Source organism: Microbispora cellulosiformans (assembly GCF_008728085.1).
GTDB lineage: Bacteria > Actinomycetota > Actinomycetes > Streptosporangiales > Streptosporangiaceae > Microbispora > Microbispora amethystogenes.
This window is the reverse complement of the sequence record NZ_VYTZ01000017.1, coordinates 56182-170707: the sequence shown is the minus strand read 5'-3', so window position 1 is coordinate 170707 and position 114526 is coordinate 56182. Positions and strand designations below refer to the sequence as shown.

Below are 114526 nucleotides of genomic sequence, written 5' to 3'. Positions count from 1 at the left end.
GGCTTGTCGTAGATGCCGCAGTTCTGCCAGTAGTAGTTGTGCTGGCCGCCGACGGGTGGGTTCTCCTTGTAGTCCACCTTCGTCCAGGCGTGGTCGGAGCCCTTGTAGTTGAAGGACTTGACCGCGCCGAGCGACTTGCCCGAACGATCCTTCACCACCCAGACGGCGACAAGAGCGACCAGGACCACGATGACGAGGCCACCTATGCCCCACATGAGAAGCGCGGCGCGCCGCTCCTTGCGCTTCTGGTCGGCGCGCATGCGGGCGAGGTGCTCACGCCTCGCCTGCGCCTTCTCCTTGGTCATCGCTCCTCCAAGCACTGATCACTGACGCCCCCGCTGGGTATGGAGAATAGTGGTTATACCTACCACTTCGGGTAGATCTTGTTTGGCGGCGGTACCCTGTGGGCGATGAGCACTGACCTCGACGCCGCGGTGGAGACCGCCTCCCCGCCCCGGCGCTCCTTCCCCCTGCTCGGGCTGATCGCCGTACTGCTCGCGGCGGCGGTGCTCGTGCTGTTCTTCACCAGGTCGGGAACGCCCTCGGACTCCTCCCCCGAGGCGGGGTTCGCGCGGGACATGGGGGTCCATCACGCCCAGGCGGTCGAGATGTCCTTCGTCCTCCGCGACAAGACCTCCGACCAGGCGCTGCGCGGCCTGGCGTACGACATCATCACGACGCAGAGCACGCAGCGTGGAATTTTCATGGGCTGGCTGCAGCAGTGGGGGCTGGACCAGAGCGCGAGCCGCCCCCCGATGGCCTGGATGTCCGGGCACGGTCACGGCGGCGGGGCCGCCACCGCGACGGCACCCGGTGGGACCATGCCCGGCATGGCCACCCCCGCCGAGATGGACAAGTTGAAGGCGGCCACCGGCAGGGACGCCGAGATCCTCTTCCTCCAGCTCATGATCCGGCATCACCAGGGCGGGGTGGAGATGGCCGAGGGCCTGCTCCGGCTGTCGTCCCGGGACGAGGTGCGGGCCTTCGCCCAGCACATCGTGGACAGCCAGAACGCCGAGATCCGTACGATGAAGGAGTTCCTGGCCGCCCGCGGCGCCCAGCCCCTGCCCGCGCCGTGATCCTCTCCAGCCGGCCCGCCGTCGGCTGCGGGTGACGGCGGGCCGGGCCGTCAGCCCCTCCCGGCGTGGATCGCGGTGAAGGCCAGCAGGGGGCCGGCGGTCCTCGCCGGGTCCTCGAGCATGGGCGAGTGGCCGAGGCCGGGCAGCAACTCGACCTTCGCGCCCGGAACCGTCCGGTAGTCGGCGGCGGACGAGGATCGCCATCTGCGGTCGTCCTCGCCGAAGATCACCAAAAGTGGCTTGCCGAGGGCCGCCAGCCGCTCCGGGAGCGCCTGTTCCTCCAGGTAGGCGCGGGTGCCCACCATCGTCGCGGTGAACGTGTGGTGGGTCATCATGCGCACCTCGTCCAGAAGCTCCTGTGGGATCTGATAGCCCGCACGGCTGAAACCGGTGCTTGCGAACCGGCGGATCCGCTCGTCGGCAGGCGGCCACTGCGACGGTGTGATCGCGGCGGACTCGGCTGCGATGAAGGCGGCCATGCCGGGTCCGGTGTTGATGAGCGCGAGCGCGATCACCAGGTCGGGTCGTTGCTCGGCGAGAGCGGTGGCGACCGCGCCGCCGCTGGAATGACCGACCACGATCGCGCGCTCGACGCCGAGCCGGTCCAGAGCCACGCCGGCCCGGCGTCCCTGGTCCGGGGTCGCGTAGCTCGGGCCGGCCGGTTTGGCCGACCGCCCGTGCCCGAGCAGGTCGATCCGGATGACGCGATGCGATTTGGTCAGCAGCGGAACCAGGGGGTCCCACGAGCGGGCCGAGGAGGCGGAGCCGTGGATCAGCAGGAGTGCCGGGGCGTCGCGGGGGCCGTCCTGGCACACGTGGATGTCGCCGTCGTCCAGGGACAGCGTCGAACTTTCGGTGGTCTCGGCCTCCGCATGCCGATCACCCTCGGAAACAGTCATGCGCCCACTGTCGCCGCCGGTGCGCGTGGGCGTCTTGGACGAATGTTCCCTCCGGTCGTCCCCTCGGTCGTTCCGCGCGGCGCTCGCATAGCCTGGCGGCCGTGTCGACTTTCGTGCACGGCGAGGCGGTGTGGGACGTCACCTCCCCGCGGGGGCCCGGCCGGGTGGCCGGTGTCACCATGGCCGGGTTCCGCGTCGGTGACCTGGACGCGCTCCGGATGGTCCCGCACCCGGCCGTGACGCTGCTGCTGGAGTTCGGCGCCGGTTCGCCCGTCGTGGACTACGCCGCCGGGCGGCGGCAGCGCGGAAGCCTCGTCGCGGGGCCCGGGCTCGGGTCCGGAGGCGCGGCCTGGGCACGGGGCGAGAACGTCGAGTGCGTGCAGGTACGCCTGTCCCCCGTCATCGCACGCGCGATTCTGGGCGTCTCCCCCGCCGACCTCGACGGCGCCGTGGTGGCCCTCGACGACCTGTGGGGCCGGGAGGCGTCGCGGATCCGTGAGCGGCTGGCCGGCGTCTCCTCCTGGGAGGATCGCTTCGCGTTGACCGGCGCGCTGCTCGCCCGCCGCCATGAGGCGGGGCCGCCGGTGGACCCGGAGGTGGCCTGGGCCTGGCGCCGGATCGCCGGAGGTCGCGGCCTGGTCCGGGTCGACCGGCTGGCCGCCGAGCTCGGATGGAGCCGCAAGCGCCTGTGGTCCCGATTCCACTCGCAGATCGGCCTGCCGCCCAAGCGCGCCGCGAAGCTGGTCCGCTTCGATCACGCCGCCCACCGCCTGGTCGCGGGCGGCAGCGCGGCCCGGGTCGCGGTGGAGGCCGGCTACGCCGACCAGTCCCATCTGCATCGAGACGTCATGGAGTTCATCGGGGTGACCCCTGCGAACGTGGCGGGCGAGCCGTTTCTGGCGGTCGACGACATCGCATGGCCCAGCCGGGAGGCTCCCGCCAGACCGGATCTCCCGTCCGCCGGCAGTGCGGGGCCCTGATCCCGGGGAGACGCACTCCCTAGGCGCGCAGTTCCTCGGCGAGCGCGGCGGCGAAGGCGTCCACGTCGGCCTCGGTGGTGTCGAAGGCGCACATCCACCGCACCTCGATCAGCCCGCCGCCGATCTGCTCGTCCCAGTTGTAGAACCGGAACCGCTTGCGCAGCCGGTCGGCCACGTCCGCGGGCAGGATCGCGAAGACCCCGTTGGCCTCGACCGGACGCGGCACGGTCACGCCGGGCAGGTCCCGCACGGCCGCGGCGAGCCGCCGGGCCATCGCGTTGGCCCGCCGCGCGTTGCGCAGCCACAGATCGCCCGCGAGCAGCGCCTCGAACTGCACCGACACGAAGCGCATCTTGGAGGCGAGCTGCATGCTCGTCTTCCGCAGGTACGGCAGGCCCCGGGCCGCCGAGGGGTTGAGCACGACGACGGCCTCGCCCAGCATCAGCCCGATCTTGGTGCCGCCGAACGACAGCACGTCGACGCCGGCGTCCGTGGTCAGGGCGCGCAGCGGCACGTCCAGGGCGGCCGCGGCGTTGGTGAGCCGTGAGCCGTCGAGGTGGACGACCAGGCCGAGCTCGTGGGCGTGGTCGCACAGCGCCCTGATCTCGGCGGGCGTGTAGACGGTGCCCACCTCGGTCGCGTTGGAGATCGTGACGGCCCGGGGCTGTGACCGGTGCACGTCGCCGAAGCCCCACGCCTGCCGGTCGAGGAGATCGGGCGTCAGCTTGCCGTCCGGGGTGGGCACGGTCAGCAGCTTGAACCCGCCGACGACCTCCGGGGCGCCGCCCTCGTCGCTGTTGACGTGGGCGGTCTCCGGGCAGATCACCGCCTCCCAGTGCGCGCACATCGACCGCAGCGACACCACGTTGGCCGCCGTGCCGTTGAAGACCGGGAACGCCTCGGCCTGCTCGCCGAAGTGGCGGCGGAAGACCCCCTGCAGCGCCTCGGTGTAGACGTCGTCGCCGTAGGAGACCTGGTGCCCCTCGTTGGCGAGGGCGATCGCCTCCAGGATCTCCGGGTGCACTCCCGCGTAGTTGTCGCTCGCGAAGGTGCGCCTCGCCGGGTCGTGCCGCCGCACGGCATCGGTTGTCACGAAATCTCTCCCCACAACAGCTCAGCGAAAGCAGAACAACGCCGACCCGGATCAGGCAGCACGGATCAGGCGGCCGGATCGGGCGTGAGGTCGACGCGCCAGCCGTTGACCTCCGCCGCGTCCTGGTCCCACAGGCCCGCGACCGCCGCCGCCAGGTCCTTCACGTCGGTGAAGGTACGGTACGGCTTCTCCGGGTTCGCCGCCCTCATCTCGTCGTGCACCAGCGCGGTGACGACGAGGATCACGGCCGCGGCGGAGGTGCCGGTGAACGCGTCGGCGAGCGACAGCGTCCACGCCTCGGCGGCGGCCTTGGCGGCGGCGTAGGCCGCGCCGCCCTTCGTGGGCTTCCCCGCGGCCCGCGCCGACACGATCACGAAGCGGCCGTCCCCGCTCGCCCGCAGCAGGGGCTCGAACTCCAGCGAGACGTTCTGCAGGGTCCTGATCAGGAGGTCGTGCAGCAGGTCCCAGTCGTCGAGCGAGGTCTCGGCGAAGGTCTTCGACCCGCGCCAGCCGCCGACCAGGTGGACGACGCCGTCCACCCGGCCGTGCTCGGCCCGCACCCGCTCGGCCAGGCCGCGTACGGCCTCCCGGTCGAGCAGGTCGACGGCCAGGGCTCCGTCGGCCCCGGTCTTGTCCACGGCGACGACGGTGTCGCCCCGGGCGGTGAGCCGCCCGACGACGGCGCGCCCGGCCGGGCCGCCCGCCCCGGTGACCACGATCACCCTGCTCATCGCGCCTGCCTCCCGATCTCGCCCACGCCGTCCCCGCTCACGCCCGGATGCCCCGGGTCGACTCCACCACGTCGGTGAGCTTACGGCGCAGCGCCTCGTAGAACATGCTCAGGGGGAACTCGTCGGGCAGCACGGCGTCGACCGCGGCCTTCTGCTCGGCGGGCAGCGCCTCGGCGCCCCGCTGCCACACCGAGGCCGGGTCGGGCTCGACGTACGCGGCGACGAGCCGGTGCGCGGCCAGCCAGTGGGCGCGCTTGGACCGGTCGATGCCGTCCCGGTAGAGCTTCTCCACCTCGGCGCGCAGGTCGGCGACGCCGTCCGCGACCCGCGACCAGTCGATCGAGAGCCGGTTGTCGGTCCACCGGACGACGCCCTGCCGGTGCAGGTAGGCGAACAGCAGCTGGCCGCCGAGCCCGTCGTAGTTGCGCACCCGCTCCCCGGTGATCGGGAACCGGAACAACCGGTCGAACAGGATGGCGTACTGCACGTACCGCGCGTGCGGCACGCCCGCGGCCTCCAGCTTCACGGCCTCGCCGTACGCCGTGAGGTCGCACCGCAGCTCCTCCAGGCTGTAGAGCCAGTACGGCATGCGCTGCTTGATCATGAACGGGTCGAACGGCAGGTCGCCGTGGCTGTGTGTGCGGTCGTGGACGAGGTCCCAGAGCACGAACGTGTCCTGGGCGAGGTCCTGGGAGGCCAGCAGCCGGGCGGCGTCCGGCGGCAGTTCCAGCTTGAGCGTGGCGGCGGCCGCCTCGCTGACCCGGCGGAACCGGGCCGCCTCGCGGTCGCAGAAGATGCCGCCCCAGGTGAAGCGCGGCGGCGTCTGCCGCACGGCGACGGTCTCGGGGAACAGCACGGCCGAGTTGGTGTCGTAGCCGGAGGTGAAGCCCTCGAACGCGATCGGCACGAACATCGGGTTGTCGTAGCCGTTCCGCTCCAGCGCGGCCAGCCACTCCGGCCAGACGACCCGGATCCAGACCGCCTCGACGTTCCGGTTGGGGTTGCCGTTCTGGGTGTACATCGGGAAGACGACCAGGTGCTCCAGGCCGTCGGTCCGCTGGGTGTCGGGGTGGAAGGCGTTCAGCGAGTCGAGGAAGTCGGGCACGCCCAGCCCCGCCGCCACCCACGCCCGGAAGTCCTTCATGACGGCGTCGAGATACTCGCCGTCGTGCGGGAAGTGCGGCGCGAGCCGCGCGACGCCGTCGACGATCTCGCTGATGCACGCCACGGCCTCGTCGTGGTCGCCGGTGACCGAGCCGTCCTTGGCCTGCAGCGGGCGCAGCCGCTCGACGGCGGCCGCGAGCTCGGCGAACCCGGCCGCGACCTCCTCGTGCCGCGCACCGCGCGCCGCCGCGCCGGACGCCTCCGGCACCCGGGCGGCCCAGGTCACGAGGTTGCCCCACAGCTTCTCGTGGTCGTAGTCGCGGATCGAGTCGTCGCCGAACAGGTCGGAGTCGGCCAGCACGACCACCCGGCCCCTGCCGTGCCGTACGGCGACGGCGAGCGGGGCTCCGGCGGGGTCGGCGGACGCGGAGGCGGCGAACAGCACGCTCCCCCCGGCGGGGACGCCGAGCGTCCCGGCGCGGTAGAAGCAGGCCCGGCGTACCTCGGCGAGCAGGTCCTGGGCGACGCCGCCGGGCTCGCTCACAGCCTGCGCGGAGGGCACGCCGAGGACCCAGGTGGCCACGGTGTTGTGGCAGTTGCCGGGGTCCTGCACGGTCGCGTGCTCGACTGTGACCCCGAAGCGGGCGAGCAGGGCGGCGAGGTTGCTGCCGTACTTGTCCTGCTCGTGCTCGGCCAGCACGATCAGCCCGCCGCCGCCCGCGACGTACGCCTCGACGGCGTCGATCTCCCCGTCGGTGAAGACCGGGCTGCCGGCGCCGGTCGTGCGCTCCCAGCGGGCGTCGGAGGGGTGCGCCAGCACGAAGACGTCGCACCCGTCCAGTACGGCCGGGGTGACGGGACCCTCGGTGTGCGCGCGGACCGTGTGGCCGAGCCGCCGCAGCGTCCCGGCGGCCTCCGCGTAGCTGTTGTCGTCGGGGTGGGCGGGATTGATGGCCTCGGCGACCTCCCGCCGGATGGTCCAGGCCTCGCTGTGCGCCTCGTCGAACAGGACCGACGGGAATGCCTTCATGTAAAATCTCCCGTTGTGTGAGCCGTCTTCCGGAAAATATACACATACCTACCCTGGTGGCGATAAGTAGCCCCAGCGGATGAGGAGGCATCATCCGGACGGCGGACGAGTCCCCCGCGTTCCGTCACCTACCGTCCCCGGCTGTAGGAAGACGGACCCGAAGGGGAATGATCGATGTTCAAACTGTCCGACTCGGTGGCCTTCCGGCGAAGCGTCACCGGAGTGCTGCTGTTCGTCGCGCCGCTGCTGCAGTTCGTCGCGCTCCTGGTCGACCCCGGCACGTGGGGCGACGACCGCGAGATGGTCAGCTACGGCGACAACCCGGCCCTGGCCCAGCTGGAGTCGGCGCTCTACCACTGGAGCTGGATGCTCGTCCCGATCGCGGCATTCGGCCTGCTGCACCTCGTGCGCAGGAAGTCCGTCGTCCTCGGGCACGTCGCGGGCGGCATGACGATCATCGGGTACATGAGCGTCTCGGCGCTGCTCCTCATGGACCCCGTGGAGTGGTGGTTCGGGCAGCACTACCCGGTCGCGCAGGGCCAGAAGATGTTCGACCAGGTGTTCGACCTTCCCGGCGTCATCTTCGGCTTCACGCTGCCGTGGATCTACTTCGGCATGGTCGGGCTGCCGCTGCTCCTGCTGGCCGTCTCGCGCACCGGGTTCGTCCACTGGTGGGTGCCGGCCGTGGTCGCCGTGGGCTACCTCGGCGCGGTGGCGGTGCCCTACGGCCCGCTGATGATCCCGTTCTGGGTCGCCCCGGTCATCGCGATGGGCTACCTCGGCCTCAAGGTGCTCAAGATGACGAACGCCCAGTGGCGGTCGTACTACCCGAGCGCCGACCCCGGCGTCACCACGCCCGACTCGTACGCGAACACGACCGCCTGAGCGCGGTCGCGCAGGTTCAGCTTCATGAGCACGCGGGCGACATGGGTCTTGACCGTGGCCTCGCCGACGAAGAGCTCCTTGGCGATCTCGGCGTTGGTGAGGCCCCGGGCGAGCATCCGCAGCACCTCCAGCTCACGCGGGGTGAGCTCGGCGAGCTGCGGGGGCCGCACCGGCTCGTGCCGGCCCGCGAACGAGGCGATCACCCGCGTCGTGACGGCGGGGTCGAGCAGGCCGTCTCCCCCTGCGACGACCCGGATCGCCTCCACGAGCTGCTCGGGCGGCGACACCTTCAGCAGGAAGCCGCTGGTGCCCGCCCGCAGCGCGGCGTACAGGTTCTCGTCGGTGTCGAAGGTGGTCAGCATGATGACCTTGGGCGGATGGGGCCCGTCGAGCACCCGCCTGGCCGCGGCGAGCCCGTCCATGCGCGGCATGGAGATGTCCATCAGCACGATGTCCGGCCGCACCCGGCTCGCCAGGGCGACGGCCTCGGCGCCGTCGGCGGCCTCGCCCACGATCTCCATGCCGGGCTCGCTCTCGACCACCATGCGCAGCCCCGCCCGGATCATGGCCTGGTCGTCCGCGAGGACGATGCGGATCGTCAACTCGCCGCCTCGCTCATCGGCGCCGCCTGCGCGATCGGCAGCGTCGCGTGGACGCGGAAGCCGCCCTCCGGCCGTGGCCCCGCCTCCAGGCGGCCGCCGAACAGCTCGGCCCGCTCCCGCATGCCGATGAGCCCGTTGCCCGTGGACAGCGCCGTCGCGGCCCGCCCGCCGTTGTCGGCGATCTCCAGGTCCAGCCGGTCGGGGCGGTAGGCGACGACGATGCGGGCGTCGGCCTCCCCGGCGTACTTGACCGCGTTGGTGAGCGCCTCCTGGACGATGCGGTACGCCGACAGGTCGAGACCGGGCGCGAGCCGTACGGGGTCGCCCTCGGTCTCCAGCGTGACGCGCAGGCCGGAGGACGCGACGGTCGCGATGAGGTTGGGCACCATGTCGAGCCCCGGCTGGGGCAGCGCCTCGTCCTGCGGCATCCGCAGCGCGCCGAGCATGATCCGCAGCTCCTCCACCGCGTCGCGGCCCGCCTGCTCGATGCCGGAGAGGATCGCCGCCTCGGGGCCGGGGCCGTCCTCCCGCGCCACGGCCATCCTGCGCCGCAGCGCCCCGGCCTGCATGACCATCATGCTCACGCTGTGGGCCACCACGTCGTGCAGCTCCCGTGCGATGCGGTTGCGTTCTGCGGCGACGGCCTCGGCGGCCCGGCGCTCCCGTTCCATCTCCAGCCGCGCCGCCCGGTCGGCCATCCGGTGCGCGCGCAGGAGATAGCCGCGCAGGGCCAGGCCCGTGGCGTACGCCGAGCCGAACATCACGGTGAGGAAGATGACCTCCTCGAACGGCAGGAACCGATGGTCGACGGCCCCCGAGTCGAAGATCAGGATGCCCGCCAGCCCCCAGGGGCCGCCGTGCCGCACCGGCAGATGCGCGCCGATCGTGTGGAAGACGATGAGCAGCGCGGCGAGCTGCCAGACGGGACACTGCTCGTAGCCCTGCCGGTGCCACATGTACTGCGCGAGGATCATCAGGATGAAGACCGTCACCGGCGACCTTCGGCGGTACCAGACCAGCACGCCGGTGACCACCGCCTGCCCCACCCACCACAGCTCGGGGGTCTCGGCCGCGCCGTAGCTCTCGGCGACCGTGAACGCCTCAAGGGTGCCCAGCGCCATGATGGCCAGGCCGATCAACAGGTCGACACGGGGGACCGAGCGGAGGGGGGAAACGCGCATGACGCGCAGCGTAACTCTTATCCGGCATAACGCGCATCAGTCGAATCTGCCCCGCAATCGCCCTGCAAGCGGTTGTCAAGTGACTGCCTGATCATTGGCCTGTATCAAGTGGATGTCGGTCACGATGCTCACCTTGTCGAGCACCGTCCGCACTGAGACGCTTTAAACCGATCCGAGAAGGCCGAGGAGACGCAGAATGCCCCGCCTGCACTCTCTTGTCGCGGGGCTGGGCGCGACCGCCGTGCTCGCGGCGCCCATGCTCCATCCACACCCGAGCGGTTCCACCGACCGCGTCACCCCGGGTGCCGTACGCGTCGAGTCGTCCTCCACCGTGTCCGTCACACTGCTGGACGACCGCGGTGTGATCAAGCAGATCGCCCGGAAGTACGACGTGGACCTCGACGGAGGCAGCGGCTTCACCGTCACCCCCGACGGGGTGATCGTGACCGCCACCCAGGTCGTGCAGTCCGCCCAGGACCCCCGGGTGTACGCCGCCAACCGGGTGTTCGCCGAATACTTCAAGGTGAAGGTGCCGGCGGACTTCAAGCGGCACACGCTCGACGACGCCGACCTCGACCGGCGGCTCCAGGGGTGCTACCCCCCGCAGAAGAGCGACTCGACCTGCATCGCGACGGTCACCACCAACGTCACCGTCTACCCCTACCTCGACCCGCCGACCGGAGGGCTGCCCGCGCAGATCCTGACGACCGGGACCTCCCCGGCGGCCCCGGCCGTGCTCAAGGTCACCAAGGGCGGCGAGAAGCAGTCTCTGCCCACGGCGCCGCTGGGCACCGCGATCGCCGGCACCATCGCGTCGCTCGACGTGATGACGCTGACCGGCAGGCCGTCGGCGAAGCTGCCGCCCAAGCTCGACACCGCGCACCTCGACCCGCCGGGCAGCCGGACCTTCAAGGACGACGAGCGCGAGAAGCTCGCCGGGCTCCTCGCCGAGGGCGCGCCCGGCGCGGCCCTCATCGACGACGGCAGGAGCGAGGTCGTGGGGCTGCTCGCCGGAGGCGGCGACGTCCCCCTGACCATCACGCCCGCCGACGAGATCCGCACCGCGCTCGTCGGCGTCGGGATCACTCCCCGCCGCGGCCCGGTCGACGTGGTCTTCGAGAACGCTCTCGCCTCCTACCACAACAAGCTCTACTCGAACGCGGCGCCGGTGCTGGAGCAGGTGCTCAAGCTCCGGCCCGACCACGCCGTCGCGGCCGACCACCTGCGGGTCGCGAAGGCCAAGGCGGGCACGGCGGAGGACTCGGGCGCCAAGCCGTCGGCCCGGCCCGTGCCGGCCGAGCAGCGCAAGTCGACGGTGTCGCCGCTGGTCTGGGCCGCGGGCGGCGTCGTGGTGCTGGTCCTGCTCGTCGCGGGCGTCGTGCTGCTGCGCCGCAGGAACGCCGCGGGCCGCGCCGTTCCCGAGGCCCAGGACCTCGCCCACGCCAACGGCGCCCACCTTGACGCCCATCACGACGCCTATCCCGTCAGCCATCCCGGCGCGCACCAGCACGGCGACAGGCCGGCGGGCGGGACCGGGGACGCCGGGCCCTCGTGGCCGCCGTACGCGGTCACCCGGGTCTTCGGAGCCGAGGCCGCCCGGTCCCCCGAGGTCATGCAGCCGCCGCCCACGAGCGGACCGGCCGCACATGCGCCGGTGGACCCGTCCCCGGCCGGCGGGCACTCCCACCCTCCGGACCCGTCGCATCCGCAGGGGCGGTCGTACCCGCCGGACCTCTCGCCGCCACGGGGGCAGGCACAGCTGAAGTTCTGCACGCAGTGCGGCATGCGACTGGGCCAGGGACACCGTTTCTGCGGCTTCTGCGGGAACCCGGTCGATCAGTGATCCGAAGAACCTTCAGGGGGGAATCCGAATGACGGAGGGGCCGGTGATGCCTCCGCTCATCGGGCGGCGACTCGGCGACTACACGATCGAGGCGATCGTCGGTCGCGGGGGGATGGCCACGGTCTACCGGGCGCGCGACCAGCGGCTCGGGCGGGCCGTGGCGCTGAAGGTGCTCGCGCCGCAGCTCGCCCAGGACGACCGCTTCCGCGACCGGTTCGTACGGGAGTCGCGGCTGGTCGCGAGCATCGACCACCCCAACATCATCCCCGTGTACGAGGCCGGCGAGCGCGACGAGTTGCTGTTCATCGCGATGCGGTACGTCGAGGGCAGCGACATGCGCAAGCTGGTGCAGTCGGAGGGGCCGCTGCCGGTCGGGCGGGCCAATCCGCTGTTCGCGCAGATCGCCTCCGCGCTGGACGCCGCGCACGCCAACGGCCTGGTGCACCGGGACGTGAAGCCGGCCAACATCCTGGTCACCCGGTCCGAACACGTCTACCTCACCGACTTCGGGCTGACCAAGAGCTCGTCGGCCGAGGCCGGGCTGACCAGCCACGGCCACTTCATGGGCACCCCGCGCTACGTCGCCCCCGAGCAGATCCGCGGCCTGCCGGTCGACGGGCGCAGCGACCTGTACGCCTTCGCCTGCGTCGTCTACGAGGCGCTCGCCGGGCAGCCGCCGTTCCAGCGGGACACCGAGCTCGCTCTGCTCTACGCCCACGTCTCGCACGACCCGCCGCCGCTCACGCCGTACCGGCCGGACCTGCCGCACGGGGTCAACGCCGTGCTGACGCGGGCGCTCGCCAAGGCGCCCGAGGACCGGTACGAGACCTGCCTGGCGTTCGTGTCCGCCCTGCGCGACGCGATCAGCGGCGGGGCGGACGGCCCGGCCGAAGCGGGCTCCTCCCACCCACCGGTCTCCTATCCCGGCGGCTCCCATCCCGCCCAGTCCTATCCGGCCCAAGCGCAATCTCATCCGGCGCAGTCCCATCAGGCGGGGTCCTATCCCCCGGCGTCGTCCTCCGTCCCGCCGTCGTCGGTGCCGCCGTCCTCGGTGCCGCCGGTCTCCCGGCCCTCGGCCGGGCAGCCGGGCTCGTATCCCGGCGCCCAGCCCGGCTCGTATCCCGGCTCGTATCCGGGCACGCACCCCGGCTCGTACTCCGGCGGCCCCGCCGGATCGCACCCCGGCTCTCACCCCGGTTCGCATCAGGGGTCGTATCCTCCGGGCTCGCACTCCGCGGGCTCTCACCCCGGTTCGCATCAGGGCTCGTATCCGCCGGGGTCGTCCCACACCCAGGCCACGGTCGCGGCGGGGGCGGCGCCGGCGGCCCGGCGCAAACTCCCGCTCGGACCATTGATCGGCGGCCTGGCGGTCCTGACGGCCATCGCCGTCGCCGCCACGCTGCTGCTCACCCGGGGCGGGGACACCGCCGCGACGTGGAACACCTATCCGGGCAGCACCGCCGCGCCGTTCACCATGGCCTACCCCTCGACCTGGGGCGAGGCCAGGACCAACGCCGACCAGTGGATGATCGCCTCCCCCGCCCGCGACGAGTTCGACGCGCTGTTCGCGGTGCCGGGCAACACCGACTGGTCGAAGGTGGACCCGATCATCAGTGGCCAGCCGGATCGCGCCAGAGGGGTGTTCGCCCAGGTCAGCAATACCCTGAGCACCTCCGACTCGCCGATGGAGCTCCAGGACAGCCTGCAGACGGCCTTCCCCGGCACGGTCGCCTACACCGGCGTCCCGTCCCCCACGACGGTGGGGGCCAAGCCGGCGTTCCTCGTCGAGGGCGTGCTGAGCGACCCTCAGCAGGGCGGCCGTCTCGACTTCTACGCCTACCTCGTGCGGCAGGGCGACACCGGCACCACGGTCCTGATCACGTTCTTCTGCCCGTCCGGGAAGTGCGACCGCGGCCTGATCGACCACATGGTGAACACCGTGACCTTCAAATGACGACGACCATCAGGTGACGGCGACCATCAGGTGACGGCGGCCTTCACGCCGTAGCGCGGTCCCCCCAGTCACGCGCGCCGTCGAGGACGGCCCGGTGGACCGCCCGGGCGATCCGCGCGCCCCAGACGGAGCGCGGCCCGCCGAACGGCTCCGCCGGGCCCTCCCGCCGTACGGCCACGCAGACGGCGTCCGACGCGGTGCCGGTGCAGGGGAAGCCCGCCTCCAGCAGCGCCTGGGTCTTGGCCTCCGTCACCGTCATGACGGCGTTGACCAGCGCCGCGTCGGAGAACGCCACGGGCACCGCCACCAGGATGTTGACCGTCCCCGGGCGCGGCGCGCACGCCCCCGCGCCGCCCGCGCCGAGGGCCTCCCGCGCGGCCTCCGGCCCGCGCTCCGGAGCATCCCGGCCTGCCGCCGCCTCCCGTGCGGGGCCCTGATCTGGCTCCGGGACCATGGGCAGGCCGGGGTCGGGCACGCCCTCGGGCGACGCCGCCCAGGTGGGCACGCCCAGGCCGACCGTGGCGACGGCCTCCGCTCCCCCGTCGGCGGCCACGCGGAACCGCTCGACCAGCGCCGCCGTCATCATGCCGACGCCGGGGCCCTCCGGGCCGAGCGAGGCCATGTGCTCCACCGGGTCCATCCGCGCGTAGCCACTCGCGACCTGCGCGTTCAGCACCCACTCCCGGGGGCCGATCCCGCCGCCCAGCATCGCTGAGGAGATCATCCGCCAGCCCGGCCCGAACCGCCACACCAGCGTGCCGAGGCGCGCGCCGTCCTCGGCCCGGTGCGTCAGCGACGGCCGCGGCAGGCCGGTCATCCCTCCTCCACCGCGGAGATCGGAGAAGGCAGCGGTGGGCGCACCAGGTGGACGAGCGGCCGCCCGTCGGCGCCGGGCTCCACCCGGACGCGGGCGCCGAAGTGCTCGGTCAGCAGCGGCTCGGCCAGCACCCGCCCGGGCGGGCCCGCCGCGACCGCGCGGCCCTCCGCGAGCAGCACCAACGCGTCGGCGTACTGCCCCGCGAGGCTGAGGTCGTGCAGAGTCGTCACAACGGTCAGGCGGTCGGCCAGGCGCAGCCGGTCGACGAGTTCCAGCACCTGCTGCTGGTGTCCCAGGTCGAGGGCGGTGGTCGGCTCGTCCAGCAGCAGCACCGGCGCCTGCTGCACCAGCGCACGGGCGAGCACCACCCGCTGCCGCTCACCGCCCGACAGGTGCCCGAGCGGCCGGGCCGCGAAGCCGTCCAGGTCGAGCCGGTCCAGCACCGACCGCGTCACCTCGCGGTCCCGGGCGCTCTCGCTGCCGAGATAGGAGATGTACGGCGTGCGGCCGAGCAACGCGTAGTCGTACACGGTCATGTCGGGCGGCAGCGCCGGGGTCTGCGGGGCGTAGGCGACCAGCCGGGCCCGCCGGCGCGGGCGCAGGCCCTCCACGGCCGCGCCGTTCACCAGCACCTCGCCCTGCCGCGGGATCAACCCGGCGACCGCCCGCAGGAGCGTCGACTTGCCCGCGCCGTTGGGGCCGATGACCGCCAGCCACTGCCCCGGCGCGGCCGACAGGGTGACGTCCGCGAGCACCTGCCGCCCGCCCAGCGTGACGCCCAGCCCGCGCGTCTCCACCGCCGGAGCGCCGGGGCGGGCGGTGTCTCCGCTCACGTCTCCACCCGCCGGGTCATCCGCAGGACGGCGACGAAGAAGGGCGCCCCGACGAACGCGGTGACCACCCCGATGGGCAGTTCGGCCGGGGCGAGCACCGTACGCGCGACGGTGTCGGCCAGCACGAGGAACGCCGCCCCGCCGAGGAACGACAGCGGCAGCACGACGCGGTAGGACCACCCGGCGAGCCGCCGTACGACATGCGGCACCACGATCCCGACGAAGGCGATCAGCCCGCTGACGGCCACCGCGGACGCGGTGGCGAGCGAGGCGGCCAGCAGCACGGCGAACCGCACGCGCGTGGCGTGCAGGCCGAGGCTGACCGCCTCCTCGTCGCCGACCGACAGCACGTCGAGCAGCCGCCCGTGCAGCAGCATGACCACCGTCGACACCACGGCGTACGGCGCGATCATGCGGAGCTGCTCCCAGCCGCCGCCGACGTCGCCGAGGATCCAGGAGTAGATGCGCTGTAGCTCGTCGACCTTGAGCTGCTGCACGAAGGTCTGGATGGCGGTGAGGAACGAGGTGACGGCGACCCCGGCGAGCACGAGCGTCGCGGTGCCCCCGGCCCGGCCCGCCGTGCGGCCCAGCGCGTACGCGAGGGCGACCCCGCCGACGGCCCCCGCGAAGGCGGCGACCGGCACGGCCGCCACCCCCGCGTCGCCGCCCAGGAACACCACGACGAGCGTCACCGTGAGACCGGCCCCGGCCGCCGCGCCGAGCAGATACGGATCGGCCAGCGGGTTGCGGAAGACACCCTGGTAGCCCGCCCCCGCCAGGGCGAGCAGGCCGCCCACGACGGCGGCCAGCAGCACCCGGGGCACCCGGAGCTGGAAGACGATCCCCTCCTCGTTCGGCTGGAGGCCGGAGTGCAGGGACACCAGCGGCAGCCGGTCGAGCAGGGCCAGCGCGATGGCGCGGGGCGAGATGACCGCCGCGCCGACCGCCAGCCCGGCGATCAGGCTCACCAGCAGCACGACGGACACGACAAGGAGCGCCCGGCGCGGACGCGTCGCCACCGGCTCAGCCCGCCGCCTTCTGGACGGCGTCACTGACGGCCTGGGCGAGGTCGGCGACGCGCGGCCCCCAGCGGGAGGCGACGTCGTCGTCGAGCTCCACCACGCGGCCCTGCTTCACGGCGGCCAGGCCGGACCAGCCCGGCCGCTTGGCCAGCGCGGCGGCGTTCTGACCACAGCACTTGGTGTCGCCGAGGAAGATCAGGTCGGGGTCGGCCTTGGCCACGAACTCCGCCGACAGCTTGGGGTAGCCGCCCGCCGCGTCCGGGGCCTCGTCGGCGATGTTCTTCAGCCCGAACAGGGCGTAGACCTGCCCGATGAACGTGCTCGACGTGGCGGCGTACGGCGTGGTGTCCAGCTCGTGGTAGTAGGTCAGGCTCTTGCCCTTGGGCGCCGCCGCGGCGAGCGCGTCGATCTTCTGCTTGACGCCGCCGGCCACCTCCTCGGCCTTGTCCACGTTGCCGGTGGCCGCGCCGAGGTCCCTGATCTGGTCGTAGGTGTCCTCCAGCTTGGTCGCGGCGGGCTCCAGCAGCACCGGCACGCCCACCTTCCCCAGGCCGGCGACCACGCCCTTCAGGTCGTTGGCGAGCACGACGAGGTCGGGCTTGGCGGCGGCGATCGCCTCGAGATTGGGCTTGAAGCCCGACAGCGACGTCTTCGGCGCCTCGGGCGGATAGGTCGACTGGTCGTCCACCGCGCTCACCTGGCCGCCCGCGCCGATCGCGAACAGGATCTCGGTCGCCGTCGGGGACAGCGACACGATGTGCTCGGGCCGCTTGTCGATGGTCACCGCGCCGTTGCCCGCCTGGATGGTGACGGGGAAGGCGGCGGTGTTCGAGCCGGCGGTGTTCGAGGGGGCGGCGTTCGAGGGGGCAGACGGTGGCGGGGACGCGGACGTGGCGGTGCCGCCGCTCTGGCCGCAGCCGGCCAGTCCGAGCACACCCAGCACCACACCCGCGACGGCCGTACGCAGGGGCCTCACGAGGGTCCTCCAAGGGGGGAAGCCGGGAAATCGAGAGACCCGCGGGATATGACGGATCACCCTTTTCCACGAGGGTTGATGGCGTCGGCGCACAACGCAGGCGACCTGGCTCGTCCCCGGGGAGGGGAACCACAGTTGCGGGACAGCGCCGGGTTCACACCGGACTTCGCTGCGCTGCGCGCGTCGGACGCAACGGTACCAACTCCCCCGCCGCGCCCTCATCCTCCCCCTGTCGCCGAGGCCCGGCCGCCGCCCGTAAGCCGGAGTGGTAGGGCAGGCCCCACCCCGGAGGCGGGGGCTCACCCAAGATCGGGAGTAGTGGCTCCGTCGCTGCGCCGGACGGCGCCCGGGCGGGAGCCTGGAGCGGCCGGGAAACCCCGGCGGAAGCTCCCGCACTGTGTCTCTCCCGGGCTCCCACCCCGAGCCCTCCAGCTCCCGCACTGTCACTCTCCCGGGCTCCCACCCCGAGCCCTCCGGCTCTCCCCCGGGCTCTCCCCGGGCTCTTCTCCCCCGGCCGGCGCCGGATCGGATGGTCGCGACCGCCCACCGCTCCGGCCGGGCCCGTGACCGACAACCGACGACCGAAGGCGGCGCCCCCGTGTCCCTGACCATGTTTCCGCCCGCCCCCGTGCGGGCCCCCGCCGCTCCCGGGCCCAGGGACCGCTTCATCGACGTCCTGCGCGTCTTCGGGATGGTCCTCGTGGTCGCCCAGCACTGGGCGATGCCGGTCCTCTCGTACGCCGGAGGACGGCTGACCACGGGAAACGCCCTGGCGGCGGCGCCGTTCATCACCTGGATCTCCCAGGTGATGCCGCTGGTCTTCTTCGCCGGGGGCGCGGCCAACGCGATCAGCTACCGGTCCGCGGCACGCCGCGCCGTACCGGCGGACGCGGGCGAGAGCGGCCGGGCCGCCCGGGGTTGGACGGCGCGGCGGTCGAGCGCGGAGAGGCGGACGGCGCGGGAGTGGACGGCGCGGCGGGTGCGCCGCCTGGCCTGGCCGGTGGCGCCGCTCGCGGCCGTCTGGCTGCCGCTCCCCCACCTCCTGACCGCGCTCGGCGTGCCCCCGCAGCCGGTCGAGGTGGCCGCGCGGACCGTCGGCCAGTTGCTGTGGTTCCTCGCCGTGTACCTGCTCGCGGTGGTGGCCACACCCCGCCTGCTGCGCGTACGGGCCGGGGTCGCGCTGCCGGTGCTGGCGGGCGGCGCGGTGCTGACCGACCTGGTCCGCTTCTCGGGGCTGGAGGCCGCCGGCTATCTCAACGTCGCGTTCGTGTGGCTGACCGTCCACCAGGTCGGGTTCCGCTACGCCGACGGCGGCCTGGAGTGGCTGCGGGGACGCCGCGCGGCGGCGCTCGCGGGCGCGGGGTTCGCGATGGTGGCGGCCCTCGTGGCGGCCGGGCCGTACCCCGCCAGCATGATCGGGATGCCCGGCGCGGTCTCGAACATGGCCCCGCCGAGCGCGTGCCTGCTCGCGCTCTTCGCCGGTCAGCTCGGCCTGGCGATGCTGCTGCGCCCCGCTTTGAACGCGATGGCCCGCCGGCCCCGCGCCGAGGCGGTGCTCACCGCGCTCGCGCCGCGCATGATGACCGTCTACCTGTGGCACATGACCGCGCTCGTCACCGTCGCCGGGGTCGCGACCATCGGGTTCGGGCTGGACACCCCGCTCCCCGGCTCGGCGGCCTGGTGGAGCGGCGTCCCGCTGTGGATGGCCGCCCTCGCTCCGGTCCTGCTCGGGCTCACCGCCCTGTTCGGCCGGTGGGAGGAGCCGGCGGGAGCCGCGGCCGGCCGGCACGTGGCGGTCGCCGTACCGCTCGTCGGCGGCGCGCTGCTCACCCTCACGGTGACCGGCTTCGCACCGGGGCCGGCGCCGGTGATCGCGTCCGTCGCACTGCTCGGGGGCCTGTTCCTGGTCAGCCGGCCCGCGGTCGCCGCTCCGCCGCGTGGATGACCTCCCGCGGACGCGGGCCGTCGCGAGGCGCGGCGCCGCCCGGGCCGGCCCCCATCAGGTGGACCGGCCCGACGCCGTCGTGGTGGTTCAGGGGGTCAGCGTGCCGACCTGGCGCGGAGCCCGAGCAGGACGTCGATCACCAGGAACGCGGCCAGGGAGATGCCCATCAGGGGCAGGTAGTAGCCGATCACGGCGGTGAGCAGGGCCAGCGGCACCAGGACTCCCCAGTGCAGGCCCCGCCAGCCGCCCCGGGGGTAGGGCCGGCCGAAGCCGCGGGTCGGGCGGCGCCGCCACCACATCCGGTAGCCCAGCACGATCAGCGTGATGACCCCGGCGGCGATCGCGGCCAGAACGATCTGGTTGGCCAGGCCGAAGAGCAGACCCATGTGGGCGTCGATGCCCCATTCGGTGAGCTTGGCGGCCAGCGGATAGTCGGCGAACCGCAGCTCGCCCACGACCCGCCCGGTCGCCGGGTCGAACGCGATCTGGTCCAGGCGTGTGGGGGCGGTCTTGTGGATCTCCTTGACCACGTACGCGTCTCCGGGCCCGGCCGGCAGGACGACCTCCAGCGGGCCGGACAGCCGCCACGCGGCCGCCGCCCGCGCGACCTGGTCGATGCCCACGTCAGGGGTGCCGCCGGCCTGACCGCCGCCCGCGGAGTGCCCGGCGTGTCCCGAGTGCCCGGCGTGCGCACCGAGGTCGGCGTTGATCGCCGGAGTCTCCCAGCCGAACGTCGTGCGCAGCGCGGCGATGTTGTCCCCGGCGTACTTCGACCAGGTCAGGCCGGTGACGGACAGGAACAGCACGCCCAGCAGCGCCCACAGGCCCACCGAGCCGTGCCAGGACAGCGTGCGCCGCGACCCGCTCGCGGCGCGGTCCGGGCTGAACAGGCCGCGCAGGCGGCGGCCGTCCCGGCGGCGCCGGGTCAGCCACAGCGTGAGCCCGCCGAGGGCGACCACCCACAGCCAGCTCGCGGCCAGCTCGCTGTAGATCCGGCCGGGCTCGCCGAGGTGCAGGCGGCGGTGCAGGTCGGAGATCCAGGCGCGCACGGGCAGCGCCCCGGAGCCGCCGTAGCTCTCCAGGGCGCCGCGCACCTGACCCGTCCCGGGATCGACGAAGACCGCCATCCGGGTGCTCTCCGGCAGGTCCGGCACGTCGAACAGCACGCGCGTGGTCAGGCCGGGCTCGGCCGCGGGCCGCACCGCGGCGACCTTCCCCTCGGGCAGCGCCCGGCCGGCCGCGGCGACCTGCTCGCTCAGGGGGACGGCGGTCCGGCTCACCGGCGCGGTCAGCTCGTGCCGGTAGACGACGTTCTCGATCTGGAAGGAGGCGGCGTACAGCAGGCCCGTGGCCGCCGCGACGAGCAGGAACGGGGCGATCAGGATTCCGGCGTAGAAGTGCAGGCGGACCACGAGGGGGCGCAGCGCCGCCCAGTTCGCGCGTCTGCGGCGGGGAGGCCGCGGGGGGTCGGCGACGGGATGGACGTCGGTGGTCGAGGTCATGGGGGGGTTTCTCCGTTCGGCCGTGAGCGCGCGCCCGCGGGCACGCCTCACCAGGGCATGGGGGGAGTGTCCGGCGGCGGCCGCCCCTCACGAAGAGGCCCAGGTGGACGCGTCGTACGGCGGCGAAGGCCGGAGCGGAGCCCCGGACGGCGGCTCCGGCCCTGCGCGCATCCCGGAAGGAATGCCGCAAGGGGGCCGGCGAGGCGAGGCGGTCACCTGGGACACGCGCGGCGGGGCGTGCGTGCCGGACACGAGCCGCGACCGCGCGGTGCGCGGTTCAGGGCGGCTGGGAACGGGCGTACGGCATGTCGGCGGCCGCCGCCCCCGGAGGGGCGAGCCCGGATCAGAGAACGGAGAGGACCGGAGGCGGACCACGCCGGGCGACCACCACGGCGAAGTCGGCTCGGCGCGGGAGCGGAAGGGAGAACCGCCCGAGGACGCCCGAGGGGAGCGGCGCGGCGCCGGTCGGCGGGCCCGCGAGGACGACGGCCAGGGTCCACAGCCGCCGCACGGGTGTGACGGCCAGGTGCACGATCAGGGCGAGCGCCGACTCGCCGCGTTCCAGGGCCCAGGCGGACAGGACCGCCGTCGCGGCGTGGATCAGCAGCATGCCCAGCCCGGTGCCGTGCTCCCCCGTCCACATGGTCGCCGGCTCGTGCGCGGCGCCGAGGGTGAACAGGTGGTGCAGGCCGTACTGCGCGGCGAAGCACGCGCCCAGCAGGACGTCAATGCCACGCCGGCGGGCCGCGAGCAGGAACGCGCCCAGCCAGGTCAGCGCCAGCGCGGCGACGAGGGCGCCCGCACGCACGGGAGCGCCTCCGGCCAGCATGTGCAGCGCGGCCGAGACCAGCACGCACGCGGCCGCGAACACCGCGGCGCGGAACGCGCGCAGGGACGGCCGGCCGGTGGACACGGCGCAATCCTGGCAGAGCCCGGGCGTCGTCACCATCCTTGACTTGTTTGGATGCGCTCGACTATGTCTGTCCGTTTTCGGCCGCGGCAGCGCGAACGGCCTTCACGCCTGTGACATCGGAGAGCGCATCCGGTGGCACTCGTGAAACGTTCACGCGTGGACCGGCACCGGCGAGAAAGTCGTATGCACGTGCATCGGCCGCCGGACGGCGGCCCCGGACCCCCGGGGCCGCGCTTTCCGGCGGGGGCGGTGCGATTGGAGCGCGCCGCGTGGGCAAAGGTGAGGTCCTATGAACGTCATCCTGCTGAGACACGGCGAGACCGAGTGGAGCAAGGCCGGGAGGCACACGGGCCGCACCGACGTCCCGCTCACGCCGCACGGCGAGGAGCAGGCGCGCGCTCTGTCCCGCCTGGTGGCGGGCCGGTCGTTCGCCCAGGTCCTCGTCAGTCCCGCCCGCCGGGCCCGGCGTACGGCCGAACTGGCCGGCGCCGGTTCGTACGAGGTCGACCCGGACCTGTGGGAGTGGGACTACGGCGGCTACGAGGGCGTGACCACCGCGGACATCCGCGGCTCCCGCCCCGGCTGGTACGTCTGGCGGGACGGCGTCGTCCCGGGCGACGAGGCCCACCCGGGCGAGACCGTCGAGCGCGTCGGGGAGCGGGCGGACAAGGTCCTGGCCCGGATCCGCTCCACGGACGGCGACGTGCTGGTCGTCGCGCACGCGCACATCCTGCGCGTGCTCGCGGCCCGCTGGCTCGGCCTGCCGCCCGCCCACGGCAGGCATCTCCGCCTCGACACCGGGACGTACTCGGTGCTGGGCCACGAGCACGGGGACGAACCCGTTTTGCTCCGCTGGAACGCCCCCGTGTGAGCCGGACGCCAAACCGAGCCCTGAGCCGAGCCCGGAGTCGGGCCTGAGTCAGCTCTGGACGACCGGCTGAGGCTGCGGCCCTCGGCCGGTCAGCCACTCCAGGACCTTGCGGTGGCCGTGGCGGGCGTCCTCGAAGTGCCCCCACCGCCAGTATCTGGGCTGTTCCCGCACCCCGGTGACCCAGGTCCGGTAGGCGACCGCCCTGGGCCGCCCGTCCTGCGGGTCGGCCGGGGAGGCGACGCCGTAGGTGCGGATAACCACGCGGCCGCCGGGTGCGAAGAGCACGTCGTCGGCCACCGGATAAAGAGTCATCTGCTCCAGCACGAGGTCCCCCCTTGCGATTCTCCTGGGGTCCAATGTGCCGGATCCTTGTTACGGCGCCCGCCTTGTGGTGTTACGCCCGCGAGAAGCGAGTGAACAGAGGGTTACACCAGGAGGCCGTCGAACTCGCCGTCCTTGACCCCGAGCACCAGGGCCCGGATCTCGTCCCGCGTGTAGATGAGGGCCGGCCCCTCGGGATACCGCGAGTTCCGCACGGCCACACTGCCGTCGGGAAGCTCGGCCAGTTCCACGCAGTTGCCGGTCGAGTTGCTGTGGGCGCTCTTCCGCCAGGTGACCCCGGAGAGGTCGGTTGCGGGCATCCCGTTATATGTCTGCATTCATGTCTCTCTGAGAAGATCGCCGAGGATCTCGGCAGTGCCGCCAGGCGTGGTGCTCTCCACGCACAGCTGCTCCATGGCCGTGAGGTAGGGATCGATGTCCTCACGTTTGTCCAGGTAGAGCGCACCCCAGAGCTGCTCGACGTAGACCACGTCCGAAAGATCGGAGTCCGGGAAGCGGAGGATGGTGAACGCGCCTCCCTCGGCCGCGTGCATCCCGTAGCGAAGGGGCATCACCTGCAGGGTGATGTTGGGCAGCGTGGACACCTCCAGCAGGTGCTGGAGCTGTTCCCGCATCGTCGCACTCCCTCCGATGGGCCGCCTGAGCGCGGCCTCGTCGATGACGGCCCACAGCCGGGGGCCGTCCTTGCGCGTGAGCCTCTCCTGCCGCTGGAGCCGCAGGTTGACGCGTTGATCGAGCGTGGTCTCCGTCGCGTCCGGATGACCGAGCTGGATCACCGAGCGGGCGTACTTCGCCGTCTGCAGCAGGCCGGGCACGAACTGCACCTCGTAGGTGCGGATCACGCTGGAGGCCTCCTCCAGGCCGACGTAGGTGACGAACCAGTTCGGCAGCACCTCGCCGTACTTGTGCCACCACCCAGGTGTGTTCGCCTCGCGGACCATCTCCAGCAGGCCACGCCGTTCGTCGTCGTCATGGACGCCGTACAGCGTGAGCAGGTCTTCGACGTCACGTGTCTTGAACCCGACCCGGCCGAGCTCCATCCGGCTGATCTTCGACTCCGAGGCACGGATGTGGAAGCCGGCGACCTCACGGGTCAGACCGCGTTCCTCGCGCAGGCGTCGAAGGCTCGCGCCGAGCATGATTCGCCGAACGGTGGAACCGGATCCGGGCGGATCTATGGACACGTGCTATTCCTCCGCTTTGTGGACTGGTTCACAGTCTGTCAAAGATCGCCCCCTTCGTCCCAGTGGTGTCGGGGGTAACGGTAGCGCCTGCACAACGCGCTTGCACGTGCATTCGCTCTTGCACATGCACGGGAGTGTCCTACATCATGATCTCGTGCAGTCCACGAACCTGACTCGTGGCCAGATTCACTGGTCGGCGCTCGACTGGTGGCCACCCATCGGCTGGTGGCCGGAGCCCGCTCGCGGCCTCCTCCAGCCCGGCGCGGCGAGCGCCAGTGCCACATTCGTCCTCCCGCCCCGCGCGGAGTCGGTGCACTCGGCGCGCAGCTTCGCCGCCGGGACGCTCTCGGGCTGGCGGATGACCGACCTGCTCGACGGGATGGAGCTGGTCGTCTCCGAACTGGCCACCAACGCGCTGCGGCACGGCATGACGCTCACCGGGGACCGCCCGAGGGAGGTCATCCGGTTGTCGCTGATCCGCCGGGGAGCGCACGTGGCGTGCGCGATCACCGACCCCGGGTCGAGCGCGCCGGTGCTGCGGGACCCCTCCCCCTTCGAGCCGGGCGGGCTGGGGCTGCACATCGTGGAGTCGCTGAGCGCGTGCTGGGGCTGGTGCCCCCTCGTCCCGCAGGGCAAGGCGGTATGGGCCGTGCTCGCGGCCTGAGCCCCGGCCCCGAGCCGGGAAGACGGACGGACGGCGGCGCGCCCTCCGAAAACCTAACTCCGTCGTTAGATCTTGCTGTCGCCGATCGCGGTCCGCCGGCCGAAGAGCGCTCCCGTGCAGCCCGGAATGCATGGGAGCGCCCTCCGGCCGACGGCCCGGATTCCCCGGAACTCTCCCGAAGCGTGGGCGTGGCGGGCGATGATGTGCAGACATCGGGCCGGAGCGGCCCAACAGCACGCCCGTTTCCAACCGATCGGCGGAGACATATCGTGATCTCGGAATTCGTGACCGCGACCTGTCCACCGGTGCGCGGACCCCGCCGAGGCTGTGATCTGCACTACGGTGTCTGCCTGGGACTCCCGAGAGATCAATTATGAACGATCACATAGTCGGCTGGCTGGCCAGTCTTGACGAAAACAGGCTCGCCCGCGTCCTGGCCAACCGCCCGGACGCGATCGCACCGCCGTGGCCCCGGCGCATGGACGCCCTGGCGCACCGGCTGACCGACACCTTCGCCGTCATGGAGGTCATGCGCGGTCTCCCCCTGCCCACGCTCGAACTCCTGCAGGCGTGCCTGGTCGTCGGAGGGCACCCGACGGAGGACGAACTGGCCCGCTTCCTCGGGGTGAGCACCTCCGAGGTCATCCCCTGGCTCGATCACCTCTACGACCACGCCGTCGCCTGGCCGGGCCCGGACGGCCGGATCACCCTGGCCAAGGCCGTGGCCCGCTGGTGGACCGCGCCCTGCGGCCTGGGCGAGCCGCTCTCGGCGTACCTCGACTCCTGGAAGCTCAGCACCGAGGCGCTGCGCCGGGTGTGCCGGGTGCTCGACCTGTCCGGGCACGGCGGCAGGCGTCAGGTGGTCGCGCGGATCACGGCGCTGCTCGGCGACTCCGAGCGCCTGGGGACGCTGCTGGACGACGCCCCGGACGGCACGCTCGGCATGCTCGACGACTTCGCCTGGGACGGGCCCGTGCGCAGCGTCGACGGCAACCGGTTCATCACCCCCGGCACGCCGGAGAAGTGGGCGCTCGACCGCGGGCTGCTCTTCCGCACCCAGTGGAATCTGGCCGAGATGCCCCGCGAGGTGGCTCTGGCCCTGCGAGGGCCCGACTACCACGGGCCGTTCACGCCGCACCCGCCCGATCTGGCCACGTCCGGCGCCGACGCCGGCGCGGTCGAGCACGCGATGTGCCTGGCCGCGCCGCGGGTGCTCGACCGGGCGACGGCGTTGCTGGAGAACATCGACAAGACGACGCTGCCGCTGCTCAAGCACGGCGGGGTCGGCGTGCGGGAGATCAAGCGGCTGGCCAGGGAGATCGGCTGCGCGGAGGACGAGACCCGGCTGCTGCTGGAGGTCTGCGCCGTCGCCCGGCTGGTCGCCGTCGACGACGAGGCCGGCGGGCTGACCGCGACGGCCGGGTTCGACGCGTGGCGGCTGGAGGAGGCCCCCGCGCGGCTGTGCGCCCTGCTCGCGGGCTGGTGGCGCATGGAGCGCTCGTCGCTGCGCCGGGTGGACGGCCGTCAGCCCGCCGCGCTCGGCGACGACCCGGCCGGCGAGACGATTGCGAGGATCCGTTGGGCCCTGTTCGCCGCGCTCGCCGAGATCCCCGAGGACAGGGCCTTCGCGACGCTCCGTGAGCTCGTGCAGCGGGTGCACTGGCGGGCCCCGCTGCTCGACCGGGAACTGCTCGCCGACTGCGCCGCGGCCGTCCTCGACGAGGCCCGCCTGCTCGGCCTGGCCGCGTGCGACATGCTCACCGGCCTCGGCCGGGCCCTGGCCCCGCTGGCCGCCGTGGCCGGGAACGAGAGCCACGAGTGCGTGCCGGAGGTCGAGCACGATCCCGGGCTGGCCGCCGCCGCCACCCACGCCATGGCGAGCGCCCAGCGCACGGCGCTGTTCGGCGCCGACCTCACCGCCGTGGTGACCGGCCCGCCGTCGGTCGAGCTCGCGGCGCTGCTCGACCGCGCGGCCGACCGGGAGTCGCAGGGCACGGCGTCGGTGTGGCGGTTCGGCCCCGCGAGCGTACGGCGGGCCCTCGACGCCGGTGACACGGCGGAGACGCTCATCGCCGGCCTGGCGGAGGCCGGGACGCTCCCGCAGCCCCTGACGTACCTGATCCGGGACGTGGCGCGGCGCCACGGCGAGGTCACCGTGTCGTCGGTCGGCTGCATCATCCAGGGCTCAGACCCCGCGCTGCTCGCGGAGATCGCCGCGCACCGGAAGCTGGGCAGGCTGGGACTGCGGCTGCTGGCGCCGACCGTGCTCGCGGGCGCGGCGCCCGCCGGGGCGACGCTGGCCGCCCTGCGCGAGGCGGGGTACGCCCCCGTGCCGGTGGACGACACCGGTGAGATCACGGTCAGGCGGGAGCCGCAGGGCGGGCGGCTCATCCTCCTGCCCGGCGGGCGGGTCGCCGAGCTCGATCCCCCCGCGCATCTCCTGGAACCCCCGCCCGACCCGCGCGAGCACGCCCGGCGGCTGCTCGTCAGCGGCGGGCCGGCGGCGGGGAAGACGGCCGGGGAGGCGCGGGCCCGCCAGACGTGGGCGGTCATCGGCCGGATGGCGACGCGGCTGCCCGCCGCCCAGCAGTCGCTGCTGGGCTTCGTGGTCGACCGCGACATCCGGGCGCTCATCACGCTCGCCGACGGGGTCACCGCCACGGTCAGCCACGGCGAACTGCGCAGCGGCGTGCTCGACGCCTGGTGCGAGGAGGCCGGCGACTACCTGGAGTTCCCCCTCAACGAGATCGCCTCCGTCGTCAACGCCTGATTCTCCCCACCAGCGTTTCCGGCCGCTGCGCTCAGCGCACGCCGCAGCGGCGCAGGGCGAGCAGCGCCAGGGCGCGGGTGACGTCGCGGACCTCCCGCAGGTCCACCTGCTCGCGCGGGGCGTGCGCGAAGCGGACGTCGCCGGGGCCGTAGTGCAGGGTCGGCACGCCCGCCGCCGCGTAGAGGCGCAGGTCGCTGCCGTACGGCGCGGCCGTCCTGGACGGCGCGGCGCCGGTCGCGTCCGCGACGGCCGCGGCCGTCTCCTCCGCCAGCGGGTGCCCGTCGGGCAGCCGTCCGCTGGCGAACTGCCCGCCGGGCCAGGTGACGCGCACGGGGTTGTCCCGCAGCCAGGGGTCGTCGAGGCCGGCGAGCGCCGCCTCCAGGGCCGCCCGCGCCTCGGCGGGGTCCTCGCCGAGGCGGACGCCCAGCCGTCCCTCGGCCACGAGCAGGTCGGGCACCGTGCTCGCCCAGTCTCCGGCCCGCACGGTGCCGATCTCGATCGGGTACGGCACCGGGTTGGCGCCGAACAACGCGTCGCGGTCCCGGTTGCGCTCCCGCTCCAGCTCCCGCACGGCCCGCAGGACCGGCCAGAACGCCTCGACGGCGTTGACGCCCTCGTAGCGGGTGGCGCCGTGCGCGGCCCGGCCCGCGACCTCCAGGCGGAAGGTCAGCGCCCCGGCGGTGGCGGTGATCAGCGCGCCGCCCGTCGGCTCGGTGATCACGGCCGCCTCGCCGGTGTGCCCCCTGGCCAGGGTGGCGAAGGCGCCGAGGCCGCCGTCCTCCTCGCTGACGACGCAGTGGACGGCCAGCGGGCGCGCGAGCCGTACGCCGGCCCGGTGCAGCGCCCGGGCGACGGCGAGGTTGGCGGCGAGACCGGCCTTCATGTCGCAGGCGCCCCGGCCGTGCAGGGTGGTCGCGGTGAGGCGGGCGCCGAACGGGTCCTGCCCCTCCCACTTGCCCGGGTCGCCGATCGGCACGACGTCGGCGTGTCCCTGCAGGATCAGCGCGGGCACGCCCTCGCCCTCGGTGACGCCGACGACGCCGTACCCCTCGGCGCGCTCCGCCTCCGTCCCCGGGAACCCCTCGCGGGCGCGGAGGTCGTCGAGGTCGAGCTTCCACATGTCGACGTCGAGGCCCCACTCGGTGAGCATGCGGGCACATCCGTCCTGCAGGTCCGACTCCGCGTCGCTGCCCGTGACGCTCGGCACCCGGACCAGATCGGCCAGCAGGCGCACGGTCTCCGCCTCGTCGATCGCGTCCAGGACCCTCGCTTCGACATCCATGCCGAGACTGTACGGCCTGCCCGCGTCGGCGTGGAGTCCTGAGAACGCGGGCGCCCGGCCCGTAGGGTGGATCATCACTCCGAGCGGCGTGGCGAGGGGGCCGAGGATGACGAAGCGGACCGCCGGCGGCGGGGCGGGCTGCCGGAACCTCCTGCGCGGCCTGCTCGCCTGGCTCGTGGTCGCGCCGTTCGCGCTGTGGGCCCTGCTGCGGCTGGTGCCGGGCGACGTCCACTTCCGCTGGGTGCAACTGGTCGCGTTCACGCCGTACGCCGCACTCGCCTCGGTCGCCGCGCCGGTCGTCGCGCTGCTCACGCGGCGCCGGGCCGCGCTCGTGGCGGGCGTGGCGGTCACCGGGGTGCTCGTCGCCTGCGTGCTGCCCCGTGCTCTCCCTGACCCGAACAGTGCTCTCTCCCATCGGGACAGTGCTCTCCCCGGCCCAGGTCGTGCGGGGGCCGGCACGGCAGCGGCGGCGGGCACGCGGAACGCGCAGGACACGCGGGAACCGGCCCTCCGGGTGCTGTCGGCCAACCTGCTGAGGGGCTCGGTGCCGCCCGCCGCGCTGGTCGACCTCGTACGGACGCTGCGCCCGGACGTGCTCACCCTGCAGGAACTGAGCCCGGAGGCCCTGGAGGGCCTGCGGGGCGCGGGGCTGACCCGGCTCCTGCCGTACGGGGACGAGCGGGCGCGGGAGGGCTCCGGTGGGTCCGGCCTCTTCACCCGGTTCCCGCTGCGCCCGGAGACGATCACCGGCCCCGGCGACTCCCGGCAGGCGCAGGGCCGCGTCGAGGTGCCCGGCGCGGAGCCCGTCGGCGTCGTGTCCGTGCACCCGTGCGCGCCGCGCTACGCGTCCCGGTTCACCTGCTGGGCCGACGTGCTCGCCGCGCTGCCCCCGCCCGCCGGGCAGGTGCGCATCCTCTCCGGGGACTTCAACGCGACGCTCGACCACGAGCGGGTCCGGCGCCTGCTCGACGCGGGCTACCGGGACGCGGCCGACGCGACCGGCGACGGCCTGGCCGGGACGTGGCCGTACCGGCAGTGGGACTTCCGGGGACTGCCGGTGCCGCCCGTCACGATCGACCACGTCCTGGTGGACCCGCGCGTCACTGTGCGGGCGTTCGGCGTCCACCGGCTGCCGGTGACCGACCACCGCGCGATCTTCGCCGAGCTGGTCCTGCCCCCGGCTAGGACGTCAGCGACACCCGGGTGAAGCGGGTCTCGAAGCCCTCGCCGCTCGGGGCGGCGCACATGACCCCCGCGAGGGCGGGCGTCTTCGGCGGGAAGTAGGCGAGGCGCAGCATGTGCTCCGGCTCCGCGCCGTTCACGCCGTACCGGACGGTCACGGCGTCTCCGGCGCGCTCGAAGTCGAACGTGGCGGAGACGAGGCCGGCCGGCGCTGGCGTGACGGACCAGTCGGAGAAGCCGCGCGTGACGACCACGCTGAGCTGGTGGCCGCCGTCGACGAACTCGACCCCCGCCTTGATCCAGTTCTCCTCGTCGATCCGCAGCACGGCCCCGGCCTGGTCGTACTGCTCCGCGTAGTCGGCGTCGAACGTCACCGTCAGCCGGAGATCCCCGGCCACCTCCCGCCCGAACATGTGCGCCGTGTCGAACGAGTATCCGTAGTGCGTCTTCTGCCACAGGTCGGTCCGGGCGCCGGCGACGGCCCGCAGCCCCTCCCCGTCCCCCGACCATTCGGCGGGCTCGTTCACCCAGGTGAAGTCGTCGATCGCCATGTCGCCCCCTTGCGTTCGCTTTGCCGGATCCTGCCTATGAGAGCGCTCTCAGGGCCTTCGGGTCAAGGACGATCTACCTAGCACTGACTCCATTTTGTCCTATTTACTGTCTCTTTCCATATACTCGTGCCTCACATCACGTTTGACCCCTTTGTACGCTCCACCCCTCGCGCGACTCGTTTCCCGTCCCTCACCCAGGGATCGCGCGCCCGATCGGCACCCGCGCCCCGCCCCGGGGCCGCTCCGCGCTGCCCGGACGCGCGTACGAGGGCCCGGCCACCCCGGCCGGAAGCCCTGCACGACGCGCGGTCCTCCCCCCAGAGGACCGCGCCGCGAGCGACCCGAAAGGAACCCCATGGACAACCGAGCCCGTCAGGCGGTCACCGCGGCCCTGGCCGGAACCACGCTCCTCCTCGGCACGGTCACCGCCGCGGAGGCGGCGGTGACGCCCCAGGCTCCGCCCGCGGCATCGCTCTCCCCCGCCGACGGCCCGGCCCTGGACCCGGTCGCCATCGGCGCCGCGCTCAACGCGGCCCTCCGCGCGGCCGCCGCGGACGCGAAGCGGATCGCCGCCCTTCCCTCCGGCAAGGCGACCGCCACGTCCTTCTGGGACGCCGCCACCGCCTCCGGCAAGCCCATGCGGTACGCGACGCTCGCCAGCCCGTACTGGCCCCTGGGCACGAGGGTGAAGATCACTTACAAGGGGAAGAGCGCGGTCGGGGTGGTCGAGGACTTCGGCCCGGCCGAGTGGGCCGTCGCCCAGCACGACATCCCCGCGATCGTCGACCTCTCCGAGAAGATGATGGCCGACCTGACGGGCGTCGCCTCCAACACCGTCCACGTGCGCTTCCAGGTGCTGAAGTGGGGCAAGGGCCGCGTCTACCGCCACTCGGGGACCGGCTACGACCTGGCCATGGGCCGCCCGTGAGCTCCTGACCTCCGTTCGCCTCCGATGACGGCGCCCGGGCGGCCTCCGCGTACACTGCGAGGGTGCCTGACCCGAAGTTCGAGATCCAGATGCTCCACGACCGCGTGATGGTCAGGGTCGAGCGGGAGTCCGAGGAACGGCGCAGCACCTCGGGCATCGTCATCCCGGCCACGGTCAAGATGGCCAACCGGCTGGTGTGGGGCGAGGTGTGCGGTGCGGGAGTCAGCGCGCGCACGGTGAAGACCGGCGACAAGGTCCTGTTCAACCCCGAGGACCAGTACGAGGTCGAGGTGCAGGGCCAGCTCTACCTGGTGCTGCGCGAGCGGGACCTGCACGCCGTGGCGACGCAGCAGACCGACCACGGCACCGGCCTCTACCTCTGACCCGCTGTGCTCTGCGCCTGACCCGCCGTACGCACACGGTCGGTCTCCGCGGTGGCCGGGAGGAGCCCGTGGTGGTGCAGAAGGCCGCGGGCGTGAGTGATGGCGCTGGGCGTGTCGGGGAAGACCAGACCGTCGCGGTAAAGGTGGTCGGCGATGCCGAGGGCGGCCAGGACCTGGCCGTGCCCGGGCTTGACGCCGGAGATCAGGACGGTGATGCCCCGGCGCTCCATCCGGGCGATGGCGTCGCCGAGGATCTGGGCGCCGGTGGCGTCCAGGGCGGTGATCCGTGACATTCGCAGGATGACCACGCGGACGTCCGCGACCTCGGACAGTTCGAGCAGGAAGCGGTGGGCGGCGGCGAAGAACAGCGGCCCGTCGAACCGGTACGCGACGATGTGCTCGCTCAGCAGTCGCTGTTCCTCGGCGCTGTGGTCACCGGCGTCGAGCGGGACCTGGTCGAGCCGGGAGGTCCTGGCGACCGCGCGGAGCGCGAGCACGACGGCGAGGCCGAGACCGACGGCCACCGCGGTGATGAGGTCGAACACGACGGTCACGCTGAAGGTCAGGATGAGCACGACGGCGTCGCCACGGGTCGCGCGGGCCAGCGCGCGCAGGGAGCCGACCTCGACCATGCGGACGGTGGTGGCCAGGAGCACCCCCGCGAGCGCCGCGAGCGGGATCCGGCCGACCAGTGAGCCGGCGGCGAGCACGATGCCGGCGAGGACGGCGGCGTGGGTGAGGGCCGCCAGCCGGGACCGGGCCCCCGCGCGCACGTTCACCGCCGTACGGGCGATCGCGGCGGTCGCCGGCACGCCGCCGAGAAGGGGCGCGGCGAGGTTGGCGATGCCCTGCCCGAACAGCTCCCGGTCGGGGTCGTGTCTCTCGCCGACGCTCATGCCGTCGGCGACGGTGGCGCACAGCAGGCTCTCCAGCGCCGCCAGCGCCGCCACGGCGAGCGCGGACGGCAGGAGCGGTCCCACCATGCCGGGATCGAGGAAACCGAGCGAGGGGGCGGGCAGCCCGGCTGGTAGTGCCCCGATCCTGGCGACATCGAGCGAGAACACCTGAGCACCCAGCGTCGCGACCGCGACGCCGAGGAGGGAGAACGGGACACCCGGCCGCAGCCGGGCACCGGCCAGCATCGACGCGGCCACCGCCAGCGCCATGAGCGGCGCCGCCCAGGTCGGATGAGCGGCGAAGCGCGCCACGGCTCCGGCCGCGACCTGCCACACCTTCTCGCCGTCTCCGGCTGTCACGCCGAGCGCGGCGGGGACCTGCTGCAGCGCGATGACCACGGCGATCCCGGCGGTGAAGCCTTCGACGACCGAGGTCGGCAGGAACTGGGCGAAGCGTCCCGCGCGCAGCGCGGCCAGGGCCAGGAGAACCAGCCCGGCCATCAGGCCGACCATCAGCACTCCGCCGGAGCCGTAGGCGTGCACGATGGGGACGAGGACGACGGTCATGGCGCCGGTCGGACCGGACACCTGCAGGTTGCTGCCGCCGAACACGGCCGCGAGCGCTCCGGCGACGATGGCGGTCACCAGGCCGGCCTGGGCGCCGAGCCCGGAGGAGACCCCGAACGCCAGCGCCAGCGGCAGGGCCACGACCGCGACGATCAGCCCGGCCACCAGGTCTCGGCCCGGTGAGCGGCGCGCGGCGGTCCAGTCCGACCGTCCGGGCAGCAGATCCGCGAACCCGCGCGGCACTTCCCGGAGGCTCACGTCGTCTGTTCCAGCTCGGCGAGGAGCTCATGCTGGTCGGCCAGCAACTCGGTGAGGATGCGGCGGGCCGCCCGCATCATCTCCGACACGTCGGCCCCGGCCAGCTCGTAGACCACGGTCGTCCCGTCCCGTCGTGCGGTGACCAGCCCCGCCCGGCGCAGCACCGCCAGCTGCTGCGACAGATTCGGCGCCTCCACCTCGATCGCGGCCAGCAGCTCCCGGACCTGCTTGGGTCCCTCACACAACAGTTCCAGCACCCGGATGCGCAGCGGATGGCCGAGCGTCTTGAACAGCTCGGCCTTGGCCTGGTAGAGCGGGACCGGCATCACTCGGTCCCGTCCTCGACGGCGGGCCCGTCCGCCGCTTCGGGTGTGACGACGATTCCGTGGGCGGCGCCCAGCCGCTCCAGCTCCTCCGCCTCCGAGGCATGCGTCTGCACGCCGAAGTGATCGCCGTCCCGTTGTGCCGCCGCCAATGCCCGGCGCGTCGCGGCCAGCCGCTGCCGGAGACCCTCCTCGAAGGAACTCATACGCTCGGCTCGCCTTCATGGTCCAGGTCCGCTTCGCCCACGACATCGCCGGACTCCGTGCACGCGGCAGGCGTCGTGTCGACGCCCAGCTCCCGCCGCAGGGACTCCAGATCACCGCCACCGCTGTACTTCAACGCGCGAGCGACCTTCACCTGCTTGGCCTTCGCCCGGCCACGCCCCACAGGAATCGCCTCCTCATCGGCGGACATTGTTGCCATTATATACAGTTACGAAAGTCTGCAACTGTCGCCCGGTCAGATGCGTCCCGGCACTGTCTCAGTGGGGGGCCGCCGGAGCGCCGGCCACGTGGAAACCACTCGACCGGCGCTCTAGTGTGATGCGCGACATCGACCCTTCTCGCGCGATGGGCGGCCCATGACCCTTCAGGACGATCTCGTCGAGCTTCGCCGCGCCCTGCACCGGGAGCCCGAGATCGGGCTCGACCTGCCCCGGACCCAGGAGAGGGTGCTCGCGGCGCTCGACGGCCTTCCGCTGGAGATCACGACCGGTGAGCGGCTCACGTCGGTGACCGCCGTGCTGCGGGGTGCCCGGCCGGGGCCGGCCGTGCTGCTGCGCGCCGACATGGACGCGCTGCCGGTGCACGAGAAGACGGACGTGCCGTACCGCTCGCGCGTCGACGGCCGCATGCACGCCTGCGGCCACGACCTGCACACGGCGATGCTCGTGGGGGCGGCCCACCTGCTCTCCGGACGGCGCTCCGACCTCGAAGGGGACGTGGTGCTCATGTTCCAGCCCGGCGAGGAGGGCCAGGAGGGCGCCAAGCTCATGATCGAGGAGGGGGTGCTCGACGCGGCGGGCGACAGGCCGGTCGCGGCGTACGGCATGCACGTCTTCTCGACCACGATCCCCCGCGGCCTGTTCCTGACCAAGGGCGGGCCCGTACTCGCCGCGGCCGACACGCTGACCGTGACCGTGCGCGGCAGGGGCGGGCACGGCTCCGCCCCGCACCGCGCCCTCGACCCGATCCCCGCGGCCTGTGAGATCGTGACCGCTCTGCAGACCCACGTGACCCGGACGTACGACGTGTTCGACCCGGTCGTGGTGACGGTGGGCAGCTTCCACGCCGGCACCACCGACAACGTCATCCCGGACGAGGCGCGGTTCGAGGTCACGGTACGGACGTTCTCGGCCGCCACCCGGGACCGGGTCAGGGAGGGCCTCGTACGGCTGGCCCGCGGCATCGGCGAGGCGCACGGGCTCACCGTCGACTGCGCCTTCGGCATCGGCTATCCGGTCACGGTCAACGACGACGCCGAGGCCGAGTTCGCCGAGCGGACGGTGCGGGAGGCGCTCGGCGAGGACCGGTACTTCCCGCTTCCCACCCCCGCGACCGGCTCGGAGGACTTCTCGTACGTGCTGGAGCAGGTGCCGGGGGCCTTCCTCGTGGTCGGCGCCTGCCCGCCCGGACGCGACCTCGCCACCGCCCCGTCGAACCACTCGGCGGAGGCGGAGTTCGACGACGCCATCCTGGGCGACGGCGCCGCGCTGCTGGCCGAACTGGCGATCCGGCGGCTGGCCCGCGCCGCCGCCTGAGAAGCCGCCCGGCCCCCGCCCGGCACGCTCAGGCATGGGTCAGCACGCCGGGACGGAGGTCAGCTCAGCAGTTCGCGGGCCTTCTGGATCAGGTCGATGCCCAGGGTCAGCCGCACCGACACCCAGACGATGGCGGCCGCGCAGGCGAGGGTCAGCGCGCCCGCCACGATGCGGACGAACCAGTTCTGCCGCTTGAGCCAGTCCGTCGCCCGCCTGACCCAGTGCTTGGCGAACTCCAGCACCCGGCTCGCCCAGGCGAACTCGGTGGCCAGCACGGCGAGGCCGGTGAAGACCACCAGCCAGCCCGGTCCCGGGAACGGCACCATGATCAGCCCGCCGACGACGAGGGCGGTCCCGATCACCCCGATGACGATCCGCAGCGTCAGCCGGCCCGCCGGAGTGGCGCGCACCCGGTCCAGCAGCCCCTGCCGCTCTCCCTCTTCCCCACCGGTCCGACTGTTCTCAGCCGTAGACACACGGCTCACCCCCATCCGCTGCCCACGATAGCCAGCCGGGCCCGCGGCCACGGTCACCGGCGTCATCCCTCTTCGAGGCAGGCGGCGGTCTGCTCGGCGATCTCCAGTTCCTCGTTCGTCGGCACCACCAGCACCGTCACCTCGGCGCCCTCGGGGGAGACCACCCTGGCCTCCGCCGACTCGGCGGCGTTGCGGGCGGGATCGACCTCGATGCCGAGCCGGGTGAGACCGGTCGTCGCCAGCGCGCGGACCCGCGCGCTGTTCTCCCCCACGCCGCCGGTGAACACGACCGCGTCGACGTGGCCGAGCGCCGCGTAGTAGGCGCCGACGTAGGCGCGCACGCGGTAGCCGTACACGTCCAGCGCGAGCCGGGCGTCCTCGTCGCCGGCGTCGGCCAGCCGCCAGACCTCCCGCATGTCGTTGGCGCCGCACATGCCGAGCAGGCCGCTCTCCTTGTTCAGCGCCGTGTCGACGTCGGCGAGCCCCATCCCGGCGACCCGGGCGAGGTAGGCGGGCAGCGCCGGGTCCACGTCCCCGGAGCGGGTGCCCATCACCAGGCCGGCGAGGGGGGTGATGCCCATCGACGTGTCCACGCTCCGCCCGCCCCGCACGGCCGTCGCGCTCGCGCCGTTGCCGAGGTGCAGCACGATCGAGTTCACCTCGCCGTACGGCCGGCCGAGCAGCGCGGCCGCCCGGCGCGAGACGTACGCCGTGGAGGTGCCGTGGAAGCCGTAGCGGCGCACGCCGAGCTTGCGGGTCCACTCGCGGGGGACGGCGTAGGTGTGGGCGTGCGGCGGGATCGTCCCGTGGAAGGCCGTGTCGAACACGGCGACGTGGGGCAGCCCGGGGAAGGCCCGCCGGGCGACCCGGATGCCCTCCAGGTTGGCCGGGTTGTGCAGCGGCGCCAGCGGTGCGATCTCCTCGATGGCCCGCTCGACCGCGTCGTCGATCAGGACGGGCGTGACGAACCGGCTGCCGCCGTGGACGACCCGGTGCCCGAGCGCGGTGACCCCGTCGAGCGACGGCCCGTGCTCGGCGAACGCCGCGAGCACGGCCTTGAGGCCCTCCTCGTGGTCGGCCACCCTGCGCTCGACCCGTACGCCGTCGTGGACGAGCGCGCTCTCGTCCTCGCCGATGCGCTCGACGAGCCCACCGGCCAGACCGGTGCGGGTCGCCATGTCGATCAGGCGGTACTTGATGGACGACGACCCCGTGTTGAGGACCAGGACCTGTCCGCTCACCCTGTCTCCTCCCGCGCCGGCGCGCTCACGGCGCCTCCTCCCGCGCCTGGGCCTGGATGGCCGTGATCGCGACGGTGTTGACGATGTCGCCGACCGTCGCCCCGCGCGACAGGTCGTTGACCGGCTTGCGCAGGCCCTGCAGCACCGGGCCGATCGCGACCGCGCCGGCGCTGCGCTGCACGGCCTTGTAGAGGTTGTTGCCCGTGTTGAGGTCGGGCACCACGAACACCGTCGCCCGCCCGGCCACCGGGCTGCCCGGCATCTTCGTGCGCGCCACGCTGGGCTCGGCCGCCGCGTCGTACTGGATCGGCCCCTCCACCGGCAGGTCCGGCCGCAGCGCGCGGACCCGCTCCGTCGCCTCCCGCACCTTGTCGACCTCGGGCCCGGCGCCGGACTCGCCGGTCGAGTACGACAGCATGGCCACGCGCGGCTCGACCCCGAACCGGGCGGCGGTGGCGGCCGAGGAGATCGCGATGTCGGCGAGCTGGGTGGCCGTCGGGTCGGGCACGACGGCGCAGTCGCCGTACACGAGCACCCGGTCGGCCAGGCACATGAAGAAGACGCTGGAGACGACGCCGACGCCCGGAGACGTCTTGATGATCTCGAAGGACGGCCGGATCGTGTGCGCCGTGGTGTGGGCGGCGCCGGAGACCATGCCGTCGGCCAGCCCGAGGTGAACCATCATCGTGCCGAAGTAGGACACGTCGGTCACGATGTCGCGGGCCTGCCCGAGGGTGACGCCCTTGTGCGCGCGCAGCCGGGCGTACTCCTCGGCGAACAGCTCGCGCAACTCGGGGTCGAACGGGCTCACCACCCGGGCGCCGTCGACGGCCAGGCCCATCGTGTTCGCCGCCAGCCGGATCTCCCGCTCGTCGCCCAGCAGGGTCAGCTCGGCGACACCCCGGCGCAGCAGGCTGTCGGCCGCGCGCAGGATGCGCGGCTCGGCGCCCTCCGGCAGCACGATGTGCCTGCGGTCGGCGCGGGCCCGGTCGAGCAGGTCGTACTCGAACATCAGCGGGGTGATCGCGGCGGCCCTGGTGACCCGCAGGCTGCGCAGCAGCGCCGCGGCGTCCACGTGCTCGGCGAAGACCCCGAGCGCTGTGTCGATCTTGCCGGGGGCGTCGGGGCTGAACCGGCCCTCGGCCTTCGACAGCTTCGTCGCGGTCTCGAACGTGCCGCCCGAGGTCGTGATGATCGGCAGCCGGATGTCCATGCCCTTGAGCAGGCGGACGACCGCGTCGGGCAGTTCGAGCCCGCCGTTCAGGATGATCGCCGACAGGGCGGGGAACGTGCGCGCCTTGTGCGCGGCCAGCAGGCCCGGCACCAGCGCGGCGGCCCGGTCGGCCGGGACGACGACCGCGAGGCCCTCGGTGAGGCGCTCCAGGATGTTCGGCAGCGACATCGCGCCGATCATCAGCCCGCCCGTCTCCCGGCCCAGCTGGGCGGCGTCCCCCATGTACAGCTCGCCGTCGCAGGCGGCCATCAGGTCGCTGACCGTCGGCGCGGACAGCCGCCGCACCTCCGGCAGCACGTACGCGGGGACGCGGGCGGCCACCTCGTCCACCAGGGCGGGCGCCACCCTCGTGACGACCGTGGCCAGCTCGGTGGCGTGCCGCTCGGCGAGCTCCTTGCGCGACATCTCGACCGCCGTGGCGATCTCGTCGGGCGTACGGTCGAGGCCGGTGACCACGTTCATCACCGGCGTGCCGAGGTTCGCGGCGAGCTGGGCGTTGAACGTGAACTCGGTGGGCGCACCCACGTCCGTGTAGTCCGTGCCGATCACCACGACCGCGTCGCACCGCCCGGCCAGCGCCCGGTAGCGGGCCAGGATCTCCCCTGCCGCACGGTCCTCGTCGGCGTGCACGTCCTCGTAGGTGACACCCGTGCACATGTCGTAGGGCAGGCCGATCGCGAAGCGGCTCCGCGCGGTGTTGACCAGGCTGTCCTCGCGGCCCGCCCGGACGACCGGCCGGAACACGCCCACCGTGCCCACCTGGCGGGTGAGGAGCTCGATCATGCCGAGGGCGATCGTGCCCTTGTTGCTCCTCGCGTCGCCGGCCGCGACGTAAACCCCGATCGCCATCGCGCAGTCACCCCTGTGTCCGGCCACCCTGCCTCTGGGCGGCCCGACGGCCCGCCCAGGCAAATCTACGCGACCACCCCCACGGGCGTGTCAGCCGTACGTCACATCGGTACGCCCTTCTCCCCACGGCCCCGAGAGCCCCACCTCTTTCAGGGCCGGTCGTAGATCGAATGATCGCCGACGCGGCGCCAGACCAGGAGTGGCCCACCGTCGTCGGTGGTGCCGAACTCGAAGGTCGCTCTGCCGTCTGGAGAGGCGAAGTTCCACGTCATCGCGTAGACACGTGTGTCTGTGAGTTTGTGAACACGTAGCCGAGTAGGCCAGGAAACACGACCTGTGTGCGCCCCCTGCTCGATGGCCGGCAGGAAATGCTTGAAGACCACTTCTCTGAAGAGCGCGTACTGCTCGGGGGAAAGCCGGGCCACATCCCGGAGGAAGGCGGCCGTACGCTCGAATTTCACGGAAGGTCTTCCGCCCGGACCGCGTCCATCTCGGCGAAAAGATCATCCATGGTGGCGAAGGAGCGCGTGCGACCCTCATGGATGTCCTCGTCGGCTTCGGCCTCCGCCGACTGCCATCCGGAGGTCCAGTACCAGGCTTCGTCCGACGGCACGATGGCGGCGACACGTCGGCCCTGGTCCGTCAGGTAGGCGATCGCGTGTCGCTGTGCGGCAGCGTTGATCACGTCCGGCAGATGGCCGTCGGCCTCGTTCAGCGGCACCTCGAACGCGTTCTCGCTCATGTCGCGAGTGTAGGTCGTGGTCTGTGCGGGGGTCACGCGCCCTACGGTAACAGGCCGCACACGGAGCGTGGCCGACGTCCTCCGGTCCCGAAGAGGAATGGGCACACGTATGAGGCTGGGTAGGTGAGCCGAGGGACGGGCCGTACGGGCTCGGCGGCCTGCTCAGGCCGGGAGACGGGCGAGGAGGCCGTCCAGACCGCTACGCACCATGTCCGGGTCGCCGGTGCCGAGACCGTGCGTGACCTCGTGCCACGGCCCGAGCCGGTGCCACAGCAGCGCCCGTTCGGTGACCTCGGCGACGGCGCCGTACTCCGCCCCCACGGCCCTGGCGAAGACCGGAGGGGCACCGTGGAGCGGCCACGCCAGGTCGAGCGCCGGGTCGCCCACGTGCGCGTCGCAGAAGTCGATGACACCGCTCACCACGCCGTCCCGCGTGAGCACGTGTTCGGGCCCGAGATCCCCGTGGACCAGGGCGGTGGCGGGCAGCGCGGCCACGCCGTCCAGTAACGCCCGGGCGGCGCCTCGCCGGCCCTCCGGCAGGAGCGGCACGACACGCGTGCCGAAGTCCTTCACCGTGGCCGCCCGCTCCCGCAGCGCCTCTTCCGCCGGCGGCGCACCCTGCCGGGCGGCCTCCACGGGATCGGTCGCGTGCAGGGCGCGCAGGAACGCGCCCAGAGCGCGGCCGCTCACGGCGTCGAAGGTCCCGAGCGGCTCACCGGCGATCACCTCATGCCGTACGACCAGGGGCTCCCGCCGCAGGACGTGGGGCGACGGGACGGGCAGCGGCAACCGCGGCGCGAGCCAGGGCAGCAGGCGGGTCTCCATGAGCAGCCGCGCGGCCACCTCCGGCCGCCTGGGGCGGCGCTCCACCCAGCGCTCCCCCACCAACCGCGCCTGGCTGTCCCACCCGGTCCCGCCCCACTCCCCCGACAGTCCCCTCATCACTCCAATAGATCACCCCCGCCACGTCACGCCCACCCCTTTTCCGGCAATGCGTGTCGTGCGGCAGCGCTCGCTGAGCGAGGAGGGCCCGGTGCCGAGGCCGCGTCGGAGGCCCATGGCCGGAGCCACCATGGAAAAGAGAACGGCCGTACGGGCGTGGAGTCGCCCGTACGGCCGTCTTGGGGTCATCTCAGGAGGCGGTGCAGGTCAGCGTCGCAGGGACGGAGTTGGTGTTGTTCCAGTTGGCCTGGAAGCCGAACGTGGTGGACGCCCCGGAGCTGAGCGAGCCGTTGTAGCTCACGTTGGTGACCGTGACGTTCGCCCCGGACTGGCTCACCGTGCCGTTCCAGGACTGGGTGATCGTCTGGCCGTTCGCGAAGGCCCACTTGACGGTCCAGCCGCTGATCGCCACGGTGCCGGTGTTCTTCACCGTGACCTCGCCCTGGAAGCCGCCCGGCCACTGGTTGGCCACCTTGTACGTCGCCGAGCACGACTTGCCGCCCGAGGGGGTCGCCGAGGGCGACGCGCTGGGCGAGCGCGACGGGGACGCGCTCGGAGACGCACTGGGAGACGCGCTCGGAGACGCGCTCGGAGACGCGCTGGGCGAGGCCGAGGGAGAGGCCGAGGGCGACGCCGACGGGGACTGGGTTCCGCCGGTGCGGTCGCCATAGATGACGCCCCGGCCGTTGGTGCCGAGGTAGACCCGGCCGTAGATCCGGGGATCGCCGGTCAGGGCCTCGCCCATGTTGCCGTACTGGTGCTGGTCGTCGTTGATGCGCACCCAGCTCACGCCGATGTCGTCGGACCGGAACAGACCGCTGACACCGTCGACGGCGCCGGCCAGGTAGAGCGCCTGGTACGACTGGCCGGGCGCCGCCTTGCCGAAACCGACGTTGATCGAGTCGCTGACGTTCGACAGCTTGGTGAACGAGGCGCCCGAGTTGGTGGAGTGCCACAGGCCGCCGTCCCCGGCCAGCCAGATGTCGCCCTCCTTACCGGGCAGCGCCTTGAAGTGGACGTCGGTCGTCGGCAGGCCGGTCGCCGCGGTGGCGCTGAAGCTCGCGCCGCCGTTCGTGCTGACGTAGAACTTGCCGCCCGAGTAGGCGTAGAACTTCTGCGCGTTGACCCGGTCGGACTCGACGATCGCGTTGGCCGGGACGCCGGTGGAGGCGCTCCAGCTGTTGCCGAAGCCGACGGAGTAGACGACCTGGATGCCGGGGTCGGCCGGCGACCACACGAAGCGGCTGCCGTCGGCCGCCGCGGCGACGGTGCCGCCGTTGTTGACGCCGCCCGGCTCGGTGCCCTGGAACCAGTTGGCCCCGCCGTCGGTGGAGAAGGCGACGTGGCTGTCGTTCGGCCGGTCGGAGTCGGTGAAGTTTCCGGCCCGGACCATAACGCTCGGGTTCGTCTCGGCGTAGTCGAGCGAGGTGGTGGAGGTGAAGACGGGCTGGGTGAACAGCATGGACGGCACGGCGTCGAGGTTGGTGTGCCGGAAGCCGCCGATGTCGCCCAGCGCGCTGATCAGCGGGGCGCCGGCCGGCGGGCTGATCAGGTCGAGTACGGCGGTCTCCTCCAGGCCCTTCACCATCGGCTTGATCGTGAACTGGCCGCCGGAGTCCCACTTCGTGAGGTCGGTGGTGCCGTAGATCGTCGCGCCGGTGCCGTACATCATCCGGTCGGAGTTGAACGGGTCGATCTCGACCGACTCGTTCATCCAGCCGAGCTTGGGCGTGACCTCCGGCGGCTGCGGGTTGGTCCCGAAGGTCAGCCACGGCGCGGACGAGATGTCCATCTTGTAGCGGAAGCTGCGTTCGGGGTACGAGGTCCAGTCCCAGATGCGGGTCCAGGTCGCGCCGCTGTCGGTGCTCCGCCAGAAGATGGCGTCGGGCCACCAGGAGACCTGCGTGGCCACCATGATCGTCTTCGGGTTCTGCCGGTCGATGGTCAGGCCGCTGTAGCCGAAGTAGTCGTCGCCGCTGCTGGACGGGATCGGGCTGATCTGGGTCCAGGCGCCGGTGGCGGTGGCGTAGCGCCACACGTCGCCCTTGCCGCCGTCGTACGGGCCGCCGGTGTCGCTGGTGGCGATGTAGAGGTAGCCGTTGGCGGTGTCGAGCACGCCCTTGTGGGCGATGTAGCCGGTCGGCTGCCCGGCGACGCGCTCCCAGGAGGTGCCGCCGTTGGTGGTCCGGTAGACCGTGTTGCTCTTGTCCGCCACGCCGACGTAGATGGTCTGGGTGGCGTTGCCCGAGGTGCCGGTCCGCTTGTCGAAGGTCACCCAGACGACACCCTGGTTGTCACCGTTGTACGCGTCTCCGGGGCTGGCGACGTAGTTGCCGACGTTGGGGAAGTTGGTGACCTTGGCCCAGGTCGCGCCGGAGTCGGTGCTCCGCCACAGGCCGTTGCCGCTGGGCGCGCCGAAGTACAGGACGCTGTTCTTGTTCGGGTCCACCGCGAGGCGCTCGCCCATGCCGCGGCCGGGCATGTTGCCGCCCAGCTTGAACGGCAGCGGGCTGACCTGCCACGAGGCGCCCTTGTTCGACGAGCGGATGATCGCGCCGTTGTTGGGGTCCCAGCTGTTGGTGTACATGCCGACGGCGGCGTACACCTTGTTGGCGTCCACCGGGTCGGGGGTGATGCTGACGACCCCGTTGTAGCCCCAGTTCGACTGGCCGACCCAGTCGAGCAGCGGCGTCCAGGTCTGGCTGGACTGCTCCCACCGGTACGCGCCGCCGATGTCGGTGCGGGCGTAGATGAGGTCCTTCTGGACCGGGCTGAACACGATGCCGGGAACGAAGCCGCCCCCGGCGATCTGCACGTTCTTGAACGTGTACGGATCGGCGGCGACGGCCGACACCGGCGCCATCCTGATCACGGCCGTGGTCAGCGCCACCGCGGCGACCACGAGCAGGGTTGCGAGTCTTCGCATGGACGGTTTCCCCTTCGGGCATGGACAACCGGCCATGCACGATCAGGCGGGGACCCTGACCGTCCTTCTCCTCCGTGCATGGAAATCTGAACGAGAGATTCACACATGAGCCGAAGCGCCGTCAATAGTTTGACGTCCAGACAAAATCTAAACCGGTTTCACCACGGGGGGCGCGTCCCGTTCTCGCGCGCGTGTGGAACATAATTCCGGACATGACTACAGCTCTCGTGCTGGGCGGCGGAGGCGTCGCCGGGATCGCCTGGGAGGCGGGGATCGTGACCGGCCTGCGCCGTCTCGGTGTGGACCTGGGGACGGCGGACCGCATCGTCGGCACCTCGGCGGGGTCGGTCGTCGGCACGCTCGTGGCCACCGGCGCCGACCTGGAGGAGACGATCGCCCGTCGGGCCGAGGTGGACACCGGACCGCCACCCGCCGTCGACATGGACGGGATCATGCAGGTCTTCGCGGTCATGTCCGACCCCGCGCTGGACCGCCGTGAGGCCCGGCGCAGGGTCGGGCAGATGGCTCTGGCGGCCCGGGTGGACCACCAGGCGGAACGGCTCGCGGCGGTGGGTGAGGGGCTGCCCGTCAAGGAGTGGCCGGACCGTGAGCTGCTCGTCACCGCCGTGGACGCCGCGACGGGCGAGTTCGTCGTGTGGGACCGGTCGGCCGGCGCGCCGCTGGTGCTCGCCGTCGCATCGAGTTGCGCGGTGCCGATGGTCTTCCCACCGGTGGAGATCGGCGGCAGGCGCTACGTGGACGGCGGGGTCCGCTCCGCGACCAACGCCGACCTGGCCGGCGGAGCGCGGACGATCGTCGTGCTGGAGCCCCTCGGCCACCTGACCCCCAGGGAGGTGCTCGACGCCGAGTTGCTGGAGGCCGGGGCGGACGCCGCGTACACGGTGCATCCCGACGGGGCGTCGCGGGAGGTGTTCGGCGCCGACGTGCTCGACCCGAGGCTGTGGGGGCCCGCCTTCCGGGCGGGGCTCGACCAGGCCGCCGCCGTCGCCGCCCCGCTGTCCGGCGTCTGGGCCTGACCCGGCCGACGGCGGCGGCGGAGCCCTTCCGCGCGCCGCCCGCTTCGGTTCACCCCGTCTCGCTGACCGCCTTGCTGACCGCGTTGGGGCCGTCGTACTCCCGGTCCGGGATGCGCTCCAGCGCGTTCAGGACGGTGTCGTCGGCGCCCTGGTCGCGGGCCGTACGGATCAGGTCCGACTTGCCGGCCGGGTAGTCCACGCCCTTCAGGTGCTTCTGCAGCTGGATCGGGTTCGGGGCGTCGGCCATGACCTGTCTCCCTTCGTCCGTGTTCTCCTCACCTGCTCGCCTACCCGCTCGTCCACTCGGCCACGCGGGACGCCGCGGCGGACGCCCGAAACCGGCTTTACCGCCCGCTCACCTGCGGTTTTGTCACGATTGGGTATACGCGAGCCCACTTTGTGAAACGGGGAGGCGTGCGGGTAGCTGGCGTTGCGTGCCTGATGCCCAATTGCTGGCCGCACAGGATCTGCGGCTCGACGTCAATCTCCTGGACTATGTGATCCTCGCCCTGTACTTCCTCGTGGTACTGGGCATCGGCTTCGCCGCCAGGCGGGCCGTACGGACGAGCCTGGACTTCTTCCTCTCGGGCCGCGCGCTTCCCGCCTGGATCACCGGCCTCGCCTTCATGTCCGCCAACCTCGGCGCCACCGAGATCCTCGGCATGGCCGCCAACGGCGCGCAGTACGGCCTGATGACCGTGCACTACTACTGGATCGGCGCGGTTCCCGCGATGGTGTTCCTCGGCGTCGTGATGATGCCGTTCTACTACCGGTCGAAGGTGCACAGCGTCCCCGAGTTCATGCGCCGCCGCTTCAACGGCGCGACCCAGCTCCTGAACGCCTCGACGTTCGCCCTCGCGCAGATCCTCATCGCCGGGATCAACCTGTACGCGCTGGGGCTCGTCATGGACGCCCTGCTCGGCTGGCCGCTGTGGGTCTCGATCATCGTGGCGGCGGCGATCGTGCTCGCGTACATCACGCTCGGCGGCCTGTCCTCGGCGATCTACAACGAGGTCATGCAGTTCTTCGTGATCGTCGCGGCGCTGGTGCCGATCGTGGTGATCGGCCTGACCCGGGTCGGCGGCTTCTCCGGCCTCGGCGAGAAGGTCAAGCAGGGCGTGCTCGGCGAGGGCGGCCTGCACACCTGGGCGCAGACCAGCGGCACCGACAACCCGATGAGCGCCAACTGGATCGGCCTGGTCCTCGGCCTCGGGTTCGTGCTCTCCTTCGGCTACTGGACCACCAACTTCGCCGAGGTCCAGCGCGCGCTGTCGGCCCGCAACACCAACGCGGCCCGGCTCACCCCCATCGTCGCGGCGTACCCGAAGCTCGTGATCCCGATCGTGACCGTGATCCCGGGTCTCGTCGCGGTGGTGCTGTTCGGCAACCTGGGCAAGGACGGCGGGCCGACGTACAACGAGGCGATCCCGCTGCTGATGAACGAGTTCCTGCCGAACGGCGTGCTCGGCATCGCGGTGACCGGCCTGCTCGCGTCGTTCATGGCCGGAGTCGCCGCCAACATCAGCGGCTTCAACACGGTCTTCACGTACGACATCTGGAAGTCGCACGTCAACGGCGATCACTCCGACGAGTGGTACGTACGGCTCGGCCGGATCGCCACCACCGGCGGCATCGTCGCGGGAATCGGCGCGGCGTTCATCGCGGCGGGGTTCAGCAACATCATGAACTACTTGCAGTCACTGTTCTCGTTCTTCAACGCCCCGCTGTTCGCGACGTTCATCATCGGCCTGTTCTGGCGGCGGATGACCGCGTGGGCGGGCTTCTGGGGCCTGCTGAGCGGCACCGTCTGCGCCTTCGCGTCGTACATCCTCTACAAGACGGGTGTGCTCGACTTCGGCACCGAACTGAACGCGAGCTTCTGGGGCGCGGGCATCGCCTTCGTGGTCGACGCGATCGTCTCGGTCGTGGTCACGCTCGTCACCACCCCCAAGCCGCAGAGCGAGCTTCGCGGGCTCGTCTACGGCCTGAGCGACGCGTCCCTCTCGGACGACGCGCTGGCGGGAGACGCCGCCTGGTACCGCTCCCCCGTCATCCTCGGCGCCGGCGCGGTCGTCCTCGCCGCGGCGTTCTACCTGCCCTTCCTGTAGGAGGTTCTGATGGCCGCCCCGCAACGGCTCTTCGACATCCGCCGCGTGATCGGTGGTCTGTTCCTGCTGTACGGACTGATCCTCACCGTCACCGGCCTGTTCGACGGCGCCGAGGAGATCCAGAAGGCGGAGGGCATCCGCATCAACCTGTGGACGGGCATCGCCATGCTCGTGGTCGGCGGCGCCTTCCTGCTGTGGGAGCGTCTGCGCCCGGCCGACGCCCCCGCGCCCTCCGACGCCTCCTCCGACGACGAGGAGTGAGCAGGATTCCCCTTGGCTCCTTGGGACACAGGGCCGCGGTCGTCTCGACCGCGGCCCTCGTCGTCTCCGGTGACGCGGTCAGCGCGGACGGACCACCACTCCGGCGGCGCCCTCGGGAACGGCGGCGCCGGCGGCGTCGGGACCGGCTCCCCGGGGCACCGCGGCAGCGGAGTCCTTCGTGACGACGACGGGAGGCACGAGCACGGCCGGGATCGAGGCCGTGGTGCCGTTGGACACGGTGGCCGTGCCGTACACGGTCCTGCCGCCCGCGACCTCGACGGCGAGCGCCGCCGCGGCGGCGGCCTCGGCGGCGACGTCGGCGCGCACGGTCACGGTGGCGGTCGGCGCGCCCGTGCTCACCCGCCGCAGGCCGCCCGTCCGCCCGCCCTGGCCGACCAGCGGGACCCCGGCCGCGCCCGCTCGCGCGAGGGCGGCCGCGACCGCCTCCGCCGCCTCGCCCGGGCAGCAGACGCCGGCCACCTTCGCGGGCCCGCCGAGCGCCGCGAGGGCCGCCACCACCTCGCGCGCCGCGTCACCGGGCCGGGCCAGGTCCCGTTCCCAGCCGATCGTCACGCGGCCGTCCAGCACCGCGTGCAGGCTGCGCTTCACGGCCACCGCGTACGGATCGCCCGGCGGACCGTTGAGAAGCAGCACGGGCCCGGGGCCCTTCCCGGGGCCCTTGCCGGGACGCTGTATCGCGCCGAGCAGGGCCAGGGCCTGCGACCGGCCGGCCCGCGCCGGGTCGGTCGAGACGTACGCGTCCACCGGCCCGTCGGCCAGCCGGCCGTACGCGACGACCTTCGCCCCGGCCAGCTTCGCCCGCGCGACCCAGGGCGCGGCGGACCCGGGATCCACCGCGCCGAGGACCAGCACCCGGACGCCGTCCGCCAGCATCCGCCCGACCTGCCGCCCCTGCCGGGCCCGGTCACCGGCGGCGTTCGCGTACTCGACCCGGCAGCGTGGGCAGCGGGCCGTTAAGGCGCGGGTGAACAGGGCGCGCTCGAGGCCCTCGGCGGGAAGCAGCAGGCCGACGGTGAAGCCCTCGCGGACGGCCCCGACGGCGCCGAGGCCCGCTCCCCGCTCCTCCCCTCGCTGTCCGCACGCCGCGACCGACGCCAGGAGAAGCACGCAGACGCCCGCCAGCCGTCTCCCCACGGGACACCCCCGATCCGTTGCGGAGCCACGTTTCGCAGAGCCGTCGTGTGTGGAGCCTGACCACATCCCTCACCCCATACCCGGACAATTGCCCCACAACTCCCGCGACGCCCATCGGCACCAGCACCAGACGATCACCAGAGGCGGGGATTACGCCGAGGGCCGAAGGGCGTGGCTCCCCTCCGTGCGCGCATCCCCTCCTGCTCTAAGTTGTGAGAGACTCCACCATTGCGGGGCGGTAGCTCAGCCGGTCAGAGCATCGGACTCATAATCCGTGGGTCGTGGGTTCAAGTCCCACCCGCCCTACCACGTACGACCAGCGATCAGCGGTCCGACCTGCGCGTTCGTCCGTCGTCCACTTGGCGGGAACGCAGCCGCCGGAGGATGAGCGGCCTTATTTCTTACGAGGCGTTCTCAGCTGGGGCGTCTTCGTCGCCGCACAGCGCTTGCCGCTTGAAAGCCGACAGCGCGTCATCGATGGGGTGGGGCTGCGGCCTTCCCGAAGAATCGATCGTGTTCCATCTCACGAGGTTCATCGCGACGGAGATCTGGCGCTTGCCGTCGGCGCGGATCCAGGACTGCGTCTCGGCGCCCCAGACCGTCCCGTCGTTGCCCCAGAAGGTGCCGCACCCCGGGATCTCCAGCTCGTGCAGGCCGAGGCCGTAGGAGATCATCTGCCCGGACTGGCTGATGACAGGGCCGGTCCGCTGCATCTGGGCCAGCGACGACGGCTTGACGATCTTGCCGTCGAGCAGCTTGCCGTAGAAGCGGTTGAGATCCTCCATCGTCGACACCAGCGAGGCCCCTATCCCCGTCCAGGACATGTCGTAGACGCTGTAGTCGCGCGGCGGGTCGATCAGGCCGAAGAACGCCTCGTACATCCGTGAGTGCGGTCCCCTGACGCGCGGCCCGGCCGGAAACATGGTGTGCCGCAACCCGGCGCGTCTGATGACGTTCCGGGTGATGTACTTCTCGGCGGTGGTACCGGTCACCTTCTCCAGGAGCTCGCCGAGGATCAGGTAATTGGTGTTGGCGTACACCCCCGGCGAGCCTCCGGGCTCGCCGACGGCGGGCGCCCTGAGTCCCATCTCGATCAGCTCGGCCGGGGTGAACCGCCTGAACCGGTTGTCGTCCAGGCTCTTGGGCGACATGTCCGGTAGAGACGGAAACTTCTGGAGGGACGGGAACGCATAGCCGAGGTACTCGGCTATGCCGCTGGTGTGGTTGAGCAGCATCCGAACAGTGACCTTCTCGCCGCGTTCGCCCGGCACCAGGCGCGGCAGATAGCGGCCGATCGGCGCGTCGAGCTCGACTCGCCCCTTCTCGACCTGCTGCAGGACCGCGGCGGCGACGAAGGTCTTGGCGAGGCTGCCGACGCGATGCAGCATGCCAGGCGTTACAGGACGGCCGGTCTCCAGATCGGCCACCCCTGAGGCACCGCGCCAGACCTGGCCCTCGGAGCGCACCTCGGCGAACACACCGGGCATCCCCGCGCGGTGGACCTCGTCCATGGCGGACGTCAGCCTCGCGGGGTCGACGCCTGTCACCGAGCGGGTGGCGCCGGCCGGCACGACCGCCGTCTCGCTGGTCGCGGGCACCGCCGTCACCGCGCCCGCGCCGACACCCAGCATGGCCACGCTTGCACATGCCATCAGTCCGATCTTCACGCCGTTCGTCCTCTCGTGATCCATGGATACGCCGGGGACTGTCCCCCATGCTTTCCGACGCCCCGCCTCACCCGGCCGGGGCCCGTTCATCGTGCCCCTCGCGCTGGTCAGAGATCGTCCTGCACAGGAAGACATCTCAGGCCGGCACCGGGGAAGTAGTCCCCGCCCGGCTACATCGTGTGGAGTAGCGATCCGTCACGCTCGTTCCTCGACCCCCGGGCTCCGCCCACGTCTCCACCTGACGCATGGTTGCTCGGGGGTCGCTCGCGCGTACGCGGAAGACGTCCCCGGCCGGTAGGGTCGTCCGCGTGGATCTTGACGACACCGCCGCCCGGCTCGGGGTATCCGTCGAGGACGTCGAGCGCGTGCACCGGCTCGCCGGCGACCGGCCGTCGGCTCCGCTGCCCGCCAAGGCCGACGCGCCCGCGATCCTCGACCGGCTCGCGGTGCGGCCGGACGACGCCGCCGAGATCATGGCCGGCTGGCCCGACCCCGGATCTCCACTGTGGACTCCGGAGCTGCGCTGGCTGCTCGACCGCTCGATCGCACTGGTCCGCGCCGATCTCGGGGGGCACGGCTGGCTCTCGCCAGGTCCGGAGCTGCCGCGCGAGCGGGGCCCCGCCTGGCGGCATCTCTACGTGTACGCGTACCTGGCCCTGGTCGACGTCGTCAGGGGGTACCACCGCGACCACGGCATCCCCGATGCAGTGTCGTGGACGACCCTCGCGGACCTGGGTCGCAACCTCGCGGTCGACCGGCGGATGCACCGCGAGGGCTGGCCGGTCATGCAGAGCTGGCTGACGCTGCACGCCCGCGGCAGCGTCTACGAGCTGGGCCGGCTGCAGTACCAGCGCGGCGACACCGACATCGGCGTGCACATCTTCGAGTCGGGGCCGATGACCCCGGAGGCGGTCGCGGCGTCACTCGACGAGGCCCGCGCGTTCTTCCCGCGCCACTTTCCGGACGAGCGCTACACGGCGTTCTCCTGCGGCTCGTGGCTGCTCGACCCGCAGTTGCTGGAGTACCTGCCCGAGGACTCCAACATCGTCCGATTCCAGCGAAGGTTCGAGCTGGATCCGTACGAGGAGCCGGAAGGGCTGGACGCCGACGTCGAGGTGCTGCGGTTCGTGTTCCGCACCCTGACCACGCCGCTCGACCAGCTGCCGCGCCGCACCGTGCTCCAGCGCGCGATCGTCGACCACCTGAAGGCCGGCCGCCACTGGCACTGGCGCCGCGGCCGCTTCCCGATCTAGCCACACCTCCAGGTTCCGTCTCCCGGATACCAACAGCATGGACCTTTCACCGACGAGGCGCTGGTCCAGGCTCGCCTGAGAATCTTCGGAGCAGCGGGTTCCGGCAAGGTTCCGGGTGGACCCTGCTGAGATCCGACGACCATGATTGCGAGATGCGCGTCCGCGTAGAATCGCCACCGTACCTCAATGATCTGCGCGTCCCTGACAACCGTCAGGCGTTCACCTTCAATTGGTGGACACGCTGCTTGGACAAACCCATGACGCGTGCCGTGTCTGGCTCCGACCAGTGGCTCGTCAGTACTCTCGCGGCCTTGACCGCTAGTTCCGCAGCGCGCTTGGCATGCGCTTCGGCAAGTTCCTTCTCGCGCCTGTATTCCGCCACCACCCCCGCCACCTCCTCTGGAAGATCGAAGACGAACTCCACCGCAGGAGTCTCCTCAGGCCATGCCCAGGCGTGAATCTCCGCCAAGTCACGCTCTAGTTGGGACAAGGAGCTTGCCACACCGACTCCTTCAACCTCGCCGGCAGGGCAGCGCGACACCCACCGCCGGTTCTCGTAGGTGACGACATACGTGATCGTCTTGCTCACTGGCTCATCCTTTCTACGACCGCCTCCAGCCGCTTGAGGGCTTCGCGAAAGAGCTCCGGGTCGCGATCCGGGTCGGCAGGAATCATGACGGGAACCGAGATGACGCCCTCCTTGATCACACGCAGTGCGCACATCTCGCCCTTGAGGTGGTACAGCCAGTCAGCTGTGGCACCTGCGGCAGCGACGATTGTGGCCACCTCGGCGAGCTGTCGCATGTGTGGGGGAAGGCCCTCGGCCAAATCCCGCTAGGAAGCAACCTCCTAGTGAGATAGGAGGTTGCTTCCTAGTGCTAAGCAGCCCTCATCCATCGCAATCAGGCGAGATCGCTGGCTCAGTCCGACGGTTCACCCGCATCCTGGTGATCAGCCTCGCGCCGGTCAAGGCGGACGTGCACAAGGCCATGAAACAGTTCCAGCAGATCTCCATCGCCGAGCTGTAGGCCGACAAGGGCCTGCACCTGGAGTCGGTGATGAACGCGCGGGACCCCGCGGATGCGCACCATCCGCATCACCGAGTTCTGGCGCGGCGTGGTCCTGGTCCCGGACGACGGGACCGCTGCTGAACGTCGTGCCGCACGACGAGGCCTACGGAGGGGGTGGCCAAGCGGCTCTACACCGTCAACTCCGCCACCCACGCCCTGGAGGTGCGCAACGGTCGCCATCGGACAGCTTGTGTCGATCGTCTCCGGTCCCCCACGGCTTGCGCTCCATACGTCGAGCGTCCCAGGACAGGCGAAGGGCGAACACGTCATCGATGACCTGATGAGACTCAGTAAGGGCCAGGCCGGCCAGCCCTGGAATAGTACTTCTGCACACGGATGTACTGATCCACCCAGAAGGCGTCTTTCTCCGCCTTCGAAGCGCCCGGCCGGAGCAGCTTGAGTTCCGTTGCCAGGGCGTAGAATCCGCCCCCTGGGTCGGTCCCGCCCTTATGCGTGACGAGCGCCGAGATCATCAGCTCGGTCTCTGGATAATTCCTCGTCACGATCAGCCCTAAGAGGTAACCGATGCCGGCTCGCTGATCAGCCCGCTCGAAATCGAAGCCGGGAAGGCCGGTTCTCTCCACCAAAGCGTCGTTGAAGTCAGCGTACGACGTGTTGCCGGAGCCTTGAGCGCGCTCGATGAGAAATTCGAGCCCGACCTCCGCGAGCTGATCCCACGTCTCTTCGTCACGACCGTACTTGTGCATTGAACCGCCTCCATCGAGAGGATAACAAGCAGTCCGGAAGATCCGACGGCGTTCACACTGCTTGCTGAGGTTCGCCGGACCTCTGCGGACAGAACCGCTTCTGCTGCGCCGCGCGACCACCGCAGCATGGCTCTCGCGGCGCTTGTCACATATTCGGGAGCCGCCCTGTCTTGAATGGCGAACCGGTGGCAACAGGCCGCCGGCAGATCCAGGGAAGGGCACGATGACTCTCAGCCGCTTGGGCAGCGCCGCCGCTGTCGCGATGATGGTGACCGTCGCCGGCACGGTTCTGACAACGCAACCCGCCGCAGCCGCATCCACCGTCAACTACAAGCACAGCCAGGCTCAGTTCGACAACAATCCCGGCAACGGAGCCGCGGCCTGGGTCTGGGTCTGGACCAGTGCCGACAAAGCCGAGCTCCGCTGGCAGTACTACGACGGCAGCGGCGGAACGCTCGACACCGGGCCGGGTCCCGGGTCGACCGCGAGCCTGTCCAAGGACGTCTGGAGAATCTCTCTCTGCGAATACTGGTCTGAGTGGGACTACAGCTGCTCGGACTGGAAGAGCTGATTCGGCCGGGCCGCTTCGCCCACGCCGCTGAGCGCTCTCCTGGAAGAGCACCTCGTCACAGCGGTAGCGACAGGTCAGCAAGGTAGACATGTCCGCTGGAGGTTCCAGCGGACATGTCTCGGCTTTCGGGGGATTCGGGGTCAGGGGCCTCGGACGACGGCCGACCTCACCGACACCCCCGCGAGCGGTACGGGGCTGTGGAAGACGCCCACCGGCCTATAGGGTCATCCACCTGGATCTTGACGACACCGCCGCCGGGCTCGGGGTATCCGTCGAGGACGTCGAGCGCGTGCACCGGCTCGCCGGCGACCGGTCGTCGGCTCCGCTGCCGCCAAGGCCGACGCGCTCGCGATTCAACCTGCCGCGCCTGCTGGAGGCATCCGTCGTGTTCTGGCGCGAGCACGGCGAGGTGCTCGTCCGGCAGGAGGGCTACCACGAGGCCGCCTGTCAGATCATCCTCATGGCCTTCCTGCACCGGCTGGTGAACGGCGGAGGTTATCTCGATCGTGAATACGCTGCGGGGACCAAGCGCCTGGACGTGCTGGTCCGCTGGCCCTACACCGGCCCCGGCGGCGAAAGGCTGACGCAACAGGAGGGCATGGAGCTGAAGGTCTGGCGAGCGGGCGAAACCGACCCGCTGCCCGACGGCCTCGCCCAGCTCGACCGCTACTGGACCGGCTCACCCTCTCCACCGGCGTCCTGGTCATCTTCGACCGCCGCCCCGGGGCCCCGCCCTGGAAGGAACGCGGCGGCTTCGAGCAGACGACCACTCCCTCCGGCCGCCAGGTCACCGTCCTGCGCGTCTGACGCCCGCCTGGATCGCGCAGGACCGCGCGATTCTCACCCTGTGTTCCATTCCGTGGGTGCCGATTTCGTCATCGGCGCCGACACCATTGTCGAAGTCAGCCACACACGAGTGGGAGCCTTGGGGAGCCGTAGTGCACGCCAGCGGTGGAGGCCAGAGCCAGGAGAGATGGGTTGTTCGAGTCGACGCGGAATCCGCGGAAGAATGTGTCCGTCGAGGTCGGAAGGCACTGAAGGCTTATGGCCTCGATCTGCCCGAGTAAGACCTGGTTGTCGAGGCCGGTCGCGTACGACTGAATCGCTCCGGTTTCGTGGAACGGTCGGATCCGGGCGCGTTCGGATCGCTAGTATCTTCGGGTGGCGCAAGCTCAGCGCAGGCGCATTCCGGATGAAACTCGGCGCGCGCTCTTCGACGCGACCGACCGAAAATGCACCATATGCCGCAGGCCTCTGGACATCGAGGGCGGCACCCGCCATATCGGCGAGATGGGCCACATCGCGCCGCACTCCCCCGACGGGCCCCGCCGGGAGGCGGCCAGGCCGGCCGACGTCGACGGCTTCGACAATCTCATGCTGCTGTGCCCGAGCTGTCATCGAACCATCGACAAGGAGCCGGGGCTGTGGCCGGAGCCGTATCTGCGCGGCATCAAGGCCGAGCATGAGGGATGGGTGCTCGTCGGACGGGCGCGTCCGGAGCCGGAGCGGGCACCCGCCGGAGAGCCGGCGGGCATCGGTGACACCGTCGAGATCGAAGGCACCATTTACCACGTCGCGGGAGATCCCGAGGAGGAGAGGATCGCGGACGGCACGGCGATCGTGTCCCGGGCGTTCGCGCTCACGCCGGACGGCGGTCACGTCTGGCTTCGCAGGATCGCCGCCGGATCGCCAGGTCCGAAGGCGCTGGAATGGCGCTCCGCTCTGGCCGAGGAGGCCGGTCTGCTCGCCGAAGCGCTCCCCGGCCTGCCGCCACGCGTCGCGGCGTCCGTGACGCCGGAGACGGCGGTGCTGGTGACCGCGGTTCCGTCCTTCACCACCCTGGCCGGCTTCTACGACGGCCGGGGCCGGGAGGCCGAGGCAGTGCGCGTGCTCGGCGCCGGAGTCGCCGGGCTGTGCGACGGGCTGGCCTCCCTGCACGCCAGGGGCCTCGCCCATGGCGCCCTCGGCCCCGATTCGGTCATGACCGACCGGACGGGGTCGCTGTTCCTGCGTGACGCCGGCCAGGCGTTCTCACGCCCCGCCGAACCCGCCGAGGACGTCCGCCGGCTGGCCGAGCTGATCCATGTGATCGTGACGGGGCGTCCGCCCGTACCACTCGTCTCGGCCGGGGTCCTGAACCCCGCCGTGCCGGAGCGCTTCGCCCGCGCGCTCGATCGGGCGCTGTCATCTGACCCGGCCGCACGCGGCGACGTCCTGGAGCTCTACGCAGGTCTCCGCATCTGAGCGAAGGAGCAGACGGTGGAGGGAAGGATCGTCGACCTCGGGCCCGAGGTCGGCCTGGTCTGGTCGCAGAAGTTCCCCGGGACGCTGGTCAAACAGCGGGAGCGCCACCCCCTCCTGCCGGGAATGGAAGGGATCGGCCGGGACCTGTGGGCGGCAGGACCACGGAATCTCGTCCCCGCCCGCCTGGAGCGCGGCCGGGGAGGCCGTGACGACTTCCTCAAGATCTATGTCGACGGCCGGTACGCCCTCATGCTCTTCCCGACTCGGGACCTGCGCGGCTACTGGGTCGGCGGCATCCATCCGATGCACTTCGACGACCACGACCAGATCGTCCGGGGCGCCCTTCAGCTGCGCGCCGGGCGCTGGCAGGTCTTCGACAGCCCCCACGCCCTGCGTCATTCCTCCGGCTGGCCGGCGATCCAGACCGCTTGGAGCGCGGGCGTCGGCGCGCCGCCGAGGGAAGAAGAGCCCACGTTCCGGCCCGCCCATGCCGCCTATCTCGACCGGCTGACCATCCTGGTGGATCAGGGGCGGCGCATCGAGGCGTCGGCCGGCGACGCCCGCCGGCTCGTCCCGTACCGGCGGGTCACCCCGGTGGCCGCGATCCGCCGCTCCGCCCGGTCGGTGCACTCCTTCCAGCTCATCGACGCCAACCGGCTGACGCCGGGCACCCGTGTCCACATCGACGGCGAGCCCGACCTGCGCGGCCGGATCGAGCGGATCGAGGAGGCGGTGGCGACGGTGCGGTTCGAACGGCCGGTGGACTTCGCCCGGATCCCCGAGAGCGGCGCGTTCGCCGAAACGCCGAACCTCATCACCTACGACAAGAAACGCGAGGCCATCGAGATCCTGCGGGAGGGCCGCGCCCGCAACCCGCTGCTGCTGACGGCGCTGGTCGACCGCAGGTTCCAGACCTTCGCCCCGGCGCTCCGGGCCCGGCCCCGCGAGCCCTTGGACGCCAGCCAGCTCAGCGCCTTCCGCAAAGCGCTGGCCGTTCCCGACCTGGCGCTCGTCCAGGGGCCGCCCGGCACCGGCAAGACGCACACGATCCGGCAGGTCGTCCTGGCCTGCGCGGAGGAGAATCGCAAGGTCCTCATCTCCTCCTTCACCAACCGGGCGGTCGACAACGTGCTCAAGGACCTGCCGGAGGACCTGCTGGTGCTGCGTGTCGGGCGGGAGGACGGCATCACCCCGGGCTGCGAGCACCTGACACTCGAGGCGCGGGCGGCCGAACTGCAGCGGCTCATCGCCGACCGGACCGAGCCCCTTCTCGCTCGTTACGGCGCCGCGGCCCCGGATGGAGCGGCGGACGCCCTGTTCCGGCAACTGACCGAGGACATGCGGCGTCTCGACGACGCCGGAGCCCAGGCGCGGCGCAGCGCCGCCGCCGCGGCCGAGCGCGAGAACGCCGTGACCGCCGATCTCAGACGGCGGATGGCGTCCCTCGACGACGCGGGGAGCCACCACGGGGAACTGCTCACCCAACGCGTCCACGCGCTCGGGCGGCTCGACCGGGCGATGGCCCGCGCCGGGCGGGCCGCCGACCTCCCGCTGGTCGGCCTGTTCTTCCGGCGCCGGCTCACCCGGCTCCAGGCGAACCGGTCCGCGGCGGGCGCCGAGGCCGAGGGCATCCGCCGTACGCTCGACGCGATCGCGCGGGACCGGGCACAGGTCGCGGCCGAACTCGACCACGTCCGGGCCACGCATCCCGACCTGGTGGCCGCGCGTCAGGCCCACGAGCGCGATCTGGCCGAACAGCGATCCCGGGCCGAGCGCGCCGCGCTCGTCGCCACGTCCTTACGGGAGCTGCTCGACGGCGACCACCCCGAGATCGTCCCCGACCCGGCGAGGCTGGCCGCCTTCCTGTCCGCGGCGGGCTCCGCGCTCGGCCTGATGCGCAGACGGCTGGACCTGCTGACCTCCTGGAGGGGAAAGCTCGAACGGCGGACCGAGCAGCTGTACGGCGAGCTCGTCAGATACGCCGACGTGATCGGAGCCACCTGTATCGGCACCGCGACAAGCGGGCACCTCGACGGAGTCGACTTCGACCTGGCCATCGTCGACGAGGCCGGCCAGATCAGTACGGCGGACCTGCTCGTCCCGCTGGTCCGGGCGCGCCGGGCCGTCCTGGTCGGCGATCACGTCCAGCTGCCGCCGCTGCCCGACGACCGGCTGGTCGCCTGGGTGGCGGCCGAGCACCCCGGCGACCGCGAGCTGGCCCGGCTCGTCACCGACAGCGCCTTCGAGCTGCTGTTCCCCTCGGCGCCCCAGGAGAACAAAGAGGTGCTGCGCTTCTAGCGCCGGATGCCCGAGAGCCTGGCGCGCTTCATCTCCCGGCACTTCTACGGCGGGCTGCTGGAGACCGACGTGCGCCGGGTCCACCACGACGACCTGTTCGCCGCTCCCGTGGCGTTCGTCGACACGGCGGAGCTTCCGCAGCGGCAGCGAGGCGACCGCAAACCCCGCGAGGACGAACCCTGGCCCAAGGACAGCCGGCTCAACGAGTGCGAGGCCCGGCTGCTGACGCTTCTGGCCGCCCACTACCACGCCAGGTCCGACGACTGGGCGATCATCCTGCCGTACGCGGCTCAGATCGGCCTGGTCACCTCCCTGCTCGCCCGGCAGGTCAGCGACGAGAACGCCGTCGCCCGCCGGGTGGCGACCGTCGACTCGTTCCAGGGCGGGCAGCATGACACGATCCTCTTCGGATTCACGCTCAGCAACCCCGGCCACAGGGTCGGTTTCCTCCGTGAGGTGCGCCGCTCCAACGTCGCCTTCTCGCGGGCCAAGCAGCGGCTGATCCTCGTCGGGGATCTCTCCACGCTCCTCAACGCCGCCGACCCGGGCTTCCGTGACCTGGCGGGGGCACTGCACGACCACGTGCGCGCCACGGGAGATCTGCGGAGCTACCGCGAGATCATGCGACGCCTCGGGGAGAACCCGTGAGCGGTGCGCCGGCCGACACGATCCTCTACGCCCAGACCCGCGCGCTGGAACACGCCGCCGAGCTGCCCGGGATCCGTCCGTTACGGATCCACGCGCTCGCCTTTCCCCTGCACGCCGCGGAGCTCTCCGCGACCATCGAGGAACGCGACCCGTTCGACCTGCTCGACCGGTACGTCGGTCTCGCCATCGCCGAGGGCGGGTTCACCCGCCGTGCCGACATCGCCGTGTTCCTGGGCCTCACCGAGCACACGGTCGACCGGGTGCTGCGCTTCCTGGGCGGCATCGGCCATCTGTACGGCAGCGCCGACGCCCTTTTCCTCACCGAGCGCGGTCTGCGGTCGGTTCGCGACGACCGCCGCTACACCGAGAAGCAGGAACGGCTGCGCCTGTACTTCGACGGCGTGCGATGCGGGCCTCTCCGCACCGCCCACTACGCCCACGGCGTCCGGATCCTCGACCGCGACACCGCTCACGCCCAGCGGACCTTCCGCCTGCTCCCGGAGGCGTGCGGCTTCCGCCCCGGAGCCGTCCAGGAACTGGCCCGGCGTCACGACCGGGGCGAATACGACCTGCCCGACGAACTGCTCAACCTCGATGTCCTGGAGGTGGGCCGGGCCTTCCTGCCCTGCTACGCCATCAGGGCCCACGACGGCCGGCGGCTCAGGACGCTCGTCTACTCCGGTGTCGCCGATCTGCGGGACCATCACCTGGAGGAGATCCTCGGCTCCTGGCCGACGGCGACGCACGTGATGGAGAGCGCCGACTCGGAGGACCCTCGAGACCACTTCGCGGAGTGGATGCGCGAACGAGGGATCTCCCCCCGGTCGCTCTCCTGGGTCGACCACCACAGCGTCCGGTGCGTCCTCCCGCCGTCCCGCTACTCCGACCGCGAGGACGGGACGCGCGGGAAGGGCGCCTTCTCCCTGGCGATGCTCGGCGCGTACGTGGCTCCGCGCGGCCACGTCCTGCAACTGTGGTGCGACGACGTGCCCACCCGGGCGAGGGCCGTCCTCACCCGGGCGCTGGCCTACGCCACCGCGACCCGCCGTACGGTGCCGGAGGTGACCGCGTTCCTCGACCGCGTCTGCCGCCAGCTGGAACCGGACCCCGCCGTCACCCTCGACGACCTGCGCAGGCACGCACGCAGGGCCGGGTACGGCGCCCTCGACCTCAAGGAGTGAGAACGGCCGCCGTTCCGCCTCTCCGGTGTGCCCGGCACGTCAGTGGTAGATGCGTTCCTGGAGTTCGTAGAGCTCCGCGTAGAGTCCTCGCCTCGTCACCAGCGCCCGGTGGTCGCCGCTCTCCGCCACCCGGCCCTGGTCCAGGACGACGATCATGTCGGCCATCCGTACGGTGGAGAAGCGGTGGGAGACGAACAGGGTGATGCCGCCGGACCGCCGGCCCGTCTCGGCCGACAGGGTGGCGTAGCGTTCGAAGACGGCGTGCTCGGCGGCGGCGTCGAGCGCCGCCGCGGGCTCGTCCAGGACCAGGAGGAGCGGGTCCTCGCGCATGTGGCTGCGGGCGAGGCCCAGGGTCTGCCACTGGCCCATGGAGAGTTCGGTGCCCTGGCCGTAGCCGTGGCCGAGCAGCCCGGACAGGCCTCCGGGCACCGACGCCACGATCCGGCCGGCCCGCGACAGCTCGACGGCCTTCAGGACCGCCTGCTCGTCCTCCATCCGGGCGACGTCGCCGACCCCCACGTTCTCCCGCAGCAGCAGCTCGAACCGGGCGAAGTCCTGGAACAGGGAGGCCACTCTCGCCTGCCATTCTCCGGCCGGCAGGTCGCGCAGGTCGGTCCCGTCCACCAGGATCCGCCCGGATGTCGGCCGGTAGAGGCCGCACAGCAGCTTGACGAGCGTGCTCTTGCCCGCGCCGTTCTCGCCCACCAGGGCCACCGACCCTCCGGCGGGGATCGTCAGCGTGACGTCCTCCAGGACCACCCTGCCGGTGCCCGGATAGACGAAGCTCACGTTCTCCAGCCGGATCCCTTCGCGCAGCGCGGCCGGGACGGCTCGGGGCACCGGTGACCGCTGGGCCGGTGTGGCACGCCCGCCCTCCCGTGGCTCGCCCTCCCGTGACCCGTGGTCGCGGAGCGAGGTCAGCCGGTCCAGCGTCCGGCCCACGCCCTGCAGGCCGGTGAGGAGGGTGGCGGCGCCGGCCACCTGCACGCTCACCTGGACCGCGAGGGTGATGACCAGGATCACGTCGCCGACGCCCGCCCTGCCCTGCTCCGCCTGCCAGAGGACCAGTGTGATCGCGCCGCCGTAGGCGAGGGCGAACACGAGCTGGCCCGCCGCGCGCAGGGCGGCGGCCCGCAGGTGCGCCCTCCGCAGCACCGCGCTGGTCCTCGACCAGTTGGCGTCCTGCTCCCGGAGGAGCGCGGCCTCGGCGTGGAAGAGGCGGATCTCCTTGATCGAGGCCGGCGCGGTCGCCAGCGCGAGCAGGTGGCGGGTGCGGCGGGTGTTCTCCGCGCTCGCCTCCTTGGCCGACTCCAGGAGGTTCTGGGCCCACCTGCCCACCAGCACCGAGGGCAGCGCGGCCAGCGGCAGGAGGGCCAGCCACGGATCGAGTGTGACGAGGACGACGGTGGTGAGCCCTGTCTGGAGGGCGAGCCCGCCCAGCTGGAGCACCGACTCCACCGCGGTGCGGGTGTTGCCCAGTTCCTCCCGGACGAGGTTCACGTTGTCGGCGAAACCGGGGTCGTCGAGGCGCTCCATCCCGGGAGAGCCGTTGACGTGACGCACCAGTTCCTCGTTGAGCGTGGTCTCGGCGAGCTCGCCGACCTCGAAGTACGACAAATGCGCGAAGTGCCCGAGCATCAGTTCCAGGACGAGCAGGACGGCGACGCCCGCGATGACCCACGTCGCCGCCTCCAGCCGGCGCGCGAGGGCGGCGTCCGTGAACTCCCGGAGCCCGAGGGCGATGACGGGCGTCGCCAGGTAGCCGACGGTCATCAGCCCGACGGCCCGCAGCAGGCGGGCCCGGTCCGCCGCCGCGGCGAGGCGCAGCACGAACACGGCGCTGAGCACGATCCGTCTCATCTCGGAGACCCCGTCCCGGTGTCGTCGGCGCCGAAACGCCGTGCCTGCAGGTGGAACAGGTCGGCGTAGCGTCCCCCCGACCTGATCAGCCCTTCGTGGTCGCCCTGCTCGACGACCCTGCCGTGCTCGACGACCACGATCCGGTCGGCCCGGCGTACGGAGGAGAACCGGTGCGAGATGATCACCGTGGTCAGTCCGCCGGTGATGTCCAGGAACCGGTCGTAGAACTCCGCTTCGGCGCGTACGTCCAGCTGGGCCGTCGGCTCGTCCAGCACCAGCACCGAGGCGCCCCGCGCGACGGCGAGGAAGGCCCTGGCCAGGGCGATCCGCTGCCACTGCCCGCCCGACAGGTCGCGTCCGCTCCGGTACCGCGGGGAGAGCGGGGTGTCCAGCCCCGCGGGCAGCGACTCCACCACCTCCAGCGCGCCGGCCCGGCGGGCGGCCGCGAGAAGTGCGGCCCGGTCGGCCAGCGCGGCCGGCGCGCCGAGGCCGATGTTGGCGGCGGCGGACAGCTCGTACCGCACGTAGTCCTGGAAGATCACGGCGATCCGGCGTTGCCACTCCCGGGGATCGAACCGTCGCAGGTCCTGCCCGTCGACGACGAGCCTGCCCTCCTCCGGGTCGTACAGGCGGGTCAGCAGTTTGACCATCGTGGTCTTGCCCGCGCCGTTGAGCCCGACGATCGCGGTCGAACCGCCCGCCACTATCTCCAGGTCGAGACCGTCGAGGACCCACCGTCCCTCCCCGTAGCGGAACCGGACCTTCTCGAAGCGGATGCCGCGGGCGGGAAGCCCTTCGGCCGTGAGACGGCCCCGGGGGGTGTCCTTCCGGTTCTCCTCGGCGAGTTCCTCGAACTCGGCCAGGGCCTCGTAGGCGTTCAGCCCGTACTGCGTCTGGACGTCGCTCTCCGGGAAGAAGGCCCCGAAGCGGATCGCGACGATCGCCGCCTGGAGGACGACGGAGAGTTCCAGCAGGCCGAACCCGCCGCCGGCGGCGGTGCGGCCGAGCCAGATCAGGAGGACGGAGCCGCCCGCGAGGCCGACCAGCGTGTAGCGCACGAACGGCCAGAACAGGATGCGCCGCCGGCCGGTCCACAGCGCCGCCAGATACTCCTTCGCGTCCGCGCGGTGACGGCGTTCGTGCCAGTCGATCAGGCCCAGGGTGCGGAACTCCTTGGCCGCCGTCACCGTGGTCCCGATGTCGCGCAGGTAGGTCACGCGGCGGCGCGGGCCGGACAGTTCGTGCCAGAGCCCGCCGAGCCGTCCGAGCGATCCGCGCTGACCCCGGCGGATCACCAGCGCGGTGGCCGCCGCGACGGCGCCCGCGATCGGCGAGAGCGCGATCCCGATGAGGACCACCGCGCCCGCCAGCTGCGTGTACCTGGCGATCAGGGTGAGCGCGCCCGCCACCGCCTCCCCCGGCGTGGGCGGCCGGCGGCCGAGGCCGTCGCGCGCGTCGCCGAGCCTGCTCACGACGTTCTCCCGCTCCAGCACCGACATCGGGGCCCGCGTCAGGGCCGAGGTCATCAGGCGGCCTGCGCACCGGCCGTCCACCCGGCGCGCGATCACCTCTCCCACCGCGGCCTGGTACGGCACGAGCACCTGCTGGAGGACGTAGGCGCCGACCGTCAGCGCCAGCGCGGTGCCGATCGCGCCGAGGCCGCCGGTCCGCTCGGTCCGCTCCCCGGCGAACGCGGAGATCTCGCTCAGCAGCACGCTCGTCCCCACGATGAAGGAGACGGGGAGCAGGCCCGCGAGCAGGTTGAGCAGCACCGCGACGCTCAGCGGGGCCGCCCCGGCGTAGGGAAGCAGCCGGGCGAACGCGTGGCGGCGCTTCGCGGCGGCGGACCTGCCGGCGGACCCGGTGGCAGACGTGGTGGCGGACGCGGCGCGTGTTTCCGTGGTCATGCGTTCCTTCCGCCTGCGGAGCCGATCTCGACTATGATCGGAAGCAAAGCTGTGACGAAGCCAAGTAGGCCGGGACCGCGCGAGTCACGAGAGAGCCGCCGTCGCTGGAAACGCGGCCTCGCCCCCCGGTCGAAGACCCTTCTGAGCTGCGGGGAGGAACGGCGGCGCCGTCGTGGCGGCCGCCCAATGCCCCGCCGGTGGGCCCTCGTGACCGGGCCGCAACGAGGTCCCGCCGGTGGCGGGGCGAAGGTGTGGTGGCACCGCGAGCGACAGGTCCCTGCTCGCCCACACCGGACAGGGATACCTACGGTTCTCGTCTGTGGAGTTGTCATGCGAATTCTGTCCTCCCAGGTCTCCGAGCATGTCGGGGAAGAGGTGACCGTCGCCGGCTGGCTGCACCGCGTCCGCGCGCTGAAGTCGGTGACCTTCGCCATCGTGCGTGACCGGGATGGTCTGGTGCAGGTCGTCGCCGCCGAGCCGGAACTGGTGAAGCGCCTCGCGGTGCTCACCGAGGAGACCGTCGTCGAGGTGACCGGGACCGTCACCGCCAACCAGCAGGCGCCGGGCGGAGTGGAGATCACCTCGCCGGCGGTCCGTGAGCTGTCCGAGCCGGCCGTCGCGTCGCCGTTCGACCTCTACCGGCCGGTGGTCTCGGCCGCGCTGCCGACCGTGCTCGACAACGCGGCGGTGGCCCTGCGCCACCCCAGGCTGCGCGCGCCGTTCGAGATCTCCGCGGCCTCGGTGGCGGGGTACCGCCGCGCGCTCGACCGGCTGGGCTTCACCGAGGTGCACACGCCCAAGGTGGTCTCGTCGGCCACCGAGTCCGGGGCGAACGTCTTCGCGCTGGACTGGTTCGGCCGCAAGGCCTACCTGGCGCAGTCGCCGCAGTTCTACAAGCAGACCATGGTCGGGGTCTTCGAGCGCGTCTACGAGGTCGGCCCCGTCTTCCGGGCCGAACCGCACGACACGGCGCGCCACCTGGCCCAGTACACGAGCCTCGACGCCGAGCTGGGCTTCGTGACCGACCACCGCGACGTCATGGCCGTGGTCCGTGAGGCGGTGGCCGAGATGGTCGCCACGATCGCGGAGCACGCCCCGGCCGCGGTGGAGTTGCTCGGAGTGAAGCTGCCGGACGTGCCGGAGGAGATCCCGTCGATCCACTTCGCCGACGCGCAGGAACTGCTGGCGCGGGAGACCGACGAGGACCCGCGCGGTGAGCCCGACCTGGCCCCCGCGCACGAGCGGTGGCTGTGCGACTGGGCCCTGCGCGAGCACGGCTCGCAGTTCCTCTTCGTCACGGGCTACCCGATGCGCAAGCGGCCGTTCTACACGCACCCCGACCCGGAGCGGCCGGAGTTCTCCAACAGCTTCGACCTGCTCTTCCGCGGCCTGGAACTGGTCACCGGCGGGCAGCGGCTGCACCGCCACTCCGACTACCTGGCCGCGCTGGAGGCACGCGGGGAGAGCCCGGAGCCGTACGCCGGCTATCTGGCCGCGTTCGCCCACGGCATGCCGCCGCACGGCGGGTTCGCCCTCGGGCTGGAGCGGTTCGTGGCCCGGCTGACCGAGGCGGACAACATCCGCTGGACCACGCTCTTCCCGCGTGACCTGCACCGCCTGGCGCCCTGACCCTCGGGCCGCGTTCCGGTTCACGCGCACAGGTGCCGCTGCAGGCTGTACAGGGCGGGACCGAGCAGGACCAGCGAGAGCGCGACCAGCCAGCCGAGGTGCCCGGCGGCGGCCGGTAGATCGCCGGTGATCACCAGGGCTCTCGACAGCTCCACCCCGTGGTGGAGCGGAGAGACCTCGGCCACGGCGCGCAGCACCGGAGGGAGCCTCTTCGTCGGGAAGAAGACCCCGCTCAGCATGGTGAGCGGGGTCAGCACCAACGTGTAGAAGTAGGAATAGGCGTTGATCGCGCGGACGACACCGGTGAAGATCAGTCCGGCGCAGGCGAACACCAGGCCGAGCGGAAGCAGGGCGGGCACGGCGAGCGGGGCGGTGCTCGCGGGCGCGTAGCCCAGGGCCGCGACGATCGCCAGGTAGACGCCGGTGTAGACCAGGCATCGGGTCAGCGCCCACATCAGCTCGCCCAGCGCGATGTCGGGCGGCTCCACGGGGCTGGTCACCGCCGCGTCGTAACTGCGGGCGTGCCGGAGCCGTACGAAGACGTTGTACGTGACCTCGAAGACGGCGCCGTTCATCGCGGTGACGGCGAGCAGTCCCGGGGCGACGAAGCTCGCGTACGACGAGCCGATGGCGGCTCCGTCCACGTAGAACCCCAGGCCGATCCCGAGAGCCGCCAGCGAGAAGACCGGTTCGAAGAAGTTGGGGACGATGGTGGTCCGGTAGGACTTCCTGAACAGGGTGAGGTCACGCCACCAGATCCGCCGGGCGAGGGCGAAGGAGGGCACGGGGAGGGCACGGCTCGTGCGCGCGCGGTGCCGCGCGCCCGCACCTCGGCGGCCTGTCCTCGGGCCCGGCGGCGCGGCGGACGTCGCCGGCGCCCGGTCCGCCGGCGTGGCCGCCTCCCGCCGGTCCAGGGCGTGCAGCGCGTCCTGGAGCGACGACGGCCGGACGAGGCGGTCGCCGGCGCCGGCCGCCGCGAGGCCCCTGGTCAGGTCGGCGACGGAGTCCCCGAACACCAGCAGGCGGTTGCCCACCCGCAGCCGCTCGCGCTCCCCCGCGAGCCGGGGCACCGTCGCTTCGCGAGCCGCGGCCCCGGGGGCCGGCAGGTCGAGTTCGACCGCGTACCTCGGCAGCGTCGCGGCGATCAGCCGCCGCGGGTGGGACGAGTGCCGCACCCGTCCGGCGCGGAGCACGGTCACCCTGTCGCAGAGGCGTTCGACCTCTTCCAGGTAGTGCGTGGTGATGACCAGCGTCTTTCCGGTGGCGCACAGCGTGTCGAGCAGGTCCCAGAGCATCACCCGGCTCTCCGGGTCCAGTCCCGTGCTCGGTTCGTCCAGCAGGATCAGGTCCGGGTCGTTCACCAGCGCCCGGGCGATCAGGAGCCGCCGCTGCATGCCGCCGGAGAGTGTCTGCGGCATGGCGCGCGCGTGCGCCGTGAGGCCCACCGTCTCCAGCAGTTCGTCGGCGCGCGCGGCGGCCCCCCGCCTGGAGAGCCCGTGGTAGCGGCCGAAGGTGGTGAGGTTCTCCCGCACCAGGATCTCGTTGTCGTGGGTCATCCCCTGGGGCACCACGCCGATCCGCGCCTTGGCGGCCCTGGGGTGGCGTGTCACGTCGTGCCCGAGCACCCGGAGCGATCCGTGGTCGGGTGCGAGCGTGGCGCTGAGCATGCGCATCAGCGTGGTCTTGCCGGCGCCGTTGGGTCCCACCAGCCCGTGGCGTTCGCCCGCCGGGATCGCGAGCGAGACGCCGTCCACGGCGAGATGGGAGCCATGCCGGCGGGACAGGTCATGGCCCTCCACAGCCATGGTCAGCGGCGCCCGGACGGAAGGACCGGTGAACGCGGGATCGGCCAGTTCAGGATCGACCGAATTATGGCTATTCAAAGGGAGAAGTACCTTTTGGTAAGAGGGATGTCCGTAGGCCCGCCCGTGCACGCGGTACTCGCGGCCGCTCCACCGAAGGAAGTTAACGTGACATTCTTGGTGGTTTCATCAGGGAAAACCCTGAATGTTTCGCATTAAGTGTTACGTGACGATCATCGCGGTAGTTGAATCTCCTCACCGCCGCGGCGACCGCTGCCGGTAAGGAAACTTCCCGCAAGAGGATCCATTGGACGTCCCCGGCAGGGTCGACGAGGCCCGCGCGATCGAGACGTGGCTCGACGCCGACGTTTCCGGCCCCTGCATGGGAGTGCTGGGCGGAGACGCGGGCGTCGGCAAGTCCACCCTCTGGTCCGCCGCCCTGGCCGCCGCGAACGAGCGGTCGTTCCAGGTCCTCTCCTGCCGGTCCGACCTGAGCGAGACCGGCCTGTCCTATGTCGGCCTCGGCGACCTGTTCGCCGGCTTGGAGGGCTCCGCGGCCGTACGCGGCCTGCGTGAGCCGTTGCGCGGCGTGCTGGCCGGCACCCTGTGGTGGGAGCAGGCCCCCGGGGTGCCGCCCCACCAGCGCGCGGTGGCGCTGGCCGTGCTGGACCTGATCAGGAACCTGTCCGCCGAAGGGCCCGTGCTGATCGCCCTCGACGACCTCCAGTGGCTGGACTCCGCGACCGAGGTCGTGCTCACGTTCGTGCTCCGGCGCCTGACCGTCGAGCCCGTGAAGCTGCTCGTCACGCTCGGCGCGGGGACGGAGGGCGACGCCTGGCCCACGCTGGTCCGGGTGCTGCCCCCCGAACGGATCACCTCCTGGGAGGTCGGGCCTTTGGCCCCCCTCGCCCTGGCCGCCGTGGTGGAGAGCCGGTACGGCACGGCCTTCCCCCGGCCCCTGCTGCGCTGGCTGCACCGGGCGTGTGGCGGCAATCCCCTGTTCGGCCTGGAGACGGCCCGGGCCTGGAGCGAGCGGTCCTATCCGTCCGGCGATCTCCCGTTGCCGGAGAGCCTGCGGCACCTGCTCCGCGGGCGCGTCCGCGCGCTGCCTCCGGCCGCGGCGGAGGCGGTGCTGCTGGTCGCCTGTGCCGAGACGCCCACGATCGCTCTCGTCCGGACGGTGACCGGCTCGCTGACGGGGCTGGCGGAGGCGATCAACCGGCGACTCGTCGTGCTCGAACACGAGTCCCTCGGCTTCCGCGACCCGCTGTTCCGGAACGTGGTGTTCGAGGTCGCGGGGCCGCTGCGGCGCCGGGAGATGCATCAGCGGCTCGCCCGGGTGGTGACGGACGTGGAGGAACGTGCGCGGCACCTGGCCGCGACCGCCGGCCGTACCGACCCGGTCGTGGCCGACACGCTCGCCGCCGCCGCCACACTGACGGCCGCCCGTGGCGACCCTCTCACCGCGGGCGACATGACGGCGCACGCCGCCCGGCTCACCTCGCCCGGTGAGCGCGAGCTCGCCCTGCGCCGCTGGCGCGACGCCGCCGGTCTCCTGATCTCCGGAGGAGACGGATCCCGCGCCCTGGTCATCCTGGAGGACGCACTGCGCCGCTGCCCGCCCGGGCCGGTCCGGGCGGAGATGCTCCTCCGCCTGGGACAGGCGGCTTTTGGTTCCGGCGACGTCCCGGGCTCGATCACGCGTCTGGAGCGCGGCCGCGCCGAGGCCGCCGGGCGGCCCGACCTGCTGATCCCGATCACGGCCGGCCTGACGTACTACTGCGTGCACAGAGGCGACCTCGCCGCCGCTCACGGGCATGCCAGGGAACTGCTGCGCCTCACCGAGGCGGCCGGGAACGACGACGCGCGCGGCGAGGCCGTTTCCGTACTGTCCACGATCGAGTTCATCCGTGGGGCCCCGCCCCCGGCGGCCATGCCGGTGCCACATCGTCACAACCCCGCGGAGCACTCGCTCGCGGTCCCGCACCTGTACGGCTTCCTGTGCCGTTGCCTGGGTGACCTGCCCGCGGCGCGGGCCGTGTTCGCCGCCCTGCGCGCCGCGGTCGTCGAGGCCGGCACCGTGGCCTGCGCCGACTGGGGCATGGCCTGGGCCGCCGAGGTGGAATGCCTCGCCGGTGATCTGCGCGCGGCGGCGCGCTTCGCGGACCTGGCCGCCCGCGCCGTGGAGGCGACCGGCGTCCCCACGTCCGCCGCGCTGTTCACCGAGGCGCTCCTGCTCGGCATGCACGGCGAGCTGGGCAGGGCCCGGCTGCTGGCCGACGAGGGACTGCGGATCGCCCAGACCTCGGGCAACAGGCTGGCCGCGCTCTCATTGCGCGCCCTGCTGGGCTTCATCGACCTGTCCGACGGCGACCCGATGGCGGCCGTCCAGCACCTGGACGCTGCCGAGCAGACGTCCCGCTCCCTCGGCGTCGTCCTCGACGTGGTCTGCCCGACGGCGGGCGCCGACCACGTCGAGGCGCTGGTGCAGGTCGGACAGTACGACCAGGCGGCCGAGCGCGTCGAGCGGATCCAGCGGCACGTGCGCGTCGCCGACCGGCCACTGGGGCGGGGCCTCGCCGGCCGGGCATACGGCGTGCTGCTGACCGCCACCGGATCGCCGAAACGGGGAGCCGCCGAGCTGGAGGCCGCCGTGGCCGAGTTCTCCGCCGCCGGTGCGCCCTTCGAACTCGGCCGCGCCCTGCTCGCGCTCAGCAGGTCACAGAGCCGCCTGCGTCGGCGGGAGGCCGCACGGCGCACCATGGAACGGGCGTCGAGGATCTTTACCAAGATCGGTGCCGAGTGGTGGGCGGCGAGAGGTGAGCCGCGGTCGAGGCTCACCCCGCCCGACCGCCTGACCGTGTCGGAGGCCCAGGTCGCCTCGCTGGCCGCCGAGGGCCGGACGAACCAGGAGATCGCCAGGGAGCTGGCGATCGGGGTGAAGACGGTGGAGAGCCATCTGTCCAGCGTCTATCGCAAGCTCGGGGTGCGCAGCCGCACCGAACTCGCGCTGCGCATGAGCTCCGGCAGGCGGACCTCCGGGCACGGCTGAGGACGATCCGCGTCCGATCACGGCGTTTCAGGGTTTCCCCCAATGACGCGGCAAGAAGGGACATGTTAAATCAACTGCGTTGAAACCGGCCGCCGGGCCGGCGGCGTGTGCAATCGGAGGAGGCGTGTGCGATAGGAGAGGTATGGCCCGCGCACCTCGGAACCCGGATCGACTCAGCCCCGGATTTCCGCGCCCGGATATACGAGGACCCGGGCGGGAATGACAGGCCCGGCACGCGTACTCCTCCGCTACGGAACGGATTTCCGCCATGTCCGAATCAACTGAGCCGCTGACAGAAATCCCCGTCGTCGAGCTTTCAGACGCGGAAGGAGAGGCCCTTCGGGCCGGGATCGCCTCCGTCGACGCCAATCCGTACGACGAGTTCGAGACCTTCCTGGCGCAGGTCCGCCGGAACCGGAACGTGCTCCCCGCGGGGGTGCGCGCGGCGGTGGAGGCCCTCCGGCTCCGCCGCGCGCCCGGCGCGCTGCTCCTCCGCAACCTGCCGATCGTCCACGACCTGCCGCCCACGCCCGGACGGTCCTTCGCCTCGCTGCCCGACCTCGCCGCTGTGGGCACCGAGGCGTTGCTCGCCGGCGTGGTGGACCTTCTCGGCGAGCCGTTCAGCTACCTGGAGTGGGACTCCGGGCATCTGGTCCACAACAAGTACCCGATCCGGGCCCATCGCGATCTGCAGTTCGGATCCAACGCGGTGGAGTTCCTCCTGCACACCGAGACGCCCTTCCGCGACGTGTCCCCCGACTATCTCGCCCTGCTCTGCCTGCGGGGCGACCCGACCGGTCAGGCCAAGACGCGGGTCGCCGACATCACCCGGGTGGTCGACGCCCTGGACGACGCCGACCTGGCGGTGCTCGCCCAGGCACGGTACGCGTTCGAGACCGACAACCCGGTGGTCGTCATCGACGGGCGCGGGCTCACCGAGCCGCAGCCGATCATCAGCTACCGGGACGGCACGCGGGTGGTCGAGTACGTCGGCGACCTGGTCGCGATCGACGAGGAGTCGCAGCGGACGCTGGACGAGCTGACCCGGCGGGTCCTGGCCGTCGCCGCCGACGTCCCGCTGGTCACGGGAGACCTGCTCGTCCTGGACAACTCGCGGGTCGTCCACGGGCGCAACGCCATCGTCCCGAGCTACGACGGGACCGATCGCTGGCTGCAACGCATGCTCGTCACCACCCGCCTGCTGGACGGCGACCGGGAGACCGGCCGCCTGGTCTCCGATCGGCGTTACGCGAACTACCCCGACGACTACCAGAAGGCGCTCAGCCGGCCCGCCGCTCATCCGTAGCGGGCCGGGCTCCCCGACGCGAGGACGCAAAGCATGTGGAACGGCTACCCGGTCGTCGACGCGGACGGCCATGTCATCGAACCCGGGACACTGTGGGAGGAGTACGTCGACCCCGCGTTCCGGGAGACCTGCCTGCGGGTGGAGCGTGATCCGTCCGACGGCGACCGCCTCCTGATCGACGGGAGTCCCTCCAGGCTCATCCGCCGGCTCGGCGGCGTCCCGTACGACCCGGCCGAGCCCATCGTGGACTGGAACACCCTGGAACGCGCGGAGTACGCCCCCTTCATGGAGTCGTGCCCACCGGCGTCCTACGACGGCGAGGCACGGGTGCGGTGGCTGGACGCCGAGGGCGTCGAGGCCACGCTGCTCTTCCCGTCCCTCGGGCTCATCTGGCCCAGAGAGGTGGACTGCGCCTCTCCCTACGCGGTCGCCCACCTGCGCGCCTACAACCGCTGGATGACGGACTTCGCCTCGGCGGCCCCCGGCAGGCTCGTCCCCGTGGGCCAGCTGGCGCTGTCGCCCGAGGCGCCGTTCCCGCAGGAGGTGGCCGCGCTCGCCGGGGCGGGTTTCCGGCACGTGATGCTTCCCCATGGGGTGACGGTCCTCGACGCCCGGCTCGACCCGTTCTGGGCGGCCGCCCAGGACCACGGCCTGGTGATCCACCTGCACAAGGTCGCCGTGCCGCACCTGCTGCCGCTGCCCCTCCCGACCAGCGTGCGCGCGCCCGGCGCCGGCGCGTTCTTCAACCACGTCAACGAGATCCTGCCCGGTCAGCTCTTCCTGGCGGGGCTGCTCGACGCGCGGGTCCCCGACCGCTTCCCGGACCTGCGGTTCGCCTTCCACGAGTGCAACATCGGCTGGCTGCCCGCCTGGCTGGAGCGCGCGCAGGAGTCGTTCGAGACGCTGCGCGAGACCGGGCGCGACACCCCCGATCACTCGCCCCGGCACTACCTGTACGACCGCGACGCCTTCTTCTTCTCGACCGGCCTCGGCGAGCGTCTCGACCGGCTCCCCGGAGAACTCCGCTCCCGGGTGCTCCTCGCCACCGACTTCCCCCACCCCGGCACGCCCTTCCGGCCGCGGGAGGAGTGGGATCCGGTTCTGGCGTCCCTGCCCGAGGACCTGCGCCGCGCCCTGCTCGGCGAGAACGCCCTCCGCATCCTGGACAAATGACTCCCACGGCCCGGTAGTTCCCCCTTCCCGAAGGACTCTCATGAGACGTGCGGCCGCTCGTGACTCCCACATCCCGCTGACGTTGAAGAACCTCGATCTCGTACGGATCGAGGAGGTGTTCCGGCTCGGCGCCCTCCGGGACGGAGTGCGTTTCGCCACCACCGACATCCGGCTGCCGATCCTCGGCCAGGTGCTGCCGCGGATCGAGATCGTGATCAGCGGCCCCGGCTTCCGCAAGAAGATCACCGTACGGGTCAACCAGGCCTCTCCCTTCTGCTTCGACGGCACGCGGCTCAGCGCGCTGATCAACGACGAGGAGCGCGAGGTGGCCTGCGAGCAGTTCGTCGACGACGACCGGGCACCCACCGGCATGTACAACTTCGGGCTGCTCCGCGAGAACGGCACCCGCAGCTTCGTCTTCGACTACCACACCTACTGCGCGTACTCCTGCGACTTCTGCTTCAAGGAGAGCGAGTGGGAGGTGCTCGCCATCCAGCAGACGAAGACCGGGAGCTACAAGGCCAACTTCGACGAATGCCTCCGCTACGTCGACGACCACGCGGAAGACTTCCACACCAAGTACGACATCGTCTGGCTGTGCACCGGCAGCATCACGAACGAGGCGCTCGAACTGGAGCGCCACTGCCGGATGGCGACGGCGCTGCGCGACGCCGGGTACACGGAGGGGATCTACGTCTCGCAGGTCATCCCGCCGAGCCTCATCGGGAACCGGGACCGCCGGATCGAATATCTCACCACCCTGCGCGACTCGGGCGTCTCCCGCTTCAACAGCGGGATCGAGGTGGTCAGCGCGGACTACCGGCGACGGCTCATCCACGGATACAAGGCCGACATCACCTTCGCGGACTACGTGGACATCTTCACCGACGCGGTGGAGGTGTTCGGCACCGGCAACGTCGGCAGCTGCCTGCTCGCCGGGATCGAGCCGCCCGAGGAGACCCTGCGGGGGCTGGAGACCATCGCCGAGCTCGGGGTCGTCCCCTCTCCCACGGTCTTCACCGCGTTCGTGGTCAAGCAGCAGCAGATTCCCTTCGTGTACGACCTCGACGAGCTCATCCGCGTACACGTGAAGTTCAACGAGATCATCGAGCAGTACCGGCTCCCCGTCTTCTCGGGGGTATTCAGCCTTGCCTGAGCACCACCCGCACCGCCGGGCGCTGCTGACCCTGCCCCCGGACGCCGCCGAAGGCGGCGAAGATCAGTCGTCCGCCCTCGGGCCCGAACTGGCGCGGGCCGCGACACGGTTCGGCCGGACCCTGGGCGAGGCCGGCCTGCTGCACGTCACCGGGGCATGGGTACCGGCGGGCCTGCCGCCGACGCCCGACCGCCCCTACACCGAACTGGGGCACCCGATCGGGACCGAGTCGCCGCTGCTCGCCCTCGCGTCCCTGGTCGGCGAGGTGATCTCCTTCGCGGACTGGCACGCGGGCGCGCGGGTGCAGAACCTGTACCCGCTCCGCGGGGAGGCGTCCAGGCAGAACGCCGGCAACGCCGTCTACCTGGAGATGCACACCGAGACGGCGTTCCGCCCGAACACGCCGGACGCCCTCGTCCTGCTCTGCCTGCGGGCGGACGAGAGGGTCGACACCCTGGCGTGCGACCTGCTCGACGTGTGGGCGGGGCTCGATCCCGGCACCCGCCGTGCGCTGGCCGAGCCGGCCTTCGCCTTCCGCCTGCCCGGCGGCACGCTCACCGAGCCCAAACCGGTGGCGTCCCGGTGGCGCGGCCGGCTCCGCTTCAACTACGCCGAGGCGCTGTGCGCGGTCGGGGAGGAGTACGAGCGTCCGCTGCGGACGCTGCGTGAGGGGATCGCGGACCGCACCGTCACGATCAATCTTCGGACCGGGGACCTGTTGCTCATCGACAACACCCACCTCGTTCACGGCCGCACCGCCTACCAACCGCGCTACGACGGCACGGACCGCTGGCTGCAGCGGTGCCTGATCCGTGCCGCCGCGTGAACGCACAACAGGAGAAAGATTGAGCAACCTCTGCGACATCGGTGTGGACCCCCGCTGCTGGTATCCGGCCTGCCGCAGCGACGAGCTGGGTCCGGGACAGGCCAGGGAGGTCCGCTTCCTCGGCCGTTCCTTCGTCGTCTTCCGTGACGGTCAGGGCGCGGTCCACTGTCTCGACAACGCCTGCGCGCACCGCCGCGTCGCGCTCCACGAGGGCGAGGTGCGCGACTGCCGCATCGTCTGCCCCTACCACGGATGGGAGTACGGCCCGGACGGAGCGCTCGCCCGGATCCCCTACTGGGAGGAGGAGGCGCCGCTTCCCCGCCTGCGGGTGCGGAGCTTTCCCGTCGCCGAGCGCAGCGGCCTGGTCTGGTTCGTCCCCGAGCCCGCCGACCCGCTGCCTCCGCAGCCGCCGGACACCTCGCGGTGGGACGGCGGCGAGTGGTTCTCGTTCCGGCAGGACCGGGTCTTCCCCAACCACTACGGCGTCGGCCTGGTCAACGGGATGGACTACACCCACTTCCACCTGCATAGGAAGTATCAGCCCTGGTCGCGGCTGCGCCTGCGCGACCTCGAGACCGACGAGCAGCGCGTCTTCGGGTCGTACGAGGTGACGAGCGGGCACAGCCGGGCGGAGCGTACGCTCCGGATGCTGCTCGGCTCCGACCGGAGCGCCTCCACGGTGACCTACCCGCTGGAGGTGTACTACGACTATCCCCACCATCACGCGCGTCTCGGCGACGGGATGGTGGTGTGGGCCTTCTTCCGGCCGGAGGGCCGGGACCGGGTCGCCGTCTACATCACGCTGTACATCAAGGCCAGGCGTGGCACCAGGCGCCTGCGCCAGTTCGCCGAGCCGTTCTTCCGGCGTCTGGTGCTCGCCCGGATCCAGGAGCAGGACGCCTGGATCGGGGTGCGCGAGCAGATCGCGTGGGAGACCCGGCCGGACGAACCGCGCTGCGAGCTCAACCCGGTGGCGGCGGCGGCGGAACGGCTGCTGCGGTCCAGGTGGCAGGCCTACGTCGAGGAGGCCGGCCCTCCGGACGACCGATGGCCGGGCGTCCGCCTCGCGCACGGGGCCGCTCGGTGAGCGCACGTGACGAGGGGACCTCGCCGGCCGGGACCGATGTGGCGATCCACGGTCAGGCTCTGTCCAAGAGCTACGGTTCCGGCCGCCGGGCCGTGCGGGCCGTGCACGACGTCAGCCTGAAGGTCCGCACCTCGGAGTTCCTGGCGATCATCGGCCCGTCGGGCTGCGGGAAGACGACGCTGCTCCGGATGATCGCCGGGCTGGAGACGCCCACCGACGGCACGATCACCTGTTGCGGCGGTCCACCGGACCGGCTGGCGCGGGAACACCGCATCGGCATGGCCTTCCAGGACCCGGCGCTCCTCCCCTGGGCCTCGCTGCGGCGCAACGTGGAGTTCGCCTACCGCGCCGCGGGACGGCGGCCGGACCGGGAGCGCGTCGACGAGATCCTGGAGCTCGTCGGCCTGGCGAGCCTCGCCCACCTCCGCCCCCACGAGGCGTCCGGCGGGATGCGCCAGCGGGTCGCGCTGGCGCGGGCGCTGGTCATGGAGCCGTCGCTGCTGCTCCTCGACGAGCCCTTCGGGGCACTCGACGCCATCACCCGGCGCCGGTTGAACCGGGAGCTGGAACGCGTCTGGACCGTCGTCCGCCCGACCACCGTCCTGATCACCCACGCGGTCGAGGAGGCGGTGCTGCTGGCCGACCGCGTCGTGGTCATGTCGGGTCGCCCGTCCACCATCGTCAGGGAGATCACGGTGCCGATGGCACGCCCCCGGCCCGAGGTTCCGGACGAGACGTTCCGGCACGCCGTACAGGAGTGTGTCGAGGCGCTCGATGCATAGATCGGCTCTCCGCGGCCGCGCTCATCGGGCGGCCACGGCCCTCCTGGGCGGTGTGCTGCTGGTGTCCGCCGCCCTGCTGGTGTGGGACCGGTTCGGCGCCACGGGCCCGGCGGCGATCTGGCCCGTGCTGACCGGCCGCCGGGAGTTGCTGACCGAGGCGGCCGGCGTCACCCTGCTGGAGGCCGCGTACGGCCTGGCCGCCGGTACCGCGCTCGCGGTCGTGGCCGCCTGGTCGGCCGGCGCCGCGGCCGGAGCGCGCGGGCCGCTCCAGCTCCTCATGCTGATCTGCTACGCGCTTCCGCTGGTCGCGCTCGGGCCGCTGCTGACCTCGTCGGTGGAACGCGAGGCCATACCGGTGATCGCCGCCGCGATCAGCGTGGCCCTGCCGGTCTTCTCCGCGGCCGAGGCCGGGCTGAAGGCCATCCCCCGGGGGCTGCGCGACCTGCTCGCCGTACACGGCGCGGGGCGGTGGCGCCGCCTGCGCCTGGTCGAGGCGGCGGGCGCTCTCCCGTACGTGGTCGAAGGGATCAAGTTCGCCGTGCCCGGAGCCCTTCTCGGAGCGCTCATCGGCGAGTGGTTCGGCGCCGAGCGCGGGCTCGGCGTCCTGCTGGTCTCGGGGCTGCGGGACGGGCAGGACGACCTGGTGGCGGCGGTCAGCGTGCTCGTCGTCGCGATGTCCTCGATCGTCTACGCGGTGTTCGCCCGGCTGGCCCGGACGGTCCACCGCCGCCGCGGAACCACCGGAAGCGCCGCATGAGCCGCGCGGGTGCGCACCGGCTGCTCGGGTACGGCGTCGTCCTGGTCGTCCTCCCCGTGGCCTGGGTCCTGGTGCGCGCGAGCGGCGCCGTGCCGGCGCTGCTGGTGCCCGATCCCGCGAGGGTGGCGGAGAGCCTGGCCGCCAAGGTCGCGGACCCGGGCGCGCTGGCGCTCACCGTGTCGCGTGCCCTTGCCGGCACCGGGCTGGGACTGGCGTCCGGCACGGCGCTCGCGATCGTCTCGCACCTCCTCCCGATGGTGGAGCCGCTCACCCGCGCCGCCGGAATGATCATGCGGTGCGTGCCGGTGCTCGCCCTGAGCCCGCTGATCGCCACCTTCTTCGGCTACGGCGGGCCGGCCGCGGTGGCCACCGCGGCGATCCTGAGCTTCTTTCCCTCCTTCGCCCTGGTCGGCGCCGCGCTGTGGCGGATCCCGCCCGCCCTCGCCGACGTCGTCCGGGTCACCGGGGGTGGCCGGGGCAGGCTCCTGTGGCACGTCTCGCTTCCCGTCGCCCTGCCGGAACTGGTGCAGGCGGCCAAGCTCACCTCCTGTGTCGGGGTGCTCGCCACGCTCACCGCGGAGTTCCTCACCGCCAACGACGGGCTCGGCGCCCTGCTGGCCCGCTCCCAGGGACTCCTGGACACGCCCACGGTGTGGGCGATCCTGCTGACCTCGCTGGCCAGTTCCCTGCTCGCGTACGAGGTCATGGACCTCGCCGAGCGGAGGACCCGCGCCCGCCTCTCCCTGCACAAGCACTGAAACAGCACCAAGAAAAGGACGGACCCATAGTGAACCAGTTCTCCCGGCGCGGGTTCCTGCGCACCACCGCGGCCCTCGGCGGAATGAGCGCCGCGGGGCTGCTCACGGCGTGTTCTCCGTCGCCGGGCGGCGGGTCCGCGGCCGGCGGGAAGGTGGTGCGTACCCAGTTATCCTGGCTGAAGACCGTGACGTTCGCCGGCTTCTACATCGCCGAGGAACAGGGGTACTTCAAGGAGGAAGGACTGTCGGCGCCGCTTCTCGCCGGCGGGCCGAACATCCCCGACGCCGTCAGCGTCGTCACCGCGGGAGGCGCGGACGTCGCACTGGTCGACTTCGGCGCCCTCGTCAAGGCCCGGGAGAGCGAGGCCGACCTGGTCGCGATCGGCGCCGTCTTCCAGGAGAGCCCGGGTGGCTTCGTCAGCCTCGCGTCCAACCCGGTGCGCACCGCCAAGGATCTCGTGGGCCGGCGCATCGGCCTGTCCCCCGGCGCGGAGGTGATGGTGGAGGCGATCCTGAAGATCAACAAACTGCCCGTCCGGTACGAACGGGTTCCGGTGGGCGCCGGCACCACGGCGCTCACCAAGGGGGACTGCGACGTCATGGCCTGCTACGTCACCGCCCAGCCACTCGCGCTGGAGCAGCAGGGCGTCCGCGTGGTCAGCGTGACCCAGGGACAGCTGGGCATGCCCGACTACGCGCTCGTCATGGCGGTCAGACGCGCCGACCTCGCCGCCGACCGGGCGCGTTTCGTCGGCTACCTGCGCGCGGTGATCCGCGGATACCGGCAGAACCTGAAGGACCCGGCGCTCGGGACCAGGCTGGCCGTGGAGAAGTACGGCAAGGACCTCGGGCTCGACCCGGCGGCGGCCCGGCGGGAGAACGAGGTGCAGGGCGCGCTCATCCGCGGCGCCGCCGGTGATCGCGGCCTGGGCTCGATCGACCCCGACCGGCTGGCGGGTCCCGTCTACGCCGGTCTGCGGGCCCGGGGCATGAGCACGTTGCCTCCCGTCTCCTCGGTGCTGGACACCAGCCTGGCGAAGGAGGCCCTCGTTGGCTGAGCGGCCGGCCGGGCACGGCGCACCGGAGGTGTCGGTCGTCATCCCCACCTACAACCGGGCGCGGGAGCTGGACCGCACGCTGCGCTCCCTGGCCGACCAGGACATGCCCCGCGACCGGTACGAGGTGATCGTCGCCGACGACGGGTCGAGTGACGACACCCGGCTCGTGGTCGAGGGCCATGCCGGGAATCTCCGGATCGGATACTGCTACCAGCGGGACCTCGGCTTCCGGGCGGGGCAGGCACGCAACCTCGGCGCGGCGCGGGCCGAAGGGCGGATCCTCGTGTTCCTCGACAGCGGGATGCTCGCCTCCCGCCACCTGCTGAGCGGGCACCTGGCCGCGCACGAGGGCGGCGGCCGGGCCGTGATCGGTTACATCTTCGGCTACGACCACGACCCGGCCAACCGGGTCTCCGCCGGCGATCTTGACGAGCCCCCCGACGAGCTGATCGGCCGGTTCACCCGGAGCGGGCGGCACCGGGACATGCGGGAGCCGTGCTACCGGAGCCTCGGAGAGGACATCGACCGGTACGCCGCTCCGTGGATCTTCTACTGGACCGGCAACGTCTCCGTCGGCGCCGCGGACTTCCACCTGGCCGGGGGCTTCGACGACGACTTCGTGGGCTGGAGCGGTGAGGACGTCGAGCTGGGCCGGCGCCTGTACGAGAAGGGGCTGAGGTTCACCCTGGCCCGCCGGGCGGCCTGCGTCGAGATCCCCCACACCCGCGACCTCGCCGCGCTGCGTCCCAGCTACGAGAAGCACGCCGCGCTCCTGCTGCGGAAGCACCCCGATCCGGTCGTCGAGGTCTCCACGGTCTGCTGGGCGCACGAACTCCATCCGCGGCTCGCCGAGTTGCGGGCCGCGTACCGGAACCGGATCGGCCTGGCCCGGCTCCGGCCGTCCGGCCCGCCGGTCGACCCCGGCCCCGCCACGGCCCTGTTCGGAGCCGACTGCCTGTACGCCGTGAACGGCGGCGACCTCTGCGTCGAGCCGGATCCCGGACTCGCGGCGGAGGCGCGCCGGAACTTCCCCGGAACGGAGGTGCTGCCGCTGCACGGTTTCCGCACGCTGCTGGAGCCCGCCGCCTTCGATCTGTGCCTGCTCGCCCCCTCCCTGCGCGCCTATCCCCGCTGGGCGGTGGACCTCCTGGAGAGCGAGGCGGCCCGGATCGGCCGGCGCGTCCGGTGGCTCCCTTCGGCGGAGACCGGCCGGGGTGAGGAGCGATGACGGATCGGCTCGACGGTTCCTCCGGGTTCCCGCGCATCAGCGTCGCCGTCATGTACCACCCGGCCAGAGGGGACAGGATTCCCCGGATCGCCGAGGCGTGCGCTCCGTTGCGGCTCGTGCCGGTCCCCGACCCCGACCCCGGCTCGTTTCCCAGCCCGCTGCGTACGGCGAAGCGCGCGTGGGCGGCCTGGAGCCCGGACGCGACCCACCATCTCGTCCTCCAGGACGACGTGCTCCTCGTGGACGGGTTCTCCGCCCATCTGCGGGCGGCGGTCGCGGCCCGCCCGGACGACGCGCTCGCCCTCTACGCCCACTGGAACTCGCCCTACAACTCCTACGCGATCCGCCAGGCGGCGGCCGGCGGCGCCTCGTGGGCGCGGCTGGTCCCCGGCGAGTGGGTCCCCACGCAGGGGCTCGTCCTGCCGGTGGGCCTGGCCAAGGAGCTCGGCGACTACCTGGCGGGCGTTCCCGACCACATCCGCGACGACGACACGGTGATCGATCTCTTCCTCCGTGAGCGTGACCGCCGCGTTCTGGCGGCCGTGCCCCACCTGCTCGACCACGACGAGGTCGCGAGCGTCGCCGGGAACACCGATCACGGCGTGCGGCGCGCCACGGTCCTGCTGCCCGGCGCGGACCTCCCCCCGGACCGCTGGCGGGAGCCGCCGCGCTTCGACAAGGGCGCGGTGATGCGCGCGGAGGGCGCCTCCACCTGGGACTTCTCCGTGACCTACGCCTTCGGAACCTGCTTCCTCGGCTTTCTGCGGCCGACGAGCGAGGAGTTCGTCCGGCATCCCTTCGGACGATGGAGCGACTGGTGCGGCGTGCTCGGTCTCGGCCAGGCGGACGTCCTGGGAGGTCTGGAGGAATACCTCGCGACCTCCGGCGGCCGCGACCGGGCGCGGACCCTGGCGGAGGCCGGGACGGCGCCGGGCACCGCGGCGGAGCTGTGGGCGGCGGCGTTCCTGCTGGGAGCCGATGTCGCGAGCGGCGCCGGAACCGGCCCTGAGAACGGGCGCGGAACCGGGCGCGGAACCGGCGCGCGTGCGGATCTCGCCGGTCCGCTGCGGAGGGCGGCGGTGACGAGCTGGATCGACTCGGGGTTGCCCGCCGCCGACAGGGCGTTGCTGACCGGCGGCGCGCGTGCGGCCCTGGCCGACCTGGGCGTCGCGGGCCTGACGCGCGGCCTGACCGCGGACCGGAGGCGAACGGCAGCCGTGGGTGATCCACTGGCCGGGGAGATCCTCCGCCGGCTCGCCACCCGGGAGGCCGAGGGATTCCTCCGCACGGCGCGTTTCCCTCCCCCGCTCACCGTCGAGGTCGTCACCTGCCCCGGCTGCGGGGCGGGGCCCGAGGAGGCCGCGGCGTACCTCAGGACGGTGGAGTTCTGCGCGCTGCGGGTGGTGCGGCCGGGCGCGGGACCCCGCGACGGCACGCCGTGGCTGCGGATGACCGGATGCGAGCGGTTCCCCGTGCACGGGCTCACCCTCGTCGCCGACGTGCGGGAGCGGCTGCCGCGGCTCTCGGGGGAGTTCGTGACCCGGTCGGCCTACCTGCTGGATCAGGGGCTCGCGCCGGACGCGCCTGATCCGCTGCCCGCTCTGACGGCGGTGGACGCGGCGGAACGATGGGCCGACGAGTTCTTCGCCGGCCGCCTCTCCCCCTCCACGGCTCCGGCTGTCATGGTCCTTCCCGTGTCCACCGGTGTCCATCGGTGGGCGGCCCGGCCCGCCGCGGGCCTGCTGGAGCCCGCCGCCTGGGTCGAGGAGGTGAGCCGGTACGGGCGGGCCCTGGGCGGGCACCCGCTCGCTCCGCACTCCCCGGCGTCCGGGGCCGCGGAGCGCTACCGCGCGGTCCGCGACGACCTGGCCGGGCGGAGACTGACCGAGATCACTCTGAACCACCCGCCCGGCCCCCGGGTGAACGGCCGGTTCGATCCCGCCCGGCTCGTACGCCCCTGGTGACCCGGCACCGCGGCCCCTCTCCTGGGAGAGGGGCCGCGGTGCCGGTCAGACCACGGTGCAGGGAACGCCGTTGAGGGTGAAGGAGGTCGGCTTGGACGTGTTGCCGGTGTGGCTCGCCTGGAAGCCGATGTCGACGGTGGCCCCGGGGGCGAGCGTGCCGTTGTAGTCGACGTTGCGGGCGCTCACCTGGCCGCTGGAGGGCGAGTAGGTGGCGTTCCAGCCCGAGGTGATGGTCTGTCCGGAGGGCAGGGTGAACGCCAGCGTCCAGCCGTTGATCGTCGACGACCCGGTGTTGGTGATGCTGATGCTGGCGGTGAAGCCGTTGCTCCAGCTGTTCATCGTGTAGGCGACCCGGGCCGCGCCGGTGCCGCCGGTGGGCGACTGGCTGGGCGACTGGGAGGGCGACTGGCTCGGCGACTGGGAGGGCGTCACGGTGGGTGTGACCGTGGGCGTCGCGGAGGGCGAGGAGCCGCTGAGGCTGGTCACGTAGGTCGTCATGCTGCGCGCGGGAAGCGTGACGGTGAGGGAGCCGTTCGACATGGTGGTCGCCGCCTGGGGCGCGACGTTCCTGCTCCCGTCGGTCACCCACGACGAGACACCGGCCGAGCCGGCGCCCGCCACGCTGAACTGCTGGCTCACCGCGGAGGTGTTCTTGTTGATGGCGACGATGACGACGGTGTCGCCGCTCCGGTACGCCGAGACGTAGACGTTCGTCGCCGGGTTCGCCGTCGCGTCGATCCGCACGTACCCGGGGCGGACGAACCTGGCGAACTGCGCCATGATGGCGCCGCGCTTGCTGAGCTGGCCGTCCTCGCGCATGGGGCCGTAGCTGCGCCGGATGTACCACCAGACGTACGCCTGGAACTCGGCCTCCACCATGGCGCGGTGCATGTGCTCGCCCACGTCGAGCGCCTGGGGCCAGGTGTCCGCCGAGTCGGTGCTGTTGGGGTAGTACACCTCCGTCATCCAGAGTTCCTTGCCCGCGCCCTTCTGCTTGAAGAGGGGGTAGGGGAAGTTCGAGTAGGACGTGCCGTAGAGGTGCGCCCCGATGATGTCCGTGTTGGCGAGCGCCGTGGCGTCGTTGAGGATCGGGTCCGACATGCTCTTCACGTACTGGAAGGACTCGGGGGCCATGACCCTGGTGTTGATCGAGCCGGCGTTCTCCCGCAGGAACTTCACCATCTCGGTGGAGGTCCACCACGTCCAGTCGTGCGCGTAGTCGGGCTCGTTCTGCACGGAGATGGCGTACAGGTTCACGCCGTTGTTCTTCATGTACGTGCTGAAGGAGTTCAGATGCGTCGCGTACGCGGCGTACTGGTCGTATCGGAGGCGTTTGGCGTTTGTCTGGCCGCTGCGGTTGAAGGTCTCGATCATGCTGGCGGGGGGATTCCACGGCGACGCGAAGACGGTCACCCCGAGCTCGACCGCGCGCTTCGCCGTCGCGAGGTCGCGGCCGAAGTCGGCCTGGCTCTCGCCGACGGGGATCCGCAGGATGGAGAACCCCAGCTTGCCCTCGCCGGTCTGGAACGCCGTGTCCCGCTGGGTGGCTGTCAGGTCGCCGGCCCAGGCCGCGTGGGTCATGCCGCCGAAGCCCTTGATCGTCTGCCGCTGCGCCGACGGATTGACGGTCGCGGTGGCCGCCGAGGCCTCGGTGGCTCCCAGGACCGCCGACGTGGCCGTGATGACCGGCACGGCTCCTATCGTCGTCAGGACGGACCGCCGGCTGAGCGCCCTTCGCTCACCGCTCACCGGCCCATTCTGGTCGTGCGTCATGTCTCCTCCTCATGGTCTCCGGTGCCGGTCCGCGCCCGCACGCTCCGGTTCGGATCGACTCCCGGATGTTGGCGTTAACATTCCCTCGCATGGACCGGCACGGGAGATGCCGGGGATGCGGACCGCTCAAGGTGGTGCGCGGAGGGGGGTAACACTCCAGCGGAGTGTGGTTCCGCCCCCGGCGGGGGTCAAGCACGGGGTGTGTCCCGTACGCCCGTGAACTGTGCGAACGTCCCGCCGGACCGTGAAACTTACAGGTCGGGAATCTGCCCTCTGCACCGGTTCAGCCGAGGTCCGAACCGGGGCGGCCCGCATTCGTGCGAATTCCCCGCTTCTCGTCAACCCGGATCGGGCCTCAGGGCGTGTGGGGGTGGCAACCGCCGACGAGAGGAGACCGGGTGGACGCGGATTTCGTGGAGTTCGTACGGCGCCGGGGGGACCATCATCTGCGAACGGCGGTGCTGCTGACGGGAGACTGGCACGCCGCCGAGGATCTGGTGCAGACCGGCCTCGGCAAGCTGTACAAGGTCTGGCATCGGCTGGACACCGGCAGCGAGCCCGACGCCTACCTGCGGCGCATCCTGGTCAACACCCACCGTTCCTGGTGGCGGGCCCGATGGCGGCGGGAGATCCCGCGCGCCGAGCACCCCGGTCTGCCGAGCGCGGAAGACCTGGGTGAGACGCGGGCGGTGGCCGAGGACGTCAGGAACGCGCTGGCCAGGTTACCCGCGCGGCAGCGCACCGCTCTGGTGCTGCGGTTCTTCGCCGACCTGCCCGAGGCGGAGGTCGCCGACCTCATGGGCTGCTCGGTGGGGACCGTCAAGTCGCACACCCACCGTGGGCTGCAGGCGATGCGGCGGCTGATATCGCCCGGTCTGGTGGTCAACCACGCCGAGGCGGAAGGGAGTGGTCTCCGGTGAGACCCCGACACGAGGAGCCGGAAATGAACGAGAGAGACCTGCGCACGTTGCTTGTCAGAGCCACCGAGGATCGGCCCGCGGGCATCGACCTCATGCCGGCGATCACCCCCCGGCCGAGGCGGATCCTGGTGCCGTCGCTCGCCGCGCTGGGGGCCGCCGCACTGGTGACCGTGATCGTGACGGCGCTGCCCGCGAGTCAGGTCTCGGCGCAGGCCCAGGTGGCCGCGGCCCTCAGCACCACCAGTGGTGAGAGCTTCCGCGTCCACGTCGAGTCGGACGGCAGGAGCTGGGACGGCGCCTTCGATCCCGTCCGGCGGACCGGGGTCATCGCGGAGGCCGGAGATCCGTCCGAGACCCGCTTCGTCGGCGACCTGATGTACCAGAAGCCGGCCGGCGCCGCGAAGTGGGAGGCGCTGCCGCGCGTCGACGAGAGACTGCGGAACGCGCCGCCGACGGCCGCCCTGGTCAAGCTCGCCCCGCAGGACCCGCAGGCGGCCCTGGAACGACTGCGTGCGGCCACCGACGTACGCGAGGACGGCGCGGCGTCCGGCCCCGGGTGGAGCGGGCGGCGGTTCGTCTTCTCGCTGACGGACGGATCCGGCTCCGGCGACGCGAAGTTCCGGTCCTCGGCGCTTTCCGGCCGGGTGGACGTGGACGACGAGGGCAGGGTGCGGCGACTGGAGTTCGACTTCCCGGAGGGCGGCCACCGGCTCGTCATGGACATCGCCGGCTTCGGCACCCCGGTGACCGTCACCGCCCCACCCGCCGGCGAGGTGGTGCCCGGGCCGGTGGACGCCTCCGGCGGGGCCAAGGGTGAGCCCGCCCCTGATCTCAAGGGTCGGGACGCGAAGCCGGCCGCCGCGAAGTCCTGATCAGGCGGTTCCCGGGCCGGGGCGGCGCCGCCCCGGCCCGGGCCCGCGAGGTGGCGTGACCGCGACGGCCTCCGGCACTCGTCAGGGAAGGGTGACGAACCACCTCAGGAACTCCCGGGCGGAGGAGGTGTCGAGACGGTAGTCGATGTTCGTCGACCTGCAGGCGTCGTCCACTCCGCTGATCGTCGTGGCCACGAGCAGATCGGAGTCGGCGGCGCCGAGGAAGTTCGGGCCGCCGGAGTCGCCGAAGCAGGTCCCGCCGTCCCCGCGCTCCGAGTCGGGCGTCAGCTTGAGCAGGTCGGCGCCGAGGCGCTCGAACGAGATGGACGTCCGGTTACGCGTGTCGTTGTAGGTGAACCGCCATCCGTGCTTCTTCCTGGTGGGGGTCAGCGCGCCGTAGCCGACCGGGGTGAACCGCGTCGACCGCAACGTGCCGTCGTCCCGCATCCGGTCGAGCAGGCCCGGGGCGGGCAGTCTGGCCGGCTTGATCCCGGGGACCGCGGCGGGGAAGACGACGACCGCCATGTCATGGAGATGGTGCCCGCGCGTGTACCTCGGGTCGCGGACGAAGCGGCCGGTGAAGACCTTGGCCCCGGGCTCGTAGCGGTCGGCGAAGGAGACCCGCGCCGTCCGCTGCCCCGAACCGCCGCAGTGGGCGGCGGTGAGGAAGACGGTCGGGGAGATCAGCGTGCCGGAGCAGTACGCCCACGTGCCGTCGCTCTCCGGCGCGTCACCGATGAGGGCTCCCACCTGCGGGTGATCGTTGCGATCCACCGAGCCATTGGTGATGGCCGACGCGGGGGAGGCGACTCCGGCGATCATGCCAACAATAATCATGACAAATGGGACGAAACGCATAGGCAAATGTACCCCGATTATGCGCTTTGCCCGGGAACATGGAGAAAAGATCTACCGGCCGTGTGTCCGGACGGATAGGTAGGCGAAGGCGGGGAAAAGCCCGCTCGGCCGTCCCCATCTGCGGGCCGCCCGGACCTGCCTCATGGCACGGTGGCGGTGTCCGCGCCGGCGACCCGCACGAGGCGGGTGGTCGCGTACGCCCAGGCAGGCGGCGAAGACGGCGGTCACGGCAACCTCCGGAATCGGCGCGGCTTCGGACGGCGATCCGCGGTAACGGCCGGGACGGAACGGAGCACGCGCCGGCTCCGGCAGGTGTGATCACCACCAACGCCGCGCAATTCCCCGGAACGGTTTCGCCCGTCGCGCAAAGCGGCCGTGAGCCGCGAGGAACGGCATGGCCACACACCAGGGGAAGGTGCGTTTTCTGATGCGGAAAGGCGTTGTTTGCGGCTTGATGGGTGACTGTGCCGTTTGTTACCCCTAGCGTGAGAACCAGGGTCTGGATCCAGGGTTCGATGGATCGAATCGCGCTCCGTGCGGCCGGGGTTCCCGGTGACATCACGGAGTCGACGGAGTGATACCTATGCTCAGAGAAGCACTGGCCGCCGCCACGCTCGCCGTGTCGGCTCTCGCCGCCCCGGTGGCGCTGCAGGCGCAGTCCGCCAACGCCGCCGGCATCACCGCCCAGTCCGTGCGGGCTCCGGCACAGCCCTGCCCCGGAGGCAGGTGCCGTGGACGGGAGCGTCACCGATACGGCCAGTACGGCCGTACCGGGCAGGTCCGGGAGCGGGAACGCATGCGGGAGGAGACACGGGGACGCGAGCGGATGCGGCAGGAGATTCGTGGCCGCGAGCGGATTCCGGTCCGGGAAGAGCGCGGACGCGAACGCTTCCGTGAGGAGACACGCGGACGCGAACGGATCCCGATCCGGGAAGAGCGCGGACGCGAGCGCATGCGGCAGGAGATCCGCGGCGGCGAACGCATGCGGGAGGAACGCGGACGCGAACGCTTCCGTGAGGAGACACGGGGCCGCGGCGCGGAGCGCGGGCGCACCCGCGAGCGCGAGTGGGGCCGGGAGGAGTTCGGACGGTGACGACGGCTCGCGACAACAGCGACAAGAGCAGGGAGAGACAGGAAGCGACATCCGCAAGGACCGGATAGCCCACGCCCATCGAACCCGCCGGACCCACGGCCCCACGAGGCAGCCGCCTCGCGGGGCTCGCCCTTTTCCAGGCGGCCGGGCGCGGCCGCGAAGCGGGTGCGCTCAGCTCCCGACCGGCTTCAGGAAGCCCTCCAGAGCCACCGTGCCCTTCCCGTAGCGGTCGTCGAGTTCCCGTCTCAGCTCCGGCGTGGCGACGTACACCCCGACGCTCACCCGGTTGCCGATGGTGTCCACGGACAGGGTCAGGAACCGCCTGCTCTCCATCTCCCCCTCCAGCTCACGCTGGATCGCGCGGAGGTCCGACTCGGTCCGCTCGGCGCCGCTCACGCACAGCGCGCCGCCCCAGACCTCGCGGATCCAGCGCTCGCGCCCCGCGAGATCCCCCGTGAACATGAGGTTCAGCACATACCTCTTGGGGTCGTTGCCGATCTTCTCGATGGTCCGGACGTCATGGGAGTCGACCCCGGCCATGTAGTTCTGGTCGAGCCATCCGCCGGCGAACTCGTCGGCGGACGCCGCGCGGTCCATCGCCGCCCGCATGGCCTCCTCGGTCGCCTTCGCCCGGTCCACCGGACGCCAGCCGCCCGCGGGTTCCGGACACGGACTGGTCATATCGGTCCCCGGCCCGCCGTCTCCCGACCTACGGGCTTCGCGGGGTGGTTCGGTGAGCGTGAGCCGGGAGCCGTCCCAGGTGCCGACGACCCGGTAGTCCCCCCAGGTGACGCCGCCGGACGACTCGGCCCTGACGGCCTTCCAGTCCCAGCCCACGATGTCCGCTCCGCCGCACTGGGGAGGATAGGACTCCTGGACCGAGGCGCACAGCTGCGGCCCGTGTTTCCCGTTCTGCAGCACGGTCCCCGTCGCCGTGTAGCGGGTGTCGGCGGCGGGAGCCGCGACGTCCGGCGGCGACCCGCAGCCGGAGGCGGCGAGCGGGACGACGACGAGGACGGCCAGGAGGACACGCGCGGCGCCTGGCGGGAAGCGGCTCATGCCGGATAGACGAAACGGCGCCTCCCCCGGTTCACCGCCGATCCGCCAGGCGGCGCTCTCCCAGCCGGCCCGCGCGGCGAAACGGCTGGCAGGACGGGTGACGGAGACAGGCGCCGGGGGACGATCTCACGCGCCCCCGGCCCATCAAACGGCACATGACCGTAATTCACCCCTTGACACCACAAAACGGACCGAAAAAACTCAGAGACCGTGCCCCACCCCCCACAGCGGCGCGTGGACCACCACGACGTCGCGAAGGAGCCCGCATGAGGCGTCTGTTCGCCGTCGTCGCGTTGCTCGCCGGCTTCCTGCTGGTGCCCACGCGTTCGGACGCCGCCCTCGGCAACGTGGCGCCCTGGGCCACCGCGACCGCCTCCTACACCTCCCCCTGGGAGAGCGTCGCCGCGATCAACGACGGCATCGACCCGCCGCGCTCGAACGACCTCCGGAACCGCCGCTGGGGCACCTGGCCGCAGGCGGGCGAACAGTGGGCCCTGCTGACCTGGCCCTCCGCCCAGACCATCTCCTCGGCGCAGGTCTACTTCTTCGACGACGGAGGCGGTGTCCGGGAGCCGGTCTCCTGGAGGCTGCAGAGCTGGGACGGCGCCGCCTACGCCGACATCCCCGCCGCCTACCCCGTCGCCGTGGACGGCTACGTCACCGCCTCCTTCCCGGCCGTCACCACCACCCGGCTCCGGATCGTGCTGGAGAGCGGACGGGCCGCGGTCGGGCTCCTGGAGGTCAAGGCGTTCGCCGACACCGCCGCCGCGCCGAGCGGCTGGAACCCTCCCGCCGATCTGGTCACCCCGCTCGACGAGGTCTGGCGGCACACCGAGTCCGGCGACCGCGACCCGTACGGCTTCCGCAACTTCGGCTGGGACCAGATCATGGCCAACGGCGGATCGATCAACTACTGCGTCCGCTGGGACTCCCCCGCCCCCGTGTCGGCGGAGTTGCGCGACCGCGTCCACGCCGCGCTGGCCAGGTCGTTCGGGAAGTGGATGAACGTGATGGCGGGTCACGACGGCTGGCCGTACGCCGAAGTGCCGGTCAAGGTGGTCGGCTGGGCGGTCCGCGACCGCGCCACCCTGCAGTGGGACGACGACTCGGTCGACGTGTACGTCGGCGACATGCGGGAGAACGCGCCGCAGTGCGCGGAGCCGTGCGGCCGCTTCTTCAACCAGTCGGGCGCCTATCCCGGCTGTCCCGGCGGCGCCTCCCACCACTACGACATGTCCCTGTGGCTCACGGAGGGCATGGACGGCGGCGCGGGAGGCGACTGGGGCCAGCGCGTCGGCAGCGAGTATCTCGTGGACAACCTCGGCAGCGACGACATCCACATCCTGCTCCACGAGATCGGGCACGGTTTCGGCCTCGACGACTTCTACGACTGGACGCCCACCGGCCAGTGCTGCTTCCTCATGAAGGCGGGCACCGCCACCTCCATCACCGAGTTCGACGCGTGGATGCTCCGTGACCTCTGGCGCCACCTGAAGAGCCGCTACGGCTACTGACTCCCGCTTCCGGTACGACCCTGTCACCTCTCACGACTACTGAACGTCATAGGTGTGTGACGGAAAGTATCGGGAAAGGAGTGCGCGATGCACGCGCAGCGACAGGAGGTGAGCCTGTGACGTCCCTGCTTCACCTGGACTCCAGCGCCAGCGACCACGGCGACTCGGTCACCAGGCAGTTGACGGCGCTCTACGCCGACACCTGGCGGTGTCTGCACGGGAGCGCAGGATACCGGTACCGCGACCTCGCCGCCGAACCGGTCCCGCTGGTGTCCCCGGCCTTCGTCTCCCTCGGCATCCGGGTGGAGAGACGGGGCACGGTCGCGCTGCCGGAGGTGGCGGAGATGACCGAGGGCCCGGCCGAGGAGCGCGAGTGGGCGCTGACCCTGCCGCTGATCGCGGAGATGCGCGCCGCGGAGACGGTGCTGGTCGGCGTCCCGATGTACAACTACTCGGTGCCCGCGTCCCTCAAGGCCTGGATCGACCGGGTGACCTTCCCGGGGGCGTTCCTCGACCCCGGCACGGGAGACCACCTTCTCCGCAGGACGAACGTGGTGGTGGTCACCGCCCGCGGCGGGAGCTACGCCCCGGGCACGCCACGGGAGGACTTCGACTTCCAGACGCCCTACCTGAGGGCCTACTTCACCGATCTGGGGGTGGCCCCGGAGAACCTGTGCTTCGTCAGCGCGGAGATGACCCGGGCCTCCGACGTGCCCGCCCTGGCCCGCTTCAAGCCCCTGGCGGCCGATTCGCTGGCCGCGGCGCGGAGCGCCGTGTCCGGCCTCGCGGGCCGGTCGGCCCGCAGCGGGGCGGGGGCCCGCACGCGGTGAGGCGCCGGCCGCGCGGCGGCCTGTCGTGAGAGGCGGTGTCCGCCCACCCGCGGACACCGCCCGCAGGGCCGCGCGTGTCACCTTTCCGCGGCGCGGTTCGTCTTAGGGGACGAGGAGTGCGACCACGACCCGGTAGGAGGCCGTTTCCACCATTGCCGCCCGGCGTCCCTGCCGCATCCGCCACCGGCCGAACCCAGGCCGGAGGAGGAGGATCCGGCATCCTGTAAACAGATTGTCAGGATGTTTCTTTTTGCCGCGCCCGGCGAACGGACAATAACGCCGCCGGGTCGCGCATTTCAATTGTGATGCCGCCGTCGCGCGGTTCGCGGGCGCGATTCCGGCAATTCTTCTGTCGCGTTTTCCGGCGGTGATTCAGGATGGACCGCCCGGCGATAAGTGCGGCTACCGGCCGGGCGGTCCATCCGCTCAGGTGAGCGGCTGTCGCCGCTCCACCGCCACCCGGTAACGGTGCGTGATGGTCGCGAGTTCGGCGGTCTTGTCGTGGCCGGGACGACCGGCGATGCCGCGCTCCGCGCCGTCCATGTTCCGGTTGGCGAGGATGATGGCGGTCGTGGCGGGCCGCCTGGCGGCTTCGTACCGCAGCAGGGCGGTGGCCACGTCGGCGCCCTCCGCGAGCTCGGCGGCGAGCGTGGCGGCGTCGATGACGGCCTGCGAGGCGCCGTTGGCGCCGATCGGATACATCAGGTGGGCGGCGTCGCCGAGCAGCGTCACCCGGCCCTCTCCCCAGTGCGGGAGGGGGTCGCGGTCGACCATCGGGTAGCGCAGGATGCGGGGGCTGCGGGCGAGCATCTCGGGCAGGTGGAGCCAGTCGAAGTCCCAGTCGGCGAGGTGGGGCAGAACCTCCTCGATCCGGCCCGGGCGGTTCCAGCCCGCATCGCCGGACAGGCTCTTCGACGGGGCCGCGACCAGGCAGACCCAGTTCACCAGCGCCTTGCCGCGCTCCGCGTGGCGCCGGGAGACCGGATAGGCGATCAGCCGGGTGGCCTGCTCGTCGTTGGCCAGGATCATCGTCCGCCCGTCGAGGAACTCGTCCATCTCGGACAGGCCACGCCACATGTCGACCCCGGCGGGGGACAGCGGGACGCGGTCGGGGTGAAGCTGGGCCCTCACCGCGGAGCGCAGCCCGTCGGCGCCGACCAGCGCGGCGGCCTCGATCTCGACCGCTCCCCCGCTCTCGTCGTGCGCGAGGACGCGGACGCCCGAGGGGGTCTGGTGGAAGCAGATGACGCGGAGCCCGGTGCGCACCGCGCCCGGGCCGAGCCGGTCCCGTACGGCCGCGAGCAGCAGCATCTGCAGCTCGCCGCGGTGGATGGAGTACTGGGGGTGCTCGTGGCCGGCGTCGACGCCCCGGGGCTCGGTCCACAGGGTGGCGCCCTTGTGGTCAAGGTAGCGGTGCTCGCGGGTGCGGATGCCGGTGGCCGCCAGCGTCTCGCCGAGCCCGAGCTCGGTCAGGATGCCGATCGCGGCCGGCTGGATGTTGATTCCCACTCCGAGCGGCGCGAGTTCGGGCGCGGCCTCCAGCACGACCGCGTCGATCCCCTTGGCGTGCAGGGCGAGCGCGGCGGCCAGCCCTCCTATCCCCGCGCCCGCGATCACGATGTCGGCGGTGTTTGCGGTCGTCATGGCGTCGCGCTCCCTTGGCCGGGGGTGGCTACTCTTCGTCACCTTCGGGTGGGCGGTGCGGTCTGGGCCGGGCCCCGGACACGGCCCGCTCTGGGGGATGCGCGGGCGACGTCCGTCCGCCGATGCCGAGGGGCGGACGGAGTGTGTCGCATCGGGGCCCGGACCCGCTTGTGGGTTGCCGCGGAGTGGCTGGTCAGGTCAGGCGTGATGGACGGAGATGACCTTGTAGGGCTGCGGAGCGGCCTTGGCGATCTCCGCCGTCCGCTTCGCGATGGCCTGCGCCTCGGGGTCGCCCATGGTCGCCTTGATGTCGTCGACACTGCGCCACTGGGCGAGGTTCACGACGCGGGTGCCGTCCGCGCTGGCGAGAATGTTCACCGAGATGAAGCCGGGCCGGTGCTGCATGACCTTCTCGGTGCCCTCGTTCAGAATGGCGATTAGTTCCTGCTGCTTCGAGGGGTCGACATCGAAGACGTTGATGAAGGTTGCGACTTGGTCGTCGACGCGAATCACGGTCTCAGTCATGACTTCATCGTATCCGACTAAGAACCATTAGAGTCAAGCGTCTTTGTTAAACAATCGCGGGCCTCGAACACGAGAACGCCTCACCGAATATGTCGTCCGCGGAGCAGGAAATGCCGCTTATCTCAAGCGGACGCGGAAGGTCCGGACGGCCCTCCCGGCCGTCCGGACGCTCAGATGTCGATGCGGGGCACGCCCCCGCGCGGGCTCAGGCCGGCGTCAGCGAGGGACTGGCCTGCAGGTCGAATCCCTCGTATCCCGCCTCCGCCACCTCGCTCAGCTTGGCCCGGTACGACCCCAGGCCCGCGAAGTAGAACATGACCGTGTTCTTCTTGCCGGGGATGTTGGCGCCGAAGATCCACGAGGCGACCTTGGGGAAGAGCGTGTACGCCGCGAGTTCCCGGCAGGTCTCGGTCCAGGCGTCCTCGGCGCTCGCGGTGGCCTCGACCACGGTCGTGCCGTTCTCCTCCGCCGTGCGGATCAGGCCGGCGATCCACTCGACCTGGGTCTCGATGCCCGGCGGGAGGTTGCTGAAGGCGCTGTTCGGCCCGAGGACCATGAACAGGTTGGGAAAGCCGTTGGTGGCGACGCCGAGGTAGCCGGTGGGGCCGTCCTCCCAGTGCTCCCGGATCGTCACGCCGCCCCGGCCGCGGATGTCCATCCGCTTGTAGCTGCCGTCCACGGCGTCGAAGCCCGTCGCGAAGACCAGGACGTCGAGTTCGTGCTCCACGCCGTCCTCGGTGCGCACGCCCCTGGCGGTGATCTCCCTGATCGGGTTCTCCTTGACGCTGACCAGCGTGACGTTGGGGCGGTTGAAGTTCTCGTAGTAGTCGGGGTTGCAGATGGGGCGCTTGGCGTAGAGGTCGGTCGGCGTCAGCTTGCGCGCCGTCTCCGGGTCCTTCACGATCTCCCGGATCTTCGACCGGATGAACTCCGCGGCGGCCTCGTTGGCCGCCGGATCGGTCGCGATGTCGGAGAACGTGCCGAACATGAAGCGGAAGCCGTTCCCCTTGTCCCAGTACTCCTGGAACACGCGCCGGCGCTCCTCCTCGGAGACGCTCATCGCGGGGACGTCGCTCTCCTCGAACCCGCAGGCGACGCGGGAGCCGCGCACCTGGTCCCAGATGCGGTCGTAGTCCGCCCGCACCTCCGCGACGTACTCCTCGGTGACCGGGCCGTGGCCGGACGGGACGCAGTACTGCGCCGAACGCTGGAACACCGTCAGATGCTCGGCCACCTTGGCGGCGGCGCAGACGAACTGGGTGCCGGTGGACCCCGTGCCGACGACGCCGACGCGCTTGCCGTCGATGGTCAGGTCGTCGGGCCAGGCGCCGGTGTGGACGATCCTGCCCTGGAAGCGCTCGCGGCCCTCGATGTCGGGGATGTTCGCCGTCGACAGCGGACCGAGCGCGGTGACGACGTACCGCGTGGTGAAGGTCTCGCCGGTGTCGGTGCCGATCGTCCAGACACCGCGGGACTCGTCGAACACCGCGCTCTCGACGCCGGTGTTGAGCTGGATGTGCTCGCCCAGCCCGTGCTTGGCGACGACCGCCTCCAGGTAGGCGAGGAGCTCACGCTGCGGGGTGTACTTGGTGGTCCAGTTCCACTCCTGGAGCATCTCCTTGTCGAAGGAGTAGCGGTAGACGAAGCCCTCGACGTCCGACATGGCGCCGGGGTAGCGGTTCCAGTACCACGTGCCGCCCACGCCGCCGGCGCGGTCGAAGGCCCGCGCCCGCAGGCCGAGCTCGTTGCGGAGCTTGTGCAGCATGTAGATGCCGGCGAAGCCGGCGCCGACGACGATCGCGTCGAAGTCGGTCGTGCTCGGATCGGTCGTACTCGCACCGGTCGCCAGAGGGCCGGTCGTTATCGAGTCGGTCAAGGTCGCACTCCTTCGTGTTTCCTGTCCCTGTGGGGAGGGGGTCACGGCTGCAGCCGTGAGATGTGCCAACCGGAGGGATCCCGGTCGTAACGCAGCCGCCGGTGCAGCCGGTCGGCGTCCGCCGACCAGAACTCCACGGCGGCGGGCTCCAGGCGGTATCCGGCGAACCGCGCCGGGCGGGGCAGGGGGGTCGCGTACGACGCCAGGCGCTCGGCCTCCGCCCTCAGCCCGGCGACGTCCTCCAGCGGTTCGCTCTGCCGCGAGACCGCCGACATCGCGTGCAGCGGCACCGGCCGGGCGTTCCACAACCGTTCCGCCTCGGGCTCGGGCAGCATGACCACGGGGCCGGAGAAGATCAGCTGCTGCGCGGTCTCGCGCCAGTAGAGCAGGCCCGAGCCCCAGCCGGTCTCGGCGATCTCCCGGCCCTTCCGGCTGGTGCTGTGGCTGGTGAAGACCAGGCCCCGGTCGGAGACGTCGATGACGGCGACCATGCGGGAGGAGGCGCGGCCGCCGCGGTCGGCGGTCGCGAGGGCGAGGGCGAGCGGCTCGCGCACCCCCTCCTCGACCGCCGAGGCGATCCACTGCCGCGCCAGGACCATCGGCTCGGCCGGGGGCATGTCGTACTCGGGGAACGCCGGGTCGATGGCGCCGGTCAGACTCTCGAACCTGCTGCTCACTGTCGCCTCCGGGCGGTGTGGGGGTACGGCGGCCCTGGCCGCGTGCGATGACGGGGTGCGGACCGGCCGGCCGGGCCGGCCGGTCCGCCGGTGGGTGCGCGCCGTTCAGGCGTAGATCACGCCGCGGGCGACGGTCACGGCCGAACCGCCGACCCGTACGGACGTGACGGCTTCCGGGGCGCCGTCGGCGCGGGCCCGCATCAGCGAGGGACGGCCCATCTCGACGCCCTGGTGGATGTCGATCCACCGTCCGAACCCGATCCGCCCATGCCGGGCGAGATGGACGGCCAGCGGGCCGGCCGCCGATCCCGTGGCGGCGTCCTCGGCCACGCCGTAGGCGGGCGAGAACATCCGGCTCCGCCAGGTCGTGCCGGAACCGGCGAAGCAGTTGGTCGCCATGTCGGGGAAGGCGGCCAGCGCGCGCTGGTCGGGGTCGACCCGGGACAGAGCGGCGATGCTCTCCAGCCCGACGAAGACGTGCCGGGGACCGTTGTGGTAGATCACGACGGGCAGCGTGGAGGAGGTCAGGCCGAGCGCGGCGAGGAGTTCTCCAGCACGGTCGAACTCCGTCCAGGTCGGGACGGGCTGCCCCATCTCCGCGGCGACGACCCTCCCGTCCACCCGCTCCAGGTCGAAGGCGATGACTCCCATCGCCGTCTCCAGCCGGAGCCGGTCCTCCGTGCGTCCCTCGCCCAGCGCGATGGCGGTGCCGAGGAGCGGATGCCCGGCGAAGGGCAGCTCGTTCACCGGCGTGAAGATGCGGATGCGGGCGTCGCCCCCCTGCCGTGGCGGGAGGACGAAGGTCACCTCCGACAGGTTCATCTCCCTGGCGATGCGCTGCATGCGTTCGCCGGAGAGGTCCTCGGCCTCGAAGAAGACCGCGACCGGGTTGCCCTGCAGCGGCGTGTCGGTGAACGCGTCGACGACCACGTAAGGACGCGCGCCTTCCAGCACGGACTGGCCGGTCATCGTCATGACAGCAGGCCTTCCATCAGAGAGCCCAGGATGCGGGGGCCGTTCTCGGTGAGCACCGACTCGGCGTGGAACTGGATCGAGGCGAAACGGGGGCCGCGCAGCGCGTGCACCTCGCCGGTCGCCGGATCACGGCAGATCTCCACCGTGCCGAGGCCGTCGATCTCGGCGTGGTCCGCCTCGGCGCGCGCGGCGAACGTGTTGTAGAACCCGACGCGCTCCCGCGCGCCGAAGAGGCTGATCTCCTTCTGCAATCCCTGGTTGGGCACGTCGCGGCGCTGCAACGGGAACCCGAGCCGGGTGGAGAGGACCTGGTGGCTCAGGCAGACGGCGAGGAAGGGGCGCCGCCCGGACAGGAGCGCGTCCGCGGCGGCCCCCAGGTAAGCGATCTTGGGGTGGGCGGCGTCGCGGGGGTCGCCGGGGCCGGGCCCCAGCACCACCAGGTCGTACCCGTCCAGCGACGGCGTCTCGTCGTGGCGGCGCACGGTGACCGCCATGCCCAGGCTGCGCATCTGATGGTCCAGCATCGAGGTGAAGGTGTCCTCGGCGTCGATCACCAGTGCCCGCACCCCGGCCAGCCGCGGCAGGGCGGCGGTGCCGCCGCCGCGCCTGCCCAGCCAGAAGCCGGCGATGTTCGCGTTGCGCCGCTCCAGCGCCTCGCGGACCTCCGGGCGGGTCCTGAGCCGGCCGCTGTCGCCGGTGTCGAGCGCCGCGAGCAGCCCGGCGGTCTTCGCGCGGGTCTCCGCCACCTCCGACATCGGGTCCGAATGGCGTACGAGCGTCGCGCCGACGCCGATGCGCGCCCGGCCGGTGTGGTCGATGTCGGCGGTCCGGATGAGGATGGAGGAGTCGAGGGTCTGCCGGCCCGCCTCGTCGCGCCCGATCAGGGCGACGACTCCGCTGTAGTATCCCCGGCCGTGCGGCTCGTGCCGGTCGATCACCCGGCAGGCGTTCTCCACCGGGCTGCCGGTCACGGTCGGGGCGAACATGGTCTCGCGGAGAATGTCGCGCACGTCCCAGCCGGTGTCGCCCTCGATGAAGTACTCGGTGTGCGCGAGCCGCGCCATCTCCTTGAGCCGCGGGCCCGTCACGCGGACGCCCGGCTCGCAGATCCGCGTCATCATCTTGAGTTCCTCGTCGAGGACCATGTAGAGCTCGTCGGACTCCTTGCGGTCGGCGAGGAAGTCCATCACCCCGTCCAGGGAGGGGCCGGACGCCGGATACCGGTACGTGCCGCTGATCGGGTTCATGGTCGCGACGCCGTCCCGCAGCGTCACGTGCCGTTCCGGGGTGGCGCCCACGAACGTCCGCTCGCCGGTGTGGACCACGAAGGTCCAGTACGCGCCCGACTCGACCTCCAGCAGGCGCCGGAAGAACGCGAGGGCGGCGCGGGGCGTGTAGTTCCCGATGTCGGCGACGAAGGACCGCTTGATGACGAAGTTCGCGCCCTCCCCCTCGCCGATCGCCTCCTTGACGACCCTGCGGACGATCTCGGCGTAGTCGTCGTCGTCCACGTCGAAGTGCCCGCCGGAGACCGCGAAGGGCAGATCGGGGATCTGTTCCAGGGCCTCGGCGACCGGCAGGACGCCCTGCCGGGTCACCGTCATCGCGATGAGCGGGGCGCCGTCGTCGGCGCAGGCGAAACCCCGCTCGCGGACCTGCCGGTAGGGGACGACGACGAGCGCGTGGTGGCGGCTTCCCGCCTCCGGCTCCTCCTGTCCGGGCAGCGGGATGTCCCCGAGTTCGCTCAGGTGGGCGACCTCGCCGACGAGGACGTCCAGCAGGCCCGGCCCGTTCGCCTCGGGCCGGTGCAGCAGCGCGAAGGCCGGCGCCCGGAGGTCCAGCACGGCGTCGAGCAGGCCGCCTCCCCCGGTGCCGGTGTCACTCCGGATGCCGCTCACGAGAAGACCTCCTTGGCCGTCAGGACGACCGCGCACCTCTCGGCCGCGTACTCGACGGCCATGCGGTGGTAGGCGGCGGTGAAGTCGGCGACGGCGTCGGCGACCAGGAAGGTCTGCAGGTCGTTGGTGAAGGCGTCGACGGCCGTCATCAACACCCCGACGTGGGCGTACACCCCGCAGACCACGAGCTGGTCTCGGCCGGCCCGCCGCATGCGCTCCAGCAGGTCGGACCGGAAGAACGCGCTGTAGCGCAGCTTGGTGAACATCCAGTCGCCGGGGGCGGGGGCGAGCTCGTCGACGACGAGCCGGTCCTCGGGGGCGCGGCGCATGCCGGGCCCCCAGAAGTCCTTGAGCAGCCCGCGCTGCTCCTCGCTCATGTCGCCGGGCTGCGCCGTGTAGCCGACGGGGATGCCGAGCGCCGCGCTCCGGTCCCGCAGCAGCGCGACGTTCCGTACGAGTTCGTGCCTGGTCGAGTCGGCGAACGGCCTGACGAAGTACCGCTGCATGTCGTGGATCAGGAGCACGGCACGAGCCGGGTCGGGCGTCCATCCGGCGGCGTTGGGAGGCAGGTCGCCCGCCGCCGGAAAGGGGTAGGCCGGGATTGCGGGTATGCCGGACATGGAAGTCCTTTCTGGTAGCTCTCGCGTCAACCGCCCCAGGCGGAGATGACCGAGACCGCCTGCCAGAGGGTCAGCCGGGGGTCACAGAAGCTGGTGTAGCGGTCGCCCACCTGGGCGAAGCCGCTCTCGTCGGCGACGCATTCGGTCACGTCGTCGGGTGTGGTCTCCAGATGGAGGCCGCCGGGGACGCCGTCCGCGCTCTCGACCGCGGTGACGAACTCGCGGACCTCCTGCTGCAGGGCCGGCACCAGACGGGTCTTGTGACCCGACGGGGTGACCCGGGTGTTGCCGTGCATGGGGTCACAGAGCCAGATGACGGGATGTCCGGCGGACCTCACGGTCTCGACGAGCGGCGGTAGGGCGTAGGCGACCTGGTCGGCGCCCATCCGGGAGATGAGGGTGAGCCTGCCGGGCTCGCGTTCGGGGTCGAGCCGCTCGCACAGGCCGAGCAGTTCGTCCTTGCTCATCTTCGGGCCCACCTTGCAGGCGACCGGGTTGGCGACCTCCGCCAGCAGGGCGACGTGCGCGCCGTCCACCTGCCGCGTCCGCTCGCCGATCCAGGGCCAGTGTGTGGATCCGAGGATCAGCCTCCCCGAGGCGTCCCTGCGGAGCATGGGAACCTCGTAGTCGAGCAGGAGCGCCTCGTGGCTGGTCCACACGGGCGGGTCGATCGGCGACCGGGCGGACGGTCCGCGCCAGCCGAGGTGTTCCATGATGTCGCTGGCCGCCATGTATCCGGTGAGGATCCGCAGCGGATCGGGCTGCCTGCTCTCGGCGGTCGGCTCGGGGCCGTTGACCATGTGCCCCCGGTACGCCGGGAGGGTGCGGTCGCCGATCTTCTCGGTGGAGCTCGAGCGCGGCTTGGAGAACTGGCCGCCGATGCGGCCCGCCCTCAGCACGGGTTTGTGCGTGATCATCTTGAGCGCGCCGGCCAGCACGTCGAGGGCCGCGGACTTGCGGCTCACGTGCTCGGGCGTGCACTCCTCGGGGTTCTCCGCGCAGTCGCCGGACTGCACGACCAGGGAGTTTCCTGCGGCGACCTCCGCCAGGAGGGCACGCAGGGCTCGTACGTCCGCCGGCCTGACGAGCGAGGGGCGGGAGGCGAGCACTTCCTTGACGCGCTGGACCTGCGAGACATCGCTCCACTCCGGCTGCTGCAGCGCGGCGCTCAGCCGGATGGCGGGCATCACGTCATCCACGGTTCTCCATGGGGGGTCGAGATGGGGGGTCGAGGCGCTGTCGGCGCCGTCGTCGCCCGGCCGGGGACGGCTGGGGGAATTGCCTTGCGGCCGCTGACGATCAAGCGGCGGATGTGACCTAGGTGGGGATTCCCTCACGCTTGATCTCGGGCACGGGGATGTTCAGCGCGCGCAGCTGCTCGAACGGGTTCATGAACTCGCGCTGCAGCTTGATCTTCCCGTTCTCCAGCTGGAAGGAGTGCAGGAAGTGGTTCCGGTAGTGGCCTTCGGGGTAGCCGGGGAAGCGGATGGCGCCTTCGCCGTCGCACTCCACCCAGAAGAAGTTCGGGTCGTCCGTCTCGAAGATCTGGATGTTGAACCAGACCCAGTCGGGGAAGCACTTCAGCGACCAGACGGCGTGCTCGCCGAGGCGGTCACGCCCGCGGATCGCGATCGGCTCCCCGGTGTCGTTGGTCCAGAGGCCGCCGACGCCGTCCTCGGTGAACAGGAGGTGCCGCCGCAGCCGATCCTCGCCTCTGGTGTTCATGTACTGCTCGACCGTCGCCCGGTTGATTTTCCGGAGTTCGGTCTCCGCGTCGCTTCCCGGAAAGTGAGTCGTCTCTGACACGATGAACCCTCCAACGAATGACGATTAATGGTGATATTTCACCCTGTGCCTTATCCGCAGAAGCACCTCCGTCGATTTCCGGTCACCCCGGAAAACCGCCCCGCACCAGGTTCGCCAGGCGTTCCCATTCCTCGGATCTCCTGAGCACGACGGCGCGGACGAGCGGCATGCAATGGGGCGGGACCGCCTCGGCGATCTCCTTCCACTGGGCCGGGCCCACCTCCGTCGCCAGGAGCATCCGCAGCAGCAGCCGCCCGGACTCGGTCGCCCGCAGAGACGGGTCACGCGCGAGCTTTCGCAGCACGGACGCCGTCTCGACCGCCTCCCCCGCCGGGCATCCCGGCGTCCTCGGCTCGCCCCTGCGCCGGCTCTCCACGTAGGGGCGACGGGAGGACTGCGCCGCTCGCCGGACGACCCCGGTGCGCGGCGACGGCGTCCCGTCCTGGGCCTGCGCCGCCCCGCCGCCGGTCTCCTCCCGCGCGCGCAACCGGTCCGGGATCGGATCCTGCCCGCGGTCGAGTCGCTCGCGTACGTCCCGGACGGTCCCCAGCGAGAGCCCGGTCTTCCTGGACAGCTCGCGGAGGGAGATCTCCGAGTTGGCCGCCAGCAGGGCGGCCGCGCTGCGACGCCCCTCGACGCTGCTGATCGGCCGGGACTTCCCGTCCCGGCCGACGCGGCTGAACTGGACCTGCCCGCCGAGTCGCCGGCGCAGGCCGCCGACGGTCTTGGCGCTCAGTCCCGCGTTCTCGGCCACCATCCGGTCGGACCAGTGCGGATGGGAGGCGATGATCCGCCCGGCCGCCTCCTTCCGTTCGTCGAGCGTCAGCGGCAGTCCGTGGCCGACGTTCAGCCGGACCGACAGGACGAACGCGTCGGCCTCGCTTCCGTCGAAGAACCGGACGGCGATCTCGTTCCTGCCCTTCAGCACGGCGGCGCGCAACCGGTGCATGCCGTCGATGACCCGCATCGTCGGCCGGTGCACGAGGAGGGGATCGAACGCGCGATCCATCTCCGCGAGCATCCGGACGTGCGCCGGGTCCTCACGTTGCTTCCGCGGCGACAGCGAGGACGCGAGATCGCGGACGGACACGATCTCCCACGGCAGGTGGCGCAGATCCGCCAGGTCGGGGAGGCGAGTGCCAAGTTCGCGATCGGTGTCGGCTGCGGTGTGAAGTGTCACTGCGGGGCCTTCCTATGAAGGAACAGGGGCAGGGGCGAATTCTTCACAGGAGCTCAACTGCGCTCAGCTTATGGTTCGGATGATTGCCATACCAGAGCAGAACGGGCACATTCATGACAAGTCATCCATAATTTGGATATCGGTCTGCCCGCCCACGGCGACGGGACCATGGAAATTCGTCGAGGTATCACAATCACGACATATAACGAAATGCACAGCACGGCATGACCAGCGTCACGGAACCGTACCTGCCTTAAGGGACGACCGTTTCGATAGGCGCCCGGAGAACCGGGCACGGAGCCCCGGGCAACCCGGCCGGCCCCTGGTGCACAGCTTTAAGCCTCTCACCGGCCACCGATTTCGGACATCGTTCTCGATTTTCGGCATGGCGCGAAAGTATGAGCGGTCGATGCGAGGATAGGATGCACCTCGGGCGGCAGCCGGCCGGTGCGCTTCACGGCCGGAGAGGTCACCCTGGGTGCCCCTCCCCGTCACGTTGGTTCAGGCGAACCGGCAACAATAATCAGTACGGGCACTGACGTCTCCTTGTCAAACGTGCGTTCTCCATCTCCCCACCTATACGACGAACCGCGACGGTGAAAGGTGACCGATGAACGACCAGGCCCAATTGGCCGAGCACTTCGACCGATCCCGCGGGCATCTGCGCGGAGTCGCGTTCCGCATGCTGGGCAGCGCGGACGAGGCCGACGACGCGGTGCAGGAGACCTGGCTGCGCGCCTGCCGTGCCGACTCCGCCTCCGTCGACAACCTGACCGCCTGGCTCACGACGATCACCGGGCGGGTCTGTCTCGACATGCTGCGCTCGCGCAGCCGCCGGCGTGAGGACTTCGCCGACCTGACCGAGCTCGACATGCTGGCCCCCCACGAGGAGACCGCCGACCCGGCGGACGAGGCGGTGCTCGCCGACTCCGTCGGTCTCGCGCTGCTCGTGATCCTCGACACGCTCGGCCCGGCCGAGCGCGCCGCCTTCGTGCTGCACGACCTGTTCGCCGTGCCGTTCGACGAGATCGCCGTGATCGTGGAACGCACGCCGGCGGCCGCGAAGAAGCTGGCCAGCCGCGCCCGCCGCCGGGTGCACGACACGGCCGACGTCCCCTCCTCCGACCTGGTCAGGCAGCGTGTGGTGGTGGACGCCTTCCTGGCCGCCTCCCGGGCCGGCGACATCGACGCCCTGCTCGCGGTGCTGGCCCCCGACGTCGTACGCCGGGCCGACGCGGTCGCCCTGCGCGGGCAGGTCAGGGCGCAGGCGGAGATGCGGGGCGCGCGTGCGGTCGCCGAGGAGACGCGCACCAACATCCGCAGGGCGCGCTTCGCCTGGCCCGCTCTCGTCAACGGCGCCGTGGGGGCGGTGGTCGCTCCGCACGGACGCCTCCAGCTCGTCATCGAGTTCGCCTTCTCCGGTGACCGCATCGCGTCCATCGGCGTCATCGGTGACCCCGCGCGCCTCAAGGAGGTCCGGCTCGGGCTCGCCGACTGCGCGGCGGCGGTGGCCGAACCGTCCGTACGGCGCCAGTTCTCGGTGCAGAGCGCGTGACGCCCGACGACCGCCGGGAGGCATCGTGATCGTGAATCCACGGCTCGCCGTGCTCTACGTCAGCGACCAGAGCAGGACCCTGGAGTTCCTCACCGGGACGCTGGGCTTCGAGCTCGCGGCGGACGTCCCCCAGGGGGAGGGGCGCCGCTGGGTGGAGGTGCGCCCGCCGGGCGCGCAGACCTGCGTGGCCCTCGCCGCCGTCGAGCCCGAGATCCTGGAGGCGCTGGAGGCCCGCGCCGGACGGATGACCCACGGCTGGTTCGACTGCGACGACGTCGACGCCACCTGCCGGGACCTGCGGGGGCGGGGCGTGGAGATCGTCGTGGCGCCGCAGGCCACCCCGTGGCGGGAGGGGGGCCGGTGGGCGCAGATCCGCGGCCACGACGGCAACCTGTACGGGCTGACGCAGCGAGGCCACTGACCGCGGGCGGTACCAGGTGCGGCGTGGTACCAGGTGGTGATACCAGGTGCGGAATGGTACGGGCGCGGGTGGTAACTGCGGGTTTTCCTCAGTTGCACACCCCGCCCCCTCCGCTGTGCGGATCAGCCACCGTCGTTCCGCCGGACAGGGCGCACCTCGCAGCGCACCCGCGCTCTGGCCCTGGCGTCGATCACGTCCACCGCCTCCTCCGTGAGCCCGGTGACGGCGGCGATGTCGGTGTGCGCGAGCCCGAAGCCGTGGTGCAGCAGGAACACCGTCCGCTCGTCCTGGTCCAGCATGCCGAGGACGGCCGCCAGGGCCGCCGAGACCGACTCGGCCAGTTGCAGATCGGGCTCGCCCCTCAGCGGCTCCGGCAGCCAGGGGCCGATGTGCTCCTCGCCGTTGGCCTGCGCGACGCGCAGGCGCGTCAGCGCCAGCACGGTGACCAGCCCGATGAGCGCGTTCGGGAATCCCGCCGGGCGGTCGCCCTGACGGGCCAGCCAGCGGGTCCGGGTCTCCTCGACCACGCGTGCGGCCTCCCCGCCGTCGCCGAGCACGCTGCGCGCCACCGCGTGGAGCAGAGCGGCGTGTTCCTCGAACGCCTGGAACGCGTGGTCCGCTCCGGCCGGCCCATCCGGATGACGCTCCATGCGCTCTCCTCGTAGTCGTGGTCCGATCTCCGGACGCCGCCCACCGGGCCGCCAGCCGTACGTCGCCGCCCGTCGCCCGCCCTGCCGGACACCAGTACGCGCGGCGCCGCAAGCCCCGGCGACGCCCGATTCGACGATTTTCCTCGTCGCCCGCAATTTACACCGGCGGAACCGCCACGCCCAGAATTCCTCCCCTCTCCTTTGCCCCGACTCCCTTGGCCGGCACCCCTTTGCCGACGGCTCCGGCGGTGCCCGCGGGCGCACCGGACCGCCTCTTTCTCATTAAGACGAACGCGACTCGCGGAATGTGACACGTGAACGCGCGAGGAATTGCCGCCGCAATGCGGATGTCACGTTCCGGCCCTCGGGATACGTCATTCTTTTGGCGGCACGAATCGGCGGAACCCCTCCGCTCGCCACCGTGCCGCCTCCCTGCCGCACAGCGAGGTGAACAACTGATGGTCTTCGTCCCGGACGCGTCCCACGCCGATCCGAGCGCGTGGCGGATCGCCATGGACGCCAGCGAGGGAACGCTGTCGATGACGACGTCGAAGGGGCCTCGGCTCCTGCACGAACTGCCCTGTTTCCACGGTTCCTTCTATCTGAGCCCTCCCGGGCTGCTGGCGGGCTTCACGCTGCAGCTGCCGTTGCCGGTCTATCCGTCCTGGCTGCAGGAGGACGAGGCCCCCGTGCTCTTCTGGGAGTCGGTGGACCTCGAGACCGGCCACGCCCCCAACGAGGTCATGGGGAACGCCCGGCTGCGGCTCGGCAGGCGGGAGACCTCCGCGGCCGTGTCCGCCCTGTGCACGGAGGTCCCGGTCGCCGGCACCGGCCGCTCCTACCTCAAGATCGTGCTGGAGACCGTGTTCCCCTCGGTGAGCCTGCGCTGGCCGGCCGAGGCGTGGCAGCGGCTGCGGCCGGTGACGCTCAAGCTGTTCACCGAGATCCGCCCGGCCGACCCGCCGGAGTCGCGGTGGCCGGTGCCGGAGCAGCGGGATCGCTGAACAGGACCATCGAACAGGGCCACTGAGCAGCCGAATGTGGTCCGGGCCGAATCGGCCCGGACCACATCGGCGCTCACGACGGGTCAGCGCGTCAGCGCACGGTCCTCCGGAAGAGCGTCCGGGGACGCGCCCGCCGGGAGCGCGGCCTGCCCGTTCTCGCCGTGCGCGCCGCCGTTCGCGATCGGGATCTTCTCCCCGCCGTACGCCCTGGACATCCGCAGGCGCAGCCTGCCGATCGGCCCGCGCATGCCCTTGGGAGGCACGGCCTCGTCGTACGGCAGCACCGGCACCGGCTCCCGGCCGCGCAGGTGCGCCTCGATGTCCTCCGCCGGCCGCGAGTGGACCTCGACGTACCTGCCGTCCGGCAGCCGTTTGATCACCCCCGACTCCACGCCGTGCGTCAGCACCGCGACGTCGGAGCGCTGCAGCCCCAGGCAGATGCGGTAGGTGATCGCGTACGCCAGGGCGGGCGCGACGAACACGAGGATCCGTCCGGCCCAGGTCGTCGTGTAGAGGCTGACGCGGAAGTTCGCGGAGATGATGTCGTTGCCGCCGAACAGCCACAGCACGCCGTAGAACGCGATGGCCGCCATGCCGATCGAGGTGCGGTGCGGGTTGTCGCGCGGCCGGTCCGCGAGGTGGTGCTCGCGGTGGTCACCGGTGATCCATCGTTCCAGGAACGGGTAGAGCGCCATCCCGACGACGATGATCCCCAGCGGCACCAGCGCGGGGATGACCACGCTGAGCGGGATCGTGCCGGCCTGGGAGGTGCCGAAGACGTTGAGCTCCCAGGCGGGCATGATGCGCAGCGCCCCTTCGAGGAAGGCCAGGTAGAAGTCGGGCTGCGAGCCGGCCGAGATGTCGGCGGGGCTGTACGGCCCGTACAACCAGACGGGGTTGATCTGCGCGAACGTGCCGAGACCGGCGATCACGGCGAACGTGAACAGGAAGAACGCCCCCGACTTCGCCATGAAGGCCGGGTAGAAGGGCGCGCCGACCACGTTGCGGTTGGTGCGTCCCTTGCCGGGGAACTGCGTGTGCTTCTGCACCCACATCAGGATCAGGTGCGCTGTGACCAGCGCCAGGATCAGGCCGGGCAGGAGCAGGATGTGGATCGAGTAGAAGCGGGAGATGACGTCCTCGCCCGGATACTCGCTTCCGAACAGGAAGAAGTTGAGGTAGGTGCCGACCACCGGCAGGCCGATGACCACCCCCTGGGTGACCCGGAGACCGGCGCCGGACAGCAGGTCGTCGGGCAGGGAGTAGCCGGTCAGGCCCTCGAACAGCGCGACGGAGAGGATCACCACTCCGATGATCCAGTTGAGCTCGCGCGGCTTGCGGTAGGCGCCGGTGAAGAAGACCCGCAGCGCGTGCGCCATCATGCCGCCGATGAAGATCAGGGCGGCCCAGTGATGGATCTGCCGGATGAGCAGGCCGCCCCGGACCTCGAAGCTGATCTTCAGAGAGGACGCGTACGCCTCGGACATCGTCACCCCCTTGAGCGGGGCGTACGTGCCGTCGTAGACGATCTCCCCCATGCTCGGCTTGAACCAGAACGTCAGGAAGGTGCCCGTAAGCAGCAGGATGACGAACGAGTACAGCGCGATCTCGCCGAGAAGGAACGACCAGTGGTCGGGGAAGATCTTGCGCAGGTTGCGTCTCGCGAAGCCGCCCGCGCCCAGGCGGTCGTCCAGGAAGGTGGCCGGCCCGGCGATGCGTTCGGGCACGGTTCTCAGTTCACTCAAAGGTGGCCTCCGTTCTCCCTGGCCCGCGCCTCCGCGTCGCCGCGCTCCCAGTAGCTGGGACCGACCGGGGCGGCGAAGTCGCCGCGTGCGACGAGGTAGCCCTCCTCGTCGACGCCGACCGGCAACTGCGGCAGCGGCCGGGCGGCGGGGCCGAACACGACCCTGGCCCCGTCGGCGGCGTCGAAGGTGGACTGGTGACACGGGCACAGGATGTGGTGGGTGGTCTGCTCGTACAGCGCCGCGGGGCAGCCCACGTGCGTGCAGATCTTGGAGTAGGCGACGATCCCGTCGTGGGTCCAGTTCCGGTTCGTGCCGGCTTTCAGCTCCTCCGGACGGAACTTGACGAGGATCACCGTCGCCTTGGCGAGGACGTTCAGGTCGTGCTCGTAGCCCTGGGGGACGACCGACAGGATGCCTCCGGGCGAGTTGAAGTCGGCCGCGCGGATCGGCTGGCCGGTGCCCTCGACGACGAGGCGCAGCGGCTTGCCGTCCCTGGTCCGCTCCCCCCAGACCGTGTGCCGCAGCTTCCGGTGGAGCTGTGCGGCGGGCACGCCGGTGGTGTCGAGGTCGCGCAGCAGCACCAGCGGCGCCAGGCCGAGCGGCGCCGCCGCGAGCAGCAGCGTGCGGCGCAGCAGCCGGTGCCTGACGATGCCGCTCTCCCCGGCGCCGCGCACGAACGTGGCCGCGACTTCGGCCCGCACGTCCTCGGGTGAGGCCATGGGGTGGCGCCGCTGGACCAGTTCGTACTTCGGCATGATCTGGCGCACCCAGATCACGATCCCCGAGGCCAGCGCCAGCAGCGCCAGCGTCAGCGTCCCGCCGAGGGCGACGTGCGAGGCGCCCGTCGCGCGGAGGCCGCCGGTCTGGAGCCGGACGTAGGTCACGAGGAAGGCCACGAGCGCGGCGAACGCGAGCAGGAAGCACAGCGCCGCGATCCGCTCCGCCCTGCGGGCCGTCCGTTCGTCCTGCGGAACGACGCCCGCGACGCCGGGGACGGCGGGAAAGTCCGGGTCCTCGAGGACCGGGCCCTCGTCCGCCGCGCCCGGACGCCCGGACATGGGCGTACCGGACAAGGGTGCACCGGATAAGGGAGCCTCGGTCGAAGGGGTGCCGATGACACGGGCGGGCGCCCGCCGCTCCGGGCGCCCCTCAGGCCGCCCGTCCGGGCGTCCGGTCTCGTGCTCGTTGTCCGTCATGACGAAAGTCGCTTCTCTCGCGGCCCGTCAGCCCGCGGCGCGGACGGGCCTGGGTCTTCCGGGTCGCCGGCCCTCGACGCCCCCGAGCTTGTCCTGGTTGGCGATGATCCAGATGCGCGTGACGCGGTCGGCGGCGAGGTCGACGTCGACCACGATCACCGCGATCGGCTCGTCCCCCGCGGTGATGAGCGCCGCGGGCCCGCCGTTGACGTCCACGACGGATCCGCTCCCGATGTCGTCACGGGCGTCGCCGGTGGCGGCGACCGCGGCGCCGTCCGGGCGCAGGACCCTGCGCAGGCCGCGGACGAGCAGGCGGCCGACCTTCTCCGCGCCCTCGACCCGGTTCCTGGCCACGCCGCGGCGGCCGTTCCCGTCGATGCACAAGGTGACCTCGGGGGCGAGCAGGTCGAGCAGCGCCCGCAGGTCGCCGCCCAGGCAGGCGGCCAGGAAGCGCTCCGTCACCCGCCTGCGGACGTCGCGGTCCTGCCGGAACCGGGGCCGCCGCTCCCGGACGTGCGAGCGGGCGCGACGGGCGAGCTGCCGGACCGCGGCCTCGGACCGGCCGACCATCACCGCGATGTCGGCGAAGGAGAACTCGAACGCCTCGCGGAGCACGAACACGACCCGCTCCAGCGGGGAGAGGGTCTCCATCACCACGAGCATGGCCACGGAGACCGAGTCGGCGATCTCCGCGCCGTCCTCGATCGCGGGCCCGGTCGGCAGCGGCTCGGGCAGCCACTGCCCGACGTACGCCTCCCTGCGGGCCTTCGCCCACCGCAGCCGGTCGAGGGCGAGCCTCGTCGTGACCTGGACGAGGAAGGACCGGGGGTCGGCGATCCTGGCGTGGTCGACGCGGTCCCACCGCAGCCACGCCTCCTGGACGACGTCCTCGGCGTCGCTCACGCTGCCCAGCACCCGGTACGCCACCCCGAAGAGCAGCTCACGGCTGCTCTCGAAACTGGCGACCGGCGCGGGCTGCCCCTCGGTCACCGCGGGCATCTGGCCTCCTTGTCTCCGCCTCCCCTATAGAGACGCGCCGGAGGCACGAGACGTGACACGGGCGGCACGGGGTGCGAGACCGCCGGAGAGGCCCCCACGCAGGGGGACTTCCCGCGTATTGCCCTTTTCGTGATCTGCGCCACTCTTGACCTTCCAACACAGCCAGGTATAAACACATACGAAACAACATCGAAACGGCGGTGAACCAACACGATGTACGCCGAGGAGCGGCAGCAGGACATCCTGCGGGCGGCCCGGGACGCCGGCCGGGTCGACGTGGTGACGCTGGCCGAGCGGTTCGGCGTCACCACGGAGACGATCCGCCGCGACCTGACCGCCCTGGAGCGCGCGGGCGTCCTGCGGCGCGTGCACGGCGGCGCCATCCCGGTCGAGCGCCTGGGGTTCGAGCCCGCCCTGGCCGCCAGGGACGAGGTGATGACGGCCGAGAAGGAACGCATCGCCAAGGCCGCCCTGGCCGAGCTTCCGCAGGACGGCGCCGTGGTCCTCGACGCGGGCTCCACGACGAGCCGGCTCGTGCAGACGCTGCCGCCGGACCGCGAGCTCACCGTCGTCGTGAACTCGCCCCCGCTGGCCACGATGCTGGCGAGCCGCCCCAACCTGACCGTGCTCATGCTGGGCGGCCGGGTGCGCGGCCGGACGCTGGCGACCGTGGAGGACTGGGCCATCCAGCAGTTGTCGCAGCTCAACGTGGACGTCGCCTTCATGGCGACCAACGGCTGCTCGGTGGCCAAGGGCCTGACGACCCCCGACCCCGCCGAGGCGGCGATCAAACGGGCGATGATCGCCTGCGCCGACCGCGCCGTCCTGCTGGCCGACCACACGAAGTTCTCCGCCACCTATCTGGCGCGCTTCGCGACGCTCCGCGAGATCGACGTCGTCATCACCGACGCCGGGATCGACCCCGACCTCGCCGCCGCGCTGGCCGCCGCCGGGCCGGAGGTGGTGCGCGCGTGATCCTGACGCTGACCCTGAACCCCAGCCTCGACCGCACGATCGAGGTCGGCGCGCTCACCCGCGGCGCGGTCATCCGCGCCGCCGCCACCCACCTCGACCCCGGCGGCAAGGGCGTCAACGTCTCCCGCGCCCTGCTGGCCAACGACGTGCGGTCGTGCGCGGTCATCCCGTACGGCGGCAGCGAGGGGCGCCGGCTGCTCGACCTGCTGTCCGAGGAGGGCATCGACATGGTCCCCGTGCCGGTAGAGGGCACCACCAGGTCGAACGTCGCCATCGCCGAGCCGGACGGCACCGTCACCAAGGTGAACGAGCCGGGCACCGCGCTGACCCCCGCCGAGCTGGACACGCTGGCGGGCGCGGTGCTCGACGCCGCCCGGTCGGCCGACTGGGTGGTCGCCTCGGGCAGCCTCCCACCGGGCGTCCCGGTCGACGTGTACGCCGGGCTGGGCCGCCGGTTCGCCGACGCCGGCATCAACCTCGCGGTCGACACCAGCGGCCCCGCCCTCGTGTCCGCCGTGAACGCCGGCCCGGCCCTGGTCAAGCCCAACCGCGACGAGCTCGCCGAGGCCACCGGCACGTCGATCGCCCACGTCGGCGACGTGCTCGACGCCGTCGGCAAGCTGCGCGCGATGGGCGCGCGCTCCGTCCTCACCAGCCTCGGCGCCGACGGCGCGCTGCTGGTCGAAGACGACGACCAGATCTGGTACGGCGAATGCGCGGTCGAGGAGCCGCGCAGCAGCGTGGGCGCGGGCGACGCACTGCTGGCGGGCTTCCTCGCCGCCGGGGCCCGCGGCGGGACGGCCCTCGCCGAGGGCCTGGCCTGGGCCGGGGCGGCCGTGGGCCTGCCCGGCAGCCGGATGCCCGGCCCGGCCGACATCGATCGCACCCACGTCCGGATCGGCCCTCCCGACCCGGCCCGGCCGCTCTCCCCCCACTGACCGCGCCGACCGAACCCCCTGTCCACCGAACCCCGCGCCCACCGAATCGGCCCTGCCGACCGCCCGCTCCGCTCGCTCTGCCCCTACTGATCCACTCGCTTCGCCCGCTTTGCCCGGGGACGGCGGCGACCCGGGAACCCCCCAGCCGGCCCGCCAGGCCGGTCGCCCGGAAGGAGCATTTTCCATGGCCACGCCTTATACCCCCACCGTCCACGGCACCGGTGTGCGGGCCACGATCCAGCGTTTCGGCGGCCATCTCGCCGGGATGATCATGCCGAACATCGGCGCCTTCATCGCCTGGGGCCTCATCACCGCCCTGTTCATCCCGACCGGGTGGATACCGAACAAGACCCTCGCCGAGCTGGTCGGCCCGATCATCGGCACCCTCCTCCCCGTGCTCATCGGCTACACCGGCGGCCGGATGGTCCACGCCCAGCGCGGCGCGGTCGTCGGCGCCGTCGCGACGATGGGCGTCGTCGTCGGGGCGGACGTCCCGATGTTCCTCGGCGCGATGGTCATCGGCCCGCTGGCCGCGCTGGTCCTCAAGTACGCCGACCGGTTCACCGCCGAGCGCACCAGAGCCGGTTTCGAGATGCTGGTCGACAACTTCACCGCCGGCATCGTCGGCGCCGTCATGGCGATCGCCGGCGTCCTCGCCATCGGCCCGGTCGTGGAGAAGGTCACCGAGGTCGCGGGCGACGGCGTGTCGTGGCTCGTCTCCCACTCGCTCCTGCCGATCGCGTCGGTCATCATCGAGCCGGCCAAGGTGCTGTTCCTCAACAACGCGATCAACCACGGCGTGCTCGGGCCGCTGGGCGTCGCGGAGTCGGTCAAGCACGGCAAGTCGATCCTGTTCATGCTGGAGTCCAACCCCGGCCCGGGCCTCGGCCTGCTGATCGCCTACCTGCTGTTCGGCCCGAGGTCCCTGCGTCCGAGCACCCCGGCCGCCATGATCATCCACTTCTTCGGCGGCATCCACGAGATCTACTTCCCGTACGTGCTGATGAAGCCGCGCCTGATCCTCGCGGTGATCGCCGGTGGCGCCTCGGGTGTGCTCACCTTCCTGGTCACCGGGGCGGGCCTGGTCGCGACGCCGTCGCCGGGCAGCATCTTCGCCTACATGGCGGTGACCCCGAAGGGCGGCTGGTTCGGGGTGATCGCCGGGATCGTGATCGCGACAGCCGTCTCCTTCGCCGTGGCCGCCGCCCTGCTGGGCTTCGGCCGCGCCAACGGCGACCAGGCGGACGACATCGACGGCACGAGCACCGAGAAGCACGACCCAAGCAGCGAGACGGCGGCCGAGAGCGTGCCCGCCACCAAGGAGGCGTAGAACGTGTCCAGCATCCAGGGCAAGGACGTCCGCAAGCTCGTCGTGGCGTGCGACGCGGGCATGGGCAGCAGCGTCATGCTGGCGAGCACCCTGCGCAGGCAGCTCAAGGGCACCGAGGTCACCGTGGAGCACACCCCGGTCAACTCGATCCCCGAAGACGCCGACGTGATCGTCTGCCACGCCGGGCTGGCCGACCGGGCCAGGGCGAGCGCCCCCGGGGTCGCGCTCGTGCCGTTCCAGGTCTTCATCGGCGACCCGGCCGTGACGCGGGTCGTCGACGCCATCAAGAGCGGAGGCAAGATCGATGGCTGACCGGGCCACGGCCCCGCTCCCCCTCGACCCCCGCGCCGTACGGACGGCCGCGGCCGCCACGGACCTCGAGGACGCCATCCGGCAGTGCGGAGCGGTGCTCCAGGAGGTCGGCGCGGTGGACGGCACCTACGCCGAGGCCATGCTCGAACGCGAGCGGTCGATCTCGACGTACGTCGGCGAGGGCGTCGCCATCCCCCACGGCACGCTGGAGTCGAAGGAGGCGGTCCGCCACGACGCCCTCTGTGTGCTGCGCTTCCCGGAGGGCGTCGACTGGCACGGCGAGCGCGTAACAGTGTGCGTCGGCATCGCCGCACGCGGGGGCGGCCACATGCGGCTGCTGTCGTCGCTCGCCCGGATCCTGCTCGACCCGGACCGCGCCGCGGCCCTGCGCGCGGCGACCGAGGTCGACGAGGTCATCGGCCTGCTGCGGCCCGACGAAGAGGAGGACCCGGAGTGAAAGTCGCCCGATTCCACGCGCCCGGAGACATCCGGCTGGAGGAGGCGCCCGAGCCGGTCGCCCGCCCCGGCGAGGTCAAGATCCGCGTGCGCGCCTGCTCGACGTGCGGCACGGACGTGAAGATCTACCGGTTCGGGCACCACCACATCAGGCCGCCCCGGGTGATGGGCCACGAGATCGCCGGAGAGATCGCGGAGCTCGGCGAGGGCGTCACCGGCTGGAGCCCGGGCGACCGGGTGCAGGTGATCGCCGCCATCCCCTGCGGCGAGTGCGAGGAGTGCCGCCGGGGCCACCTCACGGTCTGCCCCAACCAGGAGTCGATGGGCTACCACTACGACGGCGGCTTCGCGCAGTTCATGGTCGTGCCGGCCAAGGTGCTCGCCGTGGACGGGCTCAACCGCGTCCCCAACGGGGTGGGCTTCGCCGAGGCGTCCCTCGCCGAGCCGCTCGCCTGCGTGCTCAACGGGCAGGAACTGGCCCGCGTCGGCGAGGGCGACGACGTGGTCGTCGTCGGCTCGG

General features: G+C 71.8%; 104 protein-coding genes, 1 tRNA gene, 1 pseudogene and 1 riboswitch (2 of these 107 running past the window's edge). Of the genes and pseudogenes, 50 read left to right on the top strand and 56 right to left on the bottom strand.

What is annotated here, in order from left to right:
- Positions 1-305, bottom strand: partial view of a DUF3105 domain-containing protein gene (locus F5972_RS32620; RefSeq protein ID WP_150939249.1) — the 5' portion only. Its footprint begins 373 nt before the window's first position; 305 of the gene's 678 nt are visible here — the first part of the coding sequence; its start codon is at positions 303-305; its stop codon lies off the left edge, out of view.
- A 105-nt stretch (positions 306-410) separates the two neighbouring features.
- Between F5972_RS32620 and F5972_RS32615 the strand changes: the two genes are divergently transcribed.
- A complete protein-coding gene (locus F5972_RS32615) occupies positions 411-1079 on the top strand; it encodes a DUF305 domain-containing protein (RefSeq protein WP_191910425.1) in 669 nt (222 codons plus the stop codon).
- Positions 1080-1129: 50 nt separating this feature from the next.
- Here F5972_RS32615 and F5972_RS32610 read toward each other — a convergent pair whose 3' ends face one another.
- The gene (locus F5972_RS32610) at positions 1130-1978 is read right to left on the bottom strand and encodes an alpha/beta fold hydrolase (protein WP_150939248.1); all 849 of its coding nucleotides are present in this window, start codon (positions 1976-1978) and stop codon (positions 1130-1132) included.
- A 101-nt stretch (positions 1979-2079) separates the two neighbouring features.
- Between F5972_RS32610 and F5972_RS32605 the strand changes: the two genes are divergently transcribed.
- Positions 2080-2958, top strand: coding sequence for a helix-turn-helix domain-containing protein (locus tag F5972_RS32605; RefSeq protein WP_150939246.1), 879 nt, complete (start codon positions 2080-2082; stop codon positions 2956-2958).
- Between the two features lie 19 nt (positions 2959-2977).
- Here F5972_RS32605 and F5972_RS32600 read toward each other — a convergent pair whose 3' ends face one another.
- The 3 genes from F5972_RS32600 to F5972_RS32590 all read right to left on the bottom strand — a co-directional run bounded on the left by F5972_RS32600 (position 2978) and on the right by F5972_RS32590 (position 6916).
- Positions 2978-4051, bottom strand: a complete 1074-nt coding sequence (locus tag F5972_RS32600; RefSeq protein ID WP_191910424.1) for a threonine aldolase family protein — start codon at positions 4049-4051, stop codon at positions 2978-2980.
- A gap of 65 nt (positions 4052-4116) precedes the next feature.
- Positions 4117-4782, bottom strand: a complete 666-nt coding sequence (locus tag F5972_RS32595; protein ID WP_150939242.1) for an SDR family NAD(P)-dependent oxidoreductase — start codon at positions 4780-4782, stop codon at positions 4117-4119.
- Positions 4783-4819: 37 nt separating this feature from the next.
- Entirely contained in the window at positions 4820-6916 is a 2097-nt protein-coding gene (locus F5972_RS32590; protein WP_150939240.1) for a DUF6421 family protein, read from the bottom strand.
- A 174-nt stretch (positions 6917-7090) separates the two neighbouring features.
- Between F5972_RS32590 and F5972_RS32585 the strand changes: the two genes are divergently transcribed.
- Positions 7091-7801 carry a hypothetical protein gene (locus tag F5972_RS32585; protein ID WP_150939238.1) on the top strand — a complete coding sequence of 237 codons (711 nt, stop codon included), beginning with the start codon at positions 7091-7093 and terminating at the stop codon, positions 7799-7801.
- Here the strand turns inward: F5972_RS32585 and F5972_RS32580 are convergent.
- Together F5972_RS32580 and F5972_RS32575 are read right to left on the bottom strand one after the other, a co-directional pair.
- On the bottom strand, positions 7741-8403 hold the full coding sequence (locus F5972_RS32580; protein ID WP_150939236.1) for a response regulator: 663 nt from the start codon (positions 8401-8403) through the stop codon (positions 7741-7743). The two genes, F5972_RS32585 and F5972_RS32580, sit on opposite strands and share 61 nt — an antisense overlap.
- Positions 8400-9584 (bottom strand): sensor histidine kinase, encoded by a 1185-nt coding sequence (locus tag F5972_RS32575; RefSeq protein WP_150939234.1) that lies wholly within the window; start codon positions 9582-9584, stop codon positions 8400-8402. The genes F5972_RS32580 and F5972_RS32575 overlap by 4 nt, the downstream gene beginning before the upstream one ends.
- A gap of 196 nt (positions 9585-9780) precedes the next feature.
- On the opposite strand from F5972_RS32575, the gene F5972_RS32570 reads away from it, so the two are divergent.
- A complete protein-coding gene (locus F5972_RS32570) occupies positions 9781-11427 on the top strand; it encodes a zinc ribbon domain-containing protein (protein ID WP_150939232.1) in 1647 nt (548 codons plus the stop codon).
- 46 nt (positions 11428-11473) lie between these two features.
- Complete coding sequence (locus F5972_RS38530; protein WP_225312095.1) at positions 11474-13381, top strand: serine/threonine-protein kinase; 1908 nt, start codon at positions 11474-11476, stop codon at positions 13379-13381.
- A gap of 43 nt (positions 13382-13424) precedes the next feature.
- Here F5972_RS38530 and F5972_RS32560 read toward each other — a convergent pair whose 3' ends face one another.
- The 4 genes from F5972_RS32560 to F5972_RS32545 are packed head-to-tail and all read right to left on the bottom strand — an operon-like array spanning position 13425 to position 17029.
- Positions 13425-14198: an adenosylcobinamide amidohydrolase gene (locus F5972_RS32560; protein ID WP_150939230.1), complete on the bottom strand. Its 774-nt coding sequence runs from the start codon at positions 14196-14198 to the stop codon at positions 13425-13427.
- The gene (locus tag F5972_RS32555; RefSeq protein ID WP_150939228.1) at positions 14195-15031 is read right to left on the bottom strand and encodes an ABC transporter ATP-binding protein; all 837 of its coding nucleotides are present in this window, start codon (positions 15029-15031) and stop codon (positions 14195-14197) included. The genes F5972_RS32560 and F5972_RS32555 overlap by 4 nt, the downstream gene beginning before the upstream one ends.
- On the bottom strand, positions 15028-16050 hold the full coding sequence (locus F5972_RS32550) for a FecCD family ABC transporter permease (protein ID WP_150939226.1): 1023 nt from the start codon (positions 16048-16050) through the stop codon (positions 15028-15030). The genes F5972_RS32555 and F5972_RS32550 overlap by 4 nt, the downstream gene beginning before the upstream one ends.
- 4 nt (positions 16051-16054) lie before the next feature.
- Positions 16055-17029, bottom strand: a complete 975-nt coding sequence (locus F5972_RS32545) for an ABC transporter substrate-binding protein (RefSeq protein WP_150939224.1) — start codon at positions 17027-17029, stop codon at positions 16055-16057.
- Positions 17030-17080: 51 nt separating this feature from the next.
- Positions 17081-17224: riboswitch (adenosylcobalamin (AdoCbl) riboswitch) on the bottom strand.
- A gap of 403 nt (positions 17225-17627) precedes the next feature.
- On the opposite strand from F5972_RS32545, the gene F5972_RS32540 reads away from it, so the two are divergent.
- The gene (locus tag F5972_RS32540; RefSeq protein ID WP_225312094.1) at positions 17628-18974 is read left to right on the top strand and encodes an acyltransferase family protein; all 1347 of its coding nucleotides are present in this window, start codon (positions 17628-17630) and stop codon (positions 18972-18974) included.
- A 95-nt stretch (positions 18975-19069) separates the two neighbouring features.
- Here F5972_RS32540 and F5972_RS32535 read toward each other — a convergent pair whose 3' ends face one another.
- Entirely contained in the window at positions 19070-20476 is a 1407-nt protein-coding gene (locus tag F5972_RS32535) for a PepSY-associated TM helix domain-containing protein (protein WP_150939222.1), read from the bottom strand.
- Positions 20477-20819: 343 nt separating this feature from the next.
- Positions 20820-21389, bottom strand: coding sequence for a hypothetical protein (locus tag F5972_RS32530; protein WP_150939220.1), 570 nt, complete (start codon positions 21387-21389; stop codon positions 20820-20822).
- Between the two features lie 289 nt (positions 21390-21678).
- Between F5972_RS32530 and F5972_RS32525 the strand changes: the two genes are divergently transcribed.
- The gene (locus F5972_RS32525; RefSeq protein ID WP_150939218.1) at positions 21679-22260 is read left to right on the top strand and encodes a histidine phosphatase family protein; all 582 of its coding nucleotides are present in this window, start codon (positions 21679-21681) and stop codon (positions 22258-22260) included.
- Positions 22261-22308: 48 nt separating this feature from the next.
- On the opposite strand, the gene F5972_RS32520 is transcribed toward F5972_RS32525, so the two are convergent.
- The 3 genes from F5972_RS32520 to F5972_RS32510 form a co-directional block, all read right to left on the bottom strand.
- Positions 22309-22572: a hypothetical protein gene (locus F5972_RS32520; RefSeq protein WP_225312093.1), complete on the bottom strand. Its 264-nt coding sequence runs from the start codon at positions 22570-22572 to the stop codon at positions 22309-22311.
- Between the two features lie 113 nt (positions 22573-22685).
- Positions 22686-22919: a DUF397 domain-containing protein gene (locus F5972_RS32515; protein WP_111700033.1), complete on the bottom strand. Its 234-nt coding sequence runs from the start codon at positions 22917-22919 to the stop codon at positions 22686-22688.
- The gene (locus tag F5972_RS32510; protein ID WP_150939214.1) at positions 22920-23741 is read right to left on the bottom strand and encodes a helix-turn-helix domain-containing protein; all 822 of its coding nucleotides are present in this window, start codon (positions 23739-23741) and stop codon (positions 22920-22922) included. It abuts the gene before it with no gap.
- A 199-nt stretch (positions 23742-23940) separates the two neighbouring features.
- Here F5972_RS32510 and F5972_RS32505 point away from each other — a divergent pair, with 199 nt between their 5' ends.
- Together F5972_RS32505 and F5972_RS32500 are read left to right on the top strand one after the other, a co-directional pair.
- Positions 23941-24450 (top strand): ATP-binding protein, encoded by a 510-nt coding sequence (locus F5972_RS32505; protein ID WP_225312092.1) that lies wholly within the window; start codon positions 23941-23943, stop codon positions 24448-24450.
- A gap of 373 nt (positions 24451-24823) precedes the next feature.
- Complete coding sequence (locus tag F5972_RS32500) at positions 24824-27220, top strand: helicase-associated domain-containing protein (RefSeq protein WP_150939210.1); 2397 nt, start codon at positions 24824-24826, stop codon at positions 27218-27220.
- Positions 27221-27251: 31 nt separating this feature from the next.
- On the opposite strand, the gene F5972_RS32495 is transcribed toward F5972_RS32500, so the two are convergent.
- Positions 27252-28502, bottom strand: a complete 1251-nt coding sequence (locus F5972_RS32495; RefSeq protein WP_150939208.1) for an ArgE/DapE family deacylase — start codon at positions 28500-28502, stop codon at positions 27252-27254.
- 106 nt (positions 28503-28608) lie between these two features.
- Here F5972_RS32495 and F5972_RS32490 point away from each other — a divergent pair, with 106 nt between their 5' ends.
- Positions 28609-29709 carry an endonuclease/exonuclease/phosphatase family protein gene (locus F5972_RS32490; protein ID WP_150939205.1) on the top strand — a complete coding sequence of 367 codons (1101 nt, stop codon included), beginning with the start codon at positions 28609-28611 and terminating at the stop codon, positions 29707-29709.
- On the opposite strand, the gene F5972_RS32485 is transcribed toward F5972_RS32490, so the two are convergent.
- Positions 29684-30235 (bottom strand): DUF1349 domain-containing protein, encoded by a 552-nt coding sequence (locus F5972_RS32485; RefSeq protein WP_150939203.1) that lies wholly within the window; start codon positions 30233-30235, stop codon positions 29684-29686. The genes F5972_RS32490 and F5972_RS32485 overlap by 26 nt on opposite strands.
- Positions 30236-30590: 355 nt before the next feature.
- Here F5972_RS32485 and F5972_RS32480 point away from each other — a divergent pair, with 355 nt between their 5' ends.
- Both F5972_RS32480 and F5972_RS32475 read left to right on the top strand, forming a co-directional pair.
- Positions 30591-31163: an RlpA-like double-psi beta-barrel domain-containing protein gene (locus tag F5972_RS32480; RefSeq protein ID WP_150939201.1), complete on the top strand. Its 573-nt coding sequence runs from the start codon at positions 30591-30593 to the stop codon at positions 31161-31163.
- Positions 31164-31252: 89 nt separating this feature from the next.
- Positions 31253-31546, top strand: coding sequence for a co-chaperone GroES (locus tag F5972_RS32475; RefSeq protein ID WP_204283347.1), 294 nt, complete (start codon positions 31253-31255; stop codon positions 31544-31546).
- On the opposite strand, the gene F5972_RS32470 is transcribed toward F5972_RS32475, so the two are convergent.
- The 4 genes from F5972_RS32470 to F5972_RS32455 are packed head-to-tail and all read right to left on the bottom strand — an operon-like array spanning position 31537 to position 34005.
- Positions 31537-33267 carry a SulP family inorganic anion transporter gene (locus tag F5972_RS32470; protein WP_150939198.1) on the bottom strand — a complete coding sequence of 577 codons (1731 nt, stop codon included), beginning with the start codon at positions 33265-33267 and terminating at the stop codon, positions 31537-31539. The two genes, F5972_RS32475 and F5972_RS32470, sit on opposite strands and share 10 nt — an antisense overlap.
- The gene (locus F5972_RS32465; RefSeq protein ID WP_150939195.1) at positions 33264-33593 is read right to left on the bottom strand and encodes an ArsR/SmtB family transcription factor; all 330 of its coding nucleotides are present in this window, start codon (positions 33591-33593) and stop codon (positions 33264-33266) included. The genes F5972_RS32470 and F5972_RS32465 overlap by 4 nt, the downstream gene beginning before the upstream one ends.
- A complete protein-coding gene (locus tag F5972_RS32460) occupies positions 33593-33796 on the bottom strand; it encodes a hypothetical protein (RefSeq protein WP_150939193.1) in 204 nt (67 codons plus the stop codon). The genes F5972_RS32465 and F5972_RS32460 overlap by 1 nt, the downstream gene beginning before the upstream one ends.
- Complete coding sequence (locus F5972_RS32455; protein WP_404803094.1) at positions 33793-34005, bottom strand: DUF3073 family protein; 213 nt, start codon at positions 34003-34005, stop codon at positions 33793-33795. Before F5972_RS32455 ends, F5972_RS32460 begins: the two co-directional genes overlap by 4 nt.
- Before the next feature lie 166 nt (positions 34006-34171).
- On the opposite strand from F5972_RS32455, the gene F5972_RS32450 reads away from it, so the two are divergent.
- Complete coding sequence (locus tag F5972_RS32450; protein ID WP_150939191.1) at positions 34172-35350, top strand: M20 metallopeptidase family protein; 1179 nt, start codon at positions 34172-34174, stop codon at positions 35348-35350.
- A gap of 59 nt (positions 35351-35409) precedes the next feature.
- Here the strand turns inward: F5972_RS32450 and F5972_RS32445 are convergent, their stop codons facing one another.
- The 7 genes from F5972_RS32445 to F5972_RS32415 all read right to left on the bottom strand — a co-directional run bounded on the left by F5972_RS32445 (position 35410) and on the right by F5972_RS32415 (position 43760).
- Positions 35410-35826: a TIGR02611 family protein gene (locus tag F5972_RS32445; RefSeq protein WP_225312091.1), complete on the bottom strand. Its 417-nt coding sequence runs from the start codon at positions 35824-35826 to the stop codon at positions 35410-35412.
- A gap of 62 nt (positions 35827-35888) precedes the next feature.
- Entirely contained in the window at positions 35889-37067 is a 1179-nt protein-coding gene (locus tag F5972_RS32440; RefSeq protein WP_150939187.1) for an acetate/propionate family kinase, read from the bottom strand.
- 25 nt (positions 37068-37092) lie between these two features.
- On the bottom strand, positions 37093-39150 hold the full coding sequence (gene pta, locus F5972_RS32435; RefSeq protein WP_150939185.1) for a phosphate acetyltransferase: 2058 nt from the start codon (positions 39148-39150) through the stop codon (positions 37093-37095).
- A gap of 149 nt (positions 39151-39299) precedes the next feature.
- Positions 39300-39611: a hypothetical protein gene (locus tag F5972_RS32430; protein ID WP_150939183.1), complete on the bottom strand. Its 312-nt coding sequence runs from the start codon at positions 39609-39611 to the stop codon at positions 39300-39302.
- Positions 39608-39892: a hypothetical protein gene (locus F5972_RS32425; RefSeq protein WP_150939181.1), complete on the bottom strand. Its 285-nt coding sequence runs from the start codon at positions 39890-39892 to the stop codon at positions 39608-39610. Before F5972_RS32425 ends, F5972_RS32430 begins: the two co-directional genes overlap by 4 nt.
- Before the next feature lie 162 nt (positions 39893-40054).
- Entirely contained in the window at positions 40055-40834 is a 780-nt protein-coding gene (locus F5972_RS32420; protein WP_150939179.1) for a phosphotransferase, read from the bottom strand.
- A gap of 190 nt (positions 40835-41024) precedes the next feature.
- Entirely contained in the window at positions 41025-43760 is a 2736-nt protein-coding gene (locus F5972_RS32415; protein WP_150939177.1) for a cellulose-binding domain-containing protein, read from the bottom strand.
- Positions 43761-43972: 212 nt separating this feature from the next.
- Here F5972_RS32415 and F5972_RS32410 point away from each other — a divergent pair, with 212 nt between their 5' ends.
- Positions 43973-44797 (top strand): patatin-like phospholipase family protein, encoded by an 825-nt coding sequence (locus tag F5972_RS32410; RefSeq protein ID WP_150939175.1) that lies wholly within the window; start codon positions 43973-43975, stop codon positions 44795-44797.
- Between the two features lie 49 nt (positions 44798-44846).
- Here F5972_RS32410 and F5972_RS32405 read toward each other — a convergent pair whose 3' ends face one another.
- Complete coding sequence (locus F5972_RS32405) at positions 44847-45044, bottom strand: DUF2795 domain-containing protein (RefSeq protein WP_150939173.1); 198 nt, start codon at positions 45042-45044, stop codon at positions 44847-44849.
- Positions 45045-45231: 187 nt separating this feature from the next.
- Here F5972_RS32405 and F5972_RS32400 point away from each other — a divergent pair, with 187 nt between their 5' ends.
- Together F5972_RS32400 and F5972_RS32395 are read left to right on the top strand one after the other, a co-directional pair.
- The gene (locus F5972_RS32400) at positions 45232-46905 is read left to right on the top strand and encodes a sodium:solute symporter family protein (RefSeq protein WP_225312090.1); all 1674 of its coding nucleotides are present in this window, start codon (positions 45232-45234) and stop codon (positions 46903-46905) included.
- A 9-nt stretch (positions 46906-46914) separates the two neighbouring features.
- Positions 46915-47166, top strand: coding sequence for a hypothetical protein (locus tag F5972_RS32395; RefSeq protein WP_150939170.1), 252 nt, complete (start codon positions 46915-46917; stop codon positions 47164-47166).
- A gap of 78 nt (positions 47167-47244) precedes the next feature.
- On the opposite strand, the gene F5972_RS32390 is transcribed toward F5972_RS32395, so the two are convergent.
- Positions 47245-48321: a substrate-binding domain-containing protein gene (locus F5972_RS32390; RefSeq protein ID WP_191910423.1), complete on the bottom strand. Its 1077-nt coding sequence runs from the start codon at positions 48319-48321 to the stop codon at positions 47245-47247.
- 232 nt (positions 48322-48553) lie between these two features.
- Here F5972_RS32390 and F5972_RS32385 point away from each other — a divergent pair.
- Positions 48554-48630: transfer RNA gene (locus tag F5972_RS32385), tRNA-Ile, on the top strand.
- Positions 48631-48722: 92 nt separating this feature from the next.
- Here F5972_RS32385 and F5972_RS32380 read toward each other — a convergent pair.
- Positions 48723-49988: a serine hydrolase domain-containing protein gene (locus tag F5972_RS32380; RefSeq protein ID WP_225312089.1), complete on the bottom strand. Its 1266-nt coding sequence runs from the start codon at positions 49986-49988 to the stop codon at positions 48723-48725.
- A 308-nt stretch (positions 49989-50296) separates the two neighbouring features.
- On the opposite strand from F5972_RS32380, the gene F5972_RS32375 reads away from it, so the two are divergent.
- The gene (locus F5972_RS32375) at positions 50297-51241 is read left to right on the top strand and encodes an acyltransferase domain-containing protein (RefSeq protein WP_150939166.1); all 945 of its coding nucleotides are present in this window, start codon (positions 50297-50299) and stop codon (positions 51239-51241) included.
- A gap of 211 nt (positions 51242-51452) precedes the next feature.
- Here the strand turns inward: F5972_RS32375 and F5972_RS32370 are convergent, their stop codons facing one another.
- The 3 genes from F5972_RS32370 to F5972_RS32355 all read right to left on the bottom strand — a co-directional run bounded on the left by F5972_RS32370 (position 51453) and on the right by F5972_RS32355 (position 53018).
- Positions 51453-51830: a hypothetical protein gene (locus F5972_RS32370; RefSeq protein ID WP_150939164.1), complete on the bottom strand. Its 378-nt coding sequence runs from the start codon at positions 51828-51830 to the stop codon at positions 51453-51455.
- Positions 51827-52045 carry a hypothetical protein gene (locus F5972_RS32365; protein WP_150939162.1) on the bottom strand — a complete coding sequence of 73 codons (219 nt, stop codon included), beginning with the start codon at positions 52043-52045 and terminating at the stop codon, positions 51827-51829. Before F5972_RS32365 ends, F5972_RS32370 begins: the two co-directional genes overlap by 4 nt.
- Positions 52046-52598: 553 nt before the next feature.
- Complete coding sequence (locus F5972_RS32355) at positions 52599-53018, bottom strand: hypothetical protein (RefSeq protein ID WP_191910422.1); 420 nt, start codon at positions 53016-53018, stop codon at positions 52599-52601.
- A gap of 223 nt (positions 53019-53241) precedes the next feature.
- Here F5972_RS32355 and F5972_RS32350 point away from each other — a divergent pair, with 223 nt between their 5' ends.
- The 5 genes from F5972_RS32350 to F5972_RS32330 all read left to right on the top strand — a co-directional run bounded on the left by F5972_RS32350 (position 53242) and on the right by F5972_RS32330 (position 59960).
- Complete coding sequence (locus F5972_RS32350; protein WP_150939160.1) at positions 53242-53589, top strand: hypothetical protein; 348 nt, start codon at positions 53242-53244, stop codon at positions 53587-53589.
- A 1161-nt stretch (positions 53590-54750) separates the two neighbouring features.
- Entirely contained in the window at positions 54751-55833 is a 1083-nt protein-coding gene (locus tag F5972_RS32345) for an HNH endonuclease (RefSeq protein WP_150939158.1), read from the top strand.
- A gap of 15 nt (positions 55834-55848) precedes the next feature.
- Positions 55849-58131 (top strand): AAA domain-containing protein, encoded by a 2283-nt coding sequence (locus F5972_RS32340; RefSeq protein WP_150939155.1) that lies wholly within the window; start codon positions 55849-55851, stop codon positions 58129-58131.
- Between the two features lie 6 nt (positions 58132-58137).
- On the top strand, positions 58138-58779 hold the full coding sequence (locus F5972_RS32335) for an AAA domain-containing protein (protein ID WP_150939153.1): 642 nt from the start codon (positions 58138-58140) through the stop codon (positions 58777-58779).
- Positions 58776-59960 carry a hypothetical protein gene (locus tag F5972_RS32330; RefSeq protein WP_150939151.1) on the top strand — a complete coding sequence of 395 codons (1185 nt, stop codon included), beginning with the start codon at positions 58776-58778 and terminating at the stop codon, positions 59958-59960. Before F5972_RS32335 ends, F5972_RS32330 begins: the two co-directional genes overlap by 4 nt.
- Before the next feature lie 39 nt (positions 59961-59999).
- On the opposite strand, the gene F5972_RS32325 is transcribed toward F5972_RS32330, so the two are convergent.
- On the bottom strand, positions 60000-61820 hold the full coding sequence (locus F5972_RS32325) for an ATP-binding cassette domain-containing protein (protein ID WP_150939140.1): 1821 nt from the start codon (positions 61818-61820) through the stop codon (positions 60000-60002).
- On the bottom strand, positions 61817-63727 hold the full coding sequence (locus F5972_RS32320) for an ABC transporter ATP-binding protein (RefSeq protein WP_150939137.1): 1911 nt from the start codon (positions 63725-63727) through the stop codon (positions 61817-61819). Before F5972_RS32320 ends, F5972_RS32325 begins: the two co-directional genes overlap by 4 nt.
- A gap of 330 nt (positions 63728-64057) precedes the next feature.
- On the opposite strand from F5972_RS32320, the gene aspS reads away from it, so the two are divergent.
- On the top strand, positions 64058-65356 hold the full coding sequence (gene aspS, locus F5972_RS32315) for an aspartate--tRNA(Asn) ligase (RefSeq protein ID WP_150939135.1): 1299 nt from the start codon (positions 64058-64060) through the stop codon (positions 65354-65356).
- 20 nt (positions 65357-65376) lie between these two features.
- Here aspS and F5972_RS37605 read toward each other — a convergent pair whose 3' ends face one another.
- Both F5972_RS37605 and F5972_RS39620 read right to left on the bottom strand, forming a co-directional pair.
- Entirely contained in the window at positions 65377-66651 is a 1275-nt protein-coding gene (locus F5972_RS37605; protein ID WP_449843640.1) for an ABC transporter permease, read from the bottom strand.
- Positions 66652-66690: 39 nt separating this feature from the next.
- Positions 66691-67131, bottom strand: a pseudogene (locus F5972_RS39620) (ABC transporter ATP-binding protein); the annotation flags it as partial.
- A gap of 334 nt (positions 67132-67465) precedes the next feature.
- On the opposite strand from F5972_RS39620, the gene F5972_RS32305 reads away from it, so the two are divergent.
- From F5972_RS32305 to F5972_RS32250, 12 genes are all read left to right on the top strand, one after another.
- A complete protein-coding gene (locus F5972_RS32305) occupies positions 67466-70210 on the top strand; it encodes a helix-turn-helix transcriptional regulator (RefSeq protein ID WP_150939133.1) in 2745 nt (914 codons plus the stop codon).
- Between the two features lie 268 nt (positions 70211-70478).
- A complete protein-coding gene (locus F5972_RS32300) occupies positions 70479-71516 on the top strand; it encodes a TauD/TfdA family dioxygenase (protein ID WP_150939131.1) in 1038 nt (345 codons plus the stop codon).
- A 33-nt stretch (positions 71517-71549) separates the two neighbouring features.
- Complete coding sequence (locus tag F5972_RS32295; RefSeq protein WP_150939129.1) at positions 71550-72689, top strand: amidohydrolase family protein; 1140 nt, start codon at positions 71550-71552, stop codon at positions 72687-72689.
- A 40-nt stretch (positions 72690-72729) separates the two neighbouring features.
- Complete coding sequence (locus F5972_RS32290) at positions 72730-73845, top strand: hypothetical protein (RefSeq protein WP_150939127.1); 1116 nt, start codon at positions 72730-72732, stop codon at positions 73843-73845.
- The gene (locus tag F5972_RS32285) at positions 73838-74671 is read left to right on the top strand and encodes a TauD/TfdA family dioxygenase (protein ID WP_150939125.1); all 834 of its coding nucleotides are present in this window, start codon (positions 73838-73840) and stop codon (positions 74669-74671) included. Before F5972_RS32290 ends, F5972_RS32285 begins: the two co-directional genes overlap by 8 nt.
- Positions 74672-74690: 19 nt before the next feature.
- Entirely contained in the window at positions 74691-75758 is a 1068-nt protein-coding gene (locus tag F5972_RS32280) for a Rieske (2Fe-2S) protein (RefSeq protein ID WP_191910420.1), read from the top strand.
- On the top strand, positions 75755-76540 hold the full coding sequence (locus F5972_RS32275; RefSeq protein WP_225312088.1) for an ABC transporter ATP-binding protein: 786 nt from the start codon (positions 75755-75757) through the stop codon (positions 76538-76540). Before F5972_RS32280 ends, F5972_RS32275 begins: the two co-directional genes overlap by 4 nt.
- Complete coding sequence (locus tag F5972_RS32270; protein ID WP_150939117.1) at positions 76533-77297, top strand: ABC transporter permease; 765 nt, start codon at positions 76533-76535, stop codon at positions 77295-77297. The genes F5972_RS32275 and F5972_RS32270 overlap by 8 nt, the downstream gene beginning before the upstream one ends.
- Positions 77294-78055, top strand: coding sequence for an ABC transporter permease (locus F5972_RS32265; protein WP_150939115.1), 762 nt, complete (start codon positions 77294-77296; stop codon positions 78053-78055). Before F5972_RS32270 ends, F5972_RS32265 begins: the two co-directional genes overlap by 4 nt.
- A 29-nt stretch (positions 78056-78084) precedes the next feature.
- Positions 78085-79113, top strand: a complete 1029-nt coding sequence (locus F5972_RS32260; protein ID WP_150939114.1) for an ABC transporter substrate-binding protein — start codon at positions 78085-78087, stop codon at positions 79111-79113.
- Entirely contained in the window at positions 79106-80341 is a 1236-nt protein-coding gene (locus tag F5972_RS32255; protein WP_150939111.1) for a glycosyltransferase, read from the top strand. The genes F5972_RS32260 and F5972_RS32255 overlap by 8 nt, the downstream gene beginning before the upstream one ends.
- The gene (locus F5972_RS32250) at positions 80338-82305 is read left to right on the top strand and encodes a hypothetical protein (RefSeq protein WP_150939109.1); all 1968 of its coding nucleotides are present in this window, start codon (positions 80338-80340) and stop codon (positions 82303-82305) included. The genes F5972_RS32255 and F5972_RS32250 overlap by 4 nt, the downstream gene beginning before the upstream one ends.
- 45 nt (positions 82306-82350) lie before the next feature.
- Here the strand turns inward: F5972_RS32250 and F5972_RS32245 are convergent, their stop codons facing one another.
- Positions 82351-84078 (bottom strand): cellulose binding domain-containing protein, encoded by a 1728-nt coding sequence (locus tag F5972_RS32245; protein WP_150939106.1) that lies wholly within the window; start codon positions 84076-84078, stop codon positions 82351-82353.
- A gap of 398 nt (positions 84079-84476) precedes the next feature.
- Between F5972_RS32245 and F5972_RS32240 the strand changes: the two genes are divergently transcribed.
- Together F5972_RS32240 and F5972_RS32235 are read left to right on the top strand one after the other, a co-directional pair.
- Positions 84477-84998 (top strand): SigE family RNA polymerase sigma factor, encoded by a 522-nt coding sequence (locus tag F5972_RS32240; protein ID WP_150939104.1) that lies wholly within the window; start codon positions 84477-84479, stop codon positions 84996-84998.
- Between the two features lie 23 nt (positions 84999-85021).
- The gene (locus tag F5972_RS32235; RefSeq protein WP_150939101.1) at positions 85022-85870 is read left to right on the top strand and encodes a hypothetical protein; all 849 of its coding nucleotides are present in this window, start codon (positions 85022-85024) and stop codon (positions 85868-85870) included.
- Between the two features lie 81 nt (positions 85871-85951).
- On the opposite strand, the gene F5972_RS32230 is transcribed toward F5972_RS32235, so the two are convergent.
- Positions 85952-86692, bottom strand: coding sequence for a trypsin-like serine protease (locus F5972_RS32230; protein ID WP_191910419.1), 741 nt, complete (start codon positions 86690-86692; stop codon positions 85952-85954).
- A gap of 619 nt (positions 86693-87311) precedes the next feature.
- On the opposite strand from F5972_RS32230, the gene F5972_RS32225 reads away from it, so the two are divergent.
- On the top strand, positions 87312-87821 hold the full coding sequence (locus F5972_RS32225) for a hypothetical protein (protein WP_150939097.1): 510 nt from the start codon (positions 87312-87314) through the stop codon (positions 87819-87821).
- Between the two features lie 171 nt (positions 87822-87992).
- Here F5972_RS32225 and F5972_RS32220 read toward each other — a convergent pair whose 3' ends face one another.
- Entirely contained in the window at positions 87993-88880 is an 888-nt protein-coding gene (locus F5972_RS32220) for a hypothetical protein (protein WP_150939096.1), read from the bottom strand.
- A 266-nt stretch (positions 88881-89146) separates the two neighbouring features.
- Here F5972_RS32220 and F5972_RS38520 point away from each other — a divergent pair, with 266 nt between their 5' ends.
- Positions 89147-90394 (top strand): hypothetical protein, encoded by a 1248-nt coding sequence (locus tag F5972_RS38520; protein ID WP_225312087.1) that lies wholly within the window; start codon positions 89147-89149, stop codon positions 90392-90394.
- A gap of 116 nt (positions 90395-90510) precedes the next feature.
- Complete coding sequence (locus F5972_RS32210) at positions 90511-91224, top strand: FMN-dependent NADH-azoreductase (protein ID WP_150939094.1); 714 nt, start codon at positions 90511-90513, stop codon at positions 91222-91224.
- A gap of 426 nt (positions 91225-91650) precedes the next feature.
- Here the strand turns inward: F5972_RS32210 and F5972_RS32205 are convergent, their stop codons facing one another.
- From F5972_RS32205 to F5972_RS32160, 10 genes are all read right to left on the bottom strand, one after another.
- Positions 91651-92868, bottom strand: coding sequence for an FAD-dependent monooxygenase (locus F5972_RS32205; RefSeq protein ID WP_150939092.1), 1218 nt, complete (start codon positions 92866-92868; stop codon positions 91651-91653).
- Positions 92869-93066: 198 nt separating this feature from the next.
- Entirely contained in the window at positions 93067-93393 is a 327-nt protein-coding gene (locus tag F5972_RS32200) for an antibiotic biosynthesis monooxygenase family protein (protein WP_150939090.1), read from the bottom strand.
- A gap of 205 nt (positions 93394-93598) precedes the next feature.
- On the bottom strand, positions 93599-95269 hold the full coding sequence (locus tag F5972_RS32195; RefSeq protein WP_225312086.1) for a flavin-containing monooxygenase: 1671 nt from the start codon (positions 95267-95269) through the stop codon (positions 93599-93601).
- Between the two features lie 41 nt (positions 95270-95310).
- On the bottom strand, positions 95311-95946 hold the full coding sequence (gene phzG, locus F5972_RS32190) for a phenazine biosynthesis FMN-dependent oxidase PhzG (protein ID WP_150939088.1): 636 nt from the start codon (positions 95944-95946) through the stop codon (positions 95311-95313).
- A gap of 105 nt (positions 95947-96051) precedes the next feature.
- A complete protein-coding gene (locus tag F5972_RS32185; protein WP_318527651.1) occupies positions 96052-96921 on the bottom strand; it encodes a PhzF family phenazine biosynthesis protein in 870 nt (289 codons plus the stop codon).
- The gene (locus tag F5972_RS32180; protein WP_225312085.1) at positions 96918-98819 is read right to left on the bottom strand and encodes an anthranilate synthase family protein; all 1902 of its coding nucleotides are present in this window, start codon (positions 98817-98819) and stop codon (positions 96918-96920) included. Before F5972_RS32180 ends, F5972_RS32185 begins: the two co-directional genes overlap by 4 nt.
- Positions 98816-99439, bottom strand: coding sequence for an isochorismatase family protein (locus tag F5972_RS32175; RefSeq protein ID WP_150939086.1), 624 nt, complete (start codon positions 99437-99439; stop codon positions 98816-98818). Before F5972_RS32175 ends, F5972_RS32180 begins: the two co-directional genes overlap by 4 nt.
- A gap of 26 nt (positions 99440-99465) precedes the next feature.
- On the bottom strand, positions 99466-100638 hold the full coding sequence (locus F5972_RS32170; RefSeq protein ID WP_191910418.1) for a 3-deoxy-7-phosphoheptulonate synthase: 1173 nt from the start codon (positions 100636-100638) through the stop codon (positions 99466-99468).
- Between the two features lie 118 nt (positions 100639-100756).
- Complete coding sequence (locus tag F5972_RS32165) at positions 100757-101245, bottom strand: PhzA/PhzB family protein (RefSeq protein ID WP_150939084.1); 489 nt, start codon at positions 101243-101245, stop codon at positions 100757-100759.
- Positions 101246-101327: 82 nt separating this feature from the next.
- Positions 101328-102425, bottom strand: a complete 1098-nt coding sequence (locus F5972_RS32160; protein ID WP_150939082.1) for a ParB/RepB/Spo0J family partition protein — start codon at positions 102423-102425, stop codon at positions 101328-101330.
- Between the two features lie 610 nt (positions 102426-103035).
- On the opposite strand from F5972_RS32160, the gene F5972_RS32155 reads away from it, so the two are divergent.
- Together F5972_RS32155 and F5972_RS32150 are read left to right on the top strand one after the other, a co-directional pair.
- Complete coding sequence (locus tag F5972_RS32155) at positions 103036-103980, top strand: sigma-70 family RNA polymerase sigma factor (protein WP_150939080.1); 945 nt, start codon at positions 103036-103038, stop codon at positions 103978-103980.
- Between the two features lie 25 nt (positions 103981-104005).
- Positions 104006-104401: a VOC family protein gene (locus F5972_RS32150; RefSeq protein WP_191910417.1), complete on the top strand. Its 396-nt coding sequence runs from the start codon at positions 104006-104008 to the stop codon at positions 104399-104401.
- Positions 104402-104523: 122 nt separating this feature from the next.
- Here the strand turns inward: F5972_RS32150 and F5972_RS32145 are convergent, their stop codons facing one another.
- Entirely contained in the window at positions 104524-105051 is a 528-nt protein-coding gene (locus F5972_RS32145) for a sigma factor-like helix-turn-helix DNA-binding protein (RefSeq protein WP_150939077.1), read from the bottom strand.
- 458 nt (positions 105052-105509) lie between these two features.
- Here F5972_RS32145 and F5972_RS32140 point away from each other — a divergent pair, with 458 nt between their 5' ends.
- A complete protein-coding gene (locus F5972_RS32140) occupies positions 105510-106055 on the top strand; it encodes a hypothetical protein (protein ID WP_150939075.1) in 546 nt (181 codons plus the stop codon).
- Between the two features lie 83 nt (positions 106056-106138).
- Here F5972_RS32140 and qcrB read toward each other — a convergent pair whose 3' ends face one another.
- The 3 genes from qcrB to sigJ are packed head-to-tail and all read right to left on the bottom strand — an operon-like array spanning position 106139 to position 109995.
- Positions 106139-107800, bottom strand: a complete 1662-nt coding sequence (gene qcrB / locus F5972_RS32135; RefSeq protein WP_404803093.1) for a cytochrome bc1 complex cytochrome b subunit — start codon at positions 107798-107800, stop codon at positions 106139-106141.
- Positions 107797-108996 (bottom strand): cytochrome bc1 complex Rieske iron-sulfur subunit, encoded by a 1200-nt coding sequence (gene qcrA / locus F5972_RS32130; RefSeq protein WP_150939073.1) that lies wholly within the window; start codon positions 108994-108996, stop codon positions 107797-107799. Before qcrA ends, qcrB begins: the two co-directional genes overlap by 4 nt.
- 27 nt (positions 108997-109023) lie before the next feature.
- A complete protein-coding gene (sigJ, locus tag F5972_RS32125; protein ID WP_150939071.1) occupies positions 109024-109995 on the bottom strand; it encodes an RNA polymerase sigma factor SigJ in 972 nt (323 codons plus the stop codon).
- A gap of 213 nt (positions 109996-110208) precedes the next feature.
- On the opposite strand from sigJ, the gene F5972_RS32120 reads away from it, so the two are divergent.
- The 6 genes from F5972_RS32120 to F5972_RS32100 all read left to right on the top strand — a co-directional run.
- A complete protein-coding gene (locus F5972_RS32120) occupies positions 110209-110970 on the top strand; it encodes a DeoR/GlpR family DNA-binding transcription regulator (RefSeq protein WP_150939069.1) in 762 nt (253 codons plus the stop codon).
- A complete protein-coding gene (gene pfkB, locus F5972_RS32115; protein ID WP_150939068.1) occupies positions 110967-111908 on the top strand; it encodes a 1-phosphofructokinase in 942 nt (313 codons plus the stop codon). The genes F5972_RS32120 and pfkB overlap by 4 nt, the downstream gene beginning before the upstream one ends.
- Before the next feature lie 184 nt (positions 111909-112092).
- Positions 112093-113238 (top strand): PTS mannitol transporter subunit IICB, encoded by a 1146-nt coding sequence (mtlA, locus tag F5972_RS32110; RefSeq protein WP_225312084.1) that lies wholly within the window; start codon positions 112093-112095, stop codon positions 113236-113238.
- 3 nt (positions 113239-113241) lie between these two features.
- Positions 113242-113550 (top strand): PTS sugar transporter subunit IIB, encoded by a 309-nt coding sequence (locus F5972_RS38515; RefSeq protein ID WP_225312083.1) that lies wholly within the window; start codon positions 113242-113244, stop codon positions 113548-113550.
- Positions 113543-114007 carry a PTS sugar transporter subunit IIA gene (locus F5972_RS32105; RefSeq protein WP_150939066.1) on the top strand — a complete coding sequence of 155 codons (465 nt, stop codon included), beginning with the start codon at positions 113543-113545 and terminating at the stop codon, positions 114005-114007. Before F5972_RS38515 ends, F5972_RS32105 begins: the two co-directional genes overlap by 8 nt.
- Positions 114004-114526: the 5' portion of a zinc-dependent dehydrogenase gene (locus tag F5972_RS32100; protein ID WP_150939064.1), read on the top strand. It continues 518 nt past the right edge of the window; 523 of the gene's 1041 nt are visible here — the first part of the coding sequence; its start codon is at positions 114004-114006; its stop codon lies off the right edge, out of view. Before F5972_RS32105 ends, F5972_RS32100 begins: the two co-directional genes overlap by 4 nt.

Excerpts from the sequence above, each read along its gene's own strand:
- F5972_RS32475 (WP_204283347.1), top strand. The coding sequence starts at position 31,253 with ATGCTCCACGACCGCGTGATGGTCAGGGTCGAGCGGGAGTCCGAGGAA.
- F5972_RS32595 (WP_150939242.1), bottom strand. The coding sequence starts at position 4,782 with ATGAGCAGGGTGATCGTGGTCACCGGGGCGGGCGGCCCGGCCGGGCGC.
- F5972_RS32175 (WP_150939086.1), bottom strand. The coding sequence starts at position 99,439 with ATGTCCGGCATACCCGCAATCCCGGCCTACCCCTTTCCGGCGGCGGGC.
- F5972_RS32335 (WP_150939153.1), top strand. The coding sequence starts at position 58,138 with ATGCCCGAGAGCCTGGCGCGCTTCATCTCCCGGCACTTCTACGGCGGG.
- pta (WP_150939185.1), bottom strand. The coding sequence starts at position 39,150 with ATGGCGATCGGGGTTTACGTCGCGGCCGGCGACGCGAGGAGCAACAAG.
- F5972_RS32140 (WP_150939075.1), top strand. The coding sequence starts at position 105,510 with ATGGTCTTCGTCCCGGACGCGTCCCACGCCGATCCGAGCGCGTGGCGG.
- F5972_RS32395 (WP_150939170.1), top strand. The coding sequence starts at position 46,915 with ATGGCCGCCCCGCAACGGCTCTTCGACATCCGCCGCGTGATCGGTGGT.
- F5972_RS32290 (WP_150939127.1), top strand. The coding sequence starts at position 72,730 with ATGAGACGTGCGGCCGCTCGTGACTCCCACATCCCGCTGACGTTGAAG.
- F5972_RS32145 (WP_150939077.1), bottom strand. The coding sequence starts at position 105,051 with ATGGAGCGTCATCCGGATGGGCCGGCCGGAGCGGACCACGCGTTCCAG.
- F5972_RS32570 (WP_150939232.1), top strand. The coding sequence starts at position 9,781 with ATGCCCCGCCTGCACTCTCTTGTCGCGGGGCTGGGCGCGACCGCCGTG.
- F5972_RS32250 (WP_150939109.1), top strand. The coding sequence starts at position 80,338 with ATGACGGATCGGCTCGACGGTTCCTCCGGGTTCCCGCGCATCAGCGTC.
- F5972_RS32515 (WP_111700033.1), bottom strand. The coding sequence starts at position 22,919 with ATGCAGACATATAACGGGATGCCCGCAACCGACCTCTCCGGGGTCACC.
- F5972_RS32460 (WP_150939193.1), bottom strand. The coding sequence starts at position 33,796 with ATGAGTTCCTTCGAGGAGGGTCTCCGGCAGCGGCTGGCCGCGACGCGC.
- F5972_RS32535 (WP_150939222.1), bottom strand. The coding sequence starts at position 20,476 with ATGACCTCGACCACCGACGTCCATCCCGTCGCCGACCCCCCGCGGCCT.
- F5972_RS32420 (WP_150939179.1), bottom strand. The coding sequence starts at position 40,834 with ATGAGGGGACTGTCGGGGGAGTGGGGCGGGACCGGGTGGGACAGCCAG.
- F5972_RS32410 (WP_150939175.1), top strand. The coding sequence starts at position 43,973 with ATGACTACAGCTCTCGTGCTGGGCGGCGGAGGCGTCGCCGGGATCGCC.
- F5972_RS32610 (WP_150939248.1), bottom strand. The coding sequence starts at position 1,978 with ATGACTGTTTCCGAGGGTGATCGGCATGCGGAGGCCGAGACCACCGAA.
- F5972_RS32120 (WP_150939069.1), top strand. The coding sequence starts at position 110,209 with ATGTACGCCGAGGAGCGGCAGCAGGACATCCTGCGGGCGGCCCGGGAC.
- F5972_RS32230 (WP_191910419.1), bottom strand. The coding sequence starts at position 86,692 with ATGATCGCCGGAGTCGCCTCCCCCGCGTCGGCCATCACCAATGGCTCG.
- F5972_RS32155 (WP_150939080.1), top strand. The coding sequence starts at position 103,036 with ATGAACGACCAGGCCCAATTGGCCGAGCACTTCGACCGATCCCGCGGG.
- F5972_RS32510 (WP_150939214.1), bottom strand. The coding sequence starts at position 23,741 with ATGCTCGGCGCGAGCCTTCGACGCCTGCGCGAGGAACGCGGTCTGACC.
- F5972_RS32300 (WP_150939131.1), top strand. The coding sequence starts at position 70,479 with ATGTCCGAATCAACTGAGCCGCTGACAGAAATCCCCGTCGTCGAGCTT.
- F5972_RS32265 (WP_150939115.1), top strand. The coding sequence starts at position 77,294 with ATGAGCCGCGCGGGTGCGCACCGGCTGCTCGGGTACGGCGTCGTCCTG.
- F5972_RS32450 (WP_150939191.1), top strand. The coding sequence starts at position 34,172 with ATGACCCTTCAGGACGATCTCGTCGAGCTTCGCCGCGCCCTGCACCGG.
- F5972_RS38530 (WP_225312095.1), top strand. The coding sequence starts at position 11,474 with ATGCCTCCGCTCATCGGGCGGCGACTCGGCGACTACACGATCGAGGCG.
- F5972_RS32500 (WP_150939210.1), top strand. The coding sequence starts at position 24,824 with ATGAACGATCACATAGTCGGCTGGCTGGCCAGTCTTGACGAAAACAGG.
- F5972_RS32295 (WP_150939129.1), top strand. The coding sequence starts at position 71,550 with ATGTGGAACGGCTACCCGGTCGTCGACGCGGACGGCCATGTCATCGAA.
- F5972_RS32225 (WP_150939097.1), top strand. The coding sequence starts at position 87,312 with ATGCTCAGAGAAGCACTGGCCGCCGCCACGCTCGCCGTGTCGGCTCTC.
- F5972_RS32320 (WP_150939137.1), bottom strand. The coding sequence starts at position 63,727 with ATGACCACGGAAACACGCGCCGCGTCCGCCACCACGTCTGCCACCGGG.
- F5972_RS32200 (WP_150939090.1), bottom strand. The coding sequence starts at position 93,393 with ATGACTGAGACCGTGATTCGCGTCGACGACCAAGTCGCAACCTTCATC.
- F5972_RS32405 (WP_150939173.1), bottom strand. The coding sequence starts at position 45,044 with ATGGCCGACGCCCCGAACCCGATCCAGCTGCAGAAGCACCTGAAGGGC.
- F5972_RS32105 (WP_150939066.1), top strand. The coding sequence starts at position 113,543 with ATGGCTGACCGGGCCACGGCCCCGCTCCCCCTCGACCCCCGCGCCGTA.
- F5972_RS32235 (WP_150939101.1), top strand. The coding sequence starts at position 85,022 with ATGAACGAGAGAGACCTGCGCACGTTGCTTGTCAGAGCCACCGAGGAT.
- F5972_RS32455 (WP_404803094.1), bottom strand. The coding sequence starts at position 34,005 with ATGTCCGCCGATGAGGAGGCGATTCCTGTGGGGCGTGGCCGGGCGAAG.
- F5972_RS37605 (WP_449843640.1), bottom strand. The coding sequence starts at position 66,651 with ATGCTCTGGGACCTGCTCGACACGCTGTGCGCCACCGGAAAGACGCTG.
- F5972_RS32415 (WP_150939177.1), bottom strand. The coding sequence starts at position 43,760 with ATGCGAAGACTCGCAACCCTGCTCGTGGTCGCCGCGGTGGCGCTGACC.
- F5972_RS32520 (WP_225312093.1), bottom strand. The coding sequence starts at position 22,572 with ATGACTCTTTATCCGGTGGCCGACGACGTGCTCTTCGCACCCGGCGGC.
- F5972_RS32355 (WP_191910422.1), bottom strand. The coding sequence starts at position 53,018 with ATGCACAAGTACGGTCGTGACGAAGAGACGTGGGATCAGCTCGCGGAG.
- F5972_RS32490 (WP_150939205.1), top strand. The coding sequence starts at position 28,609 with ATGACGAAGCGGACCGCCGGCGGCGGGGCGGGCTGCCGGAACCTCCTG.
- F5972_RS32365 (WP_150939162.1), bottom strand. The coding sequence starts at position 52,045 with ATGCGACAGCTCGCCGAGGTGGCCACAATCGTCGCTGCCGCAGGTGCC.
- mtlA (WP_225312084.1), top strand. The coding sequence starts at position 112,093 with ATGGCCACGCCTTATACCCCCACCGTCCACGGCACCGGTGTGCGGGCC.
- F5972_RS32615 (WP_191910425.1), top strand. The coding sequence starts at position 411 with ATGAGCACTGACCTCGACGCCGCGGTGGAGACCGCCTCCCCGCCCCGG.
- F5972_RS32590 (WP_150939240.1), bottom strand. The coding sequence starts at position 6,916 with ATGAAGGCATTCCCGTCGGTCCTGTTCGACGAGGCGCACAGCGAGGCC.
- F5972_RS32205 (WP_150939092.1), bottom strand. The coding sequence starts at position 92,868 with ATGACGACCGCAAACACCGCCGACATCGTGATCGCGGGCGCGGGGATA.
- F5972_RS32350 (WP_150939160.1), top strand. The coding sequence starts at position 53,242 with ATGACTCTCAGCCGCTTGGGCAGCGCCGCCGCTGTCGCGATGATGGTG.
- F5972_RS32220 (WP_150939096.1), bottom strand. The coding sequence starts at position 88,880 with ATGAGCCGCTTCCCGCCAGGCGCCGCGCGTGTCCTCCTGGCCGTCCTC.
- aspS (WP_150939135.1), top strand. The coding sequence starts at position 64,058 with ATGCGAATTCTGTCCTCCCAGGTCTCCGAGCATGTCGGGGAAGAGGTG.
- F5972_RS32525 (WP_150939218.1), top strand. The coding sequence starts at position 21,679 with ATGAACGTCATCCTGCTGAGACACGGCGAGACCGAGTGGAGCAAGGCC.
- F5972_RS32480 (WP_150939201.1), top strand. The coding sequence starts at position 30,591 with ATGGACAACCGAGCCCGTCAGGCGGTCACCGCGGCCCTGGCCGGAACC.
- qcrA (WP_150939073.1), bottom strand. The coding sequence starts at position 108,996 with ATGACGGACAACGAGCACGAGACCGGACGCCCGGACGGGCGGCCTGAG.
- F5972_RS32185 (WP_318527651.1), bottom strand. The coding sequence starts at position 96,921 with ATGACGATGACCGGCCAGTCCGTGCTGGAAGGCGCGCGTCCTTACGTG.
- F5972_RS32425 (WP_150939181.1), bottom strand. The coding sequence starts at position 39,892 with ATGAGCGAGAACGCGTTCGAGGTGCCGCTGAACGAGGCCGACGGCCAT.
- F5972_RS32560 (WP_150939230.1), bottom strand. The coding sequence starts at position 14,198 with ATGACCGGCCTGCCGCGGCCGTCGCTGACGCACCGGGCCGAGGACGGC.
- F5972_RS32465 (WP_150939195.1), bottom strand. The coding sequence starts at position 33,593 with ATGCCGGTCCCGCTCTACCAGGCCAAGGCCGAGCTGTTCAAGACGCTC.
- F5972_RS32575 (WP_150939234.1), bottom strand. The coding sequence starts at position 9,584 with ATGCGCGTTTCCCCCCTCCGCTCGGTCCCCCGTGTCGACCTGTTGATC.
- F5972_RS32495 (WP_150939208.1), bottom strand. The coding sequence starts at position 28,502 with ATGGATGTCGAAGCGAGGGTCCTGGACGCGATCGACGAGGCGGAGACC.
- F5972_RS32270 (WP_150939117.1), top strand. The coding sequence starts at position 76,533 with ATGCATAGATCGGCTCTCCGCGGCCGCGCTCATCGGGCGGCCACGGCC.
- F5972_RS32585 (WP_150939238.1), top strand. The coding sequence starts at position 7,091 with ATGTTCAAACTGTCCGACTCGGTGGCCTTCCGGCGAAGCGTCACCGGA.
- sigJ (WP_150939071.1), bottom strand. The coding sequence starts at position 109,995 with ATGCCCGCGGTGACCGAGGGGCAGCCCGCGCCGGTCGCCAGTTTCGAG.
- F5972_RS32245 (WP_150939106.1), bottom strand. The coding sequence starts at position 84,078 with ATGACGCACGACCAGAATGGGCCGGTGAGCGGTGAGCGAAGGGCGCTC.
- F5972_RS38520 (WP_225312087.1), top strand. The coding sequence starts at position 89,147 with ATGAGGCGTCTGTTCGCCGTCGTCGCGTTGCTCGCCGGCTTCCTGCTG.
- F5972_RS32325 (WP_150939140.1), bottom strand. The coding sequence starts at position 61,820 with ATGAGACGGATCGTGCTCAGCGCCGTGTTCGTGCTGCGCCTCGCCGCG.
- F5972_RS32485 (WP_150939203.1), bottom strand. The coding sequence starts at position 30,235 with ATGGCGATCGACGACTTCACCTGGGTGAACGAGCCCGCCGAATGGTCG.